Source organism: Streptomyces antibioticus (assembly GCF_002019855.1).
Classification (GTDB): Bacteria; Actinomycetota; Actinomycetes; order Streptomycetales; family Streptomycetaceae; genus Streptomyces; species Streptomyces antibioticus_B.
Genome location: NZ_CM007717.1, coordinates 4,460,986 through 4,571,970, shown reverse-complemented (window position 1 = coordinate 4,571,970; position 110,985 = coordinate 4,460,986). Strand labels below are relative to the sequence as shown.

Here is a 110,985-nt window from a genome sequence, read left to right as displayed (position 1 = left end):
CCGCGACGGAGGGGGAGGGAAAGCCAAGGTATGAGCCGACGGCGTTATGTGGCCCGGGGCGTGCCCGGCGGCTACCGGATCTGGGACAACCGCCGCCGGGGTCCCTGGGGCGACTTCTACGAACTGTGTCCCGACGAGCTGATCGCCGCGCTGAACTCCGGGGCCGACCAGGCGCGGATCGTCGAGTTGATGCGCCGCTGCAAGAAGGCGCGCCGCTGATCGCCGGCGTTCGCGGCACCGCCGCCCGGTCCACCACCGCCACCGCCACCGCTCCCCGCCTACCGCCCCGGCAGATCCGGCCGGTACGCGACCAGCGCCCAGATCACGATGATGTCCAGGGCGATGAGGATGACCGACCAGACCGGGGCGTAGGGCAGGAACAGGAACTGCACGATCACGCTCAGGGAGGCGAGCGCGACGCCGCTGTAGCGGGCCCACTCGGCCTCCCGGAACAGCCACGCGCCCGTCGCCGCCGTCACGACGCCCACGCACAGCAGGATCCAGCCCCACGCGGTGAGGTTCATCTCGTAGGCGTAGCTGAGCAGCACCGCGTACACGTCGTCCTCGGCGATCGCGGCGATGCCCTGGAGGATGTGCAGCAGCCCGCTGACCAGCATCAGTACACCCGCGAGGACGACTCCCCGGTGGGCCGCGCTGCCGCGCCCGGCCCAGTGCGGGGCCGGTCCGGAGGGGTCGGTGCCCTGGTGGGAGGGGTCCCAGATCGGCGGGCCCTGGGAGGAATGGGACTGCGACTGACCGCTCATGGCACTACCCCGTCTCTGTCGCTCTGTCGCCGGGTGGATCCGCCCTACGAGCATCCGTCCGGGTGACGCCCCGCACCACGGGAACTGGGCCGTCCGGGCGAGCCGGCATGCGGGTGGGGGCGGGCGGGCCTTCACTGGAAGGAGGCCCGCCGGTAGCACCAGGAGGCAGTCATGCCGCGCACGCCGCGCATCAAGAGCACGTTGCTGCTGTCGGCGGCGGCGGTCTGCTGCGCCACCGTCCTGACCGGCTGCTCGGACGACGACACGCCGTCGTCGGTGTCGTCCGCCGCCAGCCAGGCCGCCTCCGCCGCCGAGTCGCTGGGCCGGGAGGCGGCTTCGGCCGCGTCGTCGGCGTTCGCGTCGGCGACCGCGGAGGCGGGCCGGAAGCTGGACGAGATCCAGGACGGCGTCGATGTGAAGTCCGACGTGAAGCTGGGCACGCCGGGCACGGACGGGGGCCGCGCGACCGTCGAGGTCACCGCCACCAACACCGCCGACTCGATGAAGTCCTTCGCCGTCCAGGTCGACTTCACGGACAGCAGCGGCAACCGGCTCGACGCGGTCGTCGTCACCGTCTCCGACGTGGCCGCCGGTGCGGACGGCACGGCGACCGCGCGCAGCAACCGCGACCTGTCGGGCGAGGTGAAGGCGGAGGTGGCGCGGGCGGTGCGGTACTGACGCCGTGCGCCGGCGCGAGAAGCCGCCGCCGGGCTCGCTGCCCGGTTCCCTTCTGCGGGAGGGCCTCGCCGATCCGCACCGCCTCCCCGAGCATCTGGCCCTGCTGGCGGTGCGCCGGCTGGGCCCGGTGGCCCGCCGTACGGCGTCCGCCGAGCCGCCGCCCGACCGGGCCGGCGTGATCCGGCGCGGCCGCCGGGCCACGGTGACCGAGGGCGCGTTCGTCGGCGGACCGTTCCTGCTGCTGATCCCGGTGGCGTTCTGCGCGGCGCTGCTGCGGCAGACCCGGATCTGTCTGGAGCTGGCCGCGCTCACCGGCCGCGACCCGACCGACCTGGAACGCGCGGCCGAACTGCTCGTCCTGCAAGGGGTGTACGACGATGTCGGCGCCGCCCGTGCCGCGCTCGCCGTGCACGCGCGGGCGCCCTCGCGCGGGGTGCGGCCCACCGCCCTGTGGACCCTCACCCTGCGCATGGCCCGGCTGCTCGGCCTGCTCGTCCCCGACGAGCCCGGCGCCGCCCGTCCGGGACCGTGGATCCAGACCGGCCGCTGGCTGCTGCTGGCCGCGGTGATCCTGGTGGGCACGGTGGCGCCGCTGATCTGGCTGCCGTACATGGCGCGTTCGTACGACCGGGCCACCCGGCAGCTCACCCGGCGGGCGGAGCGTTTCTACTTCCCCGGGGAGCCGGACGCGACGTCGGACGCCATGTCGGACGCGATGTCGGACCCGCTGCCGGACACGGTGCCGGACACCCCCGCCGGGTCCGGGCGCCGCCGTCGCGTGGATCCGGCGCGGCTGGCCGGTGCGGGGCGCGCGCTGCTGTCCGTGCTGTCCCTGCTGGTGCCGGTGGTGCTGGTGTTCGGGGTGGTCGTGGCGGACGTCCGGATCGCGGGCAGCCGGTGGCCGGTGCTGGGGATCGTGCTGGTCACGGGCTCGGTGGTGACGGGCGGGGTGTGGTGGCTGCGGCACCGACGCGGGTCGGCTACGGGCGGCGGAGGAGACGGGTGAGGGTGACGCCGTTGGGGAAGGCGGTGCGTTCGGCGACGTCGAAGACCGTGGGGTCGAAGGCGCCGTCGAAGGCGGGGATGCCGGTGCCGGCGATCACGGGGTAGTTCTTGATCACCAGTTCGTCGATCTCGGGCAGGAGGGTTCCGGCGAGCTTGCCGCCGCCGCAGAGCCAGATGTCCAGGGCGGTGTCGGTGTCCTCCTTCTTGAGCCGGCGGACCAGGCCGAGCGGGTCGTCGGGGACGACCGTGACCGCCGGGTCGATGTCGGGCGTGAGGGTGCTGGACACGACGTACTGGCGCAGATGGCCGTACGGGCTGGTCAGCCCGGCGTCCAGCGCGGGGCGGAAGGTGCCGAGGCCCATGACGACGGTGTCGAAGCGCCGGTTGGGGGTGCCGGTGAGACCGGCGGCGGCGCGGGCGGGCGTCGGGACGGTGTCCGGGTACACGGCGTTGGTCCAGGCGGCGTAGGCGGCGGCCTGCGTGTCGTCGCCCATGGGGAAGAAGTCGTACTCGCCACCGGGGCCTGCGATACGGCCGTCGAGGGTGACGCCGACGTAGTACACGAGCTTGCGCATACGTAACTCCAGCCGTAGTACTGTGGATGTAGTGGTTCGCTTGACTGCTGCGACCGTAGTACTACACATGGAGTGGTGTCAATGGTGAGAAGGAACGACGAACGACGCGCGGCGCTCGTCGATGCCGCGATCGAGGTACTGGCGCGGGAAGGGGCGCGCGGTCTGACCTTCCGCGCCGTCGACACGGAGGCCGCGGTGCCCAACGGCACCGCCTCCAACTACTTCGCCAACCGCGACGACCTCCTCACCCAGGCCGGCGCCCGCGTCTACGAGCGGCTCCAGCCGGACGAGGCGACGATCGAGCGCCAGCGGACGGCGGGGCGGGACCGGGAGACGTACGTGGAGCTGATGCGGGAGCTGGTCGGGCGGGTCTCGTCCTTCCGGACCGGCTATCTCGCCCTCCTCGAACTCCGCCTGGAGGCGACCCGCCGGCCCGAACTGCGCCGCGTCCTCACGGAGCGGGTCCGCGCGGACGTCGACGCGAACGTGACGTACCACGAGGCGTCCGGCCTGCCCGGCGACGCGACGGCCGTCAAGCTCCTGATCCTCACCCTGAACTGGCTGATCGTCGAACAGCTCACGCTTCCGGACGTGTTCGACGAGGCGGAGCGGGAGGAGCTGGTGAGGGCGGCGGTGGAACGGATCGTGCACTAGGGCAGGGCCTTGACCTCAAGCTCGGTTGAGGTCAGAGAGTGCTGTGCATGAACATCGACACCGCGGACATCAAGGCGATCGAAGCGATCGTGGCCACCGCCGAACGCACCCAGCGCGCCAAGGACGCCGAGGGCTTCCTCGCCCTCTTCCACCCCGACGCCCTGTGGACGACGGCCCACGGCAAGGTCCTGATCGGGTTCGACGCGATCGCCGAGTTCACGCGCACGGTGCTGCCGGCCGCCAATTGGGACGGCGATGTCACGTACGAGGCGATCCACATCGAGTTCCTGCGCCCGGACGTGGCGGCGGTCAAGATCCGCCAGATCTACCACGCGACGGAGGGCGACTCAGAGGGCTCGCCCCTCTACGTCATGACGAAGCAAGCCGACGGAACTTGGCTGTTGCACGCCGGCCAGAACACGGAGGTTCGCGTGTAGGGATGGGGTTCCCTTCACAGAAGCCCGTCGCGTACGGCGCGGAGGAGATCGCCGAGGGGGGCCGGGGTGGTGGTGAGGACGTGACGGGGGTTTCGGACTCACGGAGGTGGAGGGTGGTGGGGGTGGAGGAGGCGAGTTCGACGCAGTCGTTGCCGTCTCCGCCGTCGGAGTAGGTCGACTTCTGCCAGATGGGTCCCTTCACAGGACTCCTTCGCGTATGGCACGCAGGAGGTCACCGAGGGGGGACGCGCTGGTGATGAGGCTGGTGGTCGGGGTGTCGGACTCACGTAGGTGGAGGGCGGCGGGAGCAGGGGAGGCGAGTTCGAGGCAGTTGTTGCCGTCACCCTCACCGGAAAAGGACGACTTCTGCCAGTTCAGGGTGCCCATAAAGCTCCTCACAGCTCTTTGGCCAACTTGTGGATGGCATCACGCGAGCTATCCGCGTCGAGCGATACAGCATGCACCTTACGGAAGCGCGTTCGATAGGCGCTGAGTTGAGCCTCGGAGTCGATGAAGATCGAGCCATGTGGGGCGTCACGCACGACAGTGTCCAGTTTCGGAAGTCGGCCACCCACGTACATCATCGTGCTGGAAGCCCTGGAGAAGCCGTCCAGATCGAAGGGGACGACGCGCAGAGTGATGTGGTCCGCCTCAGAGAGCTCGACGAGTCGGGCGAGCTGAGCCTTCGAGGCAGCACGATCGCTGACTCTGATTCGCAGGGCCGCCTCATGGATCACCACCTCGTAGGGGGTATCGGACGCCTGCCGCGCCATCCGGTGTCGGACACGCAACTCAAGTTCCTCACAGGTCAGTTCCGGGACCCTGGAGGAAAAGACGGCTCGGGCGTAAGCCTCCGTCTGCAAGCGGCCCGGCACGTGCAGGATCGCCACCTCCTGGTGAAACGCGGCATGGTGATCCAGCTCTGCCATGTCCAGGAAAGGCGTGGGCAGCAGCCCCCGGTACTCCTCCCACCAGCCCCGCGTCCGATCCGTGGCCATCGCAACGAGCGCATCGATGAACTCGCCGTCCGTGCAGGCGTAGTGGGAGGCGAGGCGCCGCAGGCGTTCTTCGCTCACTCCCGAGAGCCCTGACTCGATGTGGCTGACCTGGACGGGACTCACCCCCAGCAAAGCCGCCGCCTGCCGGGCACTGAGGCCGGACGCCTCACGGAGCCTTCGCAGTTCCACCGCCAACCGCAACTGACGTGCTGTCGGTTCACGCCTCGTCGTCATCGACGGCTCCTCGGTGCAACGCGCTTACAGGCGGGACTCGTTCGGGTTCAGATTACGCGAGCGGCTTGCACGACCGAAACATTAACCCCTACCTTCGGTGACGTACCGCTCACTCTGCGGTGACATTCTCATCCCCTGCCCCGGAGCCGACGCATGCCCGAAATCGAAACGGATGCCTGGGAGTACACCCTCTACATCCCCACCGACCCCGTCGCCGTCCCCGTCTGCCGCCGCACCCTGCGCCTGATCCTCACCCTGCACCACCTCCCTCACCTCACCGAGACCGCCGAACTCCTCGTCTCCGAGCTGGTCTCCAACGCCGTGCTCCACACCAAGGGCCCCGCCGCCCTCCGGATCCGCTACCGCGACGGCGTTCTTCAGATCGGCGCCTGGGACTGCGACCCCCAACCCCCCGAGCCGCCCGGGAAGTTCGACCAGCTCACCGACTCCGAGAGCGGACGCGGGTTCGCGATCGTGCGGGCCTGTTCCGGTACCTGGGGGTGGCAGCCCATGTCCCGGCTGGGGCGGCTCGGGAAGCTCGTGTGGTGTGACTTGCCGGCGGCATAGTCGTTGATCACGTCGGACAGAAAGGAGAGCCGATGGTCGGCTCGTCACACGAGGCGCTGCACCGGATCTTCCAGAAGGACCCGGAGCTTCTGACCCGTGCTCTGCAAGAGGTGTTACAGGTCCCCTTCCCCCGGCCCTACGACTTCGCCGCCATGAACGTCGACCTCACCGAGATCGAACCCGTCGAACGACGCGTCGACACCCTACTGAGGGCCGAGACCGACGAGGGCGCGTACCTGCTGGTCGTGGAATCGCAGGGCGAACGGGACGACAGGAAGCGCGGTAGCTGGCCCTACTACCTCAGCTACCTCTACGAGAAGTACCGCTGCGAGCCCGTACTCATCGTCGTCACGCAGAGCAGGGCCACCGCCCACTGGGCGTCCCAGCCCATCCATCTCGGCGTGCGCGAGACACCCTCGCTGACCGTACGGCCGTTCGTGCTCGGGCCGGACAACGTCCCCCTGATCGCCACCGAGCAGGAGGCCCGACAGGACGTACCTCTTGCGGTGCTTTCCGCGATGACACACGGCCGGGGACGCAAGGCCCCCGCCATACTGGAATCCCTGGCCGCCGCCCTGAAGGACGTCGACCGCGACAACGCCGCGGTCTTCGTGCAGTTCGTCGACTCGTGCCTGACAGACCCCCAGGCCCAGCAGATGTGGAGGGACCTCATGACCGCCATGCAGTACTTCTGGCGCCACCCCCTCGCCCAGGAAGTCCGGGAACAGGGGAGGGAAGAGGGCCGGACCCAGGAGCGGGCCGCGGCCATCCTTCGCACCCTCAAGTGGCGCCAGATCGATGTCCCCGACGCCGTCCGCGACCGCATCCTCGCCGGCACGGACTTCGACGAACTCGGGGCCTGGCTCGACCGCGCTTACGAGGTCGACACCGCCTCCGACCTGTTCGACGACGAACATCCCTGACGTCACCGCCGACCCCGGGGCGCCCGGTAAGGGCGTCCCTCCGCCACAACAGCCCACACCCCCACCCCCATTGACGAAACATTGACCACTTCCCGCCCCACTCCGGAGGATTCCGCGGGCGAGTCATGACGTGTCCCCGGCCTACATTCCAGGCATGGCCATGTCACCGCAGCGTGCCCTTCCCGTTCTGCCGTACCGGAAGCCCACCAAGGGGCGGGACTACTGGGTTCTGGACGACGTGCTGCCCGAGGCCGGCATCGCCGCCGTACGCGCGCGGTGTCTTGCGAAGGACGACTGGGTGAAGGGGTACCCGTACACCTCCGAGAGCTGGCCGGGGCTGCGGGCCATGCCGGGGCTGGAGCCCGGTGAGCTTGAGCGGGTGGAGCGGCTGGTGCGCAAGGCGACCGGGGCGGACAGGTTGTGGGTGCAGCGGGCGCCCGGCGGCGGGACCCTCAACCACAACTGCGTGCAGGTCGTCGGTGAGGGCGAGAGCACGCCCCGGCCGCACAGCGACTCCCGTTCCCTGTGCCGGTACGCCGCCGTGCTGTACCTCAACCCCTCCGCCCCCAAGGACTGCGGGACCAGCTTCTACCGGCAGGCCCTGCCCGGCGGGCGGCTCGGCGGCAATGTCGTGCAGGCTCCGCACAACAACCTCGTCGACGCCCTCGGCACCCGTTTTGTCCCGCCCGACGCCTTCGAGGAGGACGTCCGCGTCCCCCACAAGCACAACCGGCTGCTCCTCTACCACGCCAACCTCGTTCACAGCGCCACCGGTTACTGCGGTACGACGCTGGAGGAGAAGCGGATGACCGCCGTGTTCTTCTGGATGGCCTGAGCCCCCCCCCCCCCCACACACACACAACCCCCTCACACCCCCTCGTCCCGTCGGCCCCCCAGCGCCGCCCCCGTCACCAGCCCCACCGCGATCGCCGTCACGATCGTCACCAGTTTCAGCAGGTCCGTGAAGCCCGCCACCACGTGGCCGCCGGCCAGTGTGGTCAGGCCGCGCATGCCGAGGGAGCCGACGGTGAGGGTGAAGAAGCCGGGGAGCATCAGGATCAGCGCCGGGGGGCGGTCCGGGCGGCGGCCGATCGCCGTGGCCGCCGCCCCCAGCGCCACCGCCGCGAAGAACGTCCCGCCGGTCTCCCCGATCGCCTTGGTCACCAGGGACTGCACCGCGACCGTGAGATAGACCAGCAGCAGCAACGGCCAGAACATCCGCAGCGGGATCGCGAACGCCAGCACCGTGCCGAGGGTGAACACGATCCAGCCCAGGAACAGCGCCCAGCGCGGCAGATCCGACTCGGCGGTGACGTCGAACAGGGTGCGGGTGGACGTACCGGTGATCAGTACGCCCAGCAGGACTCCCACATAGAGCTGGATCAGCAGGAACGCCGCGTAGACCAGGCGGATCGCGCCCGTCGTGATCAGGCCTGCGGCCAGCTCCGCGGAGGCGGCGCTCAGATAGTCGCCGGGGACGAAGTAGAACAGCGCGGGCAGCATCAGCAGCACCGGGCCGCCGTGCGCGGGCGTGCCGGCGAACAGTTCGATCGTGACGACCGAGACGGCCACCGACACGGTGAGCGGGAGTACCAGTGCCAGACCCTTGAACCGGTCCGCCGCGACGGCGAGCGCGGCGGTCAGGGTGCCGAGCACGGCCGTCGTCCCCACCTCGTACCAGGTGGCCTGCATCAACGGCGCGAAGCCCAGCGCGAACAGCACGATCCCGATCAGCTTCAGCCACCAGGGGTACGGCGGCGGGGCGTTCTCGACGGCGCGCAGTCGGCGGTCCGCCTCCGGCAGGTCCACTTCCCCCCGGCCCACCGCCGTGAGCAGCGGTTTCAGCGCGGCGTCCCGGTCGAGGCGGAACACCTCGGGGAAACCCCGGACCGTGACGGTCCGGCTCGTGCCGTCCGCCGCCGTCACGGTGACCACCGCGGCCTCCGGCACAAGCAGCACGGTCGCCTCCGCGCCGTAGGCCCGCGCGGTCCGCGCGACCGTCCCCCCGATCAGATGCGCGCCCTCTCCCGAGGACTTCAGGAGGAGCGCGGTGAGCCGGGCGAGGAGGGCCGCGAGATCGTCCGCGGAGGCCGGAGGGACCGGAGAGGCGGGAGGGGCCGGGGGCTGCACAAGCACCAGCGTGCCGCCGGGCCGTCACCCCCGCACCCCGGGTGGACCGCCGCCCCCGCCCCCCTCACCCGTACGGCCCACCCGCCCTGCGCTCCGCCCCCGCCCGCCACAGGCTGGCAGCAGCCGAACCCAGAGATCGGGGAGGACGCATGGCGTCGATGGACGTACCCGCCGGCGGGAAACCGGCCGCGGCGGAGAAGACCCGGGCGAGAACGGTCGACGCCCCCCGGCTGACCTGGCTCACCCTGGCGCTGATGACGACCGCCTCGGTCGCCAGCCTGCGCGCCGCACCAACCATGGCCGTCTACGGACTGGCCTGCGTGTTCCTCTATCTGCTCCCCGCCGTGGTGTTCCTGCTGCCGACCGCGCTCGTGTCCGCCGAACTCGCCTCCGGCTGGAACGGCGGCGTCTACCGGTGGGTGAGCGAGGGGCTGTCGAAGCCGCTCGGATTCCTCGCCGTCTGGTGCCAGTTCGCGATGACGATCTTCTACTACCCGAGCCTGCTGGCCTTCGTCGCCAGCACGATCTCGTACGTCATCGATCCCTCCCTCGCCTCCAACGGCGTCTACACCGCCATCGTGATCATGGTCCTGTACTGGACGGGCGTCTGGGTGTCGTCGCGCGGCACCAAGGCGCTGGCGGGGCTGTCCAGTTGGGGTCTGGTGATCGGCACGCTGGTGCCCGGCACGATCCTGGTCGTCCTCGGCATGGTGTTCCTCGCGCAGGGCAACCCGTCCGCCGCGCCGATGACCGCGAGCCATCTGCTGCCGCAGTGGACCGGTCTGGCGAGCCTGGTGCTCATCGTCAACAACTTCCTGTCGTACTCCGGCATGGAGATGAACGCCGTGCACGTGTCCTCGCTGAAGGACCCGGCGAAGGAGTACCCGAAGTCGATGTTCCTGGCCATGGGCCTGGTGCTGCTGATCTTCATCCTCCCGGCGCTGGCCATCAGTTGGGTGGTCCCCGCCGACCAGACCAGCCTCACCGCCGGTGTGATGCAGGCGTTCCACGCGTTCTTCTCGTACTTCCACATCGGCTGGATGACCCCGATCGCCGCCGTGATGCTGATCTCCGCCTCGCTGGCCGGCATGCTCACCTGGCTGGCCGGGCCGTCCAAGGGCCTGCTGGAGATCTCCCGCAGCGAGGGCTATCTGCCGCCGTTCCTCCAGCGCCTCAACCGGCACGGCGTGCAGCAGAACATCCTGGTCACCCAGGGTGTCGTGACCACCGCCATCGCGCTGATGTACGCGCTGATCCCCGGCGTCTCCAACGTCTACTGGATCTTCTCGACCATCACCACGCAGGTGTACCTGATCGTCTACCTGCTGATGTTCGTGGCCGCCGTGCGGCTGCGCAGGAACCAGCCCGACCACCCGCGCGGCTACCGCGTCCCGGCCCTCACCCTGGTCTGCACCGTCGGCTGGCTGGCCTCCGCCGCCGCCCTCGTGATCGGGTTCGTACCGCCCTCGCAGTTCGGCGGCAACAGCGTCGGCGCCTATGTCGCGATCGTCGGCGGCGGACTGGTGCTCCTCGGGCTGATCATCCCGGGCGCCTTCCTGAAGTTCCGCAAACCGTCCTGGCGCACGGAGGGCGGTGACGCGTCATGAGCCCCACCAGGTTCGCCTCCGAGCACCGGTGGATCTACATCGGCGCGATCGTGCTGCTCGTCGCGCTCGCCGTGATCGGGATCATCAACTACGAGAGCGTGAAGACGACCAACCAGGCCACGGAGAAGGCGAACCGGCTCGCCGACGCGGCCGTCGAGGCCGGCTACCCCCGCCCCGACACCGACACGATCGTCCGCGCGCTCGGCACCGACGGCGGCATCGTCTGCGAGAACCCGGGCAGCGCCCTGAAGTCGGCGCTGTGGAAGATCAACGTCTCCAACGGGGCGGCGTTCGTGGGGGCACGGCCCGTCATCGGCGACGGCGCCGCGCTGCGCGCCGAGGCCAAGATCCTGGAGATCTACTGCCCCGACAGGCTCGACTCCTTCCAGGACCGGCTGAACGACCTCAAGACCGACGACACCGTGAGGCGGTGACGACCATGAGCGAACCGACCGACAACGGTCAACTGGCCGCGAAGATCGCCGCGTTGATGCCGCGCGCCAAGGCCGACCTCACCGAGCTCGTCGCCATCCCCTCGGTGGCCGACCCCCGCCAGTACCCGCCCGAGGAGTGCGTCCGGGCCGCGCGCTGGGTCGCCGACGCCTTCACCGACGCCGGCCTCCGGGACGTCCACCTGGCCGAGACCCCGGACGGCAGCCACGCCGTCCTCGGCCACCGGCCGCCCCCGCCCGGCGCGCCCACCGTGCTGCTCTACTGCCACTACGACGTGCAGCCGCCGCTCGACGAGAGCGCCTGGCACAGCCCGCCGTTCACCCTCACCGAACGGCCCGACGGCCGCTGGTACGGGCGCGGCGCCGCCGACTGCAAGGGCAACATCGTCATGCACCTCACGGCGCTGCGCGCGCTCGGCGACGATCTTCCGGTGGGCGTGAAGTTCGTCGCCGAGGGCTCGGAGGAACAGGGCACGGGCGGCCTGGAGGCGTATGTCACCGAGCACCCTGAGCAGTTCCTCGCCGACGCGCTGCTGGTGTGCGACACCGGCAACGCCGAGGTGGGCACCGGCACCGCCACCGTCAGCCTGCGCGGTCTGACGACCGTCGTCGTCACGGTCGAGACCCTGCGCGGCGAGATCCACTCCGGCATGTTCGGCGGGCCCGCGCCCGACGCGCTGGCCGCCCTGGTGCAGATGCTGTCCACGCTGCGCGACCCGGTGACCGGCTCGACCCGGATCACCGGCCTGGACGGCGACGGCCGCTGGCCCGGCGTCGGCTACGACGAGGAGCAGTTCCGCGCCGACGCCGGGGTCCTGGACGGCGTCACCCTCACCGGCACCGGCACGGTCGCGGACCGGCTGTGGGCGCGGCCCGCCGTGACCGTGCTCGGCATCGACTGCCCACCGGTCGTCGGCTCGGCGGCCGCCGTCCCGGCCACCGCGCGGGCCCGGGTCAGCCTGCGGATCCCGCCGGGCACGGACCCGGACCTGGCGACCTCGGCCCTCACCCGGCACCTCACCGAGGCGGCGCCCTGGGGCGCCCGGGTCACCGTGGAACCGGAGGGCAGCGGCGCGCCGTTCCGCGCAGCGACCGACGGCCCCGCGTACGCCGCGCTGGCCACGGCGGTCGAGCAGGTGTACGGCAAGCCGCTCGCGTTCCTCGGCCAGGGCGGGTCGATCCCGCTGTGCAACGTGCTGTCGGCGGCGTTCCCGCGCGCCGAGATCATCCTCATGGGCGTGGAGGAGCCGCGCTGTCTGATCCACGCGCCGGACGAGAGCGTCGACCCGAGCGAGATCGAGCACATGGCGCAGGTGGAGGCGCTGTTCCTGCGGGAGTTCGCGCGGGCCCGGACCTAGAGGGCCGCTCAGCCCCCCACCACCACGGGACGACCGCCTCACGTCCGGACCCTCACGTCCAGCCCCTCACGCCCGGACCCTCACCTCGTCCCCCACCGACACCTTCCCCGGCCGCAGCACCCGGAAGTAGGCGCCGAAGACCACCCCGCCGTCGGCCCGGCGGTGGCCGGCCAGGGTGCGCAGGGGTTCCGGGCCCGCCTTGCGGCCGGTCTCCTGGTCGACCATGGTGACGGCGCACCGCACCGTGCGTTCGGTGAGGGCCAGTTCGACGCCGCCGACGGTGAGCACGGACGCCTCGTCCTCGGTGTGCGGGACGTCCCAGCCGTCGACGACGAGGTTGGGGCGGAAGCGGTTCATCGGCAGCGGGTCCGAACCGGCCGCGGTCAGCCGGGCGTTGAGGTCGTCGAGGCTGGCCCGGGAGACGACGTGCAGACGCCCGTGGTTGCCGGCCGGCGGGCGGATCAGCCGGCTCGGCCGCCCCAGGACCCGGGTGAGCCAGGCGTCGACGTCGTCGCGCCCGGCCCGCACCGGCTCATGGCCCGGGAAGCGCAGGGTCAGTTCGCCGTCGAGCAGTTCGGGGGCGACGAGGGCCAGGAGCGGGTCCGCGCCCTGCCAGCGCAGGTCGCCGTTCTCGTCGGCGACGGCGTAGCGGCGGTCGTCGGTGAGGCCGGTCGGGGTGACCGCCGCCTCCGTGAGCGTGACCCCCGCGCACCCCTTCACGGGGTAGTACGTGATGCGGACCAATCCGGCCATTTCATTCCCCCTCGTCATGCCCCTGGTCACCCTGGTGACCCCGCGCTTCCGCACGTCCCGACAAGTTTTTACGATTCCCTGTGAATCACACGAGGTTCCCGTCCGTACTTCTCCATGTCCGACCACGCCGGGGACCCTCCACCGGCCTGCTCGCCGACCGGACCAAGGAGGAACGGTGCCACTTTCGCGGAACACGATGGGAACCATCTTCGTGGGTGGAGCCATGTCCCTGACATTGGCCGCGCTCGCGTACCCGTCGATGCTCGGACTGGACACCGTGTCGTCCTCGAACGACAGGATCATCGCCAACACCCAGTGGGGACCGCTGACCGAGGGCGACCGCGACTTCGTGGTGAAGGTGCGGGCGGCCGGTCTGTGGGAGTACCCGCTCGGCCAGGTCGGGCTCCAGAAGGGGCAGAGCAAGGAAGTCCGCACCGCCAGTGAGCATCTGATCGACGGGCACGCGGCACTGGACGAGAGCACCCGCAAGATCGCGCCGATGCTGAACATCACGCTGCCCAACGTGGCGAGCCCCCAGCAGGAGGCGTTCGTCGTCCAGCTCAAGGCGGAGAGCGGCAAGCAGTTCGACGTCGACTTCGCCAACATCCTGCGGATGACGCACGGCTCGATCTTCAACACCATCGCCAAGGTCCGGTCCACGACCAAGAACAGCCTGGTCCGCGCCCTCGCCGACCAGGCCAACGACACCGTGCTCGACCACATCACCGTGATGGAGAACACCGGTCTGGTCGACTACGACTCGACGATCTTCCAGCAGACCACCCCGCCGAAGCTGCCCCAGTCCGACATGACCCCGCCGGCCCCGCCCGCCGGACAGCCGCAGGTCGTGCTGACCGCGCCGCCCACCGCGACGTCCACGCCCCTGGACCTGAGCGCCGCGGTGAACCAGAAGCAGTAGCACGGCCGGGGAGGCGGGCCCTAGGCCAGCCACACCGTGGTGTCCGGCTCCAGATACCCGTCGTCGCCGAGGGGCGCGCTGCTCAGCAGCACCTCCCCCGGCGGCAGCGGCACCGGCGCGGCCGACAGGTTGGCGACACAGCGCCAGGCGTCGGAGCGGGCGAAGGCCAGCACGCCCGGCGGGGTGTCCGGGTGCCAGACCAGTTCCTCGCCGTCGAGCAGCTTGCGGCGCAGCCGCAGGGCCGTGCGGTAGAACTCCAGGGTCGAGCCCTCCACCCCGTCCTGCGCCTGGACGGCGTAGCGCGCGAAGGACGGCGGCTGCGGCAGCCAGGCCCCGGCCGCGCCGAAGCCGTACGAGGGTCCCGTCGTCGTCCACGGCAGCGGCACCCGGCAGCCGTCGCGGCCCTTGCGGGTGCGGCCGGTCTGTTCCCACACCGGGTCCTGGAGGACCTCGACGGGCAGATCGGCGACCTCGGGCAGCCCCAGCTCCTCGCCCTGGTAGACGTACGACGATCCCGGCAGCGCCAGCATCAGGAGCGTGGCGGCGCGGGCGCGGCGCAGGCCGGCCGGCTCGTCCAGGGGCGGGGTGCGGCCGTCGGCGAGCAGCCAGGCGTTCTCGTCGGTGCCGGGCGGCAGGGACAGGCGTGAGGCGTGGCGTACGACGTCGTGGTTGGACAGGACCCAGGTGGCGGAGGCGCCGACGGCGCGGGCCGTGGCGAGGGAGTCGGTGACGATCCGGCGGATCGCCTCGGCGTCCCAAGGGGCCTGGAGATACTCGAAGTTGAACGCCTGGTCGAGTTCGTCGGGGCGGGCGTACAGGGCGCGGCGGGCGCCCGGCACCCAGGCTTCGGCGACCGCGGTGCGGGGCGGGGAGTAGGCGTCCAGGACGCGGCGCCAGTCGCGGTAGATCTCGTGGACCTCGTCGCGGTCGTAGAAGGGGTGGGTGCCCGGGGGGAGTTCGGCGAGCGCGTCCTCGCCGGTGAGGGGCCCGAGGTCGCGGAGCGGTTCAGCGAGGTCCTTGGCGAGGGCGTGGGCGACGTCGACGCGGAAGCCGTCGACGCCCCGGTCGGCCCAGAAGCGCAGGGTGGTGCGGACGTCCTCGCGGACCTCCTCCAGGCCCCAGTTGAGGTCGGGCTGTTCACGGGCGAAGAGATGCAGGTACCACTGGCCGTCGGGAACCCGGTGCCAGGCGCTGCCGCCGAACACGGACTGCCAGTCGGTGGGCGGGAGTTCACCGGCCGGACCACGTCCGTCACGGAAGACGTAGCGCTCGCGGGCGGGGGAGCCGGGTCCCGCGGCCAGGGCCTCCTGGAACCAGGGGTGCCGGTGGGAGGTGTGGTTGGGGACGATGTCGACGATCACCTTCAGGCCGAGGCGGTGGGCCTCGGCGGCGAGCGCGTCGAAGTCGGCGAGGGTGCCCAGGCGCGGGTCGACCTGGCGCGGGTCGGCGACGTCGTAGCCGCCGTCGGCCAGTTCGGAGAGGTAGAAGGGGCTGAGCCAGAGCGCGTCGACGCCCAGCGCGGCGAGATGGGGGAGGCGGTCGGTGACGCCGCGCAGATCGCCGAGGCCGTCCCCGTCGGCGTCGGCGAAGCTGCGGGGGTAGACCTGGTAGACGACGGCCTGGCGCCACCAGTCGGGGTCGCGGGACGACAGATCGGCCGGGGAAAGGGCCGCGGGCGGGCTCGGGGGAAGCGTCATGGAGAGAAGACTGTCCACATTGCCGGGAAAGCGAACGTCCGCACGCTGCGGAGTGAATCGTTCCGCACGTGACGAAAACGTGAGCAAAACTTGAACCACCTGGCGTTTGGCGCGTGTTGACAGCCGGTTGTCCAGGACACGACGATGAGCGCACATCGTGGCGCCTGTGCATCCTGGGCCCCGTGTTTCCTGTGATCTGACCAATCACCCCTGGCATTCGCCAAGATGGGATCCGCATGTCCATAGCGAGTCGTGTCACCGTGCGCCGCCTGCTGGGGACGAGCGCCGCGACGCTCACCCTCTGCGCCGCCTCCGTCGCCGCCGCCTCCGGCGCCTTCGCCCACGGCACCCCGGGCGGGGACGGCTGGAAGTCCGGCGGGCACTACAAGCCCGGCACCGGTGCGGGAACCGAGACGGCGACCGACCGCTGCCAGTTCTCGCTCGACGGCAAGAACTTCTTCGACTCCGTGCGGGTCGACGACCAGAACCTCAAGCCCGGTGAGGACGGCAAGGTCCACATCGCGGTCCGCACCGCGCACCGCGCCGACGGCTGCACCGCGTCCCTGGCCTCCTACCTCGCCCACGGCGCCACCTTCGCCACCTCCGGCGAGCAGGTGTTCGTCGACTTCGACTCGGTGACCGTGAAGCCCGGGAAGACCGAGACCCTCGACATCTCCGTGCCGGACGCCGGCTGCTTCGCGCAGATCGACCTCTACCGGGGCGCCGTGAAGTTCGACGGCAAGCTCGACGCGCAGGACGGCTTCGAGCACGGCGAGCTGCCCAAGGGCCCGGACCGGCCGGTCATCAAGGACAAGCTGATCGCCGCCTGGAACGGCGGGACGAAGGACTGCACGGTCACCGAGCAGCCGCCGACGACCCCGCCGGCCGACAACGAGTCGCCCTCGGCGCCGTCCTCGTCGGAGCCGCCCGCCGAGACCCCCTCGGACACGCCGTCCGACACGCCGTCGGACACTCCCTCCGGGTCCCCCTCGGAGTCGCAGCCGGCCACGCCGACGCCGAGCGAGTCCAGCGACGCGCCCGCGCCGACGCCCAACGGCGGCGGCGGTGACCTGGCCGAGACCGGCGCCGACAGCAACACCCCGGTGATCGCCGGTGGCGCCGCGGCGCTGCTGATCGGCGGAGCGGCGATCGTCGTCGCCACCCGCCGCCGCAAGGCGAACCGCGCGTAACGCCCTTCCGACGCCCTCCCCCGCGGGGGAGGGCGTCGACGTGTTTCAGGGGCGGCGGCCCTCGACCACCGCCAGGTACAGCTTCACGTACCGCTCGACGTCCACCTCCAGGGCCACGTCCACCAGATGGCGGTCCCGGGTGCCGTGGTGGAGTTCGTCCTCGCCGGGGCGGGGGCGGCGGTCCACGACCGTCTGCCCGCGGGCCGGGCCGGGCGCGAGGGACACCTCGACGGGCAGCGCGGCCGTCGTCAGACCCGCCGGGTCGGCGACCGCGCAGACCGCGCCCGCGTCCCCGAGACCGCCCCGCGGATCGTCCCCGTCCGGCTCGGGGGCGGACGGGCGGTGGGCCAGCAGGTCGCCCGCCAGCCGGGCCCCCGGCTCCGCGCTCGCCCGCAGCCGGCGCACGTCCGCGCCGGGGACCGTGACCCGCTGGAAGACGTCCAGGCCGTACATGGTGATCGGCACCCCGGCGGTCAGCAGGATCGCGGCCGCCTCCGGGTCGTGCCACACGTTGAACTCCGCGACCGGCGTGGCGTTCCCGGTGGCCACCGCGCCGCCCATGAACACGATCCGCTCGATGTTGCGGGTGACCTCCGGATGGGTGCGCAGCAGCAGCGCGATGTTCGTCAGCGGGGCCGTCGGGATCAGCGTCACCGGGCGCGGCGAGGCGAGGATCTCGCGGCGCAGCAGGGTGACCGCGTCCACGTCCGCGGCGGCGCGGGCCGGTGCCGGGAGACCGGGGATGTCGCCCATGCCGTCCTCGCCGTGCACATGGCGGGCCGAGCGGGCGGGTTCGATGAGCGGGCGTTCGGCGCCGCGGGCCACCGGGACGTCACCGGCGCCCGCGATCTCCAGGACGGTCAGCGTGTTGCGGACCACCCCGGCCACGTCCGTGTTGCCGGCCACACAGGTCACGGCCCGCAGGTCCAGACCCGGATGGCGTACGGCGAACAGCAGGGCGAGGGCGTCGTCGACCCCCGTGTCGCAGTCGATGATCACGGGGACGGGCCGGTCGTCGCTCACCTGGGGCTCCTTCTGCCGTGAACGGTGCGGAGAGGCTCAGTCGTCGTGCCGACCTTATGCGCGCCGGTGGTTTTCCACCGCTCGCAGCAACGGCCGTAACCCGTACGGACCGCCGCGCTGGTCAGGTCGGGCGGGCGGTGTTGCGGTGAGAGCACGCGCACGGGCCCGCGCCCGTCCGCCCCCGTTCGCCCCCGTCCGCGCGCGCTTCAGGAGGCAGCCCCGATGACCCGTCGCACCCTCCTCCTCTGCGCCGCCCTCGGACTGCTCACCCCCCTCACCGGCTGCGCCACCCTCGGCCTCGAACACCCGCCGACCGCGACGCCCGCCGCGCCCACCACCTCGGCCCCGCCCGGCCGGTCCGTCGCGCCGACCACCCCGTCCGTGCTCACCGAGGCGCAGGCGCGGGAGGCGCTCATCACCGACACCGACCTCGGCGCCCCCTGGACCCCGACGCGCGGCGCCGCGACCTGGCGGGACGAACTGCTGAAGGCGACGGCCGGCGCGCCCGAGTGCCAGAAGCTGCTCGACGCGCTCTACACCGACGAACTGCTCGGCGCACCGGCGCGCGCGGCCGTCGGACTCGACGACCCCGTCACCGGCGCCCAGCTCCGCTACCAGCTCGCCGACCGGCGGCCCGCCGACGCCGACCGGGCGCTGGCCTGGCTGCGCACCCTGCCCGGCTCCTGCGCCCGCTTCACCGCCCGCGCCCCGCACGACACCGTCCTCGACGTGCAGGTCTCCGAGCTGCCGCTGCCGGAGGTCGGGGACGCCCGGCAGGGCCTCAGGGTCTCCCTGACGAACTGGGCCACCACCGAGGACAACCCCGACGGCGAACCCACCGCCCTCACCCTGGACGTGGCCGCCGTCCGCGCCGGCGAGGACGCGTTCGCGCTGACCAACGGCGGCCTGGGCGACGTACCGAACGAGGCCACCCAGGCGGCGGTCCAGCTCGGCGTACGACGGCTCGCGGACGTGCGGAAGCAGGGGCGGGTACAGGTCTGAGGACCCCGGGGACGTACGGACCTCAGCCGGGGTCCGGGCGCCGCCGGCGGGCCACCGGCTCGCGGGCCACGGCGCCGGCACCGTACGGCCGCGGGCGAAGGCGACCGCCTGCGGGCCCGGCCACGGTCCACCGCCCACAGGGGCGCGGCAGGGCCCGCGGCGTCCGGGCCGGGCGATCGTGAGGTCCGTGGCCGCGGGCGGTCCCGACGGGGGCCGCATGCCGGGCGGCGCGGGCACGTGGCCCGACAGCCCCTGGTCACCTGGTCCCCGGTCCCCGGTCCCCGGTCCCCAACGGGAAGAGCGGTCCTACGGCTTCTCGTACGGGTTCGTCGGTTCGGGGATCTTCGTGACCGTCCTCGCATCCAGTACGGGTGGCCAGGCCGTGGGGGAGCCGAGGGTGCCCTTGGGGTGCCAGGTGCCGGTGACGGTGACCCAGGTGTCGGTGGGCGGGGCGGTCGCGTTCCTGATCTCGGCCTTGGCCGTGGTGGCGTCGGCGGCGCAGCAGGAGACGACGAGGCGGGTGACGTACCAGGTGCCGTCGTCGTCGCGGGTGACGAAGCCGGTCAGCCGGACGGTGCGGCCCTTGAGGGAGCGGCCGCTGTCGTAGACCGCGCGGGAGCCGTACTCGGCGACGGTGAGGGTGACCGGGTCCCCGTCGGGCAGCGCGGGGAAGGTGCCGACCCCCTGCGCGGCCCGTCGGGCGGCCTCGCGTTCGGCGCTGTAGGAGCCGAGGGCGGGCGGCGGGAAGAGGAGCAGGGCGAGGGCGGGGAGCGTGAGCAGCCAGGCCAGCCGGGAGCCGCCGTGGGAGTGGGTGTGGGAGTGGGAGTGCGCGGGGCGTAGGGCCGCCGTGGTCAGGGCCAGCAGGACCAGCGCCGCGCCGGACGCGATCAGGTACGGGCGCAGGCCCGCCTGGACGTACCGCAGATACAGGTCCCCGAAGAGGCTCACGCGCAGGACGGCCGCTCCGATGAGGAGCAGCAGGAACGGGCCGCCGTACCGCCTCACAGCAGCCACCAGCCCACGAGCGCGCTGGACGTCACCGCGACCACCCACGTCACCGAGGCGAACCGGACCGCGAAGGCGCGGCCGAAGGTTCCGGCCTGGAGGGCGACCAGCTTGAGGTCGACCATCGGCCCCACCACCATGAACGCCAGCCGCGCGGTCGCAGGGAACGCGCTGAGCGAGGCGGCCACGAACGCGTCGGCCTCGCTGCACACGCACAGCACCACGGCGAGCAGCGCCAGCAGCGGGACGGCGAGCCACGCGGAGCCCGTGAACACGTCGAGGACGGTGCGCGGTACGGCGATGTTGAAGGTCGCCGCGGCCGCCGAGCCGAGCACGAGGAAGCCCCCGGCGTGCAGGAAGTCGTGCTGGAGGCCGTCGGCGAAGGCCCGGACGCCGGTGGAGTGCGGGGCGTCGCGGCCGGGGATCCGCAGCCACCGCTCCCGCCCGAAGCGGGCCCAGAGCCAGCCCATCGCGACGGCCGTGCCGAGCGAGGCGAGCAGCCGGGCAAGGACCATCTCCGGCTGCCCCGGGAAGGCGAGGGAGGTGGCGACCAGCACCACCGGGTTGATCGCGGGCGCGGAGAGAAGGAAGGCGAGGGCGGCCGCCGGGGCGACCCCGCGCCGCATCAGGCTCCCGGCCACCGGCACGGACGCGCACTCGCAGCCGGGCAGGACGACACCGGCGACCCCGGCGACGGGCACGGCGAGCGCCGGGCTGCGGGGCAGCAGCCGCCGGAACACCCGCTCGGGCACGAACGCGCCGATCGCCGCGGAGACGACCGTACCGAGGAGCAGGAACGGCACGCCCTGGACGACGACCGCGGTGAACACCGTCCACCAGGCGGCGACGGGCGGGGTGTACAGGTCGAGCGCGAGCACCGGCCCCAGCACGGAGCCGACGGTGGCGACGACCACGAGCGCCGTACCGCCGAGCACGGCGTACACGAGCGCGCGCAGGGCGGATCTCAGTCCGAGGGCCACCGTCCGTTGGTTCAGCACACACGGACGCTAGTGCCGTCGGCTGTGCGCCGGTCCGGTTTTCCGGGAGAACGGCCTGTGCGGCGCCGAAGTCCGGTAGCGGATCAGGGGTCCTACAGCGGGGGCTGGGCCGGGGCCGGGCCCAGGGTGGTGGTGCCGGGGGCCGTGCGGTGGCCGAGGCCGGTGCGGTAGGCGTCGAGGGCCGCCTCGACCCGGCCCGTACGGCGCAGCAGATCGCCCAGCAGCCGGCACAGGTCGGCGAGGTCACCGGCCGCGCCGGCGCGTTCCAGCAGGCTCAGGGCGCGGACGTAGTGCTCCTCGGCGGCCTCCGTGTCCCGGGCGTCCTCGGCGATGATGCCGAGCAGCCGGTGGGCGGCGGCGGAGTGCATGGCGCCGCGCTCGGAGGAGAGGTCGCCGAGGACCTGCTGGAGCAGTGCGGCGGCCTCGGCGGACTTGCCGCGGCGGTGCAGTACGTCGGCCAGTTCCACGGCGGCCTGGCTGCCGTAGAGCGTGGCGTGGGTGGCGGTCAGCATCTCCTGGGCCTGCCGCAGTTCGTCCTCGGCGTGTTCGAGCTGGCCGTTCTGGGCGTAGACGTATCCGCGCATCCAGTGGCAGTTGGCGAGTTCGGTACGGAGCTGGAGCTGCCGGTACAGCTCGGCGGCCTTGGCGAGGGAGGCGTCGGCCTCGGCGAGCCGGCCCTCGGCGAGCAGGGTGCGGGCGACCGAGCGGTGCATACGGGCGACGAGCGCGGGGTCGGCGACCTGGGGTGCGAGGGCGAGCGCGAACTCGGCGGCCTGCGCGGCGCGGGCGTGGGCGCCCATGTCCATGTACGGGCCGATGACGGAGGCGTAGAGCAGCAGCAGCGCGTCGGGGTCGTGGAGGCCGCCGCGGTTCAGCTCGTCGAGGGCGGATTCGAGGAGGTAGACGGAGTAACGGAGTTCCCCGGCGAGGTAGTGGGCGACGGCCCGGCCGCGCAGGGCGGGGACCCGGCAGGGCAGAGGGGCGTCGGCGAGCCGGGCCTCGGCGCGCTCGAAGTGGTCCCGGGCGGCCTCCAGATCGCCGGTGTCGATGCCGCACTCCCCGAGTCCGAGCAGCGCGGTGGCCTCCTCCTCGGCGAGGTCGTTGGCGCCGGCCTCGGTGAGCAGGGCCTCGTACTGGCGGGCGGCGTCCTCGGCGTCACCGGTGGCGAGGGTGCGCTGGGCCTCGGTGAGCCGCAGCCGCAGATCGGTGACGAGGCGGGCGGAGCGGCCGGTGGAGAGTTCCTCGAAGTCCACGCCGAGGCGTTCGGCGATGTGCTTGAGGGCCTCGTCGGAGGGGCGGACGCGGCCGGCCTCCAGGGTGGAGATGTAGGCGGGGGTGTAGGTCGGTTCGGCCAACTGCCGCTGGGTGAGACCACGGCCGACGCGGAGCTGTTGCACGCGTCTTCCTATGACCTCCGGTTCGTCTCGCTCTCCCACGCCTTGACTCCCCCAACTGCCCCGGTGCCTCTTGCCGTTGGACTATCGCAGCCTCTAGGTTAAACGGCGAATTAAACATGCTTAACACACGAGTGTTGCCCGCTGTGGACCCGCCGACATCGACGTTGTGAGGTTGCCGTGCACGGACGCCCGTCCGCCTCCGAGGGACACTGCTACGCGAGGGCCGTCGCCGCCGCCGTCCTGGCCGTCGCGGCCCTGGTCACGGCCGCGAACGCGGTACCGGTGGGCACGACGGCGACGACACCCCCGACGGCTCAGCAGCCGGACCGGAACCGCTAGAGCCTCACCCCTGGATCTGCAACTCCCTGAGCTGCCGCCGCACATGGTCCAGGGCACCCCGGCGCCGGCCGGGCACCCGCCCACGCAGTTCGGCGAGAGCCGGGCCCAGCTCCCTGGCCCGCACGGGGTCGGTGACCCGGCCCCACTGATGGTGCGCCCGGTCGACGGCCGCCTCCACCGCAGCCGCGTCGACGGCCTGCCCGGCGTCCAGCCGCGCCGCGGCGACAGCGAGCCAGGCCCGGCAGCTCCGCACGGCATCCCCCGCGAACATCGCGAGATCGGCCCGCACCTCACTCCAGTGCAACACCGCCTCGGACCCACCCCCGTACGCGGCGAGCGCCGCAGCCTCCCACCGCGCGGCCAGCGCATCGGCGTCCATGTGCCGCCCATCGCGAACGGCCAGCGCGATGGCGGTGTGGGGGTCGAGGGGGTCTCGGGGAGCTTGATCGAGGCCGGCGAGGGTGGGGCCGGGGGCCCGCACGGACGCGGAGAGATGAGCGGGGCCCCGGTCGGGGGCGGGGGGCTCGGTGGGAGCAGTGGCTAGGCCAGGGCGGGAAGCCGCGGCAGGAACAGCGGGCTGGGCCGGGACGGAAGTCCCCGCGGAGGCAACGGGCCGCCCCTCGGCGGAGCGCCGGGCGGGTGCGGGGGGCTGTCCAGGAACGGAAGCCTCAGGGGCGAAAGCCCCGGCAGGGGCAGCGGGCTGGGCCGGAACGGGGGGCCAGGGCTCGGAAGACGCGGCCATGGAAGAACCGGCGGGCGGAACGCCGGCCGGAGCGCCCGCGCCTTCAACACCCATGGCGGGGGCAGGCGGCTGAGCGGGGACGGAAGCCCGGGAGGCGTGGGAGGCGTGGGCCGTGGGCGGGACGCCGGTGGCTGGGACTCCTGCGCCCGCAACGCCCGTGGCAGGGGCGGCCGTCGAAGCCCCGGCGGTCGCGAGGCCGTCCGCGGGGGTGCCCGGGACCGGACCACCAGCCGCAGGGGCGCCGTTCACCGAACCGCCCGTCGGCTCGACGGCAGTCGTCCGTACACCTGTGAACGTCGGCCGGGCCGGTACCGGTGCAGGCGTCACCGGTACCGCGAAGCCCCCCGCGCCCGTGCCGCCGTGGAGGAGGAGGTCGCCGACCTCGCCCTCGGTGGCGATGCGGGTCAGGGCTGTGTGGTGGAGGTGGGGCAGGGGTGGGCGGCCGCCGCTGCGGAGTATCGTCGCCAGGGCTTTCATGTACGTGGGGGCGGCGACCGTACGGCGGGCCGGGGGCGGGGCGATCCTGCCGTAGACCGAGACGCCGGGTCCGCACTCCAGGACGTGCCCCCGCAGCCAGCCCCAGGTCTCCGCGTCGGCGTGCAGGTCGACCAGCAGCGTGGTCGTGCCCGGGGTGCGCAGCCGTAGCTCCTCGCGCAGCCAGTGCCACGGCAGGGCGGTGTAGCGGACCGTGGAGGCGGTGGTGCGGGCCAGCGCCAGATGGGGCAGGTGCTGACGGCGGTCGAGCTGGAGCTGCCCGGTGACGAAGAGCGTGAGCGGTCCCGGGGCCGTCGCCGCGGCCCGCAGCCGGGTCAGCACGGCCTGCGGCTCCAGCGGATCGGCCAGCTCGACCACGTTCGCGGTGTCGGTGCCGGCCAGGATCGCGGGCGGTACGGCCGCGAGCACGGGGAGGACGGACGCCGCGTCCACCAGACACCCCTTGCCCGCGGGCGAGGCCGCCAGCAGCAGCACGGTCCCGGGCATGATCCCCTCCCCCTGTCGATCACGTACGTCAGCACCGTAACCGCTGTCGCCGCGCCGAGGGGCCCCGAGGACCGCAAACCTCCCCGTACGGGAACTTCGTCGCCCGGCGTCGACCCGACGTCGATCCGGCATCGGCCCGGCGTCAGCCCGGCCCCGATCGCAGCCCCGATTCCGGCCCCGGCGGACCCCCCGTCGTACGGACCGCGAAGATCGTCGTGTCGTCGGCCAGCCGCCCCCGGCAGTGCCGCAGCGTGCCGTCGCGGACGTGGGCGACCAGGCGGCCGGGTTCGGCGGTGCGCGGGTCCCGGGCGACGGCCTCCGTGAGGCGGTCGCTCAGCGGATAGAACGTCCCCGACGCGTCCCGCGCCTCCGTCACCCCGTCCGTGACGAGCAGCACCGTCTCCCCGGGATCGATCCGCACCCGCAGCACGGCCGGCCGCGCCGTCCGCCCGACGAGGTCGCCGAGGCCCAGCGGCAGACCGTCCCCGGACGGCAGATGCCGTACCCCGTGGGTGCCGACGGCGAGCGCGGGCTCATGGCCGAAACCCACGATGTGCACGGTCGACCGGTCGTGCGGCGGAAAGCCCAGCAGGACGGCCGTGGCGAAGCGGTCCCCGTCGGCACGCCCCAGCGCGGTCGTGTGCACCCGGTGCCGGCGCATCCGGGTCTCCAGCCGGTCGGCGACCGTCGCGAGGTCCGCCTCGTGATAGGCCGCCTCACGGAACGTGCCGAGCAGCGCGGCCGCCGCCTCCACCGCGCCCAGCCCCTTGCCCTGGACGTCCCCGAGGAGCACCCGGGTGCCGTGCGGGCCGGGCTGGATGTCGTAGAAGTCGCCGCCCACCCGGGCCTCGGCGTCGGCGGCGAGGTAGACGGCCGCGTGGTCCAGGCCGCCCCAGACGGGAGGCAGCGGACGCAGCACCGTACGGCGGGTGGTCTCGGCGATGTCCATCATGTGCAGCATCCGCCGCTCCCCGCGCACCCGGAACGCGGCGGCCAGCACGGACAGGACCGAGCCGATCACGACGAGCGTGAAGTCGGCGGGCCCGGCCCGGTACTGGTCCGGCCAGGCGGCGTCCGCGACGATGTAGGTGATCAGCGCCAGCACGGCGAACAGGATCGTCGTCCACATCCCGCACAGCGCGGCGGCGATGGCGGAGACGAACACGCACCAGGAGACGACCCGGAACTCGCCGGTGGTGTTCCAGTCGGTGAAGGCGATGGCGACGAGCGTGGCGAGCGGCACCAGCCAGGTGACGCTGCGGCCTCGGAACCGCAGGAGCTGATGGCGTTGCAGGACGTCCCGGCTCCGGGCCCGGGCCCGTGGGCTGCGGTCGTGCGGATCGTGGCCCCCGGCCTCCATGTGGTCAGCGAAGCACGGTGTCGGACCGGCCGCATCCGGGCACCCGGCCCGGGATCCGACTTGCCGCCGCCTCCGCCCAGGTGTGCCCTGGAAGGACAGGGAGGGAGACGGGGGCGAGGAGAGAGGAGTGCTCCCATGGCTCATGCGGCACCCGTGATGCGGGCACCGTCCCGGACGAGCAGGACACCCGACGTCTTCAGCGACCGGACCCACCGGATCGCGGCGTGGGCGGTCCCTGTCACGCTCGGGCTGATCTACGGCTACTGGGTCGCGGCCAACAACCGCTCCGGCGAGGCCATCACCGGCTGGAACGTCCTGCTCGGCTTCGTGAGCGCGATCGTGTTCGCGGCGCTGTGGATGGGCATCCACGCGCTGGCCCCGCACGTCATCCGGGAGGTGCACGCCCTGATCTGGGCGGCGTTCGCGGGCTGCGCGTTCGGCTTCCTGTACAGCGAGACCGGTGCCAGTGTGCTGCGGTCCGCGGGCATGGGCGTGGCCATCGGCGCGAGCACCTTCGGAGTGCTCTTCTACCGCTACTACACGCACGAGGACGCGGAGGGCCGTCGCATCCGCTAGGACCGTTTCCGACGGTCACGCACCACATGGGCCCCGGCGTTGTACGCCGGGGCCCATGTGTTCCCTCATCCCTCCACTCACCGGGTGACCGGGATCCACTCCCAGCCGCCCGACGAGGTTCCGGAAGCGCTGAACTCGAAGGAGCCCGAGACGCTGAACGAGCCGGAGGCCACGAGGCTCCACGCGTCGTTCCAGAACGGGTCGGTCCAGTTGACCCAGTGGCCGTCCTTCCACTGCGGGCACGGGTCGTCGCAGGCCGGGACGTGCGCGCGGCCGACGTCGACGAACGCGGCGGACGCCCAGCCCTCGGCGCCGATCATCCAGTACCAGTACGGGTTGCCGTTGACGCTCTGTCCCTTCACCATGCAGCGCACCCGGTCGTGGCTGCCCGGCGCGAGCTGGGCGGCCAGCGGTGCGTGCGTGGTGGGCGCCTGACGCAGGCTGAGGTTGGTGGAGGAGACGACGGTGCCCCGTACGGAGCCGCCGCTCACACTGCCGTGTCCTTCGGTGTAGGTGGTCGGTGAAGCTTCCGCCGCGGTGGTGCCCAGCGCCGTAGCGGCGAGGGTGCCACCGGTGAGCAGGGCCGCGGCCAGAGTCCGCAGGGCCGGAGTGGTGCGCATGATCGACCTCCTTCTCCCCAGAACCAGGTAACACCCGTTCGGGTGAAGCCTCCACCCGAGGCGGCGTGGAGGGCCCGAAACCCCAGCTCCGACGGGGTGGGGGCCGCCTCGCACCCGGGCGGCCCAGCACCGCTCGCGCGGTCCGGCGGGCGGCTGTTGCCTGGGAGGGTGTCCCGAAGCCGGGTGTCCCGAAGCCTGCGGACCGCCGTCTCGGCCGTCCTGATCGCTCTGGCCTGCCTGCTGGTGCCGTTCGGCACGCTGGCGGTCTGGGCGGTGCACGGCCTGGGCGACACCGGACGGTACGTCACCACGATGGCGCCGCTGGCCTCCGAGCCCGCGGTCCGGGACGCCGTGGCGGACACGGTCGGTGACGATCTGGCCCAGGCTTCCGGCATGGACCGGGACCTGGTGCGGGACGCGGTCCGCTCCTTCACCGGCACCCCCGCCTTCCACGCCGCGTGGGACGCGGGCAACACGGCCGCGCACACCGCCGTCCTCCGGGCCCTGCGCTCCGACGGGGAACGCGCCGCCACCCTCGATCTGGCCGCGGTCACCGCCCCGTTGAGGGACCGTCTCGCCGCCGACCACGTGCCCTTCGCCGACCGCTTCCCGGTCGAACACCGCGAAGTGGTGCTGGTACCCCCCGACGAACTGCCCGCCCTGCGGAAGGGCTATCACGTGCTCGACATCGCCTCCTTCTGGCTGCCCGCGGCGGCCGTCCTGTTCGCGGTCACGGGAATCGCCGTCGCCGCGTGCCGCCGCCGCGCCCTCACCGCGACCGCGCTGGGCACCGCGCTCGGCGGCGCGTTCCTCGCCCTCGCGATCGCGATCGGCCGCCACCTCACCCTCACCGACCTCCCCGACCCGTCCCACCGCGCGGTCACGGCCGCGGTCTACGACACCCTGACGTCCCCCCTCCGCACCGCGTCCTGGCTCCTCCTGACCCTGGGCCTGACCACAGCGGCAGCCACCTGGCTCACCACCCACCTCCCCACCCGACGCCCGCTCCGCGAAGTCCCACCGATCCCCGCCACCCCACCCCCAGAACCAACCCGAGTCCACGCCTGACCCCACGCACCCGCACGACCGGCACCGAACCCGCAGCCGCCGACGGCGAGTCGCCCATCGAGAAACCCGCACCATACAAACAACCCGCACGGGTGGTGCGGGTGGGAACACCCGAGGCCGAGGGCGAAGCCGAGGCCGAGCCGCCTCAACACGGCCCCGCAGAGGCCAGCGCCGCAAGCCTCCTCAACGCCCCGGCCAGTTCAGGCAGCGGCGCCGACGCCAGGCCGAGCCTGACCGCGGTCGGCGTGCGGCGCGGGGCAACCGTAAAGGCCGTGCCGGGGGTGAGAGAGATGCCGTGGGCGGCCGCGGCCGCGGCAAAGGTGTCGGCCCGCCAGGGCGAAGGAAGCTCCCACCAGGCGAAGTAGGCATGCGGCCCCGTACGAACCCCCACGCCCCCCAGACACTCCGCAAGAACCCCCTGCCGCCGCCCCGCATCCACCCGCTTCCGAGCGACCAGCTCGGCAACCGTCCCGTCCTCGATCCACCGCACCGCCGCCTCCAGCGCGAACCCCGCCGCACTCCAGCCACCCGACCGCACCGCCGCCGCCACGGCATCGCCCCGGTGCTCCGGTACGACGAGGAAGCCGACCGTCAGCCCCGGCGCGACCCGCTTGGACAACCCGTCCACGACATACGTGAGCCCCGGCGCATACACGGCGAGCGGCACCGCCTCCGGCCGCAGGAAGGACCAGATACGGTCCTCCACCACCGGAACGCCCAAGTCGTTTACCACACACCCCAGTTCGGACAGCCGACGCTCCGAAGTGACCAGCGACGTCGGATTGTGCAGCGCCGGCTGGAGATACAGCGCCGAGAGGGACGCGGCACGGTGCGCCGCGACGACCGCGTCCGGCCGCACCCCCTCCTCGTCGCTCGGCAGCGGCACCAGCACGATCCCCAGCCGCGCCGCGATCTCCTTGACCAGCGGATACGTCAGCTCCTCCACCCCCACCCGCCCGCCGGGCCGGACCAGAGAGGCAAGCGCCGCGGCGATCGCCTGACGGGCGTTGCCGGTGAAGAGGATCCGGCCGGGCAGCCCGAGGAGGCTCGCGGCGGCCGCCCGCGCCTCCGACGTGCCGTCCGCCGCGGCGGGCCGCATCGCCCGCGTGAACACGTCCGGCCGCAGCAGCGGGGCGAGGGCGGGGGCGAGCAGCTCCGACTGGCCCGGCGCGGAAGGGTAGTTCAGCTCCAGGTTGACGGCGGGCGCGGAAGCCGTCGGCTCCACGAGCCCCCGCCCGTGCGGTTCCGGCGGCGCGGCCCGGACGAACGTGCCGCGTCCCACCTCGCCCACCACCAGCCCCCTGCGCACGAGTTCGCCGTAGACCCGCCCCGCCGTCGAGGGGGCGATGCCGTGGCGACGGGCGAACCACCGTTGTGGAGGCAGCCGTTGGCCGGGCCGCAGGCGCCCGGCGGCGATGTCCTCCGCGATGCGGTCGGCGATGACCCGGAAATCCCGCATACGTGCCCGCACCCCACCGTCGTCGTCGATTGCACCGAGGGCAAAGATCTTATTGCACCGAGAAGAGCGCCCGACCTAGGGTCACAGACATGGCATCACCCCCCTTCCTCGCATATGAGGACAAAGGCCAGCATTCATCTCTCCCGCCCCTCGTCCTCGTCCACGGCCACCCCTTCGACCGCACCATGTGGGCCCCGCAGATCGAGACGTTCTCCGCCGAACGCCGCGTCGTCGCCCCCGACCTGCGCGGCTACGGCGCCTCCCCGGTCCTCCCCGGCGTCACCCCCCTCTCCCGCTTCGCCGAGGACATCCGCGAACTCCTCGACACGCTCGGCGTGGACACCTTCGTCCTGGCCGGACTGTCCATGGGCGGCCAGATCGCCATGGAGTGCTACGACCGTTTCGGCGACCGCGTCCGCGGACTCGTCCTCGCCGACACCTTCCCGGCGGCGGAGACGAGCGCCGGGAAGATCGCGCGCCGCGAGGCGGCCGACCGGCTGCTGGCGGAGGGCATGCGGGGCTACGCCGACGAGGTGCTGGAGAAGATGGTCGCGCCCTACGCCGACCCCGACGTGAAGGCGCACGTCCACCGCATGATGACGGCCACCTCCCCGGAGGGCGCCGCGGCCGCCCTCCTCGGCCGCGCCGAACGCCCCGACTACCGCGCCCTGCTGACCCGCGTCACCGTGCCCGCCCTGGTCGTGGTCGGCGCCGACGACGAGTTCACCCCGGTCTCCGACGCCGAGGCCATGCACGCCGCCCTGCCCGACTCCGAGCTGTGCGTGATCCCGGGCGCGGCCCATCTGCCCAACCTGGAACGGCCCGCGGAGTTCGACGCGGCGCTGGGCCGGTTCCTGGCCCGGATCGGGGCATAGCCTTTCGGCAGGACGAAGAGGCGCGGGGGAGACTGATGGGTCACCGGACACGGCTGCTCGCCGTCTCCTGCGCGGCAGCGCTGCTCGGCGCGGTGAGCGTGGTCGTCGGCTGCCGGCTCGCCGACACCGACGCCGTCACCCCCGTACCGCAGACGCTGGCCTTTCTGCCGTGGCTGCTGGTCCCCGCCGCCCTGGCCGTGGCGCTCACCCTGCTCGCCCGCTGGTGGAGCGGACTGATCTGGGGCGTCGTGGTCCTCGCCCTGCTCGCCTGGTGCGTCCGGCCGTACGGCCCCGGCGGCGAGCCCGGCGGACCGGCGCTCGCCCGGCTGCGCGTCCTCACCTCCAACGTGGAGTTCGGCTGGGCCACCGGCGCCCTGATCCCGCTGATCCGCAGCGCCGGGCCGGACATCGTGTTCGTGCAGGAGTGCGAGTACACCTGCCAGGCCCGGCTGAAGCGGGAGGTCGGCGGCGCCTACCCGTACCGGCGCGCGGTGGAGGGGGACACCTCCGTCGGGTCGATCATCCTCAGCCGCTTCCCGCTGACGGCCGCCGCCGGTGTCCCCGGCCGGATGGGCATGCCGGGGGCGGTCGCCGACGTCGACGGGCACGCCGTACGGCTCCAGCTCGCCCACCCCAAGCCGCCGCTGCCCCGCCAGGTCTCCCTGTGGAAGGAGGAACTGGGCCGGCTGCGCGCCTTCGCCGCCCGGCACGACGACGGCCCGCTGGTCCTGGCCGGCGACTTCAACGCCTCCCAGGACCACGCCGCCTTCCGCCGCATCCTCGACACCGGGCTGCGCGACGCGGCCCGGCTGTCCGGCGCGGGCCGCGAACCGAGCTGGCCGAGCGACACCGCGCCGCCCTTCGGCGCGCAGATCGACCATGTGCTGGTGTCCGAGGAGTTCTCGGCGAGCCGGGCCCGCTTCCTGGACCCGGCCGGCACCGACCACCGTTCCCTGCTGGTGGACCTCACCCTGCACGCGGTCTGATACGGCCGGGGGTGCCCTAGACGCCGATGTCCCGGCCGTCCGCCCGCCACACCGCCACCACCGCCGGGCGGACGATCTTCCCCGGCCCGTCGGGCCAGATGCTCGCCGGCTTCTCCACGGACGCGCCGTTCACCTCGCCCGGGTGCTGGACGGCGACCAGGACGCGCCGGTCCTGCACGAGCGGACCGCAGGTCTCGGCGCCGACCGGCACCGTGAGGAACTGCTTCAGCTCACCGCGCCGCGGGCCGCGCGTGGCCACGCCGAACAGGCCGTCGTGCGAGCCGAGCTGGGCGCCGTCGGTGGAGATCCACAGGTTGCCGTGCGGGTCGAAGGCCACGTTGTCCGGGCAGGAGATCGGGCTGACCTCGTCCTTGGGGAAGCCCGCGAAGTAGGTGGCGGGGTCCTTCGGGTCACCGGCGACCAGGAACAGCGACCAGGCGAACCGGGTGCTGTCGGCCCGGTTCCGGCGCTCGGTCAGCTCCAGGATGTGCCCGTGCTTGTTGGCGTTGCGCGGGTTGGCCTCGTCGGCGGCCGGGTTCGTACCGGTGCCGCGGTTGGTGTTGTTGGTGAGGGCGACGTACACCTTGCCGGTGTGCGGGTTGGGCTCGATGTCCTCGGGCCGGTCCATCTTGGTGGCGCCCACCTTGTCACCGGCGAGGCGGGTGAAGACGTACACCTCCTCGGCGGTCATCCCCGGCACGTGCGAGACGGCGCCGCGTGCGGTGGAGGTGGCCAGCGGGATCCACTCCCCGCTGCCGTCGAACTCGCCGTCGGCCGGGAGCCGGCCGCTTCCGTCGACCTCGACGGCGGGGGAGTCGCCGGTGAGCCGGGCGACGTAGAGCGTGCCCTCGTCGAGGAGCGTGGAGTTGTGCTCCCGCGCGGCCCGCGAACCGCCCCTCTTCATCCGCTTGCTGCCGACGAACTTGTAGAAGTAGTCGAACCGCTCGTCGTCGCCGGTGTAGACGACGGGCCGGCCGTCGTCGGTGAGCCGCACGGTCGCGCCCTCGTGCTTGACCCGGCCGAGCGCGGTGCGCTTGCGGGGCGTGGAGGTCGGGTCGTACGGGTCCAGCTCGACGACATAGCCGAAGCGGTGCGACTCGTTGGGCTCCCGGGCGACGTCGAAGCGCTGGTCGAAGCGTTCCCACTTGCGCTCGGTGGCGCCGGTGCCGAGGCCGTAGCGCTTGTCGGTGGCGCGGGTGGCGTTGGCGAAGTACTGGTTGAAGTTCTCCTCGCCGTGCAGCGTGGTGCCCCACGGCGTGGTGCCGCCGGAGCAGTTGTTCAGCGTGCCGAGGACCTTGCGGCCGGTCGGGTCGGCGGACGTCTTCAGCAGCTCGGACCCCGCGGCGGGACCGGTCAGCCGGAACTCGGTGGTGGCCGTGATCCGCCGGTTCAGGGGGTGCCGCGGTACGGCGGTCAGGGCGCCCGTCCTGCGGTCCTCCTCCACGACGACGACCCCCAGGCCGTGCGCCGCCCAGGCGATCTCGACCTGCTCGCGGGTGGGGTTCTCGGGGTCGTAGCCCCGGAACATCAGCACCTCGTCGGTGTACTCGTGGTTGGCGACGAGGAGCTGGCGCCGGTGCTCGCCCGGGAGCGGCAGCAGCGCGAGGAAGTCGTTGTTGTACCCGAACTGTCCGGACTGGGCCGCCGCGGTCTGCTTCTCCGGGTCGAAGGCGGGCGCTCCGCGCAGGATGGGCTCGCCCCAGCGGACGACGACGTTCTGCCGGTACCCCTCGGGCACGGTCACGGCGTCGGCGGTGTTGGGAGCGACGGAGGAGTACCGCAGCCCACGAGCCCCCTGCGGCTTCTTGGCCGGTTTACGCCTTCGCCCTTCCCCCTCTCCCCCGTGCGCGGCGGCGGGAACGACGGCCCCCGCCCCCACCCCCGTGGCGACGGAGACGACGGCCGCGGCCCGCATGACCGCCCGACGGCTCAGGGCACCCGCGATGACGTCACCGACGTACTCGTTGTCGCTGGTGTTGGGCACCTCGTGGAAGCAGGCGTCGCCACAGCGGAAGCGACAGGTCAGGGCGGATCGACCGCCGGGATGCGAATCGGACGGCGTTCCGACGAGCGGCAGCAGCTTGCGCACCTTTGTTCTCCCCTTGCGTGCCCGTGATGTGAACGTGACGGTAGGGGGGTGGCCGTGCGTGGGCGCGGACGCGAGGTGAACGAGGGGTGAATGCCCTTGTTCGACAAGGGTGTTGGACCGGCCCCGGACGCGTCCGGAAGGCGGTGTTGACACACGCCTGTCCCCCTTGCTCACCCCTGCCGAAGATCGCCACGAGAGGCCGCTAACCTTACGTGTCCGTCCTGGCCAGGGATTGAGGCTTCAACTCACGCGAAGGGTTGCGCGCATGGGCATTCTCACTCGCCTTCGGAACGCTTTCGGCCGCTCACGCAAGGAGCGCGACCTCGGGGCGGAGGAAGTCCCTTCGCAGGGCCGCCCCCCGGCGGAGGAGGAAACCCCGACCCCCACGGTCCCGGAACCCCGCACGGAGTCCCCCGACACCCACGAACTCGTCTCAGCAGCCTTCGACAAGATCACGGTGCCCGCCCCGCCCCCGGAGCCGACACCTGCGGCAGAGCCCAAGCCAGAGGCGAAGCCCGAGACAGAGGCGAAGGCAGAGGCGAAGGCTACGGCCGAGCCCGAGGCTGCGGCTGAGCCCGAGGCAGAGGCTGCGGCTGAGCCCGAGGCTGCGGCTGAGCCCGAGGCTGCGGCTGTGCCCGAGGCAGAGGCGGAGGCTGCGGCTGAGCCCGAGGCAGAGGCGGAGGCGGAGGCTACGGCTGAGCCCGAGGCCAAGCCCGAGGCTGAGGCCACGGCCGAGCCCGAGCCCGAAGCCACGGCTGAGCCCGAGGCGGAGGCTGCGGCTGAGCCCGAGGCAGAGGTAGGGGCGGAGGCTACTGCCGAGCCCGAGGCCAAGCCCGAGGCTGAGGCAAAGCCCGAGGCTGAGGCAAAGACCGAAGCAGAGCCTGAGGCCGAGGTGGAGGCTGCGGCGGAGGTAGAGGCTGCTTCCGAGCCTGAGGCCGAAGCTGAGCCCGAGCCGACGCCTGCCCCGGAGCCGGCCGCCGAGCCGGAGGCCGTGGCGCCCGAGCCCGAGCCGACCGCAGAGGTTCCACCTGCGGCCGAGGTCACTCCTGCCGAAGAGGCAGCACCGGAGCCGGAGGCGGAGCCGACGGCTGAGGCCACGGACCCGGCGGCCGCCGACGGCGAGTCGCCCTCCGAGGAGCCCGCACCCGACAACGCATCCCGCACGGGTGGTGCGGGTGGGAACGACCAGGCCGAAGGCGAAGCCGAGGCCGAAGCACAGGCCACCGAACCCGCACCCGCCGACGTCGAGACGCCCCCGGAGGAGCCCGCACCCGACAACACAACCCGCACGGGTGGTGCGGGTGGGAACACCAAGGCCGAAGGCGAAGCCGAGGCCGAGGCACAGGCACAGGCCGCGGACCCCACCGACCCCGCCGCAACCGCCCTAGCCGCAGCGCAGCTAACCGGCACAAAGGCCACCGTCTACCTCGTCCTCGACCGCTCCGCGTCCATGCGCCCGTACTACAAGGACGGCTCCGCCCAGGCCCTCGCCGACCAGACCCTCGCCCTCGCCGCCCACCTCGACCCCGCCGCCACGGTCCACGTCGTCTTCTTCTCGACGGAGGTCGACGGCACCGCCGACCTGACCCAGGCCGACCCCGAGAACAGGATCGACGAGCTGCACGCCGGCCTGGGCCGCATGGGCCGTACCAGCTACCACGCCGCCGTCGAGGCCGTCGTCAGCCACCACGAGAAGTCGAAGGACCCGAAGGGCCCCGCCCTGGTCGTGTTCCAGACGGACGGCGCCCCGGACGCCAAGACCCCGGCCACCCAGTCCCTCAACGACGCCGCGAAGAACCACCCCACCGTGTTCTTCTCCTTCGTCGCCTTCGGTGAGCACGACAACAAGGCGTTCGACTACCTCCGCAAGCTCAAGACCCCCAACGCGTCCTTCTTCCACGCGGGCCCCACCCCCCGCGAGCTGACGGACACCGAGCTGTACGAGGGCGTCCTCGCAGGCTGGCGCCCGTAACCCCGGCCCCGCCCCCGTCCCACCCGTGTGCCGCCCGCGTCCCACCCCGTAAAACGGGAGGCGGGCGGCATACACACGTCGGCTACGATTTCAAGGTTCGTACCCGTAGCGACCTGGGAGCAGCCCCCGATGGCTCGACACCTCATCACCAGCGCCCTTCCGTACATCAACGGAATCAAGCACCTGGGCAACATGGTGGGGTCCATGCTCCCGGCGGACGTGTACTCCCGGTACCTCCGCCAGCGCGGCCACGACGTCCTGTACATCTGCGCCACGGACGAGCACGGCACCCCCGCCGAGCTGGCCGCGAAGGAGCAGGGCCTCCCGGTCGACGAGTTCTGCGCGCAGGCGCACGACGCGCAGAAGGCCGTCTACGACGGTTTCGCACTCGCGTTCGACTACTTCGGCCGCAGCTCCAGCCCGCAGAACGTCGAGATCACCCAGCACTTCGCCCGCCGCCTCAACGAGAACGGCTTCATCGAGGAGCGCGCGATCCGGCAGGTCTACAGCCCCGCCGACGGCCGTTTCCTCCCGGACCGGTACGTCGAGGGCACCTGCCCGCACTGCGGCTACGACAAGGCCCGCGGCGACCAGTGCGAGAACTGCACCCGGGTGCTGGACCCCACCGACCTGATCGACCCGCGCTCCGCGATCTCCGGCTCCACGGACCTGGAGGTCCGCGAGACCAAGCACCTCTTCCTCCTCCAGTCCAAGCTCCAGCACGAGGTCGAGGAGTGGGTCTCCCGGCACGAGGCCGACTGGCCGCAGCTCGCCTCCTCCATCGCCCGCAAGTGGCTGAACGAGGGGCTGCACGACCGCGCCATCACCCGTGACCTGGACTGGGGCGTGCCCGTCCCGGCCGACACCTGGCCGGAGCTGGCCGCCGAGGGCAAGGTCTTCTACGTCTGGTTCGACGCCCCGATCGAGTACATCGGCGCGACGAAGGAGTGGTCCGACCTCGACCCGGAGAACCGCGACTGGAAGTCCTGGTGGTACGAGGCCGACGACACCGTGCGCTACACGGAGTTCATGGCGAAGGACAACGTCCCCTTCCACACCGTGATGTTCCCGGCCACCGAGCTGGGCGTGCGCGAGCCGTGGAAGAAGGTCGACTACGTCAAGGCGTTCAACTGGCTGACGTACTACGGCGGGAAGTTCTCCACCTCCCAGAAGCGCGGCGTCTTCACCGACCAGGCCCTGGACATCCTCCCGGCCGACTACTGGCGCTACTTCCTGATCGCCAACGCGCCCGAGTCGGACGACTCGTCGTTCACCTGGGAGCACTTCACGGCCACGGTCAACAAGGACCTCGCCGACACCCTGGGCAACTTCGTCAACCGCGTCCTGTCCTTCTCCAAGAAGCGCTTCGGCGAGGAGGTCCCGCAGGGCAGCGCGGCCGGTGAGGCGGAGGCGAAGCTCGGCGAGCAGATCGCCGAACTCCTCGCCGAGTACGAGGCGCAGATGGAGGCCCTCCAGTTCCGCAAGGCGGCCGCCGCACTGCGCGCCCTGTGGTCCGCGGGCAACTCCTACCTGGAGGAGAAGGCCCCCTGGCTGGAGATCAAGACGGACAAGGACGGCGCGGCCCTCACCCTGCGCACGGCGATGAACCTCATCCACCTGTACGCGGTGGTGTCCGAGCCGTTCATCCCGGCCAGCGCGAAGGTGATGCGCGAGGCGTTCGCCCTGTCCGACGACACCGCGACCTGGGTCTCCCCGGAGGAGGCGAAGACCCTGGCCGCCGTCCCCGCCGGCACGGCGTTCACCGTCCCGCCGGTCCTGTTCGCCAAGCTGACGGACGACGACCTGGCGGCCTACAAGGAGCGCTTCGGCGGCGAACCCGCGCAGTAGATCCCGACGAAGTCGGCCCATGCCTCCGGCGTGAGAGCGAGGCGTGGGCTGACGTCGGGGTACTTGGAGTCGCGGACGTGGACGGTTCCGGGAGTGTGGGCGACCTCAACACAGGAGTCGCCGTCAGGGCCGCTGCTGTAGCTGCTCTTGAACCACACGCCGCTCATGAAACGTCAGCTCCCGACGCGTACGCCACGAAGCCTGTCCAAGCGTCCGGCGCCAGCGCGAGGCGGGGGCTGGCGTCTCGGTACTTGGAGTCGCGGACATGGATGGTGCCTGGGGAGGCGGCCACCTCAACACAGGACTCACCGTCGTTGCCGCTGCTGTAGCTGCTCTTGAACCACACCAGTTCGGAGCCGTCCCCGGCAGAGGCCTCGCGGATCATGTTTCTCCCAGCAGTTGCTCGATGAAGGCCAGCGACTCCCATGGTGGGAGAGCCTGGGCCCGGATGGTGCCATACCGCAGCTCAAGGATGTGGAGCTGCCTCGGTTCGGTTACCGGACGACCGTTGAACGCTCCGTCGGAACGAGCAACCGCCGTACCGTCAGCGAACTTCAACAGCTCGATCCTGCCGTCCAATCCGGAATGGACCTCGACTCGCGTCGGCATCACCTGAAGCGTGACGTTGCGCATCCGCCCTACCTCCAGCAGATGTTCGAGCTGCTGTCGCCAGACCATTGTGCCTCCGAGCGGGCGTCGCAGCGGCGCCTCTTCCAGGACGAAGTGAATGGATGGGACCGGGTCGCGTCCGAAGACCGACTGCCGGGCCAGCCGAGCAGCGACCATCCGTTCCACATCGTCCGGTGAGTACGGCGGCTGCGCCGCCTCGATCAAGGCGCGGGCATGGTCCGGCGTCTGCAACAGCCCATGAACGCTGTTGCACTCGTACAAACCGATCTCGACCGCCTTGGCCTCCATCTCTCCCAAGGCCCGCACCTTCTTCGGGTACCGGACCTTCTCCACGTCCTCCTTCATCGCTGCGAGCAGCCCACCCGCCCCCAACACCTCGTCGGCCATGTCCAGATACTCCGGCCGGGGAATCCGCTTGCCGCTCTCGATCTTGTAGACCAGATCCTCGCCGTACCCCACCGCCTTCCCGAACTCACCGGCCCGCATCCCCACCGCTTCCCGCCGCAGCTTCAACTGCCGCCCCACGGTGGCGACTACGGCCACGCCCCACTCGTCGTCCGGGTCCACCTCCCACCCCGGCTCGTCCGCCTCGGTCCTGAGCCGCCGTACCTCGCCGTCCACCGACATGCGCGCCCCTCCGTAGATACGCCACGTACCGCGACGCCCTACCCGCCCGCACCGCCCCGACAAGCCCGGACACCACCGGACAAGCCCTGGACAGTCACCGTACGCAACAGCGTCGTCACTACTCACGCTAAGCGCATCCGGCCACGCTGAGTGACGTGATTCCAGAATCGGCCCAACCCGACTGCCACTTCCGCAACTTCAGCGTCCTGCTGTCGCCCACTCCGCGCGGCGCCCGTCTCGCCCGCCTCCTCGCCACCGAGCAACTGCGTTCCTGGGGCCTGCCCCAAGACCCGGCCGCGCACATCGTCGCCGAGCTGGCGAACAACGCGGCCGGCCACGGCAAGGTCTCCGGGCGCAACTTCCGGCTCCTGCTGTACGTCATCGGCGGAACGCTCCGCATCGAGGTGACCGACACGCGCGGTGACCGGCTGCCGGAGCTTCGGGAGGCCCCCGCCGACAGCGAGACCGGACGTGGACTCGCCCTCGTGGCCGCTCTCGCGGACCGCTGGGGGGTCGCCCCGGGTCTTCGCCCGCGCAAAACGGTCTGGGCCGAACTCACCCTCCCGGCACCGGAATCACCGAAGCCTGACGCCCCACACCCCGGTCCGACCTGCGCTCCCTATGAACCACCCACTGGAGATAAAGCACCCCACCAAGCCCCACCCCTCCCTCCCGCCGCGCAAACTCACTCCCGCGAGTGAATATGCCCAACTGGGCTGGATTCGGACCCGGTTGCCTGCCTTACGCTCACCGCAGCAAGAAGCAACCCCAGACATGCGTCGGCCCCCGCCGGGAGTAGCGATCCCTGCGAGGGCCTGACCACCGAGGAAGTTAGGGCCTTCCTGAATGGATACCGAAAACACTAGCGCGCCCGCGTCCGCCAAGTCCCGTATCCCGGGCAAAAACCACCCCCACGGGCGCCCGAACTCCGGCGTGATCCACGACCACGTCCGTCTCACCGAGAACTTCACGGTGATCGGCAACGACCTCGCCCAGCACCGGGAGCTGTCGCTACTGGCGATCGGGCTGGCTTGCTACATCCAGTCCGTGCGGCCGGGCACGGCGATCGACATCAAGAGCCTCGCCGCCCGCTTCCCGGAGGGCCCCACCCGTATCGCGGCGGCGCTCCGCGAACTGGAAACCCACGGCTACCTCCGCCGCAGCCGCTTACGGGCGCCGACCGGGCGGATCGTCACCCGCACGGTCTCCAGCAACAGGCCGGGGCACAGGCCCGCCGCCGACAGCCCCGACAGGCCCGTCCGACGCACGGCACCGGAGAAGCCGCCCCCTCGCAAGCGGCTGCTCCCACCTGTGCCGAAGCCCGGGTACAGCTCCCCCGAGCTGCTCAGGATGGCCGTCGACGTCCTCGCCGGGCTCCGCCGTCACGACCCCCGTCTGCTCCTCTCCGCCACCGACGCCGAGCATCTCGCGCCCGGTGTCGCCGCCTGGCTGGAGCGCGACCTCACCCCCACCGCCGTACGCCACGCCCTGACCGAGAACCTGCCGCTGGAACCCCTGATCCGCCCGGCCGCCCTCCTGGCCCACCGCCTCACCGCCCAACTCCCGCCCCCAACACCGTTCCGCCCACCGGCCCCACCACCCCCGGACCGCAGACACCCCTTCCAGACCTGCGACCGCTGCGACCGCGCCTTCCGCGCCCCTGAACCGGGCCACTGCCGCGACTGCCGAACCGACCTCGCGGAGGCCGCCTAGCATGAGAGCGACGATCCTTGCCCCTGGGCACAGACGAGGAGCGACCGCCATGACCATCGCCCCGGACAACGCGCAGCAGGGCGCCACCCACCTCTACCGGGCCATGCGCGACTTCGTGGAGTCCACGGACGGCACTCTCCCCGGCAAGTTCGAGATCACCAAAGAAGGAATCGTCCTCGACATGATGTCGCCTGTGCGGCCGCACGAGCTCACCACGCTCCGTCTCCGGAAACGCCTGGAGAAGGTCATGCCCGAGGAGATCGTGGCCCACACGGGCGAGCCTGACGTGGAGTTGGTGCCCGAAGGCATCCTGCGCCGCCCCGACATCATGGTGATCGCCGAGGCGGACATGGAGGGGCAGGGATCGTTCGACCCTCGTACGCTCATCGCCGCCGTCGAGATCGTCTCCCGCTCCAACCCGGACAACGACTGGGTCACCAAGTTGCGCGACTACCCCCTGATCGGCATCCCCGTCTACGCGATCTTCGACCCCCGGACCGGCGACGGCGCCGTCCTCAGCGACATCCACTCCACGCCCGACGGCCCCCGCTACGCCACCCGCAAGGACTTCGTCTACGGCGAGGACGTCACCATCGCCGACTGGACGATCTCCACCCGGGACCTGCCACGGTACGAGAGCGAAACCACCGAACAGCTCTGAGCACCCGTCCGGCACCGGTATCTGAAGGAGATTTCATGGCGCTCTTCGGCAACGCCCATCCGATCGACAACCACCAGGCCCAGCAGGACTACGCGCGGCTGTTCGGCCACGGCGAGACCGTGCACGCCGCGTTCCTGCTGATCCGCGACACCATACTGTTCACCGACCGCCGGCTGATCCTGATCGACAAGCAGGGGATCACCGGCAAGAAGGTGGAGTACCACTCGGTGCCGTACCGGAGCATCACGCACTTCGCGGTGGAGACCGCCGGCACCTTCGACCTCGACGCCGAGCTGAAGATCTGGGTCTCCGGCTCCTCGGTGCCGATCGAGAAGACCTTCACCAAGGGTGTGGACATCTACGAGGTGCAGGCGATCCTCACGCAGTTCGTGGCGCGCTGATCCCGGCGGGCCGGGGCACACCCGCACTACGCTCCGATCATGCCGCCCCACCTGCTCGAACCGCCCCTCCAGCTCATCGCCGACGTCCTCGACGCGGCACCCGCGCCCTTCTCGCTGGCCGGCGGGTACGCGCTGGAGGCCCACGGTCTGCCGCGCCGCCCGCACGCGAACGTGGACCTGGCGACGGAGAGCGCCGCACCGATGCCGCGGCTGGCCGAGGCCCTGGCGGCGGCGCTCACCGACGGGGGCCGGGAGGCGACCGTACGGGACACGGACCCGCTCTCCGCGCACCTGGAGGTGTCGGGCCTGGGGCTCGCGCTCCACAAGGAGACCCTGTGGTCCCCGCCCGTCCCCACCCCGTACGGTCCGGCGCTCGCCCTCCCGGACGCCGTCGGCACCAAGATCCGTGCCCTGTACGACCGCGGCCTGGCCGTCGATCTGATCGACGCCCGGTCCGCCGCCGCCCGCTTCACCCACCCCGACCTGGAGGAACTGGGCCGCCGCCACGCCCGCGACGACTTCGACCTCCCCACCCTCCAGGCCCGGCTGACCGGCACCGACCACTACCCGGACGCGGCGTTCACGGCCTACGGCCTGACGGAACCCGAGATCGGCGCCCTGCGCGCCTGGGCCCAGGAGTGGTCGACGGACATCGCCGAACGCCTCCTGGAGGAGGGGGCGTCACCGGACGAGCCGGAGGTGCAGTGATCTTCACCCTTCCGCATCCACGCGAAAGGGGCCGGAAATCGGCGACGATTTCCGGCCCCTCCGTGAAGCGGTGCGGTTACTTCGGCTGCGGCTTGCGCACCGTCAGGTGCAGCTCCTTGAGGCGGGCCTCCTCCAGCTCCGTCGGCGCGCCCATCATCAGGTCCTGGGCGTTGCCGTTGAGCGGGAAGGCGATCGTCTCGCGGATGTTCGGCTCGTCCGCGAGGAGCATGACGATCCGGTCGACGCCGGGCGCGATGCCGCCGTGCGGCGGGGCGCCGAAGCGGAACGCGCGCAGCATGCCCGCGAACTTCTCCTCCACGGTGTCCCGGTCGTAGCCGGCGATCTCGAACGCCTTGAGCATGATCTCCGGCTCGTGGTTCCGGATCGCGCCGGAGGACAGCTCGACGCCGTTGCAGACGATGTCGTACTGCCAGCCCAGGATGTCCAGCGGGTCCTGGGTCTCCAGGGCCTCGAGACCGCCCTGCGGCATGGAGAACGGGTTGTGCGAGAAGTCGATCGCGCCGGTGTCCTCGTCCTTCTCGTACATCGGGAAGTCGACGATCCAGCAGAACCGGAAGACGCCCTCCTCGAAGTGCCCGGCGCGCTTGGCGGCCTCGACCCGCACCGCGCCCATGATCTTCGAGACCTCGTCGAACTCGCCCGCGCCGAAGAACACGGCGTGCCCGGCGGCCAGCGACAGACGCTTGGTCAGCTCGGCGACGTTCTCCTCGGTGAGGAACTTGGCGATCGGGCCGGTCAGCGAGCCGTCCTCGGCGACGCGGACCCAGGCCAGGCCCTTCGCGCCCTGCGAGACCGCGAAGTCACCGAGCTGGTCGAAGAACTTGCGGGGCTGGGCGGAGACGTCCGGCACCGGCAGCGCGCGCACGTGCTTCCCGGCGAACGCCTTGAACTCCGAGCCCTCGAACACGTCGGTGATGTCGACCAGTTCGAGCTGGGCGCGCAGGTCCGGCTTGTCGGAGCCGTACTTCAGCATCGCCTCGCGGAACGGGATGCGCGGGAACGGCGAGGTGACATGACGGCCGCCGCCGAACTCCTCGAACAGCTCGGTCATGAGCTGCTCGATCGGCCGGAAGACGTCCTCCTGCTCGACGAAGCTCATCTCGACGTCGAGCTGGTAGAACTCGCCCGGCGAACGGTCGGCGCGCGCGTCCTCGTCGCGGAAACAGGGGGCGATCTGGAAGTAGCGGTCGAAGCCCGAGATCATCAGGAGCTGCTTGAACTGCTGCGGCGCCTGGGGGAGGGCGTAGAACTTGCCGGGGTTGAGGCGCGAGGGGACGACGAAGTCGCGGGCGCCCTCGGGGGAGGTCGCGGACAGGATCGGCGTCGCCATCTCGTTGAAGCCCAGCGCCGTCATCTTGTGCCGGATCGCCGAGATGACCGCCGTGCGCAGCATGATGTTCTTGTGCATGCGCTCGCGGCGCAGGTCCAGGAAGCGGTACTCCAGGCGCCGCTCCTCGTTGACCCCGTCCTCGGCGTTGATCGTGAAGGGGAGCGGGGCGGCCGCGCCGAGCAGCTCGACCTCGCCGACCTCGACCTCGATCTCGCCGGTGGGCAGCTCCGGGTTGACGTTCTCGGTGCCCCGGGAGACGACCTTGCCGTCGACCCGGACCGTGGACTCCTTGGTCACCTTGTCCAGGGCCTCGTAGGCCGGCGTGCCGGGACGGGCGACGAGCTGCGTGATGCCGTAGTGATCGCGCAGATCGATGAAGAGGATGCCGCCCAGGTCGCGCCGATTGTGCAGCCAGCCACTCAGCCGGACGTCGGTGCCGACGTCAGAGGAGCGGAGCTCGCCGCAGGTGTGGGACCTGTACCGATGCATCGTCGTTCATCCAGTCTTCGCGGATCGGGGATCATGTCGGGGCATGTGTAGGGCACGTTTCACGTGAAACAACCCCAGCCTACCGGCCGGGCCGAGATCGCCTCTCCTCAATAGGCCGAGGGCGATCAGGGGCGATCGGTGGCATTTGCTGTTCCCGTCTCCATAAAGTGGGGCAATGCGTACTGACGAGCCCCTGCCCGCCGTGGGAGAGGTGCTCGCCTCCCTCGCGACCGGTATCTGGCACTGGAGCACGGCCACCGGGCTGGTCACGGTCGACGCCGAGGCTGCCCGACTGCTCGGGCTGCCGGCCGAGGAGGCGGTCCTCACCGAGGCCCAGACCCGGGCCAGGCTCCACCCCGTCGACTGGAACGAGATCACCGGAGTCGTCCAGCTCGCGGTGGCCGAGGCCACCCTCGCCGAGGTGCGGATCCGGATCATGGACGAGCGCGGCCATGTGATCCGGGTGGTGCGCAGCCGCTCCAAGCCGTCCTTCGACCCGGTGAAACGGGCGTACGAACTGATCGGCACCCTCCAGGAGGTCACCGAGCCCCGGCCCGGCACCCCCGCCGGGCGGACCGCCGTCACCGGTGACTGGCGGCGCTCACGGGAGGCGTTCCTGCTGGACGCGGGCCGGGCGCTGGCGGAGGCCCGCGACACGGAGGAGGTGCTGCGGGTGGCGGCCGGGCTGTCGATGCCGGGCTTCTCCCCGGACGGTCTTGCCGTCTTCGGCGTGGAGGGCGACCGGCTCACGGTGATCGGCCACCACGGGCAGCGCCCCGGCGACGAGAACCCCTTCACCCATATGCCGGTGGACACCGACTATCCGGCCGCCGAGGTGGTGCGCACCGGCCGGGCCGTGTATCTGTCCTCGCCGGGCCAGTACAAGGAGCGCTATCCGCTCACCTGGCCGATGGCCTCGCACTTCGGCCGGCAGTCCTGGGCGTTCCTGCCGCTGACCGTGGCCGGCCGCACCATGGGCGCCTGGATGGCGGCCTTCACCTACCCCGTCGCGTTCACCCCCGACGAGCGGTCCGTGCTCACCACCGTGGCCCGGATGCTCGCCCAGGCCCTGACCAGGGCGGGCGCCGCCGAGACCCAGCGCGAGCTGACCGACGGCCTCCAGCGCTCCATGCTGCCGACGCTCGGCCCCGAGATACCGGGTCTGACCCTGGCCGCCCGCTACATACCGACCGGCGGCGGACTCCAGGTCGGCGGCGACTGGTACGACATGATCCCGCTGCCCGGCGGCACCTCCCGTTCGAGGTCCGGGGCGGACCGGTTCGCGCTGGTCATCGGGGACGTCCAGGGCCATGACGTGCGCGCCGCCGGGCTGATGGGCCAGCTCCGCATAGCGCTGCGCGCGTACGCGGCCGAGGGCCACCGCCCCGACGCCGTCCTCTCCCGCGCCTCCCACTTCTTCCACGGCCTCACCGACGCCGACCCCGGCGGCGAGGTGCGCTTCGCGACCTGTCTGTACGTCGAGGTCGACCCCGCGACCGGAGTGCTGGAGTTCGCCCGCGCCGGGCATCTCGACCCGGCCGTGCGGATGACCGACGGCACGGTGCTGCTCCGCGCCACGGCCGGCGGGCTGCCGCTGGGCATCGACCCCGACGCCGACTACCCCACGACCCGGCTCGCCCTGGAGCCCGGCGAGGCGCTGATGCTGTGCACGGACGGCCTCCTGGAGACCGGCGGGCACGACCTCGACACCGGCTGGCTGCGCATCCGCAAGATCCTGGAGACCCACGAGGGCGATCTGGAGACCCTGGCCGACTCCCTGGTCCAGGCCGTGCACGGGCCGTCCTCCCACCACACCACCGGTCCGCTGGCCGACCGGCGCGAGGACGACATCGCCCTGCTGCTGCTCTTCCGGCACGGCGCGGCGGGCGTCGGCCTCGACTCCGGCGCGGCGGCTCGGCAGCCGGTGCGGCGCACGATGCTCACCGTGGCGCAGGCCGAGCCCGAGCGGGTCGCGGTGGGCCGGCAGCAGCTCCGCGAGCTGCTGCACGACTGGAACAGCGACGACCAGGTGGACTCGGCGGTGCTGCTGGTCTCCGAGATGCTGACCAACGTCCTGGTCCACACGGACGCCGACGCGCTGCTCGTCGCCGAGGTGACCGGGGCGTCCGGGGAGCGCCGGATCCGGGTGGAGGTGACCGACACCAGCGACGATCTGCCGCACAAGCGCCGGCCCGGCGAGCTGGCCTCCTCCGGGCGGGGGCTGGTCCTCATCGAGCTGCTCGCGGACACCTGGGGGGTCGCGCCGCGGGGCGAGGGCAAGAGCATCTGGTTCGAGCTCTACGAGCCGCCGCCGGCCTCCGCCGCGGTGGCGGAGGGGCCGGAGGGGCCGGAGGTGCCGTAGCGGGTCCGCAGTTCGTGCAGGACGCCGAAGGCGGCGGCGGTGAGCGGTACGGCGAGCAGCATGCCGAGGATGCCGGCGACCGAGGCCCCGGCCGTGATCGCGAGCATCACGGCCGCGGGGTGCATCTGGACGGTGCGGCTCTGGATCATCGGCTGGAGCACATGCCCCTCCAGCACCTGCACGGCCAGCACCACGCCGAGCGCCCACAGCGCGATCACGAACCCCCGCTCGGCGAGCGCGACCAGCACCGCGACGGCGCCGGACAGGAACGCGCCGAGATAGGGGATGTACGCGAGCACGAACACCAGGGCGCCCAGGCCGACGGCACCGGGCACGTCGAGGACGAGCAGCCCGACGGTGATGCACAGGGCGTCGATGAGGGCGATGATCGTCGTCCCCCGCATGAACCCCTCCACCGCCTGGAAGGCGCGCCGGGCCATCGCCTCCACGGTGTCGGCGGTGCCCGGCGGGGCGAAGGAGCGCAGCGCGCCGACGGCCCGGTCGGAGTCCCGCAGGAAGAAGAAGACGAGCAGCAGCGCGAGCACGGCCATGGCGAGCCCCTCGCCGACCACGCTCACCCCGCTGATCACGTTGGAGGCGGCGGTCCCGCCGAACCGGCTCAGCAGCTCGCGGGAGTTGGCGGCGAGGTCGTCGAGCGAGGTCCCGGCGGCGCCGAAGTGCTCCGCGATCCCCTCGGCGGCGTGCCGCAGCGAGGCGATGATCTCGTCACCGGTGTCGATGAGCGCGGCGACGACGATGTACACGGCACCCCCGACGACGGCGACCACCGCGACACAGGTCAACCCGGCCGCCACCGCCCTGGGCACCCGAGCCTTCACCATCCGCCGGTACAACGGCCCCAACAACGCGGTCCCGAGCAGCGCGAGCAGCACAGGCGTGACAGCGGTACTGAACACCGCACAGAGCCGAATCCCCACCCACCCCACCCCGGACGCCACCAGAACGACGACACACCACGCGGCAAACCGACGCACGGGCACGGGAAGCAGATACACGCCCTCAGCGGACCACACCCCGCCCACGATGTCCTGCCCGGACGGGCCGGTCGGGTGACGGAGTGTCATATCAGGGGAGAATCGATACGTCTGTTCCCCTAACGGATGAACGTCACCAATCCGCACATCAGTTGCCTCCGCTCGTGCCTACGTTCCGACGAGGAGGTGATGCTCGATGTACGAGCAGAACAACATCCCGTCGGACGAGTCGACGGGCCGACGGCAGGACGCGATCGACATCAACGACTTCGTGTTCGCGGCCACGGGGGCGCGGGTGCGGAGGCTGACGATGCCGGATGGGGAGCACTGGTTCCCGGCGATGGATGTGGCGAAGCATCTCGGCTACGCCAACACACGAGACGCCGTGCAGAGTGCGGTCTCACAACAGCACACAACAGCGTTCGGCGATATTGCACGAAGCGTCGGTCTGAGCGACGCAAGGCGCAATACCGCAGGTCACGGGTTCCGCACAACGATGAAGCTGGTGAATCTCCGGGGCCTCATCGAGCTCGTCAACGGCTGCACGAAGCCGGAAGCCCAGCCCTTCAGGTCCTGGGTCTCCGAGGTCATCGCAACCGTCCAGCGCGACGGCTCCTACGCCCTCGAACCCGCCGCCGTGCAGCCCGCCCCCTCGGGCGGTACCGCGTACGTCATGCCGGATCAGGTGGCCGAGGCCATCGTGCGGCTGGAGGAGCGGAACGTCCGGGCGGACGAGATGATCCTGGCGTTCCAGAAGGAGCAGACCGACCTGCTGCGCCAGATGACCGACGCGCTGAAGGACATCGCGGGCGCTCTCAGGAATCCCGATGCCCGGGGCCAAGAAGCGACACCCGCGGAGCTGCTCGCCACCTGGCGGTCGAAGAACCTGATCGTCACGGACGACATCCACGCCGTTGCCGCGGTGCTCGCCCCCGCGCTGCTGCGCGGTGAGGCCCACTACCGGATCGAGGAGATCGCCACCCGTACGGGGCTGCCGCACGAGCGGGTCCACGACTGCCTGCGCATGCTGCTCAAGCGCGGCTGCATGCGCCAGACCGGCTGCGCTTCCGACGGGGCGCCGGTGTACGTGCTGCCGTAGTGACCGCATGACAGAAGCCCGACGTCGCAAAACAAGGTTGCGGCGTCGGGCCTCGTCGTACCGTACCGGGTTTCAGGCCTCCTGCGGGCCCTCCTCCGTCATCCCGTGGACTGCGGGCACCGTGCCGAGGCGGCCCTTCTGGAAGTCTTCGAACGCCTGCATGAGTTCGTCCTTGGTGTTCATGACGAACGGGCCGTAGTGCGCCATCGGCTCACGGATCGGCCGGCCGCCGAGGAGGACGACCTCCAGGTCCGGGGTGTGGGAGTCCTGCTTGTCGTCCGCGCGGACGGTCAGTGAGCCACCCGTGCCGAAGACCGCGGTCTGGCCGAGGTGGATCGGACGCCGTTCCGTGCCGACCGTGCCCTTGCCCGCCAGCACGTACGCCAGGCCGTTGAAGTCCTCGCGCCACGGCAGCGTCAGCTCCGCGCCCGGCGCCAGCGTGGCGTGCACCATCGTGATCGGCGTGTGCGTGATGCCGGGACCGGCGTGGCCGTCCAGCTCACCGGCGATGACGCGCAGCAGCGCGCCGCCGTCGGGCGTGGTCAGCAACTGCACGCTGCCGCCGCGGATGTCCTGATAGCGCGGCGCCATCATCTTGTCCTTGGCCGGCAGGTTCACCCAGAGCTGGAGGCCGTGGAAGAGCCCGCCGGACACGACGAGGTGCTCCGGCGGCGCCTCGATGTGGAGCAGACCGGAGCCGGCCGTCATCCACTGGGTGTCGCCGTCGGTGATGGTGCCGCCACCGCCGTTGGAGTCCTGGTGGTCGAAGATCCCGTCGATGATGTAGGTGACGGTCTCGAAGCCGCGGTGCGGATGCCAGGGGGTGCCCTTCGGCTCCCCGGGCGCGTACTCCACCTCACCCATCTGGTCCATCATGATGAACGGGTCGAGGTGGCGGTAGTGGATCCCCGCGAACGCCCGGCGCACCGGGAAGCCCTCGCCCTCGAAACCGCTCGGCGCGGTCGTGACGCCGAGGACGGGACGGGACACGGCATCGGCCGGCGCGGCGACGCGCGGCAGCGTCAGCGGGTTCTCGACGGTCACTGCGGGCATGGTCGGTACCTCCTTGGGCGACTGCATCCGAGTTTAGTTGAGCGTTGAACTTCCTGCCACCCCACAACGACGGAAGCCCGGAGGACATTCCCTCCGGGCCCACCGCCGCCGGTCATCAGATCGGTCAGTTGCTGAAGTACAGGTACTTCCACGCCCCGTAGGTCGTGGAGTTCACGCTGTCGCCGGACGAGCCGTTGACGTACACCGAGCGCATCCGGGCCCGGACACCCGACTCACCGGGCGCCCCGAGGCTCACGGCCGACTTCCCGTTCGTACCGACGGGGAAGTACTCGGAGTCCAGGGAGTACCACGAACCCTGGTAGTAGACCTGGAGGTCGAAGCGCTGCTGGCGGCCCGGGTAGTAGGTCATGCTCGTGGTGAGCAGCGGGTTCGTGTTCTTGTGGAACCAGTAGTACGACGTCGAGCCGATCTTGGCCGTCTTGTAGTGCTTGGAGACGGCGGTGGAGACCTTGACCCGGGCGTACGCCGTGGCCTTCACCGTCTTCGGCGCGTTGCGGGAGTCGCCCGCGAAGACCGCGGTGACGGTGGTGTCGCGGGTCATGTCGACCGTCGCGACGATGTTGCCGCTGGAGTTGACCTTGGCCTTCTTGACCAGCTTCTTCGGCTTGTCGCCGCCGAAGGGGTCCGCCCAGATCTCGACCGTGCGGTTCTTGTACGTCTTCCCGAGGTGCGCCGTGAACTTGACGTCGGCGCCGTAGTTGTACAGCTTGCCGTTGTTGTTCAGGCTCAGGCTCGTGGCGGTGCGGGAGACCGTGACCTTGTCGGACGCGGAGACCGCGAGGTGCGCGGCGTCACCGGCGTAGGACACCTTGTAGGTGACCGTGCCGCCGGCCGGCGGGGTGTCCGTGAAGGAGAACGTGCCGTCCGCCTTGACCGTGACGGCGGGCAGCGCCTTGCCGCTCGGGCTGTCGAGGTCGGTGCGGGTGACGGTGAGCTTGACGCCCGCGGGCAGCGCCACGGTCGCCGAGAGCTTGCCGGTGACGGTGATCTTCTTGGCGCGGGTCGCGGAGCTGGGCGCGTTGACGGTGAGCGTCGGCACGTTCATCGTCGGCTGGGTGAGGGCCTGGAGCGTGTAGGTGCCCCCGCTCGGCACCAGCGCGAAGATCCGCGAGGAGTCCGGCGCCCAGCGCACGCTCGCGGCGGCGTAGTAGTCGGAGGACGAGCCGACGGTGAAGGTGCGCAGCGGCTTGGTGGCGTTCGGCCGGTAGACCGCGACCTTGCCCGCGGCGACCTGGGCGACCGTGCCGTCCCGCGCGATGTCGGCGGCCCAGCCGCCGGGGTAGGCACCGGCCTTGGTGAGGGTGCCGTTCGCGTAGGCGTGCCGGTCGTAGCCGTTGACGAGCACCTGGTCGGCGCCCGCGACGAGGTCGATGTCCCCGACGCCGTCGTTCAGCGCGTACGAGCTGTCGTGCCAGGCGACCACCTGGGCCGTGCCGCTCGACACGTCGAGGACGGCCTCGGTGCCCGTGGAGTCCCCGGTCTCACCGACGGCCAGCAGGCCCGGCCGCAGCGGGTCGGTGTCCAGCAGGGCCTGGCCCCACATCCCGGATCCGGTTCCCTCGGCCGGGATCTGCGCCATCGCCACCGGGCCGGTGCCGCTCTCCGGGTCGCCCGCCGGGTCCACCGTCGGGTCGACCGAGCCGAGGTCGCCGTCCCACTGGTCGCCGTAGGAGAACCACACCTTGCCGCCGGCGAAGGCCAGGTGGCGCGGGCCGGTTCCGGTCGGGATCGCGTAGGTCGTCTTGACGTCCAGCGTGGCCGGGTCGAGCGCGAGGATCTGGTGCGTGTTGGGCAGGGCCGCGTACAGGGTCGTGCCGTCGTCCGACAGGGCCAGGTCGCTGACGCTGCCGAGCCCGGTGGTGATGTCGACCCGGTTGCCGTTGTAGTCGGAGGCGAGAATCCGGCCGTTCGCCGCGTCGCCGACGAACACTCGCTTGAGCGTGCCGTCCACGACGAGACCGCCGGTGTTGGTGACGACGGTGGCGGTGGCCGAGGCGGTCCCCGCCGCCATGACGCTCAGCGCCGCCGAGCTGAAGAGGACCGCGAGCGCCGTCGCGGCCGAAGTGCTGCGCATACGCACAGTGATGAACCCCCACAGAAGACCCGGGTTGGCCGGGTGATTGAGAGAGCGCCGCGCGACGTCCGGAGACGACCGTCCTCGACGACGGTCCCCGGGGCGCGGCTGCCTGAGCGCAGCCTATGGCATGGCTGTGACAATCGGGGAGGGGGTTTCCGGTGCGACGACCGGTGCCGTGACCAGCGACGCGGGCCGTTCCGTCAGCCGTACATCCGGCGCATCGCGAATTCCACCATCTGTTCGACCGCCTTGGCGTCGAAGACCATCCGGTGCTCACCCTCCATGTCGAGGACGAAGCCGTACCCGGTGGGCAGCAGGTCGATGACCTCGGCGCCGGTGATGACGAAGTACTTGGACTCCTTGCCCGCGTACCGGCGCAGCTCCTTGAGGGAGGTGAACATCGGGATCACCGGCTGCTGGGTGTTGTGCAGGGCGAGGAACCCGGGGTTGTCGCCGCGCGGGCAGTACACCTTGGACGTGGCGAAGACCTGCTGGAAGTCCTCCGCGGCCAGTTGCCCGGTGGTGAAGGCGCGCACCGCGTCCGCGAGCGAGGGCGGGGACGGCTCGGGATACAGGGGCGGCTGCTGCCCGTAGGCACCGGCCATCGGCTGCTGCGGTGGCGGCGCGTACTGCTGCTGGGCACCCATGTTCTGGTCGTAGCCGTACATGCGCGCAAGCGTACCGAGCGCGCCGGGCCCGTGGGGCGGCGCGGGGCACCGGTGGGAACCGTCACAGATGACGGGTGCGGGGTTGCGACTTATTACCGACGGGTAGCATCATCGGAGCTACTAGTTGGTAAGTGAACTGGCGCGAGGATCAAGTGCCTCGCCGATCTCTCTACGGAGCCGTCGTTATGGGGCACTACAAGCCGAATCTCCGCGACATCGAGTTCAACCTCTTCGAAGTGCTGGGGCGCGACAAGCTGTACGGCAGCGGCCCCTTCGAGGAGATGGACACCGAGACCGCGAAGAGCATCCTGGAGGAGCTGACCCGCCTCGCGGAGAACGAGCTGGCGGAGTCCTTCACCGACGCCGACCGCAACCCCCCGGTCTTCGACCCGGCCACCAACACCGCGCCCGTCCCGGCGTCCTTCAAAAAGAGCTACCAGGCCTTCATGGACTCCGAGTACTGGCGTCTCGGCCTGCCCGAGGGCATCGGCGGCACGACCGCCCCGCCGTCCCTGATCTGGGCGTACGCCGAGCTGATCCTGGGCGCGAACCCGGCCGTGTGGATGTACTCCTCCGGCCCGGCGTTCGCCGGCATCCTCTACGACGAGGGCAACGACGTCCAGAAGAAGATCGCCCAGGTCGCCGTCGAGAAGCAGTGGGGCTCCACCATGGTCCTCACCGAGCCGGACGCCGGCTCGGACGTGGGCGCCGGCCGCACCAAGGCCGTGCCGCAGGAGGACGGCTCCTGGCACATCGAGGGCGTGAAGCGCTTCATCACCTCCGGTGAGCACGACATGTCGGAGAACATCCTCCACTACGTCCTCGCCCGCCCCGAGGGCGCCGGCCCCGGCACCAAGGGCCTCTCCCTCTTCCTCGTGCCGAAGTTCCTCTTCGACTTCGAGACCGGCGAGCTGGGCGAGCGCAACGGCGTCTACGCCACCAACGTCGAGCACAAGATGGGCCTCAAGGCGTCCAACACCTGCGAGATGACCTTCGGCGACAACCACCCCGCCAAGGGCTGGCTGATCGGCGACAAGCACGACGGCATCCGCCAGATGTTCCGCATCATCGAGTTCGCCCGCATGATGGTCGGCACGAAGGCCATCTCCACGCTGTCGACCGGCTACCTCAACGCGCTGGAGTACGCCAAGGAGCGCGTCCAGGGCCCCGACCTCGCCAACTTCATGGACAAGGCCGCGCCCAAGGTCACCATCACCCACCACCCCGACGTGCGCCGCTCGCTGATGACGCAGAAGGCGTACGCCGAGGGCATGCGCGCCCTGGTCCTCTACACCGCCTCCGTGCAGGACACCATCGCGGTCAAGGAAGCGGCCGGCGAGGACACCAAGGCCGACCACGCGCTGAACGACCTGCTCCTGCCGATCGTCAAGGGCTACGGCTCCGAGAAGGGCTACGAGCAGCTCGCCCAGTCGCTCCAGACCTTCGGCGGCTCCGGGTTCCTCCAGGAGTACCCGATCGAGCAGTACATCCGCGACGCCAAGATCGACACCCTGTACGAGGGCACCACCGCCATCCAGGGCCAGGACTTCTTCTTCCGGAAGATCGTCCGCAACCAGGGCGCCGCGCTGAACTCCCTCGCCGAGGACATCAAGAAGTTCCTCGCGCTCGGCACCGGCGGCGAGGACCTGGCGGGCGCCCGCGAGCACCTCGCCAAGGCCGCCGTCGAGCTGGAGGCCATCGTCGGCCTGATGCTGACCGACCTCGCCGCGACCGAGCAGGACGTCAAGAACATCTACAAGGTGGGCCTGAACAGCACCCGCCTGCTGCTCGCCTCCGGTGACGTGGTCGTCGGCTACCTGCTCCTCAAGGGCGCGGCCGTCGCCGCCGAGAAGCTCCAGACCGCGTCCGCGAAGGACAAGGCGTTCTACACCGGCAAGATCGCGGCGGCGAAGTTCTTCGCGGCCAACGTCCTGCCCGGCGTCACCCTGGCCCGCAAGATCGCCGCGGGCGTCGAGCTGGACCTGATGGAACTGGACGAGGCCGCGTTCTGACCTCTTCCCGGCCACGGTCCGCTCGCGATCCGCTCGCGATCTGATCCATCCGGCCACGGGGACCGGGACGGCGTGCCAAAATGCCGCCCGGTCACCGGCACGGTGACTCTCCACACCGTCCTCACGAGGGCCCGCTCCCGGTACCGGGGGCGGGCTCTCGTCCGTCGTTAAGGTGAACCCATGAGCGCACCCGCCCGCTTCGACCGCGGCCACACCGACGACCTCATGTCCTTCCTCTCGGCGAGCCCCTCGCCGTACCACGCCGTGGCCAACGCGGCCGAGCGGCTGGAGAAGGCCGGTTTCCGGCAGGTCGTGGAGACGGACGCCTGGGACGACACCTCCTCCACGGGCGGCCGGTACGTACTGCGCGGCGGCGCGATCGTGGCCTGGTACGTCCCCGAGGGTGCCGGGGCGCACACCCCCTTCCGGATCATCGGCGCGCACACCGACTCGCCCAACCTGCGGGTCAAGCCGATCCCCGACACCGGGGCGCACGGCTGGCGGCAGATCGCCGTCGAGATCTACGGCGGACCCCTGCTCAACTCCTGGCTCGACCGCGACCTCGGCATCGCCGGCCGGCTCACCCTGCGGGACGGCTCCACCCGCCTGGTGGACACCGGCCGCCCGCTGCTGCGCGTGCCCCAGCTCGCCATCCACCTCGACCGGGCGGTCAACACCGACGGCCTCAAGCTCGACAAGCAGCGCCACCTCCAGCCCGTCTGGGGCCTCGGCGGCGACGTCCGCGCCGGCGACCTGATCGCCTTCCTCGCCGAGGAGGCCGGGCTGCCCGCCGACGAGGTCACCGGCTGGGACCTGATGACCCACCCCGTGGAACCGCCCGCCTACCTGGGCCGCGACCAGGAGCTGCTGGCCGGACCGCGCATGGACAACCTGCTGTCCGTGCACGCCGGTACGGCGGCCCTCGCGGCCGTGGCGACCGCCGGCGCCGAACTGCCGTACATCCCGGTGCTCGCCGCCTTCGACCACGAGGAGAACGGCTCGCAGTCCGACACCGGCGCGGACGGACCCCTGCTCGGCAGCGTGCTGGAACGTTCAGTCTTCGCGCGCGGCGGATCGTACGAGGACCGGGCCAGGGCCTTCGCCGGCACCGTCTGTCTCTCCTCCGACACCGGGCACGCGGTCCACCCCAACTACGCCGAGCGGCACGACCCGACGCACCACCCGCGCGTCAACGGCGGCCCGATCCTCAAGGTCAACGTCAACAACCGCTACGCCACGGACGGTTCGGGCCGGGCGGTGTTCGCCGCGGCCTGCGAGAAGGCGGGCGTGCCGTTCCAGTCGTTCGTCTCCAACAACTCCATGCCCTGCGGCACCACGATCGGCCCGATCACCGCCGCCCGGCACGGCATCCGCACCGTCGACATCGGCGTGGCCATCCTGTCGATGCACAGCGCACGGGAGTTGTGCGGCGACGCCGACCCCTATCTGCTGGCGAACGCCCTGGTGGCCTTCCTCCAGGGGTAGTTGGAGCGAGGCCGGGGCCCGTCCCTGTCTAGTCCGGCCGCGCCGGGGTACCCGCCAGTGCGAAGACCGCGGACCGGAACCGCCGGACCGTACCGGACCGGACAGGGAGGCAACACCATGGGCCTCGGCGGGTGCATCATCCTGATCGCCGCAGGAGCGATCCTCACTTTCGCGACCGACTGGGACATGCAGGGGGTCAACCTCGACATGGTCGGCGTCATCCTGATGATCGTCGGACTGATCGGCGTCACCACCTTCAGCAGCATCGCCCGGCGCCGCCGGGTGATGGTCCCCCCGACGACCACGACCGTGGTCGACGACCGCCGCTCCGGCGACGGCTACCACAACGGCTACGGCGGCTGAGTCGCCGTAGGCCGTAGGGCCGCGGGGGAGGCCGTCAGCCGGCCGGCGCGGAGGCGTCGGGAGCGTCGGAGGCGTCGGGGGCCTCGGGGGCGTCCATCCCCGCCAGGACCAACGGCAGCCGGTCCGCCGCCCCTTCGACGAGGCGGACCGGAACTCCCCAGTCCTGCTGGTGGACATGGCAGGCCGGGTACTCGACCGCGGGATCGTCGTCGCAGGACGCCGCCATCGCCGAGACGTGCAGCACCCCTTCCGTCACCGCCGGGTCCAGCTCCAGCGCCCGGGTGAGATCCGTACCGGCCCCCTCGCCCGCGCGCAGCAGCTCGGGCGGGGTCGCGGAGACCAGCAGCCGGGTGGCCGGACCGTACCGGGTGTCCAGCTTCTGACCGGCCGGCGCCTGGAAGACCACGTCCAACGTCACTGCCCCCGGCGCCACTTCGGTCGCCTCGCGCCGCGTGCGGTGGGCGACCGCCTCCACCCGCACCGCCTCCTCCGGCAGCCGCAGCCGGGTCAGCCGGTGCCGGGCCGACTCCACGACCACGATGTCGTCACCGACGAGCACCGCGTCACTGGGCTCCCGCAGATCCGTGGCGAGCGTGCTGACCTCACCGGTCGCCGGATCGTAGCGGCGCAGCGCGTGGTTGTACGTGTCGCTGACCGCCACCGAGCCGTCGGGCAGGACGGTGACACCCAGCGGATGCTGGAGCAGCGCCTGCCCGGCCGCGCCGTCCCGGTGTCCGAAGTCGAACAGCCCGGTGCCGACGGCGGTGCGGACGACACCCGCGCGGTCCACCCAGCGCAGCGCGGACGTCTCCGAGTCGGCGAGCCACAGCCGCTCCCCGTCGGCGGACACCGCGAGCCCGGACGGCTGCGCGAACCACGCCTCGGCGGCCGGACCGTCGACCAGCCCCTCGTTGGTCGTACCGGCGGCGACGGCCACCGTCCCGTCGGCCGGATCGTAGGCCCAGAGCTGATGCACACCCGCCATCGCGATCCACACGCGTCCGTCGAACACCGCCACGTCCCACGGCGAGGAGAGAGCGGTCTCCCGGGCCGGACCGGAGACCGGCGACCCCTGCCACCACTGCTTCCCGGTGCCCGCCAGGGTCGTCACCTCCCCGGAGCCGAGGTCCAGGCGGCGCAGGGCGTGGTTGACGGTGTCGGCGACGACCACCGACGCGTCGTCGAGCAGCGCGAGCCCCTGGGGTTCGCTGAAGGAGGCGAGACCGGCCGGACCGTCGGCGAAGCCGCGCTCCCCGGACCCGATCCGCCGCACCACCGTCTCCCCGTCCGGCTCCAGCTCCACGAGCTGATGCCGGGTGGTGTCGCTGACCAGGAAGGTCCCGCCCGGCAGGACGATCGCCTTGCCCGGGAAGCGCAGGGCCGTCGGCTCCGGCTCCGGCGCCACGTACGGCCCGTCACCGCGCCGCAGCGTGCCCTTCGCCCCGTGCTCCGCCTCCAGCTCGGCGACCAGCCGCTCGATCGCGTGCGCGTGCCCCTCACCGGCGTGCTGCGCGACGACGTACCCCTCCGGGTCGATCACCACGAGCGTCGGCCACGCGCGCACGGCGTACTGCTTCCAGGTGGCCAGCTCCGGATCGTCCAGCACCGGATGCTCCACCCCGTACCGCTCCACCGCGTCCACCACGGCCCGGTGCTCGGCCTCGTGCACGAACTTCGGCGAGTGCACCCCGACGACGACCACGGTGTCCCGGTGCTTCTCCTCCAGCTCCCGCAGCTCGTCGAGGACGTGCAGGCAGTTGATGCAGCAGAACGTCCAGAAGTCCAGCACGACGATGCGTCCGCGCAGGTCGGCCAGGGTGTACTGGCGCCCGCCCGTGTTCAGCCAGCCGCCCTTGCCGGTCAGCTCGGGGGCGCGGACGCGGACGCGGCGGGGAGAGGAGTCGTTCATGACCTCCAGGGTGCCACCCGCCACCGACAGTCACGTCGCCTCGGGTCACCGGCCGTCATGTCAGCGTGTGCCCCGTCGTCGCGTCCACATGGGACGGGATCTCCTCGTGGTGGTCGCCGACCGTGGAGGTGCCGGTGGGTTCGAGGAGGAGGATCTCGGTGGGGACCGGGGCGTAGGGCTTGTGCTCGATGCCGCGGGGGACGGTGAAGACCGAGCCTTTGGGGAGGACGACCGTGCGCTCGCCGGCCTCGTCGCGCAGGCCGATGTGGAGTTCGCCGTCGAGGACCAGGAAGAACTCGTCGGTGTGGTCGTGGGTGTGCCAGAGGTGTTCGCCCTCCACCTTGGCGACCCGGACGTCGTAGTCGTTGACGGTGGTCACGATGCGGGGGCTCCACCGCTGGGTGAAGGAGGCGAGGGCGGCATCGAGCGCGACGGGTTCGTTGGTCATGTCCCCATCGTGGGGTGGCCCGCGGGGACCGGCGAGTGCTAGGAATCGCATATGCCGCAAGAATCCTCGCAGTCGCCCGCGCCTCGGCCCCACCGTGTCGTGCTGATCGTCGACGAGAACTCCAACCCCTTCGAGATGAGCTGCGCCATCGAGGTCTTCGGGCTGCGCCGCCCCGAGCTGGGGCGGGAGCTGTACGACTTCCGGCTGTGCGCGGACGGGCCGCTCACCCGGATGCGGGACGGTTTCTTCACGCTCACCGGGGTCGCCGGTCTGGAGGCGGCCGAGGACGCGGACACGCTGATCGTGCCGAACCGGCCCGACACCGAGACCCCGCGCTCCCCCCGCGTCCTGGACGCCGTACGGCGGGCACACGCGCGTGGCGCGCGGCTGGTCGGCTTCTGCTCGGGCGCGTTCACGATGGCCGAGGCCGGGATCCTGGACGGCCGGCGGGCGGCCTGCCACTGGATGTGGGCGGAGTCGTTCCGGGCCCGCTTCCCGCGCGTGTGCCTCGAACCGGACGTCCTCTTCGTCGACGACGGCGACATCCTCACCGCCTCGGGCAGCGCCTCCGCGCTCGACCTCGGCCTGCACATCGTCCGGCGCGACCACGGCGCCGAGATCGCCAACGCCGTCTCGCGTCGGCTGGTGTTCGCCGCGCACCGGGACGGCGGCCAGCGGCAGTTCGTGGAACGCCCGCTGCCCGACGTGCCGGACGAGTCGCTGGCGCCCCTGCTGGCGTGGGCGCAGGAGCGGCTGGGGGAGCCGCTGACGGTGGCCGGGCTCGCGGCCCGCGCGGCGGTGAGCCCGGCCACCCTGCACCGCCGCTTCCGGGCGCAGCTCGGCACGACCCCGCTGGCCTGGCTGACGGGCGAACGGGTGGCGCTCGCCTGCCGGCTGATCGAGCGCGGGGAGGAGCGGCTCGACGTGGTGGCGGCGCGCAGCGGCCTGGGCACCGCGGCCAACCTCCGCGCGCGCGTGCGGCGCGAGACGGGGCTCAGCCCATCGGCCTACCGGCGGCGTTTCGGACCGGCCGCCGGGGAAGCCGTCAGGACATGAGATTCCTCGTACGCGACCGGCTGCTGTCCTTCGGCGACGACTACTGGATCGAGGACGACCAGGGCAACAAGGTGTTCCTGGTCGACGGAAAGGCGATCCGGCTGCGCGACACCTTCGAGCTGAAGGACACGCGCGGGCGGGTCCTCATCGACATCCGCCAGAAGATGCTGGCGCTGCGGGACACCATGGTGATCGAGCGGGACGGCGAGCCGCTGGCCACGGTCCGCCGCAAACGCCTGTCCCTGCTGCGCAACCACTACCGGGTGTCCCTGGCGGACGGCCGCACGGAACTCGACGTCAGCGGGAAGGTCCTGGACCGGGAGTTCGCCGTCGAGTACGACGGTGAGCTGCTCGCCGTGATCTCCCGGCGCTGGCTGCGGGTGAGGGAGACGTACGGCGTGGACGTCGTACGGGACGACGCGGATCCGGCACTGCTGATCGCGGTGACGGTGTGCGTGATCCACCTCGCCGAGAAGGAGCGGGGCGTCGGCTGAGCCGGGAGGCGGGACGGCCGCCCGGGGCGCCCTCGGGGCGGCCGCTAGCGGCGGGGCCGTTCCACGCCCAGGACGCGGTCCTTCAGCGCCGGGAACTGCTCGCGGGTCTCGGCCGTCCGCGCCGGATCGAACTCCACCGTGAGGACCTCCTCGCCCGGGCCCGCCTCGGCGAGGACCTCGCCCCACGGATCCACCACGATCGAGTGACCCGCCTGCGGAACTCCGGCATGCGTCCCGGCCGTTCCACACGCGAGCACGAACGCCTGGTTCTCGACCGCCCGCGCCCGGGCCAGCAGCGTCCAGTGCGCCCGGCGGCGCTCCGGCCAGCCCGCCGGGAGGACGAAGGTCTCGGCACCGGCGTCCACCAGACCGCGGAAGAGTTCGGGGAATCGGAGGTCGTAGCAGGTGCCCAGACCGAGGGTGGTGTCCGGCAGACGGACCGTCACCAGTTCCCGCCCCGCGCCCATCAGCACCGCCTCGCCCTTGTCGAAGCCGAAGCGGTGGATCTTGCGATAGGCCGCGGCGAGCTGACCGGAGGGGGAGAGGACGAGCGAGGTGTTGTAGAGCGGGCCCTCGGGGTCGCGCTCGGGGATCGAGCCCGCGTGCAGCCACACGCCCGCGTCGCTCGCGGCCTCGGCCATCGCCTCGAAGGTGGGCCCTTCGAGGGGTTCCGCCTCGCGTGCGAACTCCTCGTAGGCGAAGGCGCCCGTCGTCCACAGCTCGGGCAGCACGACCAGATCCGCCCCGGCCTGTTCCCGTACCAGTCCGGCGACCCGGCGTCGGCGCAACTCGACCGATTCGCCCTCGTTCACGGCAACTTGGAGCAAGGAAGCGCGCACACTACCACCGTCCTGGCGTTCGGCCCGCGCCGACGGGCCTACGATCGTCACACGAAAGCACTGCCGGGGTGCCTCTCAGCAGCGTAACTTAGCCTCCCGAGACACCCGCCGAGTGCAGCCACCGCCCACTGGCACCGCCGCCACAACCGCCCGTGTACCGACCGCCGAGGGGTCCCGTTCCGTGAGTCTGCATCCCACCCTCCAGCCCTACGCCGACGCCTGGACCCACTCCATCGAAGCGATATCCGAGCTGGTCCAGCCGCTTGCGGAAGGCGAGTGGAACCGGCGGACGCCCTGCCCCGGCTGGTCGGTCCGTGACGTGGTCTCCCATGTGATCGGCCTCGACAGCGAGATGTACGGCGATCCGCGCCCGATCCACTCCCTGCCGCGCGACCTCTACCACGTCCACACCGACCTCCAGCGGTACATGGAGGCGCAGGTCGACGTCCGCCGCCATCACACGGCGCCGGAGATGACGTCCGAGCTGGAGCTGTCGATCATCCGCCGCAACCGCCAGTTGCGGAACGAGACACGGCAGCCGGACACCACGGTGCGCGGCCCGCTGGGCACGGAGCTGACGCTGGAGCAGTCGATGCGCGGCCACGCGTTCAACGTGTGGGTGCACGAGCAGGATCTGCGCGCCGCCCTCGGCCGCCCCGGCAACCTCGACTCCCCCGGCGCGCACATCGCGCGCGACGTGCTGCTCGCCGAGCTGCCGGCCGTGGTCGCCGAGCGCTCGGACGCGCCGCGCAGCTCCGCCGTCGTCTTCGACGTGCACGGTCCGGTGGAGTTCCTGCGCACGATCCGGGTGGACATCCAGGGCCGCGGCACCCTGGAGACGGCCCCCGCGCTGGGCCCGGCCGCCTCCTTCTCCCTGGACTGGGAGACGTTCGTCCGGCTGACCTGCGGCCGGGTGACACCGGACGCGGTCGCGGACCGGGTGAAGACGGAGGGCGACCCGCGCCTGACGGCGGCGATCCTGCGGAACATCGCGGTGACGAAGTAGCGCCCACGGAACGCTCTGACGCGGAACGGGCCCGCCGTGGTGAACACGGCGGGCCCGTTCCGTGGTGCGGCGCCCGGGCGCCGGGGCGTCAGCCCAGCTTGGCGAAGCCGTAGTTGAGCAGCTTCGTGGCGTCCGAGGCGCGCACCGACGCCGAGGTGGAGGCCAGCACGGTGCCCACGACGGTCTTGCCGTTGCGGGTGGCGGCGAAGACGAGGCAGTACTTCGCCTGCGGGCCGGAGCCGGTCTTCACGCCGATGGTGCCGCTGTAGCTGCTGAGCAGCGTGTTGGTGTTGACCCAGGCGGCCATGGTGCGGGTGGTGCCGGTCTTGGTGATCGTCTTGGCGGTGTACGACTTCGTCTTGACGATCGCGCGGAAGTTGGCGTTCTTCAGCGCGTTGCTCGCGAGCTTCGTGAGGTCCTTGGCGGTCGAGTAGTTCGAGCCGTTGCCGATGCCGTCGAACGAGTCGAACTTGGTGTTCGTCATGCCGAAGGACTTCGCCTTGGTGTTCATCTTGCCGATGAAGTTCTTCACCCGGGCGGCGCGCGTCGAACCGGTGCCGAACTTGTCGGCCAGCGCGTACGCGGCGTCACAACCGGACGGCAGCATCAGCCCGTAGAGCAACTGGCGGACCGTCACCTTGTCGCCCACGATCAGGCGCGCGGAGGACGCGGTGTTCGCCACGATGTAGTCGCTGTACGCCTTCTGGATCGTGACCTTGGCGTCCAGGTTGAGGTTCGACTGCGACAGCACGACCGCCGCGGTCATGATCTTCGTGGTGGATCCCGTGGACAGCTTGGTGTCCATGCCCTTGCCGTACAGCTTGGCGCTGTTGGCGTTGTTCATCAGGTAGCCGGTCTTCGCCGCGATGGTGGGCGTGGCCACTGCCTGCGCGGGCGCCGCGGTGAGGACTCCGCCCGCGAGCACGGCCCCGGCCGTCATGGCGACGGTGGCTGCTCTGCGGATCCGGATGCCCTTGGTGGCGGTTATCAACTGAAATACCCCGATTAATGTCGAATGCCCCTGGAGTGCGGCCGAGTTTGAGGGGGGAAAGCAAGTGGGGCCGCAGGTGTGTGACACGTAACTAGCACAGAAGGTTGTGCGTCCGCTGGGCCCGGTTTCGAGAAGGCCACCCCTCTCCCCCCCTTCACGCGTCCCGCATGCTGGATGGTTCCCGCCCTTGCGTACGTGTTGTATCTATCCTGTGGGCATGCCGTCCTCCGCTCCGCCCGCACCCACCCCCGCACCCCCCGCGTCTCCCCCGCGGCAGCCCGCCGCCGACCGTGTGTACGCGCACGTCAAACAGGGTGTCCTGGACCGCCGTTACGAGGGCGGTGTGCTGCTCACCGAGGGCGAACTCGCCGAGGCCGTGGGGGTCTCGCGGACCCCGGTGCGCGAGGCGCTGCTGCGGCTGGAGGCGGAGGGGTTGATCCGGCTCTACCCGAAGAAGGGCGCCCTGGTGCTGCCGGTCTCCGCGCAGGAGATCGCGGACGTCGTGGAGACCCGGCTGCTGGTCGAGGAGCACGCCGCCCGCAAGGCCGTCCCCGCCCCCGCCGGGCTCATCGGACGCCTGGAGGAGCTGCTGGCCCGGCAGAAGGAGCAGGCCGCCGCCGGTGATCTGGCGGGCGCCGCCGTCACCGACCGCTGCTTCCACGCCGAGATCGTCCGCAGCGGCGGCAACGAGATCCTCGCCCGCCTCTACGACCAGCTCCGCGACCGCCAGCTCCGGATGGGCGTCGCGGTGCTGCACTCCCACCCCGACCGGATCGCCAAGACGCTCACCGAGCACGAGGAGATCCTGGAGGCGCTGCGCTCCGGCGACGCCGAGGGGGCGGTCGGGATCGTCCACCGGCACATCGGCTGGTTCTCGCACCTGGCCCGCGGGGAGGTGCGGTGAGCGCCGGCGGAACCGGCCCGAAATTCACTCTTCCGGGTGATCCGCCCGGCGGGCGTCGCGCGGTGGCCGTCTGGGGGATCGGCGTCTCGGTCTACTTCGTCGCCGTCATCTTCCGCACCTCGCTGGGCGTGGCCGGGCTCGACGCCGCCGACCGCTTCCAGGTGAACGCCTCGGCCCTGTCGACCTTCTCGATCCTCCAGCTCCTGGTCTACGCGGGCATGCAGATACCCGTCGGGCTGCTCGTCGACCGGCTCGGCACCAAGAAGGTGCTGACCATCGGCGTGGTGCTGTTCACGGCCGGACAACTGGGCTTCGCGTTCTCCCCCTCGTACGGCACGGCGCTCGCCTCGCGGGCGCTGCTCGGGTGCGGGGACGCGATGACGTTCATCAGCGTGCTGCGGCTGGGCACCCGCTGGTTCCCGGCGCGGCGCGGGCCGCTGGTGGCGCAGCTCGCCGGGCTGGCGGGCATGGCGGGCAACCTCGTCTCCACGCTGGTCCTGGCCCGGCTGCTGCACGGCGTGGGCTGGACGGCCGCGTTCGCGGGCAGCGCGCTCGCCGGGGTGGTCGTCCTCGTCCTGCTCGTGCTCTTCCTCAAGGACCACCCCGAGGGCCATGAGCCGGAGCCCTTCCCGCACCACGGCGCCGCCTACGTCCGCCGTCAGATCGCCGCGTCCTGGCGGGAGCCGGGCACCCGGCTCGGGCTGTGGGTGCACTTCACCACCCAGTTCCCGGCGATGGTGTTCCTGCTCCTGTGGGGCCTGCCGTTCCTGGTGGAGGCCCAGGGCCTGTCGCGGGCCACGGCCGGCGAACTGCTGACCCTGGTCGTGCTGTCCAACATGGTCTTCGGCCTGGTCTACGGCCAGGTTGTCGCCCGGCACCACGAGGCGCGGCTGCCGCTGGCCCTGGGCACGGTCGGCGCGACCGCGCTGGTGTGGGCCGTCACCCTGGCCCACCCCGGCGGGCCCGCCCCGATGTGGCTGCTGATCACGCTGTGCGTGGTGCTCGGCGCCTGTGGCCCGGCCTCCATGCTCGGCTTCGACTTCGCCCGCCCGGCGAACCCGCCCGAGCGGCAGGGCACCGCCTCCGGCATCACCAACATGGGCGGCTTCGTCGCCTCGATGACCACCCTGTTCCTGATCGGCGTCCTGCTCGACGCGACCGGCGGCGACTACACGATCGCCTTCTCCTGCGTCTTCCTGCTCCAGGCGCTCGGCGTCAGCCAGATCCTGCGGCTGCGCGGCCGGGCGGCCCGCCGGGAGCGCGAGCGGCTGGTGGCGAGCCGGGTGGAGACGGTGCACGTGCCGGCGTAGTCCGCACGACGACGCACGGGAGCCGCGCACCCGGAATCGAGTGCGCGGCTCCTGTGTGGCACCTGCCGGGCTCAGGCCCAGGTGATCAGGCGTTTGGGCTGTTCCAGCACCGCCGCCACATCGGCCAGGACCTTGGAGCCCAGTTCGCCGTCGACCAGACGGTGGTCGAAGCTCAGCGCCAGGGTGGTGACCTGACGGGGCTTCACCTTGCCCTTGTGGACCCACGGCTGGAGCTTGATCGCACCGACCGCGAGGATCGCGGACTCGCCCGGGTTGAGGATCGGCGTGCCGGTGTCGACGCCGAAGACACCGACGTTGGTGATGGTGACGGTGCCGCCCTGCATCGCGGCCGGGGACGTCTTCCCCTCCCGTGCCGTCGCCACCAGCTCGCCCAGCGACTCGGCGAGCTGCGGCAGCGTCTTGGCGTGCGCGTCCTTGATGTTCGGCACGATCAGACCGCGCGGGGTGGCCGCGGCGATGCCCAGATTGACGTAGTGCTTCTGGACGATCTCCTGCGCCGCCTCGTCCCAGGAGGCGTTGATCTCCGGGTTGCGGCGGATGGCGACCAGCAGGGCCTTGGCGATCAGCAGCAGCGGGTTGACCCGCAGCCCCTGCATGTCCTTGTCCTGCTTCAGCTCCTCGACGAGCTTCAGCGTGCGCGTCACGTCGACCGTCACGAACTCCGTGACGTGCGGGGCCGTGAACGCCGAGCCGACCATCGCCGCCGCCGTCGCCTTGCGGACGCCCTTGACCGGAATACGGGTCTCCCGCACCGCGTCGTACGAGGCGGCCGGCGCCGGGACCGGGGCGGACACCGCGGGCACGGCCGCCTGCGGGGCCGCGACCGGCGCGGGCGCCTGGGCCGGGGCCGCCGCCGCGTGGACGTCCTCACGGGTGATGATGCCGTCCGGGCCGGTCGGGCTGACCGTCGTCAGATCGACGCCCAGGTCCTTGGCGAGCTTGCGCACCGGCGGCTTGGCCAGCGGACGGTCCTTGCCTGCCGGGGCGCCTGTCGGGGCGGCGGCCGGGGCGGGCCCGTGGCCGTTCAGCTCGGCCTGGACGGCGGCCGCGGCCGGCTGCTGGGCCGGCTCCTGGGCCGAGATCTCCGCACCCTTGCGGGGGCGGCGCTTGGTGGAGGACGCGGCCACGCCGTACCCGACGAGGACCGGCTGACGGCCGGACCCCGCGGACTTCGGCTCTTCGACGGCCGGCGCGGCGGCCGGGGCCGCCTCCGGAGCGGGCGCCGGGGCCTCGGCCGCGCCGCCGGACACGTCCACCGCGATGATGGACATGCCCACGTCGACCGTGGTGCCCTCGGGGAAGTGCAGCGCGCGGACCACACCGTCGTACGGGATGGGCAGCTCGACGGCGGCCTTGGCCGTCTCGACCTCGCACACCACCTGGCCGTCGGTGACCGTGTCACCGGGCTGGACGTACCACTTGAGGATCTCGGCCTCGGTGAGGCCCTCGCCCACGTCCGGCATCTTGAACTCGCGTACGGACGCTTCCGTCATCGTCGTCACGACCCTCTCCTCAGTACGCCAGGGCACGGTCGACGGCGTCGAGCACCCGGTCCAGACCCGGCAGGTACTCCTCCTCCAGGCGCGCCGGCGGGTACGGGGCGTGATAGCCGCCGACCCGGAGCACCGGGGCCTCCAGGTGGTAGAAGCAGCGCTCCGTGATCCGGGCGGCGATCTCCGCGCCCGAACCGAAGAACACCGGCGCCTCGTGGACGACGACGAGACGGCGGGTCTTCTCGACGGACGCCTGGATCGAGTCGAAGTCCAGCGGGGAGACCGAGCGCAGGTCCAGGACCTCCAGGTTCTTGCCCTCCTCGGCGGCCGCGGCGGCGACCTCCTGGCAGAGCTTCACCATCGGGCCGTAGGCGGCGAGGGTCAGGTCGGTGCCCTCGCGGACGACGCGGGCCTTGTGCAGCGGGCCGGGGATGGCCTCGGTGCTGACCTCGCCCTTGTCCCAGTAGCGCCGCTTGGGCTCGAAGAAGATCACCGGGTCGTCGCTCTGGATGGCCTGCTGCATCATCCAGTACGCGTCGGACGCGTTCGACGGGGAGACGATCTTGAGGCCCGCCACGTGCGCGAACAGGGACTCGGGGGACTCCGAGTGGTGCTCGACGGCGCCGATGCCACCGCCGTAGGGGATCCGGACGACGACGGGCATCTTGACCTTGCCCAGCGAGCGCGCGTGCATCTTCGCGAGCTGGGTGACGATCTGGTCGTAGGCCGGGAAGACGAAGCCGTCGAACTGGATCTCCACCACCGGGCGGTAGCCGCGCAGGGCGAGGCCGATGGCGGTGCCGACGATGCCGGACTCGGCGAGCGGGGTGTCGATGACCCGGCTCTCGCCGAAGTCCTTCTGGAGGCCGTCCGTCACGCGGAAGACGCCGCCGAGCTTGCCGACGTCCTCACCCATGATCAGGACCTTGGGGTCGGCCTCCAGGGCGCGCCGCAGCGATTCGTTGATCGCCTTGGCCAGTGCCATGTTCTGGGTGGTCACGCTCTCCGCCATGTCAGTTTCCCCCCTCTTCGTCGGCGAACGACGCCTGGTAGGCGGCGAACTGGGCCCGCTCCTCGTCGACGAGCGCGTGCCCGTCCGCGTACACGTTCTCGAAGATGGCGAAGTGGTCCGGGTCCGGCATGGCGCGGACCGCTTCGCGCACTCGCCTGCCCAACGCCTCACTCTCGGCCTCGAGTTCCGCGAAGAATCCCTCGTCCGTGTGGTTTGACGCCTCCAGGTACCGGCGCAGACGCAGGATCGGGTCCTTCGCCTCCCACGCCTCACGCTCCTCGTCGGCCCGGTACTTCGTCGGGTCGTCGGACGTGGTGTGGGCGCCCATGCGGTACGTGTACGCCTCGACCAGGGTCGGGCCCTCGCCGCGGCGGGCCCGCTCCAGCGCCCACCGGGTGACCGCGAGGCAGGCCAGCACGTCGTTGCCGTCGACCCGGACGCCGGGGAAGCCGAAGCCCTGGGCGCGCTGGTAGAGCGGCACGCGGGTCTGCTTCTCGGTCGGCTCGGAGATCGCCCACTGGTTGTTCTGGCAGAAGAACACCACCGGCGCGTTGTAGACCGCGGAGAAGGTGAAGGACTCCGCCACGTCGCCCTGGCTGCTCGCGCCGTCGCCGAAGTAGGCGATGACCGCGCTGTCCGCGCCGTCCTTGGCGATGCCCATCGCGTAGCCGGTGGCGTGCAGCGTCTGGGAGCCGATGACGATCGTGTAGAGGTGGAAGTTGTTCCCGTTCGGGTCCCAGCCGCCGTTGTTCACGCCGCGGAACATGCCGAGCAGATTGGTCGGGTCGACCCCGCGGCACCAGGCGACGCCGTGCTCGCGGTAGGTCGGGAAGACGTAGTCGTCGTCGCGCAGGGCCCGGCCGGAGCCGATCTGGGCGGCCTCCTGGCCGAGCAGCGACGCCCACAGGCCCAGCTCGCCCTGGCGCTGGAGGGACGTGGCCTCGGCGTCGAAGCGGCGGGTGAGCACCATGTCGCGGTACAGGCCACGCAGGTCATCGGGGGTGACGCCGGCGACGTACTGGTCGTACTCGGCGTTCTTGACGCGTTCGCCCTCGGGCGTCAGCAGCTGTACGAGCTGAGGCTCGGTGCCCGGCGTGTTCCGCGCGGGTGTGCGCTTGCCGGCCGTGCTCTTCGTACCGGCGCTGCGTCGCGGCTTGCGCGCGGCAGTGCTCTCCACGGTCACGTGTGCTCCTCCGTCGGTCCGGCTACCCGGGTTCGCCGGGCGCCAGTGCGGCTCACCTGCACCCCTACCGACGCACAGGGTGGGTGCGGCACGGTGGGAGCAGGCGTGACAGGTGCCCCGGCGAGCGCCCTGCACAAGGCACGTTACCCAGTGCTCCACATTTCTGTGAAACCCCTCCTGACCTGCGTTTTTGCTTGGATTTCCAAGTAAATCGCGAAATCGGGAGCTTTTCCTGGTCACAGCCTTGCAGGGGGCCGGAACAACGGCACGTTATATCGGTGACCCAGGTCACGGGAAGGGTCAGCCTGACCATGAATGGTCAGGGATTGGTGAGCGGTCCCGCGATCCCGCCGGTCTCGGAACCGCTGTTCCCGCCGCTCTCCGTGTCACCGCTCCCGCCGTCGGTCGGAGGGGGCGACTGCGGGTCCGGGGACTCCTGGGACGGCTCCGGATTCGTCGGCTCCTCCGTCGGCTCGTTCGTGGTCGGCTGGGACGGCGTGTACGAGGGGGAGTAGGACGGCGTGTACGACGGCGAGTAGTTCTGGCCCGGGTCCGAGCCCGTGCCGCCGTCCGAGGTGTCGTCGGAGGTGTCCTCCGTGGCCTCGTCGGACGGCGACTCGCTGGCCCCGTCGTCGCTCGCGGACTGCGAGGTCGTCGGCGACGGCGTGGTGTCGGCGTCGCCGTTGCCCGTGGTCTTGGTGTTCAGCGCGAGCGCGACGCCCGCCGCGACGGCGATCACCGCGAGCACGGCGAGGATCCACAGCTTGCCGCGGCCGCTGCCCTTGTTGCCGTGGCCCTCGAAACCGCCGTCGTCGCCGCCCCCGTAGCCCATGGGCAGGATCGGCTGCGGGATCTGCGAGGTGCTGGAGCCGTCGTGATGCGGCATCGCCGTGGTGCTCGCGAAGCCGCCGGCGGCCCCGCGGCCGTCGTGCACGGTGACGGGACCGGTGTTCCAGGTGCCGGTGTGGCCGCCCTGGTCGTAGAGCATCTGGAGCGCGTACTGGACGAGGCCGCGCATCTCCTCGGCCGTCTGGAACCGGTCGTCGGGCTCCTTGGCGAGGGAACGCATCACCAGGCCGTCGAGTTCCGGCGGGCAGGCGCCCTCCGAGGTCTGCGACGGCGGCATCGGGATGTCCTGGACGTGCTGGTAGACCACCGAGAGCGGGGTCTCGCCGGTGAACGGCGGGCGCAGCGCGAGGAGTTCGTAGAGGAGGCAGCCGGTGGCGTAGAGGTCGGAGCGGTGGTCGACGGCCTTGCCGAGCGCCTGCTCCGGGGAGAGGTACTGCGGGGTGCCCATGACCATGCCGGTCTGCGTCATCGTGGTGGACGCGCCGTGCAGGGCGCGCGCGATGCCGAAGTCCATCACCTTCACGGCGCCGTTGTGCGTGATGATCACGTTCGCCGGCTTGATGTCCCGGTGCACGATGTTGTGCTGGTGCGAGTAGGCGAGCGCCTCCAGCACCCCGGAGACGATGATGAGGGCCTGCTCGGGGCCCGGCGCCTCGGCGTTGAGAAGAAGGTCGCGGATGGTGCGGCCCTCGACGATCTCCATGACGATGTACGGCACGCTCTGGCCGCCCACGAAGTCCTCGCCGGAGTCGTACACGGCGACGATGGCGTGGTGGTTGAGGCCGGCCACCGACTGGGCCTCGCGCGTGAAGCGGGCCTTGGACACCGGGTCCTCGGCGAGATCGGCGCGCAGCAGCTTGACGGCGACGGTACGGCCGAGCCGTACGTCCTCGGCGGCGAACACCTCGGCCATGCCGCCCCGGCCGAGTCTGCGGGTCAGCCGGTACCGGCCGTCCCCGACCAGTCCGCCGTTGCCCCAGTTCTCCGGCGCGTCCGACATACCGCCGCCAGTCGCCTCGGGGTCGGACGGGCCCTGGGCGCGCTGCTGCTGTGCCATCAGTCCTCGCCGTCGTTTCTGCCCGCGGTGCGCGCGGTGTTGTCACGGTCTCCGTCGGCCACGCTACAGCCTCGGCGCAAGGCGCCGGGCCGGGACGATCCCCTGACGAGCCCCACCGCCGACCGGGGGACGGATCGGTCATCAAACCGGTACCCCGGGGCGGCGTGCAAATTCTGTGTACCGCCCGTACGCCCGCTGTAACGCTTCCGCGACGCTTCTTTCTCGTAGGGTCACGGAACGGGCACCGAGCTTGACGTGTCAGGGCCCTGCGGCAGACTTGGCCGGGAATAGCACTTTCGATCAACGGCAGTCAACGGCGGCAACGACACTCAACGACGCCTGAGGCCAACGGGGGACGCAGAACATGAGCCAGGACGGCGCACAGGGCCGGTACGCGGGGCGGTCGCTCGCCGGCGGCCGCTATCAGCTCCGCGACTTGCTCGGCGAGGGCGGCATGGCCTCGGTCCACCTGGCGTACGACAGCGTGCTCGACCGCCAGGTCGCGATCAAGACACTGCACACCGAACTGGGCCGTGAGCAGGCGTTCCGCGAGCGGTTCCGCCGTGAGGCCCAGGCGGTGGCCAAGCTCACCCACACCAACATCGTCTCGGTGTTCGACACCGGCGAGGACGACCTCGGCGGTCTGACGACCCCGTACATCGTCATGGAGTACGTCGAGGGCCGCCCGCTCGGCTCCGTGCTCGACGAGGACGTACGGCAGCAGGGCGCGATGCCCGCCGACAAGGCGCTGAAGATCACCGCGGACGTGCTGGCGGCGCTGGAGATCAGCCACGAGATGGGGCTGGTCCACCGCGACATCAAGCCCGGCAACGTGATGATGACCAAGCGCGGTGTGGTCAAGGTCATGGACTTCGGCATCGCCCGCGCGATGCAGTCCGGTGTCACTTCGATGACGCAGACCGGCATGGTCGTCGGCACCCCGCAGTACCTCTCGCCCGAACAGGCCCTGGGCCGCGCGGTGGACGCCCGCTCCGACCTGTACTCGGTCGGCATCATGCTGTTCCAACTGGTCACCGGGCGGCTGCCGTTCGACGCGGACTCGCCGCTGGCGATCGCGTACGCGCATGTGCAGGAGGAGCCGGTCGCGCCGTCCTCCATCAACCGTGCGCTGCCGCCCGCGGTGGACGCGCTCGTCGCCCGCGCGCTGAAGAAGAACCCGAACGAGCGCTTCCCGACGGCCGAGGCCATGCGCGAGGAGTGCCTGCGGGTCGCGGCCTCCTTCCAGGCGGCCCCGCCGAGCATCGTCCCGGGCGTGCCCTCGCAGAGCGGATCGGGCGTCGGCTCCGCGGTGTTCCCGCCGGTCGGCCAGAGCACCCCGCCGCCGGCGAACGGCGTCCACACGCCGTACCCGCAGCCCCCGACCCCGAACCCGTACGGCACCCCGGCCCCGGCGCCCTCCTACGGCTACCCGCAGCAGGGCGGCTACCAGACGCCCACGCCGGGCTACGGCCACCAGCAGGGCCCGCACACGCCTCCCGGGTACAACCTGGGCCCGCAGCCGCCGACCTCGGTGTCCCCGGGCGGCGGCCCGCGCAAGGGCACCAAGCAGGTCGTCGTCGGTTCGGTGCTGGTCGCGGTGGTGACGGTCGGCGCGCTGATCGGCAGCCTCGCGGCCAACGGCGACGACTCCGACAACGGGGGCGGCGGCAAGGGCGGCGACACCAGCGCCTCCGCGTCGGCGACGAAGGCGGCGGGGTACCGCGGCCCGGACACGTCCAAGACGATCGAGTCGACCGAGTGCTCCGAGCCGACGGAGTCGTACAACGACCCCGACAAGATCCGGATGCCGAACTTCAAGTTCAAGTACATCGACTCGGTCAAGGAGTGCTACCAGGCCGCGGGGTGGAACGTCGACATCAAGTACATGGACGAGAACACGTACGGCGAGGGAGCGGTCATGAACCAGTTCCCGTCGGCCGGAACGGACGTGGACCCCGAGAGCATGCCGAACATCGAGCTGAGCGTGTCGACGGGCAACCCGGGCTAGACAGATCCGCACAGGCGAAAGGCCCGGCGGTCGTCCGCCGGGCCTTTCCTTGTCCTGGAGGTATGGCGTCCTGGAGGTATGGCGTCCTAGAGGTACGGTCCGCCCGAACGGCCGCCCGTGCGCGGGTCGTCGCCGCCCTCGCCGCCGACGCCCGGCGGCAGCGCGCGCCGCATCTGCTCCAACTGGGCACGCGCGGCCATCTGCTGGGCGAACAGCGTGGTCTGGATGCCGTGGAAGAGACCCTCCAGCCAGCCGACCAACTGGGCCTGCGCGATCCGCAGTTCGGCGTCGCTCGGCGTGGAGTCCTCGTTGAACGGCAGGGAGAGCCGCTCCAGCTCCTCGACCAGCTCCGGCGCCAGGCCGTCCTCCAGCTCCTTCACCGAGCTGGAGTGGATCTCCTTGAGCCGGGCCCGGCTCGCCTCGTCCAGGGGAGCCGCGCGCACCTCCTCCAGCAACTGCTTGATCATGCTGCCGATCCGCATGACCTTCGCCGGCTGCTCGACCTGCTCCGTCACCGGAATCTCACGGGAGTCCTCGTCGGCGTCGACGCCGCCGAGCGCCATGCCGTCCTGGCCGACGACCAGGATCCTCTGGGCGTTCTCCGGCGACCTATCGTTCCTCGGCATCTCCATGCCGCCATTCTCTCGCACGCGTCCACCTCATCACCGTGGTGCCCCCTGTGGAGGGTGATCCACCGTTTCCGTCCCGGCTTCCGTCCGGCTTCCGTTCGGCGCAGTCCCGGATGCGGGTGAATATCCCTGATGTGAGGCTTGTGGCGTCTTTTCTGGGCGACGGGACACCGGGAGGGGGTCACGGACGTGACTCCATGGCGGCAGGGACTGTGCGTGGTGGGGGTGATCGTCGCGGCGCCGTTCACCGGGGGCGCGTCGTGCGGAGCGGTGACACTGCCCCCGTCGGCGTCCGTGTCGGCATCGGCGTCTCCGTCCGTCTCGGCGTCCGGCAGCACCTCGCCGTCGGCCTCGCCCTCCCCCGACCGCGCCGGCAGCCGCGCGGGGGAGGGCCGGATGCGGCCGGGGCGTGAGGCCGACGAAGAACAGACGGACGAGGAGGAGGCCGCGGAGCAGGAAGAGGCGGAGGAGGAAGCCGAGGTGGAAGCCGAGGGGGAGGCGCAGGCGGAGACGGACACGGAGTCCGACCCCGACTACGACCCCGACGCCGAAGCCGACGCCGATCCGGACTCCGTCCCCGACGCCGCCGTGGCCCCCGTCGCCTCCCCGTCCGCCGAGGACGGCGGCGACGGCGGCATGCGGCAGGCCGGCACACAGGGGCAGCGGGCCGCCGAGGGGCCCGTGCTGCGGATCCTTCCGCTGGGCAGCGGGCTGGTCCTCATCGGCTCCGGCCTCGCCCTCGGCCTCGCCGGCCTGCGGCTGCGCCGCGGCTGACACCGGGCCCCGGCCTCTGCCGCCAGGGCCCTGTCCTCACAGTCCCGTCGTCGCCCGAAGGGGCCCCCGCGGGGCAGGCGGGACGGGGCCTACGGCGCGACCAGCAGCACCTTGCCCACATGGCCGCTCTCCTCCACGACCCGGTGCGCGGTGGCCGCGTCGGGCAGCGGGATCTCACGGTCGACGACGGGACGCACCCGGCCCGCGTCGATCAGCGGCCACACGTGTTCGCGTACGGCCGCGACGATCGCCGTCTTCTCGTCCCGCGGCCGGGCCCGCAGCGAGGTCGCGCTGATCGCGGCCCGCTTGCCGAGGAGGGCGCCGATGTTCAGCTCGCCCTTGATGCCGCCCTGCATGCCGATGATCGCGAGCCGCCCGTTGACGGCCAGCGCGCGGACGTTGCGGTCGAGGTAGGACGCGCCCATGTTGTCGAGGATGACGTCGGCGCCCGCGCCGTCGGTGGCCGCCTTCAGCTCGGCGACGAAGTCCTGCTCGCGGTAGTTGATCAGGATGTCCGCGCCCAGCTCGGCGCAGCGGTCCAGCTTCTCCTTGGTGCCCGCGGTGACCGCGACCCGCGCGCCGACCGCCTTGCCGAGCTGGATCGCCATGGTGCCGATGCCGCTGGACCCGCCGTGCACCAGCAGCGTCTCGCCGGGGCGCAGGTGGGCGACCATGAAGACGTTCGACCAGACCGTGCAGGTCACCTCGGGCAGCGCGGCGGCCCGGACCAGGCCGACGCCCTCGGGCACCGGCAGGAGCTGCCCCACCGGGACGGCGACCTTCTCGGCGTAGCCGCCGCCCGAGAGCAGCGCGCACACCTCGTCGCCGACGCTCCAGCCGGACACCCCGGGGCCGAGCGCGGCGATCCGGCCGGAGCATTCCAGACCGGGGTAGGGGGAGGCGCCCGGCGGCGGGTCGTAGCGGCCCTGCCGCTGGAGGATGTCGGCGCGGTTCACTGCGCCGGCCGCCACCTCGACCAGCACCTCGCCCTCGCCGGGAACGGGATCGGGGACCTCGTCCCACACCAGCGCCTCGGGTCCACCAGGTTCGGGAATCGTGATCGCATGCATGAGAGGGACGCTATCCCCCTCCCCCGGCGGCGGCGCCGACCTCCCCGGCGGGATTTCCGAGGAAAACGACGTGCGATCACCGATGAGTTCGGGCGACGGTAAAGGTCTCCCCATGCGTAGCCCATGAACGCGGAAGGGCCCGTGAACGCGGAAGGACACCTCACCATGAGCCAGCACACCGCCGGCCTGGCCATCGAGACGGCCGGTCTGGTCAAGACGTTCGGCGAGACCAGGGCGGTGGACGGCGTGGACCTCGCCGTGCCCGCCGGCACGGTCTACGGCGTCCTGGGCCCGAACGGCGCAGGGAAGACCACCACCGTGAAGATGCTCGCCACCCTGCTGCGGCCCGACGGCGGCCAGGCACAGGTCTTCGGCCACGACGTGGTGCACGAGGCCGACGAGGTGCGCGGCCGCGTCAGCCTCACCGGCCAGTACGCCTCCGTCGACGAGGACCTCACCGGCACCGAGAACCTGATCCTCCTCGCCCGGCTTCTGGGCCACGGCAAGAAGGCGGCCCGGGAGCGGTCCGCGCAGTTGCTGGCGGCCTTCGGGCTGACGGACGCGGCCGCAAAGCAGGTCAAGCACTACTCGGGCGGTATGCGGCGCCGTATCGACATCGCCGCGTCCATCCTGAGTACGCCCGATCTGCTCTTCCTGGACGAGCCGACCACCGGACTCGACCCGCGCAGCCGCAACCAGGTGTGGGACATCGTGCGGGCGGTGGTCGCGCAGGGCACCACCGTGCTGCTCACCACGCAGTATCTGGACGAGGCCGACCAGCTCGCCTCCCGGATCGCCGTGATCGACCGGGGCAAGGTGATCGCCGAGGGCACCAAGGGCGAGCTGAAGGCGTCCGTCGGCGCCGGCTCCGTCCATCTGCGGCTGCGCCGCGCCGACCAGCGCCAGGCGGCCGAACAGGTGCTGCGGCTGGCCCTGGACGCGGACGTCCAGCCGGACCCGGACCCGGTGGCGCTGACCGCGCGGCTGGGCGCGTCCGCCCAGGACACGGCGGCCGAGCAGGCCGCACGGGCGCTCGGCGAACTGGCCCGGGCCGGGGTGGTCGTCGACAACTTCTCGCTCGGCCAGCCCAGCCTGGACGAGGTGTTCCTCGCCCTCACCGGCCATGACACGAGCGCAGGCACCGGCCAGGACACCGATTCCGACTCCACGAAGGACGGGGTGGCGGCATGAGCACCGCGACGAAGACCACGGAAGCCCAGGACCTCGCCCCCGTCAGCACCGAGTCGCTGGCCGCGCTCCTGCTGACGGCCGAACGGCCCGCCCGCCCGAGCGCGCTGTCCACCTCGCTGACCTTCGGCTGGCGCGCCGTCCTCAAGATCAAGCACGTGCCGGAGCAGCTCTTCGACGTCACGGCGTTCCCGATCATGATGGTGCTGATGTACACGTACCTGTTCGGGGGCGCTCTGGCCGGCTCCCCGGAGGAGTACATCCAGTTCCTGCTGCCGGGCATCCTCGTGATGTCGGTCGTGATGATCACCATGTACACCGGTGTCTCGGTGAACACCGACATCGAGAAGGGCGTCTTCGACCGGTTCCGCTCGCTGCCCATCTGGCGGCCGTCGACGATGGTCGGCTATCTCCTCGGCGACATGCTGCGCTACACGATCGCGTCCGTCGTGATGCTCGTCGTCGGCATGATCCTCGGCTACCGGCCGGACGGCGGGTTCATGGGCGTGGTCGCCGGGATCGCCCTGCTGATCGCCTTCTCCTTCGCGTTCTCGTGGATCTGGACGATGTTCGGGCTGATGCTGCGCAGCGAGAAGTCCGTGATGGGCGTCAGCATGATGGTGATCTTCCCGCTGACGTTCCTGTCCAATGTGTTCGTCGACCCCCGCACCATGCCGGGCTGGCTCCAGGCGTTCGTCAACAACAGCCCGATCACGCATCTGTCGTCGGCGGTGCGGGGGCTGATGGCGGGCGACTGGCCGGGCACCGAGGTCGCCTGGTCGCTGGGGTGGGCCGGGGTGCTCATCCTGGTCTTCGGACCGCTGACGATGCGGCTTTACAACCGCAAGTAGCGCCGACCGGCCCCACCCGCCGCCCCCGGCCCGCCCGCTCAGGCCGGGGGCAGCGGCGGCACCCCGCGGATGGCGGGGCCCCGGGAGTTGGAGCCCTCCCCGACCCGCACGATCGTCACCAGCCGGTCGGTCGGCTCCAGCACCCCGATGGCGGGGTCGTCGTAGGCGAGGATCCGGTGGCCGCGGACGACGCTCACCACCAGGTCCTCCGTCTCGCGCGGCCCGCGCCCGGTCTCGGCCTTGGTGACGGGCCGCTCGACGAGGTCGAGGCCGTTGCCCTGCTGTATCAGGTCCTCCATGACCAGCCCGGCGGCCGGGCTGAGCACGGACACCCCGAGCAGCCGGCCCGCCGCGCCGGCGCTGGTGATGACCTCGTCGGCGCCGGACTGCTTCAGCAGCGGAGCGTTCTCCTCCTCCCGCGCCGCCGCCACGATCTTGGCGTTCGGGTTGAGCTGGCGGGCCGTCAGCGCCACCAGGACGGCCGTGTCGTCGCGCTGGGTCGCGATCACGATCCGCCCCGCACGCTGCACCTCCGCCTTGCGCAGCACATCGCTGCGGGTGGCGTCGCCGACCACGCCCTCGTACCCCTCGGCCGTCGCCGCCTCGACCATCTTGGCGCTCGGGTCGATCACGACGACCTGGTCCTTGCTCAGCCCCGAGGCACAGGCGGTCCTGATCGCGGACCGGCCTTTCGTACCGAAGCCGACAACGACGGTGTGGTCACGCAAGGGGACCTCCGGGGTACTGGGCGACACTTCTGATCGGGCACACGAGACCCGCCGGACTCCATGGTGCCCATCGACAGGAACGACACCCCAGGGGGCACGCGATGAAGGACCACGAACGACACCCTGCCAGTAGGGCCAGGCTCTCCCTCTTCCGGTCCCTCTGGTACCGCTCGCGCGTCGAGGCCCGGGACGACGCCGAGGCGGGCCGCTCCATCACGATGCCCGTCACCACGACCACCCCGCCGCTCCAGCAGGTGCTGCGCCGGCTCGCCATCGCCCTGCTGGTGCTGGCCGTCACCACACTGATCGTCTACATCGACCACGGCGGCTACAACGACAGCTCCGACGGCTCGGTCGACTTCCTCGACGCCGCCTACTACGCCACGGTCACACTCTCCACCACCGGCTACGGCGACATCACCCCCGTCAGCGACACGGCCCGGCTGATCAACATCCTCGTCATCACCCCGCTGCGCGTGGTCTTCCTGATCATCCTGGTCGGCACCACCCTCGAAGTGCTCACCGAGCGCACCCGCCAGCAGGTCCGCGTACACCGCTGGCGGACCCGCACGTACAACCACATCGTGGTCGTCGGCTACGGCACCAAGGGCCGGCACGCGATCGAGACGCTCGTGGGACAGGGCATCCCCAAGGACCAGATCGTGGTCGTGGACGCCCAGCGCAAGGTCGCCGAGCTGGCCGGCGACGCCGGTCTGGTGGCCGTCATCGGGGACGCCACCCGGTCGGACACCCTGCTGAAGGCGGAGGTCCAGCACGCCTCCCGGGTGATCGTCGCCCCGCAGCGCGACGACACGGCGGCGCTGGTCACCCTCACCGCCCGGCAGCTCAACCGGCGCGCGACCGTCGTCGTCGCCGCCCGCGAGGACGAGAACGTGCCGCTGCTCAAGCAGTCCGGCGCGGACACCGTGGTCACCAGCTCCAGCTCGGCCGGCCGGCTGCTCGGCGTCTCGATGATCAGCCCGACCGTGGCGCGCACCCTGGAGAACCTGATGACCCTCGGCAGCGGCCTGGACATCGTCGAACGCCCCGTCACCAAGGCGGAGCTGGGCCAGGCCCCGCGCGCCTGCGCCGATCTGGTGGTCGCGGTGGTCCGGGGCAAGCAGCTCCTGGACTACGCCGACCCCCGGCTCACCAAGCTCCAGCACGGCGACCGGGTGATCACGGTCAGCCGGGCGACGGCGGTCGTGGAGCCGGTGTGAGCCGGTGTGACGCCCGGAACGGCGGTGGAATGCGGCAATCGCGTGTGTTTCACGTGAAACGGTTTCACGTGAAACACGCGTCGACCCCCGCCGTGGCCCACGGCAGATCGAGGATCTCCGCCTCCTGACCCGCCCGCGCGCCGCCCGGCGGAACGACCGCGAGGGCGTCCGCCGCCGCGATGCCCCGGAGCATGGCGGGGCCGTTGTAGCGCAGCGGCACCGCATGGTCGCCCCCGAGGGCGACGGGAACGAGCCGGGTGTCGTGCGGGTGACCGTGCGCCGCGTCCCGCAGGGGCAGCGTGTAGGGCTCCGGAGCCGGACGGTCGGCCAGGGTGCGCAGCAGCGGCTCCGCGAGCGTCAGCAGCCCGGAGACGGCCGCGAGGGGGTTGCCGGGCAGCCCGACCAGGTGCCGGCCGTCCCCGATGCGGGCCAGCAGCATCGGGTGGCCGGGGCGCACCTTGACGCCGTCGACGAGCAGCTCGGCGCCGATCCGGCGCAGCGTGGGGTGGACATGGTCGACGGGGCCGGACGCGGTGCCCCCGGTGGTGACGACCAGATCGGCGGTGGACGCGGTGACGGCCCGGTGCAGGGCCTTCGCGTCGTCGCCGAGCCGGCGTACGGCGACGACCTCGGCGCCCAGCGCCCGCAGCCACGGCGGCAGCATCGGCCCGAGCGCGTCCCGGATGAGCCCGTCGTGCGGACGCCCCTCGGTGAGCAGCTCGTCGCCGAGGACCAGCACCTCGACCCGGGGACGCGGTACGGCGGCCAGGGTGTCGTAGCCCGCGGCCGCGGCGAGGCCGAGCACCGCCGGGGTCACCACCGCCCCGGCGGGCAGCAGCCGGTCCCCGCTGCGGCACTCCTGGCCCCGGGAGCGGATGTCCTGGCCGTGGCTCATGTCCCGGGTGGGGTGCAGCCGGCCCTGGTCGTCGGTGCGGCCGTGCTCGCTGCGCAGGACGGCGGTGGTGTCCGCCGGGATCCGGGCCCCGGTGGCGATCCCCACGGCCTCGCCGTCGGCGAGCGGCGCGGGGGCCGCGCTCCCGGCCAGCACCCCTTCGTCCCGGACCCGCCAGGGGCCGGGCCCCGCGACCGCCCAGCCGTCCATCGCGGAGGTGTCGAAGGAGGGCAGGTCGGTGAGGGCGGTCAGCGGGGCGGCGAGGACGAGGCCGAGGGCGTCGGCGAGGGTCACGGACACATGGGCCCGGGGGCCGCGGACGGCTCGGGCGGCGATCGTCCGGGCCTCGGGCCAGGGGGTGGCCCGGTGCCGGTGCTCGGGCGGGGCGGGGGGTGCCGCGCGGTCCGGGGTGCGGGCGGCCGGCTCCTCGGGGTGCGCGGGCTCCGGGGCGTCGCGGTCCTTCACCAGGGCCAGCACCTCCTCGACGTCGAGATCGTCGGCCTCCCGGGTGTCCCGGGTACCCCGGTCGTCGTCGGCGGCGCGGTCCTGCCGGAGCCCGCGGGCGCTCATCCGGCGTCCGGTCCCGGGGCACCGGCGCCGGAGTCCTTCTCGGACCCTTCGGCCTTCTCGGGCTTCCCGGCCTTCTCCTGCTCGGCCTCCGCCGCCCAGCGCTGGGCCAGTGCGGCGGCCTTGCGGGCGGCCTCGGCGACCGCCTCGGGGCCGCCCCCGGCCCGGGCGGCGGCGTAGCCGACCAGGAAGGTGGTCAGCGGGGCGGCGGGCCGGGCCACGCCGTGGGCGGCGTCGCGGGCCAGGTCCAGCAGGACCTTGATGTCGACGTCGAGGTCGAGGCCCAGCTCGTCCTTGGCTGCGGAGATCCATTCATCCAACACGTGGCCATGCTCCCTGATCCGTGTCCTGGCGGTGGCGATGTCGTCCCAGGTGTCGCAGTCGAAGGACGCGACGGGGTCGGGGACGCGCGTGAGATCGAGCCCGGCGGTCAGCCGGCGCAGCGGCAGACCCGTGAGGTTCCCGGCCGCGGCGGCGAGCGCCGCCAGTTCGCGGCGCAGGGCCGCCGTGCGGTACGCGGCGACGAGCGGCTGGTCGCGGCCGTCGGCGTCGGTGAGCAGCGCGCCCTCGGCCCCGCCGGAGCGCAGCGTCTCCAGCAGCCGCCGTACGGTCGGCGCCGCGAGGAAGGGCAGGTCGGCGGAGAGGACGAGGACGTCGTCGGCGCCGGTGCGGCGCAGCCCCGCGTCGAGAGCGGCGACGGGACCCGCGCCCGGCGGGTCCTCGCGGGCCCAGCGCACGGGGCGGGAGGTGGGCCGGGGGTCGGCGACCACGACGGTGGTGCGGGCGTCGGCGCAGGCGGCGAGCACCCGGTCGAGCAGGGCACGCCCGCCGACCCGCACGCCCGGCTTGTCGGCGCCGCCGAGCCGCCGCGCCCCGCCGCCTGCGAGCACGACGGCGTCGTACGGGGCGTACGGGGCGGCGGAGTGCTCGTACGAGGTCACCCCCCGAGTATGCGGGCCCCCTCGATCACAGGGAACGCGGGGACCCGTGTCACCCGGGGCGGGCGGTCACAGGGTGCGCAGCAGCACCGCCGGCTGTTCGACGCAGTCCGCCACGTACCGCAGGAAGCCGCCGGCCGTGCCGCCGTCGCAGACCCGGTGGTCGAAGGTGAGCGAGAGCTGGACGACCTGACGGACGGCCAGTTCGCCTTCGTGCACCCACGGCTTGGGGATGATCCGGCCCACGCCGAGCATGGCCGCCTCGGGGTGGTTGATGATCGGCGTGGAGCCGTCGACGCCGAACACGCCGTAGTTGTTCAGCGTGAACGTCCCGCCGGTCAGCTCGGCGGGCGTGAGGCGTCCGGCCCGGCCCGCCTCGGTGAGCCGGGCGAACTCGGAGGTGAGTCCCTCGGCGTCCCGGGCGTGCGCGTCACGGACGACGGGGACGACGAGCCCCCGGTCGGTCTGCGCCGCGAAGCCGAGGTGCACATGGTCGAACTGGACGATCTCCTTGGCCGCCACGTCGACCGCGGAGTTCAGCTCGGGGAACCGGGCCAGGGCGGCGGTGCAGATCCGGGCCAGCAGCGCGAGCAGCGAGATCTTCGGCCCCCCGGTGGCGTTCATGGCGGCGCGGGCGCGCATCAGCTCGGTGGCGTCGGCGTCCACCCAGCAGGTGGCGTCCGGGATCTCCCGGCGGCTGCGGGAGAGCTTGTCCGCGACGGCACCCCGCACGCCCTTGAGCGGCACCCTGCGGCCCTCGGTGAGGGCGGAGGACCCGGCGGTGCCGGAGAGGGTGGCCGGGGCGGCGGGCGCGGGCGCCGGTGCGGGGCGCTCCTCGGTGACGGCCGCGCGCAGGGCGTTCTCGACGTCCGCGCGCAGGATCAGGCCCTGGGGGCCGGTGCCCTGAAGCTCCTTCAGGTCCAGACCGTTCTCACGGGCGAGCCGGCGCACCAGGGGCGAGATCACGGGCACGGGGCCGTCGGAGGCGGCGGGAACGGCGGTCGGGGCGGGTGCCGTGGGTGCGGCGGGAGCGGCGGCCTTGGGGACCGCCGGTGCCGTCGGCCGGACCCGGCGCCTGCGCGCGGGTGCCTCCGAGGTGCCGTACCCCACGAGGACGTTGCCCGAGCCCTCGGACGCGCCGGGCTCGCCGCCGTCGGTGCCCGAGCCGACCGCGACCGTGATCAGCGGGGCGCCGACTGGCAGTTCGGTGCCCTCCTCGCCGAAGCGGGCGGTGACGACACCGCCGTAGGGGCAGGGCACCTCGACCATCGCCTTGGCCGTCTCGACCTCGACGACCGGCTGGTCGACGGCGACGACGTCGCCGACCTGGACCAGCCAGCGCACGATCTCCGCCTCGGTGAGCCCCTCGCCGAGGTCGGGCAGCTTGAACTCCAGGACCTGTGCCATCAGTTGCCCGCCTCCCACTGAAGCCGTGCCACGGCGTCCAGGATGCGGTCGACGCCGGGCAGGTGGTGGCGCTCCAGCATCGGCGGCGGGTAGGGGATGTCGAACCCGGCGACACGCAGCACCGGCGCCTCCAGATGGTGGAAGCAGCGCTCCGTGACGCGGGCCGCGATCTCCCCGCCCGGGCCGCCGAAGGAGCCCGATTCGTGGACGACGACCGCGCGGCCGGTCCGCCGGACCGAGGCGGCGACCGTCTCGTCGTCGAACGGCACCAGGGAGCGCAGGTCGACGACCTCCAGGTCCCAGCCCTCGGCACGGGCCGCCTCGGCGGCTTCGAGGCAGACGGGGACCGAGGGGCCGTACGTGATCAGGGTGGCGCTGCGGCCCGGGCGGCGCACCACGGCGCGGCCGATCGGGTCGACGGTCTGCGGGTCCTCGGGGTTCCAGGTGTCCTTGGACCAGTACAGGCGCTTGGGTTCGAGGAAGACCACCGGGTCGTCGGAGGCGATCGCGTCGCGCAGCAGGCCGTAGGCGTCGGCGACCGTGGCGGGGGTGACGACGTGCAGGCCCGGGGTGGCGATGTAGTACGCCTCGGAGGAGTCGCTGTGGTGCTCGACGCCGCCGATGCCGCCGCCGTAGGGGACGCGGACGGTGATCGGGAGGGGCATCCGGCCGCGGGTGCGGTTGCGCATCCGGGCGACATGGCTGATGAGCTGCTCGAACGCCGGGTAGGCGAAGGCGTCGAACTGCATCTCCACGACCGGGCGCAGACCGTACATGGCCATGCCCACGGCGGTGCCGAGGATGCCCGCCTCGGCGAGCGGGGTGTCGGTACAGCGGTCCTCGCCGAACTCCTTGGCGAGTCCGTCGGTGACCCGGAAGACGCCGCCGAGGGTGCCCACGTCCTCGCCCAGGACGTGCACGGACGGGTCGGCGGCCATCGCGTCGCGCAGGGCGCGGGTGAGGGCCTGTGCCATGGTCGCGGGCTTGAGGGCGACGGTCGTCATCGGTGGCCGCCTTCCGGTTCGGCTTCGGCGTCGAGCTCGGCGCGCAGCAGGGCACGCTGTTCGCGCAGGTGGGGGGTTTCCTCGGCGTAGACGTGGGCGAACAGGTCCGCCGGGTCGAGGGCGGGGTCCTGGTTCATCCGGGCACGCAGGTCGGCCGCCATCGTCTCGGCGGCCTCCCGCGCGGCCTCCTTGGCCTGCTCGTCGAGCAGCCCGCGCGCGGTCAGTTCGCGCTCCAGCAGCAGGATCGGGTCGTGCTCGCGCCAGGTCTCGACCTCGGACTCCCCGCGGTAGCGGGTCGCGTCGTCGGCGTTGGTGTGGGCCTCGATGCGGTAGGTGACGGCCTCCACCAGGGTGGGTCCGCCGCCCTCCCGCGCGCGCCGGACGGCCTCGGAGAGCACCTCGTGGACGGCGGCGGCGTCGTTGCCGTCGACCAGGCGGCCCGGCATGCCGTACCCGACGGCCTTGTGGGCCAGGGAGGGGGCAGCGGTCTGCTTGGCGAGCGGTACGGAGATCGCGAAGCCGTTGTTCTGGACGAAGAAGACCACCGGGGCCTGCCAGACGGCGGCGAAGTTCAGCGCCTCGTGGAAGTCGCCCTCGCTGGTGCCGCCGTCGCCGACCATGGCCAGCGCGACCACGTCGTCGCCCTTGAGGCGGGCGGCGTGGGCGAGGCCCACGGCGTGCGGGAGCTGGGTGGCCAGCGGGGTGCACAGGGGGGCCACCCGGTGCTCGTACGGGTCGTAGCCGGTGTGCCAGTCGCCGCGCAGCAGGGTGAGGGCCTCGACGGGGTCCACGCCGCGTGCGACGACGGCGAGCGTGTCGCGGTAGCTGGGGAAGAGCCAGTCGCGCTCCTCCAGGACCAGCGCGGCGGCGACCTCGCAGGCCTCCTGGCCGGTGCTGGACGGGTAGACGGCGAGTCTGCCCTGCTTGGTGAGGGCGGTGGCCTGCGCGTTGTAACGGCGGCCCAGCACCACCTGGGCGTACAGCCGCCGCAGCAGCTCGGGGTCGGTCTGCGCGGCCGCCTCGGTGCCGAGGACGCGACGGGGTTCGGCGTCCGGCAGCAGCGGCGCGGGATCCGTGCGCGGCTGCCAGGCGGGCGGCGGGGTGGGCCGGTAAGCGCCCCGCTGCTCCATGACCGTCATGACGGCACCTCCTCGGGCGATGGCTACGAGACGTGTCGCCTGTGACCCGCCTCACCTACCGATTGTTCGGTCGTCGGCACATTTTGGCTACAGGCGCCCTCAGGCTGTGGACAAACGGTTCTCCACAGCCTGAGATGGACGCAGTACGTCCATGGCGGAGAGGCGGGGGGACATGGCACCTGAACAAATGGCCGAGGACCCCATGGCCCCGGAGCCCGAGAGCGCGGCCGTGGCGCCGCCGCCGAGGCCGCTGGACGCCATCGATCAGGACATCCTCCAGATGCTCCAGACGGACGGCCGGGCCTCCATACGGTCGGTCGCCGAGCGGGTGCACGTCTCGCGCGCCAACGCCTACGCGCGCATCAACCGGCTCATCGAGGACGGCGTGATCCGCGGCTTCGGCGCCCGGGTGAACCACGAGCGGGCCGGGCAGGGCACGAGCGCGTACATCACGCTGAAGATCGTGCAGAACTCCTGGCGGACGGTGCGCGAGCAGTTGCGGCTGCTGCCCGGCGCCTCGCACATCGCCCTGGTGGGCGGCGACTTCGACGTGCTGCTGCTGGTGCACACACCGGACAACCGCGCGCTGCGCGAGGTGGTGCTCACCCGGCTCCAGGCCATCCCGGAGGTGCTCAGCACCCGCACCCTGCTGGTGTTCGAGGAGGAGGACCTGGAACCGCAGGGCTGAGGCCCCCGGGGGACTCAGTGCTGGGTGCGCAGGCCCGCGAAGACCAGCAGGGTCACCGCGTCGGCCACGTCCTTCTCGACCATGCCGCGGCCGCCGGGCCGGTACCACTCCACGATCGAGTTGATCATCCCGAAGACCAGCCGGGTGGCGAGCCGCACCTCCACGTCGCCGCGCACGTCCCCCTCGTCGGCGGCCGCCCGCAGCAGGTCGGCGACCCGGTGGTCGAAGTCGCGGCGCCGGTCCAGGGCCCACCGCTCGGTGTCGGTGTTGCCGCGCACCCGCAGCAGCAGCGTCACATAGGGCAGCTCGCCGATGAGGACCTCGACCATGCGGCGCACCACGTACTCCAGGCGCTCCACGGCCCGTCCCGTGCGCGCGGGCTCCTCGTCGAGGATCCCGAAGAGACCGTCCAGGGCGCGGCTGACCGCCCGGCGCAGCAGCTCCTCCTTGCCGGAGACATGGTGGTAGATCGACGACTTGGAGATGCCGGCCGCCCGGGAGAGGTGCTCCATGGACGTGCCGTCGTAGCCGCGCTCGTTGAACACCTGGACGGCGACGGAGAGCAGCGTCTCCGGGGTGTAGGTGTCGCGCTTGGCGGTGGTCACGAGGCGCCCTCCCGCTTCTCGGTGGCGTAGGAGTGCCGGTACAGCGCCAGGGAGGGCGCGTAGCGGCCGGACGGGTCGCGCTCGTGCAGATCGTCGAGGAGCGAGCAGGCCCAGGTGCGGCCCAGCCGGCGGCTCCATTCGAAGGGGCCCAGGGGGTAGTTCACACCGAGGCGCATCGCGGTGTCGATGTCCTCCTCGGTGGCGACGCCCTTGGCGACGGCGTCGTGCGCGAGGTCGACGATCCGGGCGACCGTGCGGGCGACGATCATGCCGGGGACGTCGCCGATGACGCTGACGTCCTTGCCGAGCGCCTGGAACAGGCCGATCGCCTCGGAGAGGGTCTGCGCGGAGGTGTCCTGGGAGGCGGAGAGGGCGATGCGGGTGGCCTTGCGGTAGTCGAAGGCGAGGTCGAAGTAGACGACGTCGCGGAACTCGACGGACGTCTGGCCGTCGGCGAGCGTCAACTGGCCGCCGCCGGGGAGCACCAGCCGGGTGCCGTGGTCCTCCTCGTCCTCGCGGACCTGGATGCCCGCCTCGCGGATCAGCGCGAGCAGTTCGGACGCGGGGCCCAGGTCGCCCTCGGCGACCACGTAGGCGGGCGCCTGGCGGGGCTCGGCGGTGTGCGGCTCGGCGGGCTCGGCGCCCTCGCGGTAGTCGTACCAGCCCTGGCCGCTCTTGCGGCCGAGGCGGCCGGACTCGACCAGGCGGCGCTGGGCCAGCGAGGGCGTGAACCGCACGTCGTGGAAGAAGGACCGCCACACCGAGTGGGTGACGGACTCGTTGACGTCCTGCCCGATCAGGTCGGTCAGCTCGAAGGCGCCCATCCGGAAGCCGCCGCACTCGCGCAGCACCGCGTCGATGGTGGCGGGGTCGGCGCCCTGCGCCTCGTAGACGGCGAACGCCTCGGCGTAGAAGGGGCGCGCGATGCGGTTGACGATGAAACCGGGGGTGTCGGCGCAGGCGACGGGGGTCTTGCCCCAGGCGCGGGCGGTCTCGTACGCGCGCGTGGCCGAGGAGACGTCGGTGGCGTACCCGGAGACGACCTCGACCAGCGGCAGCAGCGGGGCGGGGTTGAAGAAGTGCAGGCCCACGAGGCGGCCCGGGTTGCGCAGGGCGCCGCCGACGGCCGTGACGGACAGGGAGGAGGTGTTGGTGGCGAGCAGACAGTCCTCGCCGACGATGTCCTCCAGGGCGCGGAACAGGTCCTGCTTGGCGCCCAGCTCCTCCAGGACGGCCTCGACGACCAGGGCGCAGTCCGCGAGGTCGGTGAGGTCCTCGGCGGGCAGCAGCCGGGCGCGGGCCGCGTCCCGGTCGGCGGTGGTGAGACGGTTCTTCTCGACGAGCCGGTCGATCCGGGCGCCGATCGCGTCGGCGGCCTCCCGGGCCCGGCCGGGGGCGGTGTCGTACAGCCGTACGAGGTGGCCCGCGAGCAGCGCGACCTGGGCGATGCCCTGGCCCATGGTGCCGGTGCCGACGACGGCCACGGGGCCGGCGAGGTCGAGTGCTGTCATGTGCGCGATCCTCCCGCACGGGGTTTTCCACAGATGCGGCAGGCCCCCTTGTCCCGACCGATCGTTCGGTTACTCTAGCTCTGACTGGTGGTTCCTGCCCAGGTTTCCGCCTGGTCATGGGCTCGAAGAAGAGTTCTCACGACGAGGAGTTGGTCCCGCATGGCCGCCGCCGAACTGACCACGCACGATCTGATCGCCCAGCACCGGCCCACGCTCGACCAGGCCCTGGAAGCGATCCGCACGCGCGCGTACTGGTCCCCCCACCCCGAGCACCCGAAGGCGTACGGGGAGAACGGCAGCCTGGACGCGGCGGCCGGCAAGGCCGCCTTCGACGCGGTGCTGAACACCCGCGTCGACCTCGGCCAGCCCGGCACGGACGACTGGGTCGGCGGCGAGGTCTCCCCGTACGGCGTAGCGCTCGGCGTGACCTATCCGCACGCGGACGTGGACGTCCTGCTGCCCGCGATGGCGGCCGGACAGCGGGCCTGGCGGGACGCGGGCGCGGAGGTGCGCGCGGTGGTCTGTCTGGAGATCCTCAAGCGGATCAGCGACCGGACGCACGAGTTCGCGCACGCGGTCATGCACACCTCCGGTCAGGCGTTCATGATGGCGCTCCAGGCGGGCGGCCCGCACGCGCAGGACCGCGGCCTGGAGGCGGTGGCCTACGCGTACGTCGAGCAGGTCCGCACGCCCGACACCGCAGAGTGGACCAAGCCGCAGGGCAAGCGCGACCCGCTGGCCCTCACCAAGACCTTCACGGCCGTCCCGCGCGGGATCGCCCTGCTCATCGGCTGCAACACCTTCCCCACGTGGAACGGCTACCCGGGCCTGTTCGCCTCCCTCGCCACGGGCAACGCGGTCCTGGTCAAGCCCCACCCGCGCGCCGTGCTGCCGCTCGCGCTGACCGTCCAGGTCGCGCGCGAGGTGCTGGCCGAGGCCGGCTTCGACCCGAACCTGGTCGCGCTGGCCGCCGAGCGCCCCGGCGAGGGCATCGCGAAGACCCTCGCCACCCGCCCCGAGATCAAGATCATCGACTACACCGGCTCGACCGCCTTCGGCGACTGGCTGGAGGCCAACGCCCGCCAGGCGCAGGTCTACACCGAGAAGGCCGGCGTCAACACGGTCCTGGTGGAGTCGACCGCGAACTACCAGGGCATGCTCGCCAACCTGGCGTTCTCGCTGTCCCTCTACAGCGGCCAGATGTGCACCACCCCGCAGAACCTGCTGATCCCGCGCGACGGCATCCGCACCGACCAGGGCCCGAAGACCTACGACGAGGTGGTCACCGACCTCGCCCGCGCGGTGGACGGCCTGCTCGGCGACGACGCCCGCGCGAACGCGCTGCTCGGCGCGATCGTCAACCCGGACGTCAAGGCCCGCATCGAGGCCGCCGCGAGCCTCGGCGAGGTCGCGCTCGCCTCCCGCGAGGTGACCAACCCGGAGTTCCCGGACGCGGTCGTGCGCACCCCGGTGATCGTCAAGCTGGACGGCGCCAAGCCGGACGACGAGGCCGCCTACATGAACGAGTGCTTCGGCCCGGTCTCCTTCGCCGTCGCCGTCGACTCCCCGGCCGACGCCCTCGCCCTGCTGCGGCGCACGATCCGCGAGAAGGGCGCGATGACGGTCGGCGCGTACACCACCGACCCCGAGGTCGAGCGCGAGATCGAGGAGGTCTGCCTGGAGGAGGCCGCCCAGCTCTCCCTCAACCTCACCGGCGGCGTGTACGTCAACCAGACGGCCGCCTTCTCCGACTTCCACGGCTCCGGCGGCAACCCGGCAGCCAACGCGGCCCTCACCGACGGCGCCTTCGTGGCCAACCGCTTCCGGGTGGTGGAGGTACGCCGGGACGCGTGACACCTGCCTGCGGGCCGCCTACGCGGGTGCGCCTCCGGAAGCACTCCAGTGGTACAGCGTCATCGCCACGCTCGTGGCGAGGTTGTAGCTGGAGACCTGGGGGCGCATCGGGAGGGACAGGAGGTGGTCCGCGCGGGCGCGGAGGGCCGGGGAGAGGCCGCTGCGTTCCGAGCCGAAGGCGAGTACCGCGTCGTCCGGGAGTTTCACGCCCCGGAGATCGTCCCCCTCGGGGTCGAGGGCGAAGACCGGGCCCGGGGGCAGTTCGTCGACGGTCAGCCGTTCCACCGTGGTCGCGAAGTGCAGGCCCGCCCCGCCGCGTACGACGTTCGGATGCCAGGGGTCGACCGTGCCGGTGGTGACCACCCCGGTCGCGCCGAAGCCGGCGGCCAGCCGGATGACCGCGCCCGCGTTGCCGAGGTTGCGCGGGTCGTCGAGGACCACGACCGGCGCAGTGCGCGGGAGGCGGGCCAGCCGTTCGAGCTGCGCCGCGCGGGCGGGGCGTACCGCGAGCGCGGCGACCGCGGTGGGGTGCGGACGGGCCACCAGGGACGCGTACACCGCCTCCGGGACCTCCGTGAGCAGCGCGTCCAGCCGGGGCCGTACGTCGGGGGCCAGCTCGTCGGCGAGGGCGAGCGCGGCCCGCCGGTCCGTGGTGACCGCCACCGGGATCTCGGCGCCGAAGCGCACCGCGTGCTTGAGCGTGTGGAAGCCGTCGAGCAGGACGCACCCGTGCGCCGACCCACGCCAGCGCGCCAGGGTGTCGAGGGCGTCGGTCATGCCTCGAAGCCTACGTGCGTCGGCCGGGGGCTCTGCGGCGAGCGCTGTTCCGGCACGGTGGCGGCGGCACCCCGGCCGCCGTCCCGTGCGAACACCAGCACCCGCGCGCGTGCCGTCCACCGGCCCAGCCGCCGCAGGAACGGTGTCGGCAGGAACACCGCGTCCGCCGCGATCATCGCCAGCGAGAAGAACGGCAGCCCCAGGATCACGGCGATCGCCGCGTGCTCCAGCATCATCACCGCCAGCAGGACGTTCTTCACCCGCCGGTTGAACAGCGTGAACGGGAAGGCGACCTGCGCGATCACGGTCCCGTACGTCACCAGCATCACCATCGTGCCGCTGCTCGTCAGCAGATCGCCGAGGAACGGCCACGGGGAGAAGTAGTCGAGCTGGAGCGGGTAGTACGCCGCCGTGCCGTCCTGCCAGCGCGAGCCCTGGATCTTGTACCAGCCGGCGGTGGCGTAGATCAGACACGCCTCCGCCATGATCACGACGAGGGCGCCGTTGTGCAGGATGTTGCCGATCACGTCGAGCAGGATCCGCGGCTGGTCCGAGCGCGCCCACCGCCCGACGGCCCACCACACGCCGAGCGAGGCCCACACCAGCCACAGCAGCACCGGCACGGTCGGGTCGCCGTCGAGCCCGCCGGTCCCGGTCAGCGCGACCAGCGCCGCCCCCAGGACGACCCACAGCACGGGACCCACCCGGTCGGTGACCCTCTCGCCCCGCGCGCGTGCCTCGGCCGCGCGGCGCTCCCGGCGCGCGTCCAGCGACCAGACCCGGCCGCAGCGCGTGAACACGAGGTAGACGGCCATGAGGTGCAGGACGTTGTCGCCGCCGTCGCCCATGAAGACACTGCGGTTCTGGAGCGACAGCACACCCACCATGAACAGCACCGACATGGTCCGGGTCCGCCAGCCCACCAGCAGCGCCGCGCTCGCCAGCAGCGCCAGCGCGTACACGGCCTCGAACCAGACGCGGCCGTCCGACCACAGCAGCAGCGTGAACGCCCCGTTGGAGTCGACGAGCTGCCGGGCCAGGTCGAAGCCCCAGGGGCCGTCGGGGCCGTACAGCTCGCCGCGGTGGATGAACTCGCGCAGCAGGAACAGCAGCCAGGTCCCGCTGAACCCGATACGGATCATGGCGCTCTGGTACGGGCCGAGCGCCGACTCGGTGACACGGGCGATGGCCGCCGACACCGTCAGGGTGAACCGGTTCACTTCGCGTCCCCCTCGGCCTCGCCGGGCAGCACCGACCACCAGGGCAGCACCCGGAACACCGGCTGCGACGACACCTTCTCCGTGGTCCACTCCGGCGGCCGCACATTGAGGGTGCGGGAGCGGATCTGGACACGCTCGACGACCCCGTCCGCGCCGTTCGCGCCGCCGCGCTCCAGCCGCAGCACCACGATCCGGCGCAGATACGTCTCGGAGAGCGACCCGCGCTCACCGACCGCGCGGTTGTCGGAGTCATGGCTCGCGGTGAAGAAGTCCCAGGCGCGGCGCAGCTCGTTCTGCTGGGTGTGGCTCGGCACCAGATTGCCGTCGATGGCCCGGCCGTCCTGCGCGGACAGGTCGTACCAGCCGGTGGTGCGCGAGCCGCCGTCCGCGGTGCGTATCTGGGCGCGGACCTGGACGGCGATGTTCTGCTGGAGGGGATTGGGCGCGAACAGCTTCCAGTTCTGCTCGAACTCCGGGTAGATCCAGTCGTCGATCGCCTCGCCGTGCGTCTTGGTGACCGTGTTCGAGGGCGCGACGTGCAGGAACACCATGCCCAGATGGACACAGACGGCGACCGCGACGACCGCGAGCGCCAGCGCCGCGCCGATCTGGTAGCGGGGCGAGAGCGCGGCGACCCCGGTACGAGGCTCGGGGGCGGGCGCGCCGGAGGGGACGGGGGAGGCGTCCGGGACGGCCTCGGGGGCGGGCGGCGCCTGCGGCTCCCGTGCCGCCGCCTCCTCCGCCTCCGCCTCCCGAGAGACGTCCGAGCCTGAGTCGTACGCGTCCATTCCGCCCCGTTCCCCGATTCCGGTCGTCTTGCCGCCGCGTCTCGTCGTCCCGCCGCACCGCGCAATCGCGAACGGTACCCACCCTCACCCGTTCGGCGCAGCCCTCCCCCGTGCCACCGGCCGTCCCGGGGCCGTGAGCTTGTCCACAGCGGTGGACACCCTACGACGCCGGAGCCGACGCCCTCCGCGTCGCCGAGGGCCGTTCCGGACCGTTCCCTTCTCCTAGAACCTGTTCTATCTTGACGAACCGTCAGATCAGCGTCCCCGTCGGAAGGACAGGCCGTGGACTTCACCTTCAGCGAGGAGCAGCAGGCGGCGGCCGAGGCGGCGCGCGGGGTGCTCGCCCAGGTCGCGCCCGACGGCGTCCCCAGCCCCGCGCTCACCCAGGGCCGCCCCGTCGCCGACGACCTCGACCGGACGCTGTGGGCCAGGCTCGCCGACGCGGACCTGCTGAGCCTGCTCCTGGCCGAGGAGTACGGCGGCGCCGGCCTGGACGCCGTCGCGCTCTGCCTGGTGCTGCGCGAGGCCGGCCGGGTGCTCGCCCGGGTGCCGCTCCTGGAGCACAGCGCCGCCGCGGCCGCCGTCCAGGCCGACGGCGGGCCGGACCTGCGGTCCGCGCTGCTCGCGCGCGCCGGGCGGGGCGAGACCGTGCTGACCGTCGCCGCCCACGGCCGCACCGGGCACGACGCCGCCGAACTCGCGGTGACCGCCCGGCGGGACGGCGCCGACCCGGACGGCGGCTGGCTGCTGGACGGGGTGCAGACGGCGGTGCCCTGGGCCTTCGAGGCCGACTTCCTCCTCGTACCGGCACGCACCGGCGACGACCGCAGCGTCCTCGCCGTACTGGCCCGCGGACAGGAGGGGACCGCGCTCGCGCCGCAGGTCTCCACCACCGGCGAGCGGCTGGGCGAACTGCGGCTGGACGCGGCCCGGGTCGCCGCCCGGGACATGATCACCGCCGACGGCGCCTGGGACCGGCTGCGGGCGCTGCTCACCACCGGCACCTGCGCGCTGGCGCTGGGCCTGGGCGAACGGGTGCTGGACATGACCAGCGCGTACGCCGGGAAGCGGGAGCAGTTCGGGCACCCGATCGCCACATTCCAGGCCGTGGCCGTACAGGCCGCCGACCGCTATGTCGATCTGCGGGCCATGGAGGTCACCCTGTGGCAGGCCGCCTGGCGGATCGCCTCCGGGGCGCCGGGCGCGCTGCCCGTCTCCGGGGATGTCGCCGTCGCCAAGATCTGGGCCTCCGAGGGCGTACGGCGGCTCGTGCAGACCGCACAGCATCTGCACGGCGGGTTCGGCGCCGACGTCGACTATCCGCTGCACCGCTACCACGCCTGGGCCAAGCACCTGGAACTGTCGCTGGGACCGGCCGCCGCGCACGAGGAGGCCCTGGGCGATCTGCTGGCCGCCCACCCCCTCGGCTGAGCGACGGTCCGCGGCCGGACCACCACAGAGCGACCGGAGCGCCACAGAGCGGCCGGACTGCCACAGAGCGCAGGACCGCTGCCCAGTCGGCCGGACTACAGAACCGAGCCGGGCTGTCCGTCGTCCCGGACGACCGGGCGGCCCGCGGCCTGCCAGACCTGCATCCCGCCGTCGACGTTCACCGCGTCGATGCCCTGCTGCACCAGATACATCGTGACCTGCGCCGAACGGCCACCGGAACGGCAGATCACATGGACCCGCCCGTCCTGCGGCGCGGCCTCGGTCAGCTCGCCGTAGCGGGCGACGAACTCGCTGATGGGGATGTGCAGGGCCCCCTCGGCGTGGCCCGTCCGCCACTCGTCGTCCTCGCGGACGTCCAGCAGGAAGTCGTCGTCCTTGAGGTCACCGACCCCGACCGTGGGCACACCAGCTCCGAAACTCATGTCCCCGACGCTACCCGACCCGGCTCAGCCGACGAGCTGAGCCAGCTCGCCCTCCTTCTCGGCGACCTCGGCGAGCAGCTTGTCGGCGATCTCGGCCAACAGGGCGTCGGGGTCGTCCGGGGCCATCCGCAGCATGGAGCCGATGGCGCTCTCCTCCAGATCGCGGGCGACCAGCGTGAGCATCTCCTTGCGCCCGGAGAGCCATTCGAGCCGGGCGTACAGCTCCTCGCTGGGCGTCGGAGGCCGCTCGGCGGGGGCCGGTCCCGCCGCCCACTCCTCGGCCAGCTCCCGGAGCTGTGCCGTGTCACCGCGGCCGTAGGCGGCGTTGACCCGGGTGATGAACTCCTCGCGCCGGGCCCGCTCGTCCTCCTCCTGCGCCAGGTCCGGGTGGGCCTTGCGGGCCAGCTCGCGGTAGAGCTTGCGGGCCTCCTCGGTGGGCCGCACCCGCTCCGGGGGCCGCACCGTCTGGTCCGTGAGCATCGCCGCGGCCTCCGGGAACAGGCCCTCGCCGTCCATCCAGCCGTGGAACAGCTCCTCGACGCCGGGCATCGGCAGCACCCGGGCCCGTGCCTCCTCCGCCTTGCGCAGATCCTCGGGATCGCCGGTACGGGCGGCCCGGGCCTCGGCTATCTGCGCGTCCAGCTCGTCGAGCCGGGCGTACATCGGGCCGAGTTTCTGGTGGTGGAGCCGCGAGAAGTTCTCGACCTCGACGCGGAAGGTCTCCACCGCTATCTCGAACTCGATCAACGCCTGCTCGGCGGCCCGCACGGCCTGCTCCAGCCGCTCCTCGGGCCGCGGCTGCTCAGCTTCGGGGGTCGTCACCCGACCAGCGTAGGCCACACACCCGCCCGCCGGCCCCGCCGATCATGACCGCGCGCAGTCCGCCGGCGTCCACTCCGCCTCCAGGTCCCGGCAGACCACGACGAGGGTGCCCGGACGGCAGGCGATCTCGTGGGTGCAGCCGTGGGGGTGCGGAAGGATCTCGTCGAGGACGACGTCACCGAGGTCGTCCAGGGCGCAGGCGCCGAGGACGTCGGCCTGGAAGCGGACGACGCCCCGGTAGCGGACGACCGGGTCCTCGTCGTGCTTCCAGCAGTTGTGGCCGAAGCGGATCTCGACGGCCTCGTCCCCGGTACGACGGACCTCGCCGGGTCTGAGGTCCTTCACGCACCGCTTGCCGCCGAAGGCGTAGTGCCCGGGGTCGGTGGCGAAGGCCCGGGCACCCGGGGGCAGCCGCTCCGCCAGCTCGGGCAGCACCGCCAGATAGGGCCCGGGGTCCAGGACCCCGGCCGCGCCCCCTGACTCCGTCGCCCTCCCCGACGACGACACCGCCGCCGCGCCGAGTTCGACGTACCTCACCAGCCGCTCACCCCCTTCACACCCCCGTCTCCGCCGCGATCCGCCCCGCCTTGATGCCCTTCTCCAGGTCCGCGTGGTCGGACTCGGTGAGGTCGGCGTAGGCGACGGCGAACGTGGCGATCGCCTCGTCGAGTTCCTCGCTCTTGCCGCAGTAGCCGGCGATCAGCCGCGGGTCGGCGCTGTGGGAGTGGGCCCGCGCCAGGAGCGCACCGGTCATCCGCCCGTAGTCGTCGACCTGGTCGGCGGCGAGCGCGGCCGGGTCGACGCTGCCCTTGCGGTTGCGGAACTGCCGCACCTGGTAGGGGAGTCCGGCGACGGTCGTCCAGCCCAGCAGGACATCGCTGACGACCTGCATCCGCTTCTGGCCCAGCACCACCCGGCGCCCCTCGTGCCCTGCCTCGGGGGTGTCGAACCCGGCCGTCGCCAGATGCGGGACCAGGGCCGACGCGCGGGCCTCCTTCACCTGGAGCACCAGCGGCTCACCGCGGTGGTCGAGGAGCAGCACGACGTAGGAGCGCGTGCCCACACTGCCCGTGCCGACGATGCGGAACGCGACGTCGTGCACCGCGTGCCGGGCCAGCAGGGGGTGACGGTCCTCGGAGAGCGTGGTCAGGTACTCCTCCAGGGACGCGGCCACCGCCGCCGCCTCCGCGTCGGGCACCCGGCGCAGCACCGGCAGCGCGTCCACGAAACGGCGGCCGCCGCCCTCGGTCGGCTCGGTCGACTTCGCCGCGAACCGCCCGCTCGTGTTGGCCCGCGCCTTCTCCGAGACCCGCTGCAAGGTGCCCACCAGGTCATGGGCGTCGGCGTGGGAGACCAGCTCCTCGTCGGCGATCGCGTTCCACGCGTCCAGGGCCGGGAGCCTGGCCAGCAGCCGCATCGTGTGCCGGTAGGAGGCCGCCGCGCCGAGGGCCGCCGCACGGCACGTGTCCTCGTCGGCGCCCGCCACCCGGCCCGCGAGGACCAGCGAGGCGGCGAGCCGTTTGAGGTCCCACTCCCAGGGCCCCGCGACGGTCTCGTCGAAGTCGTTCAGGTCGATGACCAGACCGCCCCGCGCGTCCCCGTACAGACCGAAGTTGGCCGCGTGCGCGTCACCGCAGATCTGCGCGCGGATCCGGGTCATCGGGGTGCGGGCCAGGTCGTGGCCCATCAGGCCCGCCGCGCCGCGCAGGAACGCGAAGGGGGTCGCCGCCATCCGGCCGACCCGTATCGGCGTCAGCTCGGGGAGCCGGCCGCGGCTGGACTCCTCGACCGCGGCCACCGCGTCCGGGCGGCCGGCGTCCAGGTCGAGCGCGGCGTGCGCGGCCCTCGGCACACCGGTCCGCAGGGCCTTGCCCTCCGCCTTGGGCGACCCCGCCGAGGGCCACTCCGCGAACCCCCTGACCTTGGGCAACCTGCCCGCCCCGCCCGTCACTTCTCCGCCGGCCCCGGTCACAGCGACCGCCTCCCCCGCACATGTACGTCGATCGATTCGCCGATCAATTCGTGCCGACCGTACCGCCCGGCGGCCGAAAGGCGTCAGCCCCTGTGGACAACTCCCGCCCTGTGGACAACACCGTCACCCGGACCGCCCCACAAGCCGCAAGCCCCCGCCGGACGCACCCGCCCGCCAGACCCGGCACCCGCCAGACACACCCACCTGCTGGACCCGGCACCCTCCAAGCGCACCCGCCCGCCGGACCCGGCACCCGCCAGACTCGCCACCCGCCGGACCCGGCCCTCGCCGGACGCACCCACCTGCTGGACCCGGCACCCATCAAGCGCACCCGCCCGCCAGACCCGGCACCCGCCAGACACACCCGCTCGCCAGCCCCGGCCCTCGCCCGGCGCACCCGCCCGCCAGACACACCCACCTGCTGGACCCGGCCCCCGCCCAGCTCAGCCCCCGCCCGCCTCAGAGCCCCCCAGGCACAACCGCCCGCCAGCCTCAGCCCCCGCCCGCCTCAGCCCCCGCCCGCCTCAGCCCCCGCCCGGCTCAGCCCCCACCCGCCTCAAGCCCCCGGTATCTCCCTCAGCGTGATGACCCCGGAGAACACGCACAGATCGTTCTGCACCAGCGACACCACCGCCCGCGTCGTCCCCGAGTCGGGGGAGTCGAGCAGACCGGCATGGATCCAGCACTCCGCGTCGAGTTCGCAGTAGCGAGTGAAGAGGGTGTCCATGCCGACGGCCACGACCGGCCGCGGATGGGCCACCGCCTGCGCCGCCTGGCGGGCGGCCTCCAGCAGCAGCATGCCCGGCGCGTGGTCCACCGGGTGGTCGAAGAGCACCGGGTGCCCCAGATCGACCCGCAGTCGGCTGCGGCCGGGCACGTCCGACGCGGCGAGGACGACGTCGGCCGGGTGCCCGCGCCCCACGCGCGCGGGATCCACCGGCGGGGCCGGGGGCAGCGCGCGGGCGGTGGCGCCGGCGAGGTCGGCGTAGGGGCCGCGGATCCGCTCGTAGAGGACCGGGGCGTGGTTGGCGAAGCGGGTGCGGGCGGTGCCCACGCGCGTGCCGTCCCGCACGATCTCGACCTGGAGGTTCATCGACGCCAGCCGGCCGGCCCGGCGTACGACGTCCCGGCAGGCCACGCGCAGCTCGATCTCGGTGTCGCCCTCGCCGACCGCCAGTGCGGCGGGCGTGAGGGCATAGTTCAGACTGCTCCACGACTGACGGTGGCCGAAGGGCGCGCCATAGCCGGCGTGACTGAGCAGCGGCACCGCCTGGCGGACCGTCTCGGCGAGCAGGAGAGGGTCGTGCAGGCCATGACGGGAGGTGTAGAAGCCGTGGCTCCGCGGCCAGTCGGCCCTGATCCGGTAGGTGTCCTCCCCCGTGGCCCACGCCTCCCTGAGGAGGACCTCGGACACCTCCACCTTGTGCACGTACGCGGCCGTGACCGGAATCCCGGCCGTGGCATCGGGCGTGAGTCGTACAGCAGCCTTGTCGGCCATATCTGCGGGCATGGCAATAGCGGACACGCGGACCTTCCCCCCTAGGTGACCCACCCCGGCCACGGTCAGGAGGCCGGGGACACACCAAACATAAAGAGCGCTCGGTTCTGCATGACCATGGCCCGGCAAAGAGATAGCCAATACACTGCCAAGGCGGCGGCCGTCGACCTTCCTCCGGACCCGCGCACGACCTCACATTTCTCAAGGACATCAGGGAAGCCTCTGGACAGAACACCCATACAGGGGGAATATAACGATCGTTCTGTTTTTGGAGGGGCAATGAGACAGCTCAAGCAGCAACGGGCCGTGGAGACCCGCGAGGCGATCCTGCACGCGGCCGCGGCCGTCTTCGACGAACTCGGCTACGCCGGGGCCAGCATCAACCGCATCCTGGAGCGCTCCGGCACCACCGCCGGCGCCCTCTACTTCCACTTCGGGTCCAAGGAGACCCTGGCCCGCGCGGTCATGCAGGCCCAGTCCGAGACCATCGTCCCGCTGCTGACCTCCGAAGGACTCCAGCGACTGGTCGACATCACCATGATCTGGTCGCACCAGCTCCAGACCAGCACCCTGCTGCGGGCCGGCGTCCGGCTGACCACGGAACAGAGCGCGTTCGGCATGGAGGACGCGGCCCGCCCGTACGAGGAGTGGGCGACCATCATGCAGGAATGCCTGGTCACCGCCGAGACGCGGGGCGAGCTCCAGGCCGGGGTCGACCCGCGGGAACTGGCCGAACTCGTCGTCGAGACCTGTACCGGCATGCAGCTCTTCGCGGCCGCCGCGACCGGCCGCGCGGATCTGCCGCAGCGCGCGGTGCGCATGTGGAAACTGCTGCTCCCGGGCGTCGCCGTCCCCGCGATCGCCATCCGCGTCAAGATCGATCCGGAGCGCGGGCGGGCCGCCGTCTATGGCACTCTTCCGGAAGCAAGTCCGACCGCTTGACCGGCCCCGCGCACCGGACGCGCCCCTCGGCTCCCCGGTGACCCGCGGCACGGGCGGATCCGGCGACCGCCGAGGACGGCGGCGCCGAGGACCACCGCCGACGCCTGCCCAGGGCAACGACGCACGGGCACACGCCGACCGCACCGACGGGTGCGCACGGCCGTTCGCGAGGCCCGTACGTCAGGCACGCTCTCGGGAGGGAACATGGGGGAATTCACCACGCTGCGGCTCGCCGCGCTCAACATCGACGGGGTGCTGCTGAACGACACGTTCAGCCCGGTCATCCACCACTTCGTGGTCAGCAGGGGCGGGGAGTACACCGCCGAGACGGAACGTTCCATCTTCTCGCAGCCGCAGCACATCGCGGGCCTGCGCATGGCGGAGGCGATCGGCGGCGGCCTCACCGGCGAACAGGCCCTGGCCGCCTACTTCGAGGACCGCGACCGCCATGTCGCCGACCACCCCGTGACGGTGACCGACGGCGCGGTCGAACTGCTGCGCCTCCTAAGGCACTTGGGCCTGCGCACGGTCTGCTACGGCGGCCTGGCGAAGGACCACTTCGACCGCTTCCTCGGCGAGCACGCCGGCCTCTTCGACGGCCCCGGTTACGTCTGCACCAACGACATCCGGCCCGGCATCCACGAGATCACCGCGGACGTCTTCGGCCTCCGGCACGACGAGGCGGTCTTCGTCGACGACGTGGCCCGCGTCGCCGAGTCCGCGCGCGCCCTGGGCACCCCGTTCATCGGCCTGCCCAGCTCCTTCCCCCACGGCTTCCAGCGCCAACTGATGCGGGAGGCAGGGGTGCGCCACCTCGTGGACCGCCTCGACCGCATCGACGAGGACCTGCTGCGGCGGATCGACGCCGAGGCCGCCGCCGGCACCACCTGGGAGGTCTGACGTGCTGAACGGCAGAGTCGCGATGATCACCGGCGCCTCCAGCGGCATCGGGGCCGCCGCCGCCCGCCACTTCGCCGCCGAGGGCGCCGCCGTCGTCCTCATGGCCCGGCGCGCGGAGCCCCTCGAAGCACTCGCCCGGGAGATCCGCGCCGGGGGCGGCCGTGCCCTCGCCGTGCCCGGGGACGTGGCCGAGAGCAAGGACGTGGCCCAGGCGGTCGGCCGGGCCGTCGAGACCTTCGGCCACCTCGACGCTGCCTTCAACAACGCCGGTTACGCCACCGCGGGCGTCCCGCTGCACGAGATCGACGACGAGACGTACGACCGCACCCTCGACGTCAACGTGCGCGGGGTGTGGAACTGCCTGCGCCACCAGATACCCGCCATGCTCGCCTCCGGCCGCGGCGGCGCCGTCGTCAACACCTCCAGCGTCGCGGGCACCGCGGCCACCGGCGCCTCGGCCGCCTACGTGGCCGCCAAGCACGCGGTCATCGGCCTGACCAAGGCGGCCGCCGCGGACTACGGCGACCAGGGCATCCGCGTCAACGCGCTGGTCGTGGGCGCCACCCGGACCGAGATGATGACGCAGGTCCTCCAGCAGGCACCGGAGCTGGAGGAGACCTTCGCCGCGGCCGCGATCCAGCGGCGGCTGGCCGACCCGGTGGAGGTGGCACGGGCCGCCGCCTGGCTGTGCAGCGACCGGTCCTCGTTCGTGACGGGGGCGGCCGTACCGGTGGACGGCGGGGCGACCGCCACGCACTGACCCGGGCGCCGCCCCCTGAGGGCCCAAAAAATAAAGAACGATCGCTTTGAAACCTGGCCTGCGCTCGTATACCTTCCTGACGGACCCACCTTCCTGGCGGACCCACGGAAGGAGTGCGACGGTGCAGGTCAGGGCGGCGCGCACCCGCGAAGCCATCATCCGCGGGGCCGCCGAGTGCATCGACGCCCAGGGCTACCGGGGGGCCAGCCTCGCCGCCATCTGCCGGTCGAGCGCGGTCTCCGTCGGGGCCCTGGTCTTCCACTTCCGCGACAAGAGCGGCCTGGCCGAGGCCGTCGTAGAGGCCGGCTCGGCGACCGCGAGAGCCGTCGCCGAGGCGGCCGCCCGGGAGGACGACTCCCCGCTGCACGCCGTGGGAACCCTGCTGCGCGCGCTCACCGTGCTGCTCCGCGAGGACGTCGTGGTCCGGGCCGGCGCCCTGCTGGCCCGGGAGCGGCCGGACATCGCCGCGCGCTGGCACGACGCGTGGACACCACGGCTCACCGCGCTCGTCGCCCAGGCCGACACTCGCGGCGAACTCGCCCCCGGGGCGGAACCCGGCCTGGTCACGGCGCTGGCGGACCATCTGCTGACGGCCGCCGAGGCTCGCCGCCCAGGGCAGCGCCCCGACCTCGACCCCGGGCAGGAGATCACCCGCCTGTGGGCCCTGATCCAGCACGGCATCGCGCGCCGCGGCATCTGAGCAGGATGCCAAAACAAAACGAGTGCTCTATATTTTTCAAGGATGGCCGGTCCCGATCCGGACCGGCATCCAAGGGGGAACAGACATGAGCACCGTGATCCACCCGGCCCGCGACCCACGCCTCGACCCGCGCCTCGGCGCACGACTCGACGCACGGCACGGCATACGACCCGACCCACGCGCGCGACAGCGCCGTGACGAGGTGCGCAGGAGCAGGGAAGAGCTGCTGGAGACGCTCTTCTCCTCGCTGAGCAGACGGGACCAGCGGGTGCGCGGCGAGCACTATCTGCGCGGTCTGCTGCTGGCCGACGGCCGCAAGTCCGTCCGCAACATCGCCCTCTCGCTCGGCCTGCCGGACGAGGAACAGCGGCTGCATCACTTCATCAGCGGTTCGACCTGGGACTGGGCGCCCATGCGCGCCGCGCACGCCGGGTTCCTGGAGCGGATGCGTCCACCGCAGGCATGGGTGCTGCACGCCGTGACGATCCCCAAGGTCGGCGAACACACCGTCGGGGTGGACCGTTTCGCCGACACCAGGGCGGGCCGAACCGTCAGCGGGCAGCGGGCGTTCGCCGCCTGGTACGCCTCCGCCGCCTTCAGCGCCCCCGTCAACTGGCGGCTGTTCATGCCCCGCCACTGGATGGAGGACGCCGAACTGCGCACCCGGGCCGAGATCCCGCCCGCCCTGTCCTACGAGCCCGTCGAGCAATGCGGCCCCGCCGCCGTCCTGGAGGCGGCCCGCGACTGGCAACTCCCGCCCCGGCCGGTGCTGATGGACCTGCGCGGCGGCACCGACTGGCAGTCGGCGCACCGTTTCCTCTCCGCCGGGCTGCCCGTCCTGGCCCGGACCTCGGCGACCGACCGGTTCGTGCTGGACGACGCCCCGGCGCCTGGCTCGACTCCAGCCTCGGCACCGGCCGCGAGCATCCTCGACTCCGTACGGTCGGCCCGGCGCGAGGTCGAGTGGGCGGACCCGGGCAACCGCGGCCTGACCCACACTTCCTGGGTGACCGCCGTACGGGTCCGGCTGCCCGACGACCGGCAGCCCGACAACCGGCTGCCCTACGACCGGCAGGGCGCCCACCGACCGGATGCCCACCGCCCGCTGCTGCTCCTCGGCGAATGGCACCCCGGCCGGCGCACCCCGGCACAGATCTGGGTCACCGACCTGGTCGATGCGGCGCCGGACGAGCTGGTGCGGCTGACGAAACTCACCCGGAGAGTGGCCCTGGACCAGAACCTCGGGGCCGGCCGGACGGGCACCCGGGACTTCGTCGGACGCTCCTTCTGCGGCTGGCACCGCCATATGACGCTCGCCTCGGCGGCCCACACCATGCGCCTGCTGGGCAGCGCGGCGGCCTGAACGACCGGGGCGACGGCCACGGCATCTACGGGGCGGCCTCCGCACACGCGCCCAGCTCCAGTTCCGGTGCCTCAGGAGCGCCGGGCAGGACGGTCCAGCCGCGCAGCCGCGCCCGCTCGTCGAGCCGTGGGTCACCGGAGACGACGACCGGTGTGCCCACGGCTTCGAGGATCGGCAGGTCGGAGAGATGGTCGCCGTAGGAGAAGCAGTCGGCGAGGTCGGCGCCGTGGACGGAGGCGGCCAGTCGCGCCGCCTCGGCCTTGACCGGGCCGATCATCGGCTCGCGCGACAGGCGCCCGGTGTACCGCCCGTCGGTGATCTCGGGCAGCGTGGCCCAGACGTCGGTCACCCCGAGGTGCTCGGCGAGCGGCCAGAGCACCGCCGGGAAGGACCCCGAGACGAGGACGACGGTCTCCCCGCGCGAGACATGCCCGCGCAGGGCGTCCACCGCGCTCGCGTTGAGCAGACCGCCCCGCGCCAGCTCCGCCTCGAACCAGGCCCGGCCGAGCCGGGTCACGGTCGCCGCGTCGGCGTCACGGAAGTTGGTGAAGTAGGCCCGGTTCGTCGCCTCGCGGGGCACCCCCACGGCGGTCATGGCCTTCAGCTCCTGGCGCCGCTGCTCGTACACCCGGGGGCCGTGGCCCTGGGCGGCGAGGTAGTAGCGCAGGAAACGGAAGAGCGTGGTGGCCGTGGTGAGGGTGCCGTCGACATCGAAGAAGGCGAGGCGGCGCGGACCGGTGGCGGGGCGGCTCATGGTCTCTCCTGGGGAGGAAGGTGCAGGTCAGCCCTGGATGCCCTTGGACCTGAGCAGCTCCACGGTGCCGGCGACGGTGGCGGCCTCCTGGAGTTCGTGGTCCTCGACGTCGACGTCGAAACGGCGCGAGAGGGCCACGGCGAACTCGACGAGGACCAGGGAGTCGAACTCCATGCTCTCGAAGTCGGTGTCGACGTCGATGTCCTCCGGGACCTCGTAGTCGGTGCGCAGGATGTCGAGCAGGACGTCGGCCAGGGGCAGCGTGGACGTGGTCATGAGGGATCGTCGCCTTTCTGGGCGGGGGAGGAGGACAAACGGGATACGGCTGGTCAGGCGGGAACGATGTCCGGCCAGGTCAGCGCGACGGACCCCCAGGTGAGGCCGCCGCCGAACGCGGTCAGCAGGACCCGGGCGCCGGGCCGCAGGGAGCCGTCCGCGGCCGCGTCGGCGAGGGCCAGCGGGATGGAGGCCGCGGAGGTGTTGCCGACCTTGTCGAGGTTGATGACCGCGCGCTCCTCGGGGATGCCGAGGCCGCGGGCCACCGAGTTGAGGATGCGGACGTTGGCCTGATGGCCCACCAGCCAGTCGACCTGGTCGGCGCTCCAGCCCAGCCGGTCGAGGACGGTCCGCGAGGACTCCGTCATCCGGTTGACGGCCTGGGTGAAGACCTTCTTGCCCTGCATCGTGAAGTACTGCTCGTCGTCCGCGGGGACCGGCGTGGTGGCGCGCTGACGTGATCCGCCGGCCGGGATCGTGATCAGGTTCCGGCCGGTGCCGTCGGACCCGAGGTCCATGTCGAGCAGCAGCCCGTTCCCGTCGCCCTCGTCGGCGGGCACCGCGGAGAGCACGACCGCCCCGGCGCCGTCGCCGAAGATCACGTTGGTGGTGCGGTCGGCGGGGTTGAGGATCGTGGAGTAGGTCTCGGCCCCGATGACCAGGGCTCTCTTCGCGAGACCCGTGTGGATGTGGGCCGAGGCGGCCGCGAGCGCGTAGAGGAACCCGGAGCACACCGCGGCGATGTCGTAGGCCGGCACATGGCCGAGACCGAGCCGGGAGGCCACGTCCGGGGCGGTCGCGGGGCAGGGGTTGTCGGGGGTGGTGGTGGCCAGGACGACCAGGTCGACCGCGCCGGTCCCGGGCTCCAGACCGGCCGACTTGAGGGCGCGGTGCCCGGCCTCGACGGCGAGGTCACCGGTGGCGACCCCGGGCCCGGCCCAGTGCCGGTTCTTGATGCCGGTACGGCTGGTGATCCACTCGTCGGTGGTGTCGAGACGGGCGCAGAGGGTCTCGTTGGAGATGCGCTGCGGCGGCAGATAGCTGCCCAGGCCGACCAGCGCGACGGCTGTGTTGTCCACGGTGATCGCTTCCTGAAGGGTCGGCGGCTGGGCTCAGGGCAGCAGATGGGCGACGTCGCAGCTCATCCGCAGGTCCCCGAGGGACGCGGTGATCCGCGCGGTGCGCCAGGTGCCCTCGGCGGTGGGCAGAGCGTTGCTCCGCCCCAGCAGGACCCGGAAACGGCCGTCGGAACCGGCCGCGTCGTCCGGCACAGGGGCGACCTCGATCGAAGTCCGCCGCATCCACAGCGTGTTGGAGCCGGCCCGCGTCAGACCGTCCAGCTCGTAGAGCAGCACCTGCCCGAGCTGGAGCGCGCAGACGAACAGGTCGACCGCCGTGGGCCCCTGTCCCTTCGGCACGTCCTGGCCGTCCACGAGGGTGAGCCGGGCGTCGGCCGTCCCGGCGGAGGCGTCCGCGACGACGTCCTCCAGGAACTGGGCGCGCTCGTGGTGGGAGACCCCGAACGGGGCGTGGTTCCACGGACCGTCCAGCTCGGCCGAGTCGCCGTAGCGGCCCTCGGCCGGGCTCTCGACGCCCGTGGGATGCTCGGTCTCGACCTGCACGCTCATCGCGCCGATCGTGCAGTCCATGGTGGTCGTGGACAGGCCGGGGGCCTCGGCGGAGACGACGGCCGAACGGAGCCGGGCGGACACCGGGAACCGTTCCAGACCCTCCTCGTCGGGTGCGTTGCCCGCCTTGATGCGCACCCCGCGGACCCGGAAGCGCGCGTCGGCACCGAGACGCCGGGCGTGCGCGACGTACAGCCCGGTGAGCCGGGCGGCCAGGATCATCCCGTCGAGCGTCGACAGATGCGGCCGCTGGAGGGTCTCGCCCTTGCGCGACCAGGTGTCGGGCAGATGGATCCCGGCGGTGGCGTGCACATGGCCCTTCGTACCGCCCGCGTCCTCCGGTACGACGGTGATGTCGGCCAGCGAGTAGCCCACCCGCTTGAAGCCCTCCCCGAAGAACCGCCCCTGGCGGTCCCCGAGGACGTCGTCGACGCTGTCGAGTCGAAGTCCTTGTATGAGGCCGTCGGCCTGCATGAAATCCTCCCCCTTCGGATTCGATGACCGCCGTCCGCGCCAGCCCGGACAAGCCGGCGCGGACGGCGGGACTGCTCAGTGACCGGCGAGCTGCGCCTGCGCGGAGAAGACGCCGTGGTGGAAGTACAGGCGCGCCTCGGCGATCAGACCCTCGTCGTTGAGGCGGAACACCGAGATGCCGGACCAGTTGACGGGGTTGCCGTCGGTGGTGACGACGGCGCCGCGCCAGGACACCGCGGTCTCGCCGCCGGTGGTGTACGCCTCGATCGGGGTGATGCCGATGAACGGGTCGAACAGCGGGATCACCTTGCGCAGCTTGGCGAGGATCGCCTCACGGCCGCGGATCGGCTCGCTGCCGACCGGGTCGTGGAAGAGCGCGTCCTCGGCGAACCCGGCACCCCACAGCTCGGCGTCGGCGGCCAGCGAACCGGCGTAGAACTGGTGAACTGCCTTGGGCATGGCGGGGAACGACATGTGCTTCTCTCTTTCAGTGAATGCGCTGATAAAACGGAGTCGCTGAGGTCAGGCGGTGAACGCCTCGTGGATCGCGTAGCTGTCCTCGTACATGTGGTAGCGGGCGATACGGCCCTCTACGACCGTGAAGTGCAGCGCGTACCGGTTGTGGAACTTCTTCTGGGTGGCGGTCACTTCGAAGACGCAGTCGGCGATGACGACGGCGTCCTGGCCCTGGCTGATCCGCGTGGTGATCTCGAACGACTCGGGCCCGCTGAGGAGTTGCGGGAAGAGCCCGAAGAACTCGGCGATCTCGGCCTTGGTGGAACGGGAGCCGGCCCAGGGCACGTTCGGGGCGCCGGAGACCCGGAAGTCGACGGTGTCGGCGAACTGCCCGAGCAGCGCCTCGGAGTCCCCGGCACCGAACGCGGCGAAGAACGCGTCCACGGTCTCATCGGTGGTACGGGCAGCGGCGGTTGTGGTCACGCGGATCCCAACTCTCTTGATCGGTAAGGGATGTTTTGTGCAGGGATGGCCAAAGTCGTTCTCACAGACGGCCCGAGGCGGGCTTCCTCAGCACTCGTGCCACCCGCCGGTCCGGCCGGACGAGGAGACCGCGAGCGCCCTCAGGCACGGTGACCCGGTCACCGGCGGGCACCGCGGCCCGGCGCACCTCACGCACCGGCGGCAGCGCGGCACCGCTCTCGATCGCCACGAGATCCTCGGGAGGTGTCCCGTCGAACCACAGCAGCGTCGACGCGTCCGCCCGGTCGTGGGGGTCGAGGAACGGAAGGAGCCGCCCGTCGGCGCGGATCCGGGTAGGCACCCGCGCCCCGACCCCCAACTCATAGCGGCCGTCGGCGCGCCAGTTCTCCTCGCCGGGATAGAGCTGGCTCCAGCACAGCGCCAGTTCGTCCAGCTCCCGCTGGACGGCCGGCCGGGAATGCTCGTCGACCGAGCGGATCCGCTCGATCAGCGGCGCCAGGAATGTCGTACGGCCGACCTTGGCGGCGAATTCACGACGTTCCGGATCATATCCCAGAAGGAGATCCGGGTCGTCGTTTTTCAGGGCCGCGAGAATACGCCAGGAAAGCGCGACGGCGTCACCGATACCGAGATTGAGACCCTGTCCGCCGGCCGGGGTGTTGAGATGCGCGGCGTCTCCGGCCAGTGCGACGCGGCCGCTCACCAGACGGTCGGCGACCCGCAGGTCCACCGAGTAGTGGCTGGTGCGCACGGCCTCCGCGAGCCGCAGCCGGCTGCCGAAACCGAGCGTCTCGACGGCCTCGGCGATCGTGCTCCACGGCACCTCGGCGCCGCGTTCCAGAGCCAGCCCGGCCACCGCGGGACCGGCGACGAGCACCTGGTCACCGGGGATCGGCATCATCGTGACCATGCCGTGCTCGCCGACGTGCACGCCGACCTCGTCGCGGCCCACCAGTTCCTGGGGCACGCCCTCGACGAGCAGATAGCTCGTGGTCAGACTGCGGCCGGTCATGGCCACGCCCAGGGACTCCCGTACGGCGCTCCGCGGCCCGTCGGCGCCGACCAGATACGAACAGCGGACGTCGTCACGGCCGTCGAAACGGACGGTCGCTCCGGAATCCGTCACCTCGTGCGACAGATATCCGACGCCCCGCTCGATATGGGCGCCGTATTCCAGCGAGTATTTCTCCAGGAGCCCTTCCAGAACGGGCTGCGGAAGATTCCGGTAGCCGTCGAGATGAGAGTCCATCCCGGTCATCTCGGCGGTGAATTCCGCTCCCCCGCTGACGCGGAAGGCGAATCGTTCCAGCGGAATGCTGCGGGCCACCACGTCGTCCAGCAGCCCGAGCGCGTCGAGCAGTTCCAGGGTCGGCGCGTGCAGCACGACCGCCTTGGGACGGTCGCCGCGGTGCGGCCGGCGTTCGGCGACCAGGACCCGCGCCCCGGCCCGGGCGAGCAGACCGGCCGTCACCAGCCCGGTCGGGCCACCGCCGACCACGACGACGTCGTAGTTCTCCATGCCTTCTCCCGTATCTCCGTAAGCGGCGGGGCCGCGGGCTAGGACGTCGACCCGGCGGTCTTGGGGCCGTCGGTGGCACCGGCCGTGACCTCGGCCCGCTCCGGCTCCGTCGCCGCCGTCGCCGCCGTCTCCGTCTCCGTCTCCGGCTCCGGCTTGGTGAAGAAGCGGCCCAGCAGATTCGGGTTGGCGACCAGGACGATCGCCGCACAGACCAGCACACCGCCGAGCAACTGCGGCAGGGTGAGCCGCTCCCCGACCGCCACCCAGCCGAGGATGGCCGCGGTGACCGGGTTCATCAGGGGCAGCGGTGCGGACTGCGAGACCGGCAGCCGCTGGACACCGGAGAGGAAGAGGGCGAAGCCGAGCGCGCCGACCACGAACGCTGCCCAGGCGAGACCGAACAGCTCCTTGCCGCTGAAGCTCGGCGGCGCGCCCTCGAAGAGGAAGGCCAGGGGCAGCAGGAAGACGGCCGCGCCGAGCAGGGTCCAGCCCGCGGTGGTGAGGCTGTGCACGCCCTCCGGACGCCCCCACTTACGGGCCAGGACGCTGCCGATGCCCATGCTGGAGGCGCTGCCGACACCGGCCAGAACGCCGATCGCGTCCAGGGACGCCGAACTGCGCAGCACGAGCAGCGCGACACCGATCACCCCGACCACACAGGCGATGTAGTGGTGCGGCCGGATCTTCTCCTTGAGGACCACCGACGCGACGGCGATGGCCACCAGGCTCGACGTCGAGTTGAGGGTGGCCGCCACACCGCCGGGCAGCCGCTGCGCGGAGATCAGCAGGAACACGGTGAACAGGCCCATGTTGAGCATGCCGAGCACCAGCGACTTCCACCACCACGAGCCGCGGGGCAGGGCGGGGCGGATCGCCAGCAGCAGCAGACCGGCGGGCAGCACCCGCAGGAAGCCGTCCCAGTAGGGCGTCGGCGGCAGGTAGTGGGCGGCGACGTAGAACAGGGTGCCGCCGATGGCCGGTCCGAGCGCGGTGCGGACGAGCAGTGCTGAGTTCTTCATCTGGGGGGCTCCAGGGGAGGGGCGTGGCCGCCCTCGTGGCGGAGGGGAGGGGTGTGGGGGCAGGCGGGGTCAGGCGGTGAGGCCGAGGGCGGCGCGGCCGGCCAGGACGACGGCGGTGTGCCGGGCGACACGCTCACCGAGGTGCTCGGCGGTGGCGATGTCCGCCTTGGAGACGCCTTCCGCGGGAAGGTCGGCGGGGGTGGAGGCGGCGGCGCCGTTGAAGTAGCCCAGCCGGTTGAGGTCGTTCTCCGACTCGGCGCTGGTGTGCCAGCCCGGGTGCAGGCCCAGGTTCACCCAGTTCATCTGGTGCTGGGCGGCGAGCGTCGCGAAGTAGGCCAGCGTCGAGTGCTTGTCGCCCGCCTTGCAGGCCGCGTTGGTGAAGCCCGCGCCGAGCTTGTCGCGCCAGGCGGCCGACGCCCACCGCTTGCTCGTGGACTCCGCGAAGACATGGAACTTGCCCGCGGCCGACCCCATGTAGGTCGGCGAACCGAACACGATGGCGTCGGCCTCGTCCAGCAGCCGCCACTGCTCGTCCGAGATCGAGTCGACCGGCACGAGGGACACCTCGGCACCGGCCTCGACGGCGCCGCGCTCCACGGCGCGGGCGAGCACGTCGGTGTGACCGAACCCGGAGTAGTAGGCGATGACGACGGACGGCTTCTTGGACATGGGAACCCTCCAGGGGCACGAAGGAAAAGAAGGACGAAATCAGTTCGCCGGAAAGCCAGTTGAGTCGAAGGCTCAGGCAGCAGCGGCGGCGGCGACGCGCTCGGTCTCGAGCCGGAAGTCCTGCGCCGCGTAGTCCTCGCGGGCCAGCGCGATCGCCTCGTCCATGCTCATCACGGGTGTGAGGCCGAAGAGTTCGCAGATCCGCGTCAGCCGCTCCGGCATCGTGCCCCGCACGATGTGGTACGGGATCTCCAGCTCGTCGAGCGTCTCGAGGAGCTTCTTGTCGATCGTGGCCCGGAAGCCCTCGTTCATCGGCCGGTGTCCGTCGGCGGCGATCGGCAGCTCGTGCTCCAGGTGCACGTACGCGTCGTAGGTGCTCTTCACATGCGCCTTCAGCGCGATGGCGTACTGGTCGACCACCTTGGCGAAGAACTCCATCTCCTCCTCCCG

109 protein-coding genes and 1 pseudogene (1 of these 110 only partly in view) are annotated in these 110,985 nt (G+C 71.9%); 49 read left to right on the top strand and 61 right to left on the bottom strand.

The genetic code is table 11. The features are described 5' to 3' along the window. Positions 1-30 precede the first annotated feature (30 nt). A complete protein-coding gene (locus tag AFM16_RS20665; protein WP_030781740.1) occupies positions 31-219 on the top strand; it encodes a hypothetical protein in 189 nt (62 codons plus the stop codon). A gap of 59 nt (positions 220-278) precedes the next feature. Here AFM16_RS20665 and AFM16_RS20660 read toward each other — a convergent pair whose 3' ends face one another. Beyond that, positions 279-764: a DUF7144 family membrane protein gene (locus AFM16_RS20660; RefSeq protein WP_030781739.1), complete on the bottom strand. Its 486-nt coding sequence runs from the start codon at positions 762-764 to the stop codon at positions 279-281. A gap of 171 nt (positions 765-935) precedes the next feature. Here AFM16_RS20660 and AFM16_RS20655 point away from each other — a divergent pair, with 171 nt between their 5' ends. After that, on the top strand, positions 936-1,442 hold the full coding sequence (locus AFM16_RS20655; protein WP_078634223.1) for a hypothetical protein: 507 nt from the start codon (positions 936-938) through the stop codon (positions 1,440-1,442). 4 nt (positions 1,443-1,446) lie between these two features. Beyond that, positions 1,447-2,448 (top strand): hypothetical protein, encoded by a 1,002-nt coding sequence (locus AFM16_RS20650; protein WP_078634222.1) that lies wholly within the window; start codon positions 1,447-1,449, stop codon positions 2,446-2,448. Here the strand turns inward: AFM16_RS20650 and AFM16_RS20645 are convergent. Beyond that, entirely contained in the window at positions 2,423-3,022 is a 600-nt protein-coding gene (locus AFM16_RS20645; protein ID WP_078634221.1) for a dihydrofolate reductase family protein, read from the bottom strand. The two genes, AFM16_RS20650 and AFM16_RS20645, sit on opposite strands and share 26 nt — an antisense overlap. 81 nt (positions 3,023-3,103) lie before the next feature. On the opposite strand from AFM16_RS20645, the gene AFM16_RS20640 reads away from it, so the two are divergent. Beyond that, positions 3,104-3,676 carry a TetR/AcrR family transcriptional regulator gene (locus tag AFM16_RS20640; protein ID WP_078634220.1) on the top strand — a complete coding sequence of 191 codons (573 nt, stop codon included), beginning with the start codon at positions 3,104-3,106 and terminating at the stop codon, positions 3,674-3,676. A gap of 47 nt (positions 3,677-3,723) precedes the next feature. Then, entirely contained in the window at positions 3,724-4,113 is a 390-nt protein-coding gene (locus AFM16_RS20635; RefSeq protein WP_078637032.1) for an SgcJ/EcaC family oxidoreductase, read from the top strand. Here the strand turns inward: AFM16_RS20635 and AFM16_RS20630 are convergent. Genes AFM16_RS20630 through AFM16_RS20620 form a run of 3 tightly spaced genes read right to left on the bottom strand, consistent with a single transcriptional unit; the run spans position 4,046 to position 5,345 of the window. Continuing rightward, positions 4,046-4,315: a DUF397 domain-containing protein gene (locus tag AFM16_RS20630; protein WP_078634219.1), complete on the bottom strand. Its 270-nt coding sequence runs from the start codon at positions 4,313-4,315 to the stop codon at positions 4,046-4,048. The genes AFM16_RS20635 and AFM16_RS20630 overlap by 68 nt on opposite strands. After that, complete coding sequence (locus tag AFM16_RS20625) at positions 4,312-4,500, bottom strand: DUF397 domain-containing protein (RefSeq protein WP_030781726.1); 189 nt, start codon at positions 4,498-4,500, stop codon at positions 4,312-4,314. The genes AFM16_RS20630 and AFM16_RS20625 overlap by 4 nt, the downstream gene beginning before the upstream one ends. Positions 4,501-4,508: 8 nt before the next feature. Continuing rightward, positions 4,509-5,345: a helix-turn-helix domain-containing protein gene (locus tag AFM16_RS20620; protein ID WP_030781723.1), complete on the bottom strand. Its 837-nt coding sequence runs from the start codon at positions 5,343-5,345 to the stop codon at positions 4,509-4,511. Between the two features lie 153 nt (positions 5,346-5,498). Between AFM16_RS20620 and AFM16_RS20615 the strand changes: the two genes are divergently transcribed. The 3 genes from AFM16_RS20615 to AFM16_RS20605 all read left to right on the top strand — a co-directional run bounded on the left by AFM16_RS20615 (position 5,499) and on the right by AFM16_RS20605 (position 7,670). Beyond that, positions 5,499-5,912 (top strand): ATP-binding protein, encoded by a 414-nt coding sequence (locus AFM16_RS20615; protein WP_078634218.1) that lies wholly within the window; start codon positions 5,499-5,501, stop codon positions 5,910-5,912. 32 nt (positions 5,913-5,944) lie between these two features. After that, complete coding sequence (locus AFM16_RS20610) at positions 5,945-6,835, top strand: RpnC/YadD family protein (RefSeq protein WP_030781719.1); 891 nt, start codon at positions 5,945-5,947, stop codon at positions 6,833-6,835. Between the two features lie 154 nt (positions 6,836-6,989). Continuing rightward, positions 6,990-7,670: a DUF6445 family protein gene (locus AFM16_RS20605; protein WP_107419125.1), complete on the top strand. Its 681-nt coding sequence runs from the start codon at positions 6,990-6,992 to the stop codon at positions 7,668-7,670. A 32-nt stretch (positions 7,671-7,702) separates the two neighbouring features. Here AFM16_RS20605 and AFM16_RS20600 read toward each other — a convergent pair whose 3' ends face one another. After that, positions 7,703-8,965: a threonine/serine exporter family protein gene (locus AFM16_RS20600; protein ID WP_078634217.1), complete on the bottom strand. Its 1,263-nt coding sequence runs from the start codon at positions 8,963-8,965 to the stop codon at positions 7,703-7,705. A gap of 149 nt (positions 8,966-9,114) precedes the next feature. Here AFM16_RS20600 and gadC point away from each other — a divergent pair, with 149 nt between their 5' ends. Genes gadC through AFM16_RS20585 form a run of 3 tightly spaced genes read left to right on the top strand, consistent with a single transcriptional unit; the run spans position 9,115 to position 12,382 of the window. Further along, positions 9,115-10,572, top strand: coding sequence for a glutamate/gamma-aminobutyrate antiporter GadC (gadC, locus tag AFM16_RS20595; RefSeq protein ID WP_030781710.1), 1,458 nt, complete (start codon positions 9,115-9,117; stop codon positions 10,570-10,572). Beyond that, positions 10,569-11,006: a hypothetical protein gene (locus tag AFM16_RS20590; protein WP_030781707.1), complete on the top strand. Its 438-nt coding sequence runs from the start codon at positions 10,569-10,571 to the stop codon at positions 11,004-11,006. The genes gadC and AFM16_RS20590 overlap by 4 nt, the downstream gene beginning before the upstream one ends. A gap of 5 nt (positions 11,007-11,011) precedes the next feature. Then, positions 11,012-12,382, top strand: a complete 1,371-nt coding sequence (locus AFM16_RS20585; protein ID WP_030781704.1) for a dipeptidase — start codon at positions 11,012-11,014, stop codon at positions 12,380-12,382. Positions 12,383-12,448: 66 nt separating this feature from the next. Here the strand turns inward: AFM16_RS20585 and AFM16_RS20580 are convergent, their stop codons facing one another. Then, on the bottom strand, positions 12,449-13,135 hold the full coding sequence (locus AFM16_RS20580; RefSeq protein WP_078634216.1) for an MOSC domain-containing protein: 687 nt from the start codon (positions 13,133-13,135) through the stop codon (positions 12,449-12,451). Between the two features lie 211 nt (positions 13,136-13,346). Between AFM16_RS20580 and AFM16_RS20575 the strand changes: the two genes are divergently transcribed. Further along, positions 13,347-14,054, top strand: a complete 708-nt coding sequence (locus AFM16_RS20575; RefSeq protein WP_037874757.1) for a DUF4142 domain-containing protein — start codon at positions 13,347-13,349, stop codon at positions 14,052-14,054. 20 nt (positions 14,055-14,074) lie between these two features. Here the strand turns inward: AFM16_RS20575 and AFM16_RS20570 are convergent, their stop codons facing one another. Next, positions 14,075-15,751, bottom strand: a complete 1,677-nt coding sequence (locus tag AFM16_RS20570) for a glycoside hydrolase family 13 protein (RefSeq protein ID WP_078634215.1) — start codon at positions 15,749-15,751, stop codon at positions 14,075-14,077. Between the two features lie 236 nt (positions 15,752-15,987). On the opposite strand from AFM16_RS20570, the gene AFM16_RS20565 reads away from it, so the two are divergent. Next, complete coding sequence (locus AFM16_RS20565) at positions 15,988-16,941, top strand: LAETG motif-containing sortase-dependent surface protein (protein WP_078634214.1); 954 nt, start codon at positions 15,988-15,990, stop codon at positions 16,939-16,941. A 45-nt stretch (positions 16,942-16,986) separates the two neighbouring features. On the opposite strand, the gene AFM16_RS20560 is transcribed toward AFM16_RS20565, so the two are convergent. Continuing rightward, positions 16,987-17,964 carry a nucleoside hydrolase gene (locus tag AFM16_RS20560; RefSeq protein WP_078634213.1) on the bottom strand — a complete coding sequence of 326 codons (978 nt, stop codon included), beginning with the start codon at positions 17,962-17,964 and terminating at the stop codon, positions 16,987-16,989. Positions 17,965-18,186: 222 nt separating this feature from the next. On the opposite strand from AFM16_RS20560, the gene AFM16_RS20555 reads away from it, so the two are divergent. Next, positions 18,187-18,966 (top strand): hypothetical protein, encoded by a 780-nt coding sequence (locus tag AFM16_RS20555; RefSeq protein ID WP_030781687.1) that lies wholly within the window; start codon positions 18,187-18,189, stop codon positions 18,964-18,966. Between the two features lie 306 nt (positions 18,967-19,272). On the opposite strand, the gene AFM16_RS20550 is transcribed toward AFM16_RS20555, so the two are convergent. The 3 genes from AFM16_RS20550 to AFM16_RS20540 form a co-directional block, all read right to left on the bottom strand. Continuing rightward, a complete protein-coding gene (locus tag AFM16_RS20550; RefSeq protein ID WP_078634212.1) occupies positions 19,273-19,971 on the bottom strand; it encodes a TIGR03943 family putative permease subunit in 699 nt (232 codons plus the stop codon). Further along, positions 19,968-20,969, bottom strand: coding sequence for a permease (locus AFM16_RS20545; protein ID WP_078634211.1), 1,002 nt, complete (start codon positions 20,967-20,969; stop codon positions 19,968-19,970). Before AFM16_RS20545 ends, AFM16_RS20550 begins: the two co-directional genes overlap by 4 nt. 92 nt (positions 20,970-21,061) lie before the next feature. After that, on the bottom strand, positions 21,062-22,405 hold the full coding sequence (locus AFM16_RS20540; RefSeq protein ID WP_078634210.1) for a tetratricopeptide repeat protein: 1,344 nt from the start codon (positions 22,403-22,405) through the stop codon (positions 21,062-21,064). A gap of 138 nt (positions 22,406-22,543) precedes the next feature. On the opposite strand from AFM16_RS20540, the gene AFM16_RS39415 reads away from it, so the two are divergent. Then, positions 22,544-22,705: a hypothetical protein gene (locus AFM16_RS39415; protein ID WP_167797224.1), complete on the top strand. Its 162-nt coding sequence runs from the start codon at positions 22,544-22,546 to the stop codon at positions 22,703-22,705. Positions 22,706-22,709: 4 nt separating this feature from the next. Here AFM16_RS39415 and AFM16_RS20535 read toward each other — a convergent pair whose 3' ends face one another. Beyond that, positions 22,710-24,428, bottom strand: a complete 1,719-nt coding sequence (locus tag AFM16_RS20535) for a hypothetical protein (RefSeq protein WP_078634209.1) — start codon at positions 24,426-24,428, stop codon at positions 22,710-22,712. Positions 24,429-24,570: 142 nt separating this feature from the next. Continuing rightward, positions 24,571-25,788 carry a PP2C family protein-serine/threonine phosphatase gene (locus AFM16_RS20530; protein ID WP_078634208.1) on the bottom strand — a complete coding sequence of 406 codons (1,218 nt, stop codon included), beginning with the start codon at positions 25,786-25,788 and terminating at the stop codon, positions 24,571-24,573. A gap of 135 nt (positions 25,789-25,923) precedes the next feature. On the opposite strand from AFM16_RS20530, the gene AFM16_RS20525 reads away from it, so the two are divergent. After that, a complete protein-coding gene (locus AFM16_RS20525; protein ID WP_030781668.1) occupies positions 25,924-26,364 on the top strand; it encodes a hypothetical protein in 441 nt (146 codons plus the stop codon). Positions 26,365-26,441: 77 nt separating this feature from the next. Here AFM16_RS20525 and AFM16_RS20520 read toward each other — a convergent pair whose 3' ends face one another. After that, a complete protein-coding gene (locus AFM16_RS20520) occupies positions 26,442-26,984 on the bottom strand; it encodes a hypothetical protein (RefSeq protein ID WP_030781664.1) in 543 nt (180 codons plus the stop codon). A 183-nt stretch (positions 26,985-27,167) separates the two neighbouring features. Between AFM16_RS20520 and AFM16_RS20515 the strand changes: the two genes are divergently transcribed. Further along, entirely contained in the window at positions 27,168-28,052 is an 885-nt protein-coding gene (locus AFM16_RS20515; protein ID WP_078634207.1) for a hypothetical protein, read from the top strand. A 145-nt stretch (positions 28,053-28,197) separates the two neighbouring features. Here the strand turns inward: AFM16_RS20515 and AFM16_RS20510 are convergent, their stop codons facing one another. Further along, positions 28,198-29,511, bottom strand: coding sequence for an aminotransferase-like domain-containing protein (locus tag AFM16_RS20510; RefSeq protein ID WP_078634206.1), 1,314 nt, complete (start codon positions 29,509-29,511; stop codon positions 28,198-28,200). An 89-nt stretch (positions 29,512-29,600) separates the two neighbouring features. Between AFM16_RS20510 and AFM16_RS20505 the strand changes: the two genes are divergently transcribed. Beyond that, a complete protein-coding gene (locus tag AFM16_RS20505) occupies positions 29,601-30,386 on the top strand; it encodes an alpha/beta fold hydrolase (protein ID WP_078634205.1) in 786 nt (261 codons plus the stop codon). A gap of 35 nt (positions 30,387-30,421) precedes the next feature. Beyond that, positions 30,422-31,372 carry an endonuclease/exonuclease/phosphatase family protein gene (locus AFM16_RS20500; RefSeq protein WP_030781651.1) on the top strand — a complete coding sequence of 317 codons (951 nt, stop codon included), beginning with the start codon at positions 30,422-30,424 and terminating at the stop codon, positions 31,370-31,372. Between the two features lie 16 nt (positions 31,373-31,388). Here AFM16_RS20500 and AFM16_RS20495 read toward each other — a convergent pair whose 3' ends face one another. After that, a complete protein-coding gene (locus AFM16_RS20495; protein WP_078634204.1) occupies positions 31,389-33,461 on the bottom strand; it encodes a PhoX family protein in 2,073 nt (690 codons plus the stop codon). 265 nt (positions 33,462-33,726) lie between these two features. On the opposite strand from AFM16_RS20495, the gene AFM16_RS20490 reads away from it, so the two are divergent. Both AFM16_RS20490 and metG read left to right on the top strand, forming a co-directional pair. Beyond that, positions 33,727-35,433: a VWA domain-containing protein gene (locus AFM16_RS20490; protein ID WP_078634203.1), complete on the top strand. Its 1,707-nt coding sequence runs from the start codon at positions 33,727-33,729 to the stop codon at positions 35,431-35,433. Between the two features lie 129 nt (positions 35,434-35,562). Next, positions 35,563-37,281, top strand: a complete 1,719-nt coding sequence (gene metG / locus AFM16_RS20485) for a methionine--tRNA ligase (protein WP_078634202.1) — start codon at positions 35,563-35,565, stop codon at positions 37,279-37,281. On the opposite strand, the gene AFM16_RS20480 is transcribed toward metG, so the two are convergent. Genes AFM16_RS20480 through AFM16_RS20470 form a run of 3 tightly spaced genes read right to left on the bottom strand, consistent with a single transcriptional unit; the run spans position 37,245 to position 38,538 of the window. Beyond that, complete coding sequence (locus tag AFM16_RS20480; protein WP_078634201.1) at positions 37,245-37,448, bottom strand: DUF397 domain-containing protein; 204 nt, start codon at positions 37,446-37,448, stop codon at positions 37,245-37,247. The two genes, metG and AFM16_RS20480, sit on opposite strands and share 37 nt — an antisense overlap. Beyond that, positions 37,445-37,666, bottom strand: coding sequence for a DUF397 domain-containing protein (locus tag AFM16_RS20475; RefSeq protein WP_078634200.1), 222 nt, complete (start codon positions 37,664-37,666; stop codon positions 37,445-37,447). Before AFM16_RS20475 ends, AFM16_RS20480 begins: the two co-directional genes overlap by 4 nt. Further along, on the bottom strand, positions 37,663-38,538 hold the full coding sequence (locus AFM16_RS20470) for a helix-turn-helix domain-containing protein (RefSeq protein ID WP_078634199.1): 876 nt from the start codon (positions 38,536-38,538) through the stop codon (positions 37,663-37,665). The genes AFM16_RS20475 and AFM16_RS20470 overlap by 4 nt, the downstream gene beginning before the upstream one ends. 155 nt (positions 38,539-38,693) lie before the next feature. Here AFM16_RS20470 and AFM16_RS20465 point away from each other — a divergent pair, with 155 nt between their 5' ends. The 5 genes from AFM16_RS20465 (at position 38,694) to AFM16_RS20445 (ending at position 42,021) form a co-directional block, all read left to right on the top strand. Then, on the top strand, positions 38,694-39,239 hold the full coding sequence (locus tag AFM16_RS20465; RefSeq protein WP_179123291.1) for an ATP-binding protein: 546 nt from the start codon (positions 38,694-38,696) through the stop codon (positions 39,237-39,239). Positions 39,240-39,384: 145 nt separating this feature from the next. After that, the gene (locus tag AFM16_RS20460; protein ID WP_078634197.1) at positions 39,385-40,251 is read left to right on the top strand and encodes a helix-turn-helix domain-containing protein; all 867 of its coding nucleotides are present in this window, start codon (positions 39,385-39,387) and stop codon (positions 40,249-40,251) included. Positions 40,252-40,300: 49 nt separating this feature from the next. After that, positions 40,301-40,912 (top strand): Uma2 family endonuclease, encoded by a 612-nt coding sequence (locus AFM16_RS20455; protein ID WP_078634196.1) that lies wholly within the window; start codon positions 40,301-40,303, stop codon positions 40,910-40,912. Positions 40,913-40,947: 35 nt separating this feature from the next. Further along, positions 40,948-41,313: a PH domain-containing protein gene (locus tag AFM16_RS20450; protein ID WP_030781620.1), complete on the top strand. Its 366-nt coding sequence runs from the start codon at positions 40,948-40,950 to the stop codon at positions 41,311-41,313. Between the two features lie 39 nt (positions 41,314-41,352). Continuing rightward, a complete protein-coding gene (locus tag AFM16_RS20445) occupies positions 41,353-42,021 on the top strand; it encodes a hypothetical protein (RefSeq protein ID WP_030781617.1) in 669 nt (222 codons plus the stop codon). A gap of 76 nt (positions 42,022-42,097) precedes the next feature. On the opposite strand, the gene aspS is transcribed toward AFM16_RS20445, so the two are convergent. Beyond that, on the bottom strand, positions 42,098-43,861 hold the full coding sequence (aspS, locus tag AFM16_RS20440) for an aspartate--tRNA ligase (protein ID WP_030781614.1): 1,764 nt from the start codon (positions 43,859-43,861) through the stop codon (positions 42,098-42,100). A 175-nt stretch (positions 43,862-44,036) separates the two neighbouring features. On the opposite strand from aspS, the gene AFM16_RS20435 reads away from it, so the two are divergent. After that, positions 44,037-46,223 (top strand): ATP-binding SpoIIE family protein phosphatase, encoded by a 2,187-nt coding sequence (locus AFM16_RS20435; protein WP_078634195.1) that lies wholly within the window; start codon positions 44,037-44,039, stop codon positions 46,221-46,223. Here AFM16_RS20435 and AFM16_RS20430 read toward each other — a convergent pair. Next, positions 46,160-47,239 (bottom strand): AI-2E family transporter, encoded by a 1,080-nt coding sequence (locus AFM16_RS20430; RefSeq protein ID WP_078637031.1) that lies wholly within the window; start codon positions 47,237-47,239, stop codon positions 46,160-46,162. The two genes, AFM16_RS20435 and AFM16_RS20430, sit on opposite strands and share 64 nt — an antisense overlap. A 175-nt stretch (positions 47,240-47,414) precedes the next feature. On the opposite strand from AFM16_RS20430, the gene AFM16_RS20425 reads away from it, so the two are divergent. After that, positions 47,415-48,317 carry a BRO-N domain-containing protein gene (locus AFM16_RS20425; protein ID WP_078634194.1) on the top strand — a complete coding sequence of 301 codons (903 nt, stop codon included), beginning with the start codon at positions 47,415-47,417 and terminating at the stop codon, positions 48,315-48,317. 72 nt (positions 48,318-48,389) lie between these two features. On the opposite strand, the gene AFM16_RS20420 is transcribed toward AFM16_RS20425, so the two are convergent. The 3 genes from AFM16_RS20420 to AFM16_RS20410 form a co-directional block, all read right to left on the bottom strand. Then, positions 48,390-49,370 carry a pirin family protein gene (locus tag AFM16_RS20420; RefSeq protein ID WP_030781603.1) on the bottom strand — a complete coding sequence of 327 codons (981 nt, stop codon included), beginning with the start codon at positions 49,368-49,370 and terminating at the stop codon, positions 48,390-48,392. 124 nt (positions 49,371-49,494) lie between these two features. Then, positions 49,495-51,465: an NHL repeat-containing protein gene (locus AFM16_RS20415; protein ID WP_179123290.1), complete on the bottom strand. Its 1,971-nt coding sequence runs from the start codon at positions 51,463-51,465 to the stop codon at positions 49,495-49,497. Between the two features lie 203 nt (positions 51,466-51,668). After that, positions 51,669-52,136 (bottom strand): SseB family protein, encoded by a 468-nt coding sequence (locus AFM16_RS20410; RefSeq protein ID WP_030781597.1) that lies wholly within the window; start codon positions 52,134-52,136, stop codon positions 51,669-51,671. Between the two features lie 185 nt (positions 52,137-52,321). Between AFM16_RS20410 and AFM16_RS20405 the strand changes: the two genes are divergently transcribed. The 3 genes from AFM16_RS20405 (at position 52,322) to AFM16_RS20395 (ending at position 55,996) form a co-directional block, all read left to right on the top strand. Further along, a complete protein-coding gene (locus AFM16_RS20405; protein WP_030781595.1) occupies positions 52,322-54,148 on the top strand; it encodes an acyl-CoA dehydrogenase in 1,827 nt (608 codons plus the stop codon). A gap of 180 nt (positions 54,149-54,328) precedes the next feature. Continuing rightward, complete coding sequence (locus AFM16_RS20400) at positions 54,329-55,633, top strand: M18 family aminopeptidase (protein WP_030781593.1); 1,305 nt, start codon at positions 54,329-54,331, stop codon at positions 55,631-55,633. A 117-nt stretch (positions 55,634-55,750) separates the two neighbouring features. Further along, on the top strand, positions 55,751-55,996 hold the full coding sequence (locus tag AFM16_RS20395; RefSeq protein WP_030781591.1) for a DUF6458 family protein: 246 nt from the start codon (positions 55,751-55,753) through the stop codon (positions 55,994-55,996). A gap of 34 nt (positions 55,997-56,030) precedes the next feature. Here AFM16_RS20395 and AFM16_RS20390 read toward each other — a convergent pair whose 3' ends face one another. Together AFM16_RS20390 and AFM16_RS20385 are read right to left on the bottom strand one after the other, a co-directional pair. After that, positions 56,031-57,905 carry an NHL domain-containing thioredoxin family protein gene (locus AFM16_RS20390; protein WP_078637030.1) on the bottom strand — a complete coding sequence of 625 codons (1,875 nt, stop codon included), beginning with the start codon at positions 57,903-57,905 and terminating at the stop codon, positions 56,031-56,033. A gap of 55 nt (positions 57,906-57,960) precedes the next feature. Next, positions 57,961-58,353 (bottom strand): cupin domain-containing protein, encoded by a 393-nt coding sequence (locus AFM16_RS20385; protein WP_078634192.1) that lies wholly within the window; start codon positions 58,351-58,353, stop codon positions 57,961-57,963. 51 nt (positions 58,354-58,404) lie between these two features. Here AFM16_RS20385 and AFM16_RS20380 point away from each other — a divergent pair, with 51 nt between their 5' ends. Both AFM16_RS20380 and AFM16_RS20375 read left to right on the top strand, forming a co-directional pair. Beyond that, entirely contained in the window at positions 58,405-59,409 is a 1,005-nt protein-coding gene (locus AFM16_RS20380; RefSeq protein WP_078634191.1) for a GlxA family transcriptional regulator, read from the top strand. Then, positions 59,406-59,903 carry an LURP-one-related/scramblase family protein gene (locus AFM16_RS20375; protein ID WP_078634190.1) on the top strand — a complete coding sequence of 166 codons (498 nt, stop codon included), beginning with the start codon at positions 59,406-59,408 and terminating at the stop codon, positions 59,901-59,903. Before AFM16_RS20380 ends, AFM16_RS20375 begins: the two co-directional genes overlap by 4 nt. A gap of 44 nt (positions 59,904-59,947) precedes the next feature. Here AFM16_RS20375 and AFM16_RS20370 read toward each other — a convergent pair whose 3' ends face one another. After that, a complete protein-coding gene (locus AFM16_RS20370; protein WP_078634189.1) occupies positions 59,948-60,742 on the bottom strand; it encodes a carbon-nitrogen family hydrolase in 795 nt (264 codons plus the stop codon). A 181-nt stretch (positions 60,743-60,923) separates the two neighbouring features. Between AFM16_RS20370 and AFM16_RS20365 the strand changes: the two genes are divergently transcribed. Then, positions 60,924-61,748 (top strand): maleylpyruvate isomerase family mycothiol-dependent enzyme, encoded by an 825-nt coding sequence (locus AFM16_RS20365; protein ID WP_078634188.1) that lies wholly within the window; start codon positions 60,924-60,926, stop codon positions 61,746-61,748. 88 nt (positions 61,749-61,836) lie between these two features. On the opposite strand, the gene AFM16_RS20360 is transcribed toward AFM16_RS20365, so the two are convergent. Next, entirely contained in the window at positions 61,837-62,739 is a 903-nt protein-coding gene (locus tag AFM16_RS20360; RefSeq protein ID WP_245177748.1) for a D-alanyl-D-alanine carboxypeptidase family protein, read from the bottom strand. A 217-nt stretch (positions 62,740-62,956) separates the two neighbouring features. Between AFM16_RS20360 and AFM16_RS20355 the strand changes: the two genes are divergently transcribed. Beyond that, positions 62,957-63,643: a GntR family transcriptional regulator gene (locus AFM16_RS20355; RefSeq protein ID WP_078637029.1), complete on the top strand. Its 687-nt coding sequence runs from the start codon at positions 62,957-62,959 to the stop codon at positions 63,641-63,643. Positions 63,644-63,705: 62 nt separating this feature from the next. Then, positions 63,706-64,953: an MFS transporter gene (locus AFM16_RS20350; RefSeq protein WP_037874726.1), complete on the top strand. Its 1,248-nt coding sequence runs from the start codon at positions 63,706-63,708 to the stop codon at positions 64,951-64,953. Between the two features lie 71 nt (positions 64,954-65,024). On the opposite strand, the gene AFM16_RS20345 is transcribed toward AFM16_RS20350, so the two are convergent. The 4 genes from AFM16_RS20345 to AFM16_RS20330 all read right to left on the bottom strand — a co-directional run bounded on the left by AFM16_RS20345 (position 65,025) and on the right by AFM16_RS20330 (position 70,568). After that, the gene (locus AFM16_RS20345; protein WP_078634186.1) at positions 65,025-66,476 is read right to left on the bottom strand and encodes a dihydrolipoamide acetyltransferase family protein; all 1,452 of its coding nucleotides are present in this window, start codon (positions 66,474-66,476) and stop codon (positions 65,025-65,027) included. A gap of 10 nt (positions 66,477-66,486) precedes the next feature. Next, positions 66,487-67,479 carry an alpha-ketoacid dehydrogenase subunit beta gene (locus tag AFM16_RS20340; protein WP_030781559.1) on the bottom strand — a complete coding sequence of 331 codons (993 nt, stop codon included), beginning with the start codon at positions 67,477-67,479 and terminating at the stop codon, positions 66,487-66,489. Position 67,480: 1 nt separating this feature from the next. After that, positions 67,481-68,662 carry a pyruvate dehydrogenase (acetyl-transferring) E1 component subunit alpha gene (gene pdhA / locus AFM16_RS20335; RefSeq protein ID WP_030781556.1) on the bottom strand — a complete coding sequence of 394 codons (1,182 nt, stop codon included), beginning with the start codon at positions 68,660-68,662 and terminating at the stop codon, positions 67,481-67,483. Positions 68,663-68,981: 319 nt separating this feature from the next. Continuing rightward, positions 68,982-70,568, bottom strand: a complete 1,587-nt coding sequence (locus tag AFM16_RS20330; protein ID WP_078634185.1) for a protein kinase domain-containing protein — start codon at positions 70,566-70,568, stop codon at positions 68,982-68,984. 364 nt (positions 70,569-70,932) lie between these two features. Here AFM16_RS20330 and AFM16_RS20325 point away from each other — a divergent pair, with 364 nt between their 5' ends. Continuing rightward, complete coding sequence (locus tag AFM16_RS20325; protein WP_078634184.1) at positions 70,933-72,576, top strand: Stk1 family PASTA domain-containing Ser/Thr kinase; 1,644 nt, start codon at positions 70,933-70,935, stop codon at positions 72,574-72,576. An 86-nt stretch (positions 72,577-72,662) separates the two neighbouring features. Here the strand turns inward: AFM16_RS20325 and AFM16_RS20320 are convergent, their stop codons facing one another. Beyond that, positions 72,663-73,208, bottom strand: a complete 546-nt coding sequence (locus tag AFM16_RS20320; protein ID WP_030781549.1) for a bacterial proteasome activator family protein — start codon at positions 73,206-73,208, stop codon at positions 72,663-72,665. Between the two features lie 186 nt (positions 73,209-73,394). Between AFM16_RS20320 and AFM16_RS20315 the strand changes: the two genes are divergently transcribed. Then, a complete protein-coding gene (locus AFM16_RS20315; protein ID WP_245177747.1) occupies positions 73,395-73,979 on the top strand; it encodes a hypothetical protein in 585 nt (194 codons plus the stop codon). Positions 73,980-74,068: 89 nt separating this feature from the next. Here AFM16_RS20315 and AFM16_RS20310 read toward each other — a convergent pair whose 3' ends face one another. Next, positions 74,069-75,049, bottom strand: coding sequence for an NAD(P)H-quinone oxidoreductase (locus AFM16_RS20310; RefSeq protein ID WP_078634182.1), 981 nt, complete (start codon positions 75,047-75,049; stop codon positions 74,069-74,071). Positions 75,050-75,214: 165 nt separating this feature from the next. On the opposite strand from AFM16_RS20310, the gene AFM16_RS20305 reads away from it, so the two are divergent. Further along, entirely contained in the window at positions 75,215-76,240 is a 1,026-nt protein-coding gene (locus AFM16_RS20305; RefSeq protein WP_078634181.1) for an ATP-binding cassette domain-containing protein, read from the top strand. Beyond that, positions 76,237-77,088, top strand: coding sequence for an ABC transporter permease (locus AFM16_RS20300; RefSeq protein WP_030781542.1), 852 nt, complete (start codon positions 76,237-76,239; stop codon positions 77,086-77,088). The genes AFM16_RS20305 and AFM16_RS20300 overlap by 4 nt, the downstream gene beginning before the upstream one ends. A gap of 38 nt (positions 77,089-77,126) precedes the next feature. Here AFM16_RS20300 and AFM16_RS20295 read toward each other — a convergent pair. Beyond that, positions 77,127-77,816, bottom strand: a pseudogene (locus AFM16_RS20295) (potassium channel family protein); the annotation flags it as partial. Positions 77,817-77,917: 101 nt separating this feature from the next. Here AFM16_RS20295 and AFM16_RS20290 point away from each other — a divergent pair. Further along, on the top strand, positions 77,918-79,036 hold the full coding sequence (locus tag AFM16_RS20290; protein WP_030781538.1) for a potassium channel family protein: 1,119 nt from the start codon (positions 77,918-77,920) through the stop codon (positions 79,034-79,036). A gap of 64 nt (positions 79,037-79,100) precedes the next feature. On the opposite strand, the gene AFM16_RS20285 is transcribed toward AFM16_RS20290, so the two are convergent. The 5 genes from AFM16_RS20285 to pdhA (AFM16_RS20265) all read right to left on the bottom strand — a co-directional run bounded on the left by AFM16_RS20285 (position 79,101) and on the right by pdhA (AFM16_RS20265) (position 84,983). After that, on the bottom strand, positions 79,101-80,498 hold the full coding sequence (locus tag AFM16_RS20285) for a molybdopterin molybdotransferase MoeA (RefSeq protein ID WP_078634179.1): 1,398 nt from the start codon (positions 80,496-80,498) through the stop codon (positions 79,101-79,103). Continuing rightward, a complete protein-coding gene (locus AFM16_RS20280; protein ID WP_078634178.1) occupies positions 80,495-81,436 on the bottom strand; it encodes an NTP transferase domain-containing protein in 942 nt (313 codons plus the stop codon). Before AFM16_RS20280 ends, AFM16_RS20285 begins: the two co-directional genes overlap by 4 nt. 66 nt (positions 81,437-81,502) lie before the next feature. Then, positions 81,503-82,840 carry a dihydrolipoamide acetyltransferase family protein gene (locus AFM16_RS20275; protein ID WP_078634177.1) on the bottom strand — a complete coding sequence of 446 codons (1,338 nt, stop codon included), beginning with the start codon at positions 82,838-82,840 and terminating at the stop codon, positions 81,503-81,505. Next, positions 82,840-83,844, bottom strand: a complete 1,005-nt coding sequence (locus AFM16_RS20270) for an alpha-ketoacid dehydrogenase subunit beta (RefSeq protein ID WP_078634176.1) — start codon at positions 83,842-83,844, stop codon at positions 82,840-82,842. The genes AFM16_RS20275 and AFM16_RS20270 overlap by 1 nt, the downstream gene beginning before the upstream one ends. Then, positions 83,841-84,983 (bottom strand): pyruvate dehydrogenase (acetyl-transferring) E1 component subunit alpha, encoded by a 1,143-nt coding sequence (gene pdhA / locus AFM16_RS20265; RefSeq protein WP_078634175.1) that lies wholly within the window; start codon positions 84,981-84,983, stop codon positions 83,841-83,843. Before pdhA (AFM16_RS20265) ends, AFM16_RS20270 begins: the two co-directional genes overlap by 4 nt. Positions 84,984-85,155: 172 nt before the next feature. Between pdhA (AFM16_RS20265) and AFM16_RS20260 the strand changes: the two genes are divergently transcribed. Next, positions 85,156-85,671: an Lrp/AsnC family transcriptional regulator gene (locus tag AFM16_RS20260; RefSeq protein ID WP_370628053.1), complete on the top strand. Its 516-nt coding sequence runs from the start codon at positions 85,156-85,158 to the stop codon at positions 85,669-85,671. 14 nt (positions 85,672-85,685) lie between these two features. Here AFM16_RS20260 and AFM16_RS20255 read toward each other — a convergent pair whose 3' ends face one another. Together AFM16_RS20255 and AFM16_RS20250 are read right to left on the bottom strand one after the other, a co-directional pair. Beyond that, positions 85,686-86,276, bottom strand: a complete 591-nt coding sequence (locus AFM16_RS20255) for a TetR/AcrR family transcriptional regulator (protein WP_078634174.1) — start codon at positions 86,274-86,276, stop codon at positions 85,686-85,688. After that, positions 86,273-87,787 (bottom strand): 3-hydroxyacyl-CoA dehydrogenase, encoded by a 1,515-nt coding sequence (locus tag AFM16_RS20250; protein WP_030781515.1) that lies wholly within the window; start codon positions 87,785-87,787, stop codon positions 86,273-86,275. The genes AFM16_RS20255 and AFM16_RS20250 overlap by 4 nt, the downstream gene beginning before the upstream one ends. A gap of 159 nt (positions 87,788-87,946) precedes the next feature. On the opposite strand from AFM16_RS20250, the gene paaN reads away from it, so the two are divergent. Then, entirely contained in the window at positions 87,947-89,641 is a 1,695-nt protein-coding gene (paaN, locus tag AFM16_RS20245; protein ID WP_078634173.1) for a phenylacetic acid degradation protein PaaN, read from the top strand. 18 nt (positions 89,642-89,659) lie between these two features. On the opposite strand, the gene AFM16_RS20240 is transcribed toward paaN, so the two are convergent. From AFM16_RS20240 to AFM16_RS20230, 3 genes are read right to left on the bottom strand one after another with little or no spacing between them, the layout of a single operon-like run. Continuing rightward, the gene (locus AFM16_RS20240; protein ID WP_078634172.1) at positions 89,660-90,418 is read right to left on the bottom strand and encodes a TrmH family RNA methyltransferase; all 759 of its coding nucleotides are present in this window, start codon (positions 90,416-90,418) and stop codon (positions 89,660-89,662) included. After that, positions 90,415-91,638 carry an HTTM domain-containing protein gene (locus tag AFM16_RS20235; protein ID WP_078634171.1) on the bottom strand — a complete coding sequence of 408 codons (1,224 nt, stop codon included), beginning with the start codon at positions 91,636-91,638 and terminating at the stop codon, positions 90,415-90,417. Before AFM16_RS20235 ends, AFM16_RS20240 begins: the two co-directional genes overlap by 4 nt. Next, positions 91,635-92,426: a DUF5819 family protein gene (locus AFM16_RS20230; RefSeq protein ID WP_078634170.1), complete on the bottom strand. Its 792-nt coding sequence runs from the start codon at positions 92,424-92,426 to the stop codon at positions 91,635-91,637. The genes AFM16_RS20235 and AFM16_RS20230 overlap by 4 nt, the downstream gene beginning before the upstream one ends. 282 nt (positions 92,427-92,708) lie before the next feature. Between AFM16_RS20230 and AFM16_RS20225 the strand changes: the two genes are divergently transcribed. Continuing rightward, positions 92,709-93,857 (top strand): acyl-CoA dehydrogenase family protein, encoded by a 1,149-nt coding sequence (locus tag AFM16_RS20225; protein WP_078634169.1) that lies wholly within the window; start codon positions 92,709-92,711, stop codon positions 93,855-93,857. Positions 93,858-93,952: 95 nt separating this feature from the next. Here the strand turns inward: AFM16_RS20225 and AFM16_RS20220 are convergent, their stop codons facing one another. From AFM16_RS20220 to AFM16_RS20200, 5 genes are all read right to left on the bottom strand, one after another. After that, entirely contained in the window at positions 93,953-94,282 is a 330-nt protein-coding gene (locus AFM16_RS20220) for a rhodanese-like domain-containing protein (protein WP_030781497.1), read from the bottom strand. Between the two features lie 42 nt (positions 94,283-94,324). Beyond that, positions 94,325-95,122 carry a hypothetical protein gene (locus AFM16_RS20215; protein ID WP_078634168.1) on the bottom strand — a complete coding sequence of 266 codons (798 nt, stop codon included), beginning with the start codon at positions 95,120-95,122 and terminating at the stop codon, positions 94,325-94,327. A 42-nt stretch (positions 95,123-95,164) separates the two neighbouring features. Next, complete coding sequence (locus AFM16_RS20210) at positions 95,165-95,659, bottom strand: hypothetical protein (RefSeq protein WP_245177746.1); 495 nt, start codon at positions 95,657-95,659, stop codon at positions 95,165-95,167. Between the two features lie 16 nt (positions 95,660-95,675). Continuing rightward, positions 95,676-97,094 (bottom strand): DUF2252 domain-containing protein, encoded by a 1,419-nt coding sequence (locus AFM16_RS20205; protein WP_245177745.1) that lies wholly within the window; start codon positions 97,092-97,094, stop codon positions 95,676-95,678. A gap of 556 nt (positions 97,095-97,650) precedes the next feature. Next, entirely contained in the window at positions 97,651-98,604 is a 954-nt protein-coding gene (locus AFM16_RS20200; protein WP_078634166.1) for a ScbA/BarX family gamma-butyrolactone biosynthesis protein, read from the bottom strand. Positions 98,605-98,871: 267 nt separating this feature from the next. On the opposite strand from AFM16_RS20200, the gene AFM16_RS20195 reads away from it, so the two are divergent. The 5 genes from AFM16_RS20195 to AFM16_RS20175 all read left to right on the top strand — a co-directional run bounded on the left by AFM16_RS20195 (position 98,872) and on the right by AFM16_RS20175 (position 103,257). Continuing rightward, positions 98,872-99,534 (top strand): ScbR family autoregulator-binding transcription factor, encoded by a 663-nt coding sequence (locus AFM16_RS20195; protein WP_078634165.1) that lies wholly within the window; start codon positions 98,872-98,874, stop codon positions 99,532-99,534. Positions 99,535-99,738: 204 nt separating this feature from the next. After that, positions 99,739-100,434 carry a haloacid dehalogenase-like hydrolase gene (locus tag AFM16_RS20190; RefSeq protein ID WP_078634164.1) on the top strand — a complete coding sequence of 232 codons (696 nt, stop codon included), beginning with the start codon at positions 99,739-99,741 and terminating at the stop codon, positions 100,432-100,434. Position 100,435: 1 nt separating this feature from the next. Continuing rightward, on the top strand, positions 100,436-101,194 hold the full coding sequence (locus tag AFM16_RS20185) for an SDR family NAD(P)-dependent oxidoreductase (protein WP_107419124.1): 759 nt from the start codon (positions 100,436-100,438) through the stop codon (positions 101,192-101,194). A gap of 121 nt (positions 101,195-101,315) precedes the next feature. Continuing rightward, complete coding sequence (locus tag AFM16_RS20180; RefSeq protein ID WP_143648406.1) at positions 101,316-101,894, top strand: TetR family transcriptional regulator; 579 nt, start codon at positions 101,316-101,318, stop codon at positions 101,892-101,894. An 85-nt stretch (positions 101,895-101,979) separates the two neighbouring features. Continuing rightward, positions 101,980-103,257, top strand: coding sequence for an IS701 family transposase (locus AFM16_RS20175; RefSeq protein ID WP_107419123.1), 1,278 nt, complete (start codon positions 101,980-101,982; stop codon positions 103,255-103,257). 25 nt (positions 103,258-103,282) lie between these two features. Here the strand turns inward: AFM16_RS20175 and AFM16_RS20170 are convergent, their stop codons facing one another. The 10 genes from AFM16_RS20170 to AFM16_RS20125 all read right to left on the bottom strand — a co-directional run. Further along, positions 103,283-104,011 (bottom strand): HAD family hydrolase, encoded by a 729-nt coding sequence (locus AFM16_RS20170; RefSeq protein ID WP_078634162.1) that lies wholly within the window; start codon positions 104,009-104,011, stop codon positions 103,283-103,285. A 27-nt stretch (positions 104,012-104,038) separates the two neighbouring features. Continuing rightward, positions 104,039-104,287: an acyl carrier protein gene (locus AFM16_RS20165; protein ID WP_078634161.1), complete on the bottom strand. Its 249-nt coding sequence runs from the start codon at positions 104,285-104,287 to the stop codon at positions 104,039-104,041. 53 nt (positions 104,288-104,340) lie between these two features. Continuing rightward, on the bottom strand, positions 104,341-105,366 hold the full coding sequence (locus AFM16_RS20160) for a beta-ketoacyl-ACP synthase III (RefSeq protein WP_078634160.1): 1,026 nt from the start codon (positions 105,364-105,366) through the stop codon (positions 104,341-104,343). 33 nt (positions 105,367-105,399) lie between these two features. Continuing rightward, positions 105,400-106,389, bottom strand: a complete 990-nt coding sequence (locus tag AFM16_RS20155; RefSeq protein ID WP_078634159.1) for an AvrD family protein — start codon at positions 106,387-106,389, stop codon at positions 105,400-105,402. A 75-nt stretch (positions 106,390-106,464) separates the two neighbouring features. Beyond that, positions 106,465-106,863 carry a nuclear transport factor 2 family protein gene (locus AFM16_RS20150; RefSeq protein ID WP_030781461.1) on the bottom strand — a complete coding sequence of 133 codons (399 nt, stop codon included), beginning with the start codon at positions 106,861-106,863 and terminating at the stop codon, positions 106,465-106,467. A 48-nt stretch (positions 106,864-106,911) separates the two neighbouring features. Further along, positions 106,912-107,328, bottom strand: coding sequence for a nuclear transport factor 2 family protein (locus tag AFM16_RS20145; protein WP_030781458.1), 417 nt, complete (start codon positions 107,326-107,328; stop codon positions 106,912-106,914). 61 nt (positions 107,329-107,389) lie between these two features. Next, the gene (locus tag AFM16_RS20140; protein WP_078634158.1) at positions 107,390-108,847 is read right to left on the bottom strand and encodes an FAD-dependent oxidoreductase; all 1,458 of its coding nucleotides are present in this window, start codon (positions 108,845-108,847) and stop codon (positions 107,390-107,392) included. A 38-nt stretch (positions 108,848-108,885) separates the two neighbouring features. Then, positions 108,886-109,866, bottom strand: coding sequence for a DMT family transporter (locus tag AFM16_RS20135; protein WP_051780096.1), 981 nt, complete (start codon positions 109,864-109,866; stop codon positions 108,886-108,888). Between the two features lie 69 nt (positions 109,867-109,935). Beyond that, a complete protein-coding gene (locus AFM16_RS20130; RefSeq protein WP_078634157.1) occupies positions 109,936-110,535 on the bottom strand; it encodes a flavodoxin family protein in 600 nt (199 codons plus the stop codon). A 72-nt stretch (positions 110,536-110,607) separates the two neighbouring features. Further along, a protein-coding gene (locus AFM16_RS20125) for an ATP/GTP-binding protein (protein WP_306293477.1) crosses the window boundary here: on the bottom strand, positions 110,608-110,985 show its 3' portion. It continues 366 nt past the right edge of the window; only the last 378 of its 744 coding nucleotides appear in the window; the start codon falls outside the window, past its right edge — the gene reads right to left on this strand; its stop codon occupies positions 110,608-110,610.

What these genes read in the sequence shown, in the direction of transcription:
- AFM16_RS20640 (WP_078634220.1), top strand. Translation starts at nt 3,104, where the DNA reads ATGGTGAGAAGGAACGACGAACGACGCGCGGCGCTCGTCGATGCCGCG.
- gadC (WP_030781710.1), top strand. Translation starts at nt 9,115, where the DNA reads ATGGCGTCGATGGACGTACCCGCCGGCGGGAAACCGGCCGCGGCGGAG.
- AFM16_RS20270 (WP_078634176.1), bottom strand. Translation starts at nt 83,844, where the DNA reads ATGACGACCGTCGCCCTCAAGCCCGCGACCATGGCACAGGCCCTCACC.
- AFM16_RS20665 (WP_030781740.1), top strand. Translation starts at nt 31, where the DNA reads ATGAGCCGACGGCGTTATGTGGCCCGGGGCGTGCCCGGCGGCTACCGG.
- AFM16_RS20585 (WP_030781704.1), top strand. Translation starts at nt 11,012, where the DNA reads ATGAGCGAACCGACCGACAACGGTCAACTGGCCGCGAAGATCGCCGCG.
- AFM16_RS20505 (WP_078634205.1), top strand. Translation starts at nt 29,601, where the DNA reads ATGGCATCACCCCCCTTCCTCGCATATGAGGACAAAGGCCAGCATTCA.
- AFM16_RS20190 (WP_078634164.1), top strand. Translation starts at nt 99,739, where the DNA reads ATGGGGGAATTCACCACGCTGCGGCTCGCCGCGCTCAACATCGACGGG.
- AFM16_RS20645 (WP_078634221.1), bottom strand. Translation starts at nt 3,022, where the DNA reads ATGCGCAAGCTCGTGTACTACGTCGGCGTCACCCTCGACGGCCGTATC.
- metG (WP_078634202.1), top strand. Translation starts at nt 35,563, where the DNA reads ATGGCTCGACACCTCATCACCAGCGCCCTTCCGTACATCAACGGAATC.
- AFM16_RS20570 (WP_078634215.1), bottom strand. Translation starts at nt 15,751, where the DNA reads ATGACGCTTCCCCCGAGCCCGCCCGCGGCCCTTTCCCCGGCCGATCTG.
- AFM16_RS20660 (WP_030781739.1), bottom strand. Translation starts at nt 764, where the DNA reads ATGAGCGGTCAGTCGCAGTCCCATTCCTCCCAGGGCCCGCCGATCTGG.
- AFM16_RS20510 (WP_078634206.1), bottom strand. Translation starts at nt 29,511, where the DNA reads ATGCGGGATTTCCGGGTCATCGCCGACCGCATCGCGGAGGACATCGCC.
- AFM16_RS20620 (WP_030781723.1), bottom strand. Translation starts at nt 5,345, where the DNA reads ATGACGACGAGGCGTGAACCGACAGCACGTCAGTTGCGGTTGGCGGTG.
- AFM16_RS20175 (WP_107419123.1), top strand. Translation starts at nt 101,980, where the DNA reads ATGAGCACCGTGATCCACCCGGCCCGCGACCCACGCCTCGACCCGCGC.
- AFM16_RS20375 (WP_078634190.1), top strand. Translation starts at nt 59,406, where the DNA reads ATGAGATTCCTCGTACGCGACCGGCTGCTGTCCTTCGGCGACGACTAC.
- AFM16_RS20305 (WP_078634181.1), top strand. Translation starts at nt 75,215, where the DNA reads ATGAGCCAGCACACCGCCGGCCTGGCCATCGAGACGGCCGGTCTGGTC.
- AFM16_RS20425 (WP_078634194.1), top strand. Translation starts at nt 47,415, where the DNA reads ATGTACGAGCAGAACAACATCCCGTCGGACGAGTCGACGGGCCGACGG.
- paaN (WP_078634173.1), top strand. Translation starts at nt 87,947, where the DNA reads ATGGCCGCCGCCGAACTGACCACGCACGATCTGATCGCCCAGCACCGG.
- AFM16_RS20450 (WP_030781620.1), top strand. Translation starts at nt 40,948, where the DNA reads ATGGCGCTCTTCGGCAACGCCCATCCGATCGACAACCACCAGGCCCAG.
- AFM16_RS20150 (WP_030781461.1), bottom strand. Translation starts at nt 106,863, where the DNA reads ATGTCGTTCCCCGCCATGCCCAAGGCAGTTCACCAGTTCTACGCCGGT.
- pdhA (WP_078634175.1), bottom strand. Translation starts at nt 84,983, where the DNA reads ATGACGGTCATGGAGCAGCGGGGCGCTTACCGGCCCACCCCGCCGCCC.
- AFM16_RS20470 (WP_078634199.1), bottom strand. Translation starts at nt 38,538, where the DNA reads ATGTCGGTGGACGGCGAGGTACGGCGGCTCAGGACCGAGGCGGACGAG.
- AFM16_RS20480 (WP_078634201.1), bottom strand. Translation starts at nt 37,448, where the DNA reads ATGAGCGGCGTGTGGTTCAAGAGCAGCTACAGCAGCGGCCCTGACGGC.
- AFM16_RS20170 (WP_078634162.1), bottom strand. Translation starts at nt 104,011, where the DNA reads ATGAGCCGCCCCGCCACCGGTCCGCGCCGCCTCGCCTTCTTCGATGTC.
- AFM16_RS20525 (WP_030781668.1), top strand. Translation starts at nt 25,924, where the DNA reads ATGGCTCATGCGGCACCCGTGATGCGGGCACCGTCCCGGACGAGCAGG.
- AFM16_RS20435 (WP_078634195.1), top strand. Translation starts at nt 44,037, where the DNA reads ATGCGTACTGACGAGCCCCTGCCCGCCGTGGGAGAGGTGCTCGCCTCC.
- AFM16_RS20420 (WP_030781603.1), bottom strand. Translation starts at nt 49,370, where the DNA reads ATGCCCGCAGTGACCGTCGAGAACCCGCTGACGCTGCCGCGCGTCGCC.
- AFM16_RS20580 (WP_078634216.1), bottom strand. Translation starts at nt 13,135, where the DNA reads ATGGCCGGATTGGTCCGCATCACGTACTACCCCGTGAAGGGGTGCGCG.
- AFM16_RS20520 (WP_030781664.1), bottom strand. Translation starts at nt 26,984, where the DNA reads ATGCGCACCACTCCGGCCCTGCGGACTCTGGCCGCGGCCCTGCTCACC.
- AFM16_RS20410 (WP_030781597.1), bottom strand. Translation starts at nt 52,136, where the DNA reads ATGTACGGCTACGACCAGAACATGGGTGCCCAGCAGCAGTACGCGCCG.
- AFM16_RS20460 (WP_078634197.1), top strand. Translation starts at nt 39,385, where the DNA reads ATGGATACCGAAAACACTAGCGCGCCCGCGTCCGCCAAGTCCCGTATC.
- AFM16_RS20565 (WP_078634214.1), top strand. Translation starts at nt 15,988, where the DNA reads ATGTCCATAGCGAGTCGTGTCACCGTGCGCCGCCTGCTGGGGACGAGC.
- AFM16_RS20635 (WP_078637032.1), top strand. Translation starts at nt 3,724, where the DNA reads ATGAACATCGACACCGCGGACATCAAGGCGATCGAAGCGATCGTGGCC.
- AFM16_RS20380 (WP_078634191.1), top strand. Translation starts at nt 58,405, where the DNA reads ATGCCGCAAGAATCCTCGCAGTCGCCCGCGCCTCGGCCCCACCGTGTC.
- AFM16_RS20475 (WP_078634200.1), bottom strand. Translation starts at nt 37,666, where the DNA reads ATGATCCGCGAGGCCTCTGCCGGGGACGGCTCCGAACTGGTGTGGTTC.
- AFM16_RS20605 (WP_107419125.1), top strand. Translation starts at nt 6,990, where the DNA reads ATGGCCATGTCACCGCAGCGTGCCCTTCCCGTTCTGCCGTACCGGAAG.
- AFM16_RS20445 (WP_030781617.1), top strand. Translation starts at nt 41,353, where the DNA reads ATGCCGCCCCACCTGCTCGAACCGCCCCTCCAGCTCATCGCCGACGTC.
- AFM16_RS20555 (WP_030781687.1), top strand. Translation starts at nt 18,187, where the DNA reads ATGACCCGTCGCACCCTCCTCCTCTGCGCCGCCCTCGGACTGCTCACC.
- AFM16_RS20250 (WP_030781515.1), bottom strand. Translation starts at nt 87,787, where the DNA reads ATGACAGCACTCGACCTCGCCGGCCCCGTGGCCGTCGTCGGCACCGGC.
- AFM16_RS20325 (WP_078634184.1), top strand. Translation starts at nt 70,933, where the DNA reads ATGAGCCAGGACGGCGCACAGGGCCGGTACGCGGGGCGGTCGCTCGCC.
- AFM16_RS20615 (WP_078634218.1), top strand. Translation starts at nt 5,499, where the DNA reads ATGCCCGAAATCGAAACGGATGCCTGGGAGTACACCCTCTACATCCCC.
- AFM16_RS20200 (WP_078634166.1), bottom strand. Translation starts at nt 98,604, where the DNA reads ATGCCCGCAGATATGGCCGACAAGGCTGCTGTACGACTCACGCCCGAT.
- AFM16_RS20290 (WP_030781538.1), top strand. Translation starts at nt 77,918, where the DNA reads ATGAAGGACCACGAACGACACCCTGCCAGTAGGGCCAGGCTCTCCCTC.
- AFM16_RS20340 (WP_030781559.1), bottom strand. Translation starts at nt 67,479, where the DNA reads ATGGCGGAGAGCGTGACCACCCAGAACATGGCACTGGCCAAGGCGATC.
- AFM16_RS20530 (WP_078634208.1), bottom strand. Translation starts at nt 25,788, where the DNA reads ATGGAGGCCGGGGGCCACGATCCGCACGACCGCAGCCCACGGGCCCGG.
- AFM16_RS20400 (WP_030781593.1), top strand. Translation starts at nt 54,329, where the DNA reads ATGAGCGCACCCGCCCGCTTCGACCGCGGCCACACCGACGACCTCATG.
- AFM16_RS20240 (WP_078634172.1), bottom strand. Translation starts at nt 90,418, where the DNA reads ATGACCGACGCCCTCGACACCCTGGCGCGCTGGCGTGGGTCGGCGCAC.
- AFM16_RS20230 (WP_078634170.1), bottom strand. Translation starts at nt 92,426, where the DNA reads ATGGACGCGTACGACTCAGGCTCGGACGTCTCTCGGGAGGCGGAGGCG.
- AFM16_RS20455 (WP_078634196.1), top strand. Translation starts at nt 40,301, where the DNA reads ATGACCATCGCCCCGGACAACGCGCAGCAGGGCGCCACCCACCTCTAC.
- AFM16_RS20625 (WP_030781726.1), bottom strand. Translation starts at nt 4,500, where the DNA reads ATGGGCACCCTGAACTGGCAGAAGTCGTCCTTTTCCGGTGAGGGTGAC.
- AFM16_RS20300 (WP_030781542.1), top strand. Translation starts at nt 76,237, where the DNA reads ATGAGCACCGCGACGAAGACCACGGAAGCCCAGGACCTCGCCCCCGTC.
- AFM16_RS20135 (WP_051780096.1), bottom strand. Translation starts at nt 109,866, where the DNA reads ATGAAGAACTCAGCACTGCTCGTCCGCACCGCGCTCGGACCGGCCATC.
- AFM16_RS20655 (WP_078634223.1), top strand. Translation starts at nt 936, where the DNA reads ATGCCGCGCACGCCGCGCATCAAGAGCACGTTGCTGCTGTCGGCGGCG.
- AFM16_RS20390 (WP_078637030.1), bottom strand. Translation starts at nt 57,905, where the DNA reads ATGAACGACTCCTCTCCCCGCCGCGTCCGCGTCCGCGCCCCCGAGCTG.
- AFM16_RS20330 (WP_078634185.1), bottom strand. Translation starts at nt 70,568, where the DNA reads ATGGCACAGCAGCAGCGCGCCCAGGGCCCGTCCGACCCCGAGGCGACT.
- AFM16_RS20415 (WP_179123290.1), bottom strand. Translation starts at nt 51,465, where the DNA reads ATGCGCAGCACTTCGGCCGCGACGGCGCTCGCGGTCCTCTTCAGCTCG.
- AFM16_RS20610 (WP_030781719.1), top strand. Translation starts at nt 5,945, where the DNA reads ATGGTCGGCTCGTCACACGAGGCGCTGCACCGGATCTTCCAGAAGGAC.
- AFM16_RS20320 (WP_030781549.1), bottom strand. Translation starts at nt 73,208, where the DNA reads ATGGAGATGCCGAGGAACGATAGGTCGCCGGAGAACGCCCAGAGGATC.
- AFM16_RS20285 (WP_078634179.1), bottom strand. Translation starts at nt 80,498, where the DNA reads ATGAGCGCCCGCGGGCTCCGGCAGGACCGCGCCGCCGACGACGACCGG.
- AFM16_RS20355 (WP_078637029.1), top strand. Translation starts at nt 62,957, where the DNA reads ATGCCGTCCTCCGCTCCGCCCGCACCCACCCCCGCACCCCCCGCGTCT.
- AFM16_RS20140 (WP_078634158.1), bottom strand. Translation starts at nt 108,847, where the DNA reads ATGGAGAACTACGACGTCGTCGTGGTCGGCGGTGGCCCGACCGGGCTG.
- AFM16_RS20500 (WP_030781651.1), top strand. Translation starts at nt 30,422, where the DNA reads ATGGGTCACCGGACACGGCTGCTCGCCGTCTCCTGCGCGGCAGCGCTG.
- AFM16_RS20405 (WP_030781595.1), top strand. Translation starts at nt 52,322, where the DNA reads ATGGGGCACTACAAGCCGAATCTCCGCGACATCGAGTTCAACCTCTTC.
- AFM16_RS20395 (WP_030781591.1), top strand. Translation starts at nt 55,751, where the DNA reads ATGGGCCTCGGCGGGTGCATCATCCTGATCGCCGCAGGAGCGATCCTC.
- AFM16_RS20590 (WP_030781707.1), top strand. Translation starts at nt 10,569, where the DNA reads ATGAGCCCCACCAGGTTCGCCTCCGAGCACCGGTGGATCTACATCGGC.
- AFM16_RS20155 (WP_078634159.1), bottom strand. Translation starts at nt 106,389, where the DNA reads ATGCAGGCCGACGGCCTCATACAAGGACTTCGACTCGACAGCGTCGAC.
- AFM16_RS20130 (WP_078634157.1), bottom strand. Translation starts at nt 110,535, where the DNA reads ATGTCCAAGAAGCCGTCCGTCGTCATCGCCTACTACTCCGGGTTCGGT.
- AFM16_RS20490 (WP_078634203.1), top strand. Translation starts at nt 33,727, where the DNA reads ATGGGCATTCTCACTCGCCTTCGGAACGCTTTCGGCCGCTCACGCAAG.
- AFM16_RS20195 (WP_078634165.1), top strand. Translation starts at nt 98,872, where the DNA reads ATGAGACAGCTCAAGCAGCAACGGGCCGTGGAGACCCGCGAGGCGATC.
- AFM16_RS20535 (WP_078634209.1), bottom strand. Translation starts at nt 24,428, where the DNA reads ATGCCCGGGACCGTGCTGCTGCTGGCGGCCTCGCCCGCGGGCAAGGGG.
- AFM16_RS20260 (WP_370628053.1), top strand. Translation starts at nt 85,156, where the DNA reads ATGGCACCTGAACAAATGGCCGAGGACCCCATGGCCCCGGAGCCCGAG.
- aspS (WP_030781614.1), bottom strand. Translation starts at nt 43,861, where the DNA reads ATGCATCGGTACAGGTCCCACACCTGCGGCGAGCTCCGCTCCTCTGAC.
- AFM16_RS20165 (WP_078634161.1), bottom strand. Translation starts at nt 104,287, where the DNA reads ATGACCACGTCCACGCTGCCCCTGGCCGACGTCCTGCTCGACATCCTG.
- AFM16_RS20310 (WP_078634182.1), bottom strand. Translation starts at nt 75,049, where the DNA reads ATGCATGCGATCACGATTCCCGAACCTGGTGGACCCGAGGCGCTGGTG.
- AFM16_RS20275 (WP_078634177.1), bottom strand. Translation starts at nt 82,840, where the DNA reads ATGGCACAGGTCCTGGAGTTCAAGCTGCCCGACCTCGGCGAGGGGCTC.
- AFM16_RS20385 (WP_078634192.1), bottom strand. Translation starts at nt 58,353, where the DNA reads ATGACCAACGAACCCGTCGCGCTCGATGCCGCCCTCGCCTCCTTCACC.